Consider the following 113962-nt stretch of genomic DNA (forward strand, 5'->3'; position numbering starts at 1 on the left):
GCTTGCGCAGCGAGGAGACCAGCCCGTCCGCGAGGTCCGCCGGACGCAGCTCGAAGATCACGGCGCGGAGCTCGGCGAGGGCCTCGGCGGCCAGCCGCTCGACCTGCTCCAGCTCCTTGACGGTGCGGGCGGGGTCGCGTTCGGCCAGCGCCGACGCGGTGCGGGCGGTGAGGCGCAGCGAGAAGAGCTTCTGGGCGACGGCGTCGTGCAGTTCGCGGGCCATGCGGTTGCGTTCGGCGACGACCGTCAGCTCACGGTTGTGCTCGTGCAGCCGGGCGTTCGAGATGGCGATCGCGGCGTGCGCGGCGAACAGGGTGAGGAGGTCTTCGTCGCCCTCGGTGAACCCGCCGGGGCGCTGCTTGTTGGCCAGGAAGACGATGCCGAGGATGTCCTCGCCGTCCCGGATCGGCACGCCCAGGAAGTCCTTCAGGATGGGGTGCGCGACCGGCCAGCCCTCGAACTCCGGCTCTTTTCGGATGTCGGTGAGCCGCTTCGGCGTGTCACCGTGCAGCATGGCGGCGAGCATGCCGTGCTGGCGGGGAAGCGGGCCGATCCGCTCCCACTCCTCCTCCGAGATGCCCTCGACGACGAACTCGGCGAACGAGCCCTCGTCGTCAGGCACGCCGAGCGCCGCGTACCGGGCGTCCAGGAGCTGGGCCGCCGCCCGGACGATCACCTGGAGCACCTCGTGGACGGACAGGTGCCGGGTCACCGCGAGCACGGCGGAACTCACGGCGTGCAGGGTCGCGCCCTGGTCGCCGCGGCAGCCGTCCTCGGTCTCCATCCCGGCCTCTCGTCGCCCTCGGCTGAGCGCCTTCCGGCACTCACATGTGAAGACCGTACTCGGTGCCCGGGTCTTCTCGCTCTCCCCATGTCGCGGGACCCCGCACACGGGGCGCCACACCCGGAACACCGGCCCCGGCGAGGGCGTCTCCGGCCGTACCGGCGGGGCATCCCGGACGCTGGTCCTAGGACCATCTGACCACCCGCAGCGGGACCTGTCGGCCGATGCCATGAGCGGCGCCGATTCCTAGCGTCGAAGGCATGAAGACAGCACTGATCACCGGGGCGTCCCGCGGACTCGGCCGGGCGCTCGCCCGTGAACTCGCCCGGGACGGCTGGCACCTCGTCATCGACGCGCGCGACGCGGACGCGCTCTCGGCCGCCGTCCAGGAGATCGGGGGAAGCGTCACGGCCGTCGCCGGGGACGTCGCCGATCCCGCGCACCGCGCCGACCTCGTCCGGGCGGTGGACGGCGGGCTCGACCTCCTCGTCAACAACGCGAGCACCCTCGGCCCGACGCCGATGCCGCGGCTCGCCGACCTGCCCGTCGCCGATCTGGCGGCCACGTTCGCGACGAACGTCCTGGCGCCGCTGGCGCTGATCCAGGACGCCCTGCCGAGCCTCCGTGAACGGCGCGGCGCGATCCTCAACATCACGTCGGACGCGGCCGTGGAGAACTACGAGACGTGGGGCGGCTACGGGACGTCCAAGGCGGCCCTGGAGCAGCTGTCGAACGTCCTGGCGGCCGAGGAGCCCGACGTGGCCGTGTGGTGGGCGGATCCGGGCGAGATGAACACCGCCATGCTGCGCGACGCGGGCGAGGACGCCGCCTCCGCGCCGCCGCCCGAGGACGCGGCCGCCGCGTTCCGCCGTCTCGTGACCGGCCGGCCGGCCAGCGGCCGGTACCGGGCCGCCGACCTGGCCGGTCCACGATGACCACCGTGCTCGAACCCGAGCATCTGGCCTCGCCGCCCGATCCCGGGACGAAACCGCGGGAGGCCGGGTTCCGGGGCGCGACGCTGGGGATCGTCCTGGTCGTCACGCTGCTGGCGTTCGAGTCCATGGCCGTCGGCACGGTCATGCCGGTGGTCGCCGGCGACCTGAACGGCCTGTCGCTGTACGCGTGGGGCTTCAGCGCCACCCTGATCACGAGCCTGCTGTCGACCGTCCTGGCGGGCGGCTGGATCGACCGGTCCGGCCCCGTGCGGCCGTTCATGATCGGCCTCGGGACGTTCGTCGCCGGGCTGGTGATCGCGGGTGCCGCCCCGTCCATGTGGCTGTTCGTCGCCGGGCGCGCGGTGCAGGGCCTCGGCTCGGGCGTCGCGATGGTCGCGATGTACGTCGTGATCGCCCGCGTCTACCCGGAGGACCTCCGTGCCCGCGTGTTCGGGATCCTCGCCGCGGCGTGGGTGCTGCCGTCGCTGATCGGCCCCGCCGTCGGCGGCGTCATCGCCGAGCACGCCGGGTGGCGGTGGGTGTTCCTCGGACTGATCCCGCTGGTGATCCCGCCGACGCTGATGCTCGTCCCGGCGCTGCGCGGCATCAAGGCCGTGGACGCCGTCCCCAACGCGGGCAAAGGCCGCTACCTGGCCGCGATCGCGGTGTCGGCGGGCGCCGGGATCCTCCTGTACGGACTGGACGCCCCCGGCTGGACGATGGCGGCGGCCTCCGTCGCGGGACTCGCGGGCCTGGCGTACGGGCTGCCGAAACTCCTGCCCGCCGGGACGCTGCGGCTCCGCCGCGGACTGCCGAGCGTCATCCTCGTCCGGGGCCTGCTGTCCGGCGCGTTCTTCGGCGCGAACGTGTTCATCCCCCTGGCGCTGACCCGCCTGCACGACTTCAGCGCCGCGCAGGCGGGGATCGTCCTCACGGTCGGCGCGCTCGGCTGGTCGGCGTCGGCCCAGATCCAGGCCAGGTCCAAGCGCCCCCGCGCGTTCTTCGCCCGCCTCGGCGCCGTGCTCGTCACCGCCGGCATCATCCTCACCGCCATCGCGCTCCAGCTCTCCGGCTGGCTCGCCGTCCCCGCGTGGATCATCGGCGGCGCCGGAATGGGCTTCGCGATCAGCAGCCTCTCCGTCCTGCTCCTCGACCTGTCCCCCGAGGACGAGCAGGGCGTCAACTCGTCCTCGCTTCAGATCAGCGACACCCTCGGCTCCTCCCTCGTGGTCGGCGTCGCGGGCGCGCTGGTCGCCGGCTTCGGCGGCGCACGGCTCGACACGGGCCTGGCCGTCGCCGGGGCACTGTTCGCCGCGATCGCCGCCCTCGGCGTGATCGCCGCACTCCGGCTGGAGGTCCGCACATGACCGTCGACTTCACACTTCCCCCGTCCCTGGAAGCCCACGAGCCACCCGAAGAGCGGCGCTCGGGAGCACGCGGCCGGACCCGCGACGGCGTCCGGCTCCTCGTCTCACGCCGCGCCACCGGGGAAATCTCCCACCACGAGTTCCGCGACCTGCCCGCACTGCTCGACCCGGGCGACCTGCTCGTCGTCAACACCTCGTCCACACTGCCGGCCGCGGTCCGCCTCGACCGGATCAGCGTCCACTTCTCCACGCCGGTGCCCGGCGGCGGCGACCGGCTGTGGATCGTCGAACTGCGCCGCCTCACCGGCAAGACCAGCAGCCCCTACTCGGGCGGCTCCCCCGGCGAATGGATCCCGCTGCCCGGCGGCGCGACCCTCACCCTGATCGGACGGCACACAAGCGGTTCCGGAGGGCCTGGAGGGTCGTCCCCCCGCGGGGTGTCGGATCGTCTCTGGCAGGCCCGGCTCAGCACCGACGTTGTCCCGTACCTGCGGCGCCACGGCACACCGATCCGGTACGGGTACGTCCGCCGCGACTGGCCTGCCGCCGCGTACCAGACCGTGTTCGCCCACGACCGGACGACCGGCAGCGCCGAAATGCCGAGCGCCGCCCGCCCCTTCACCACCGACCTGGTGACCCGGCTCGTCTCACGCGGCGTCCTCATCGCCCCCATCACCCTGCACACGGGCGTCGCGTCCCCCGAAGCCCACGAACCCCCGTACGCCGAACGCTACGAGGTCCCCGAACCGACGGCCGCGCTCGTCGGGCACGTCCGTTCCCGCGGCCACCGGGTGATCGCCGTCGGCACCACCGCCGTCCGCGCCCTGGAAACGTCCGTGGACGCCTCCGGGCACGTCCGGGCATCCCAAGGGTGGACCGAACACATCGTGACCCCGGAGCGCGGCGTACAGGCCGTCGACGGCCTCCTCACCGGCCTGCACGAGCCCAAGTCGTCCCACCTGATGATGCTCACCGCCATAGCGGGACCCGACCTGATCGCCTCCACCTACGAGGCCGCCCTGGCCGAACGCTACCTCTGGCACGAGTTCGGAGACGTCAATCTCCTCCTGCCCTACTAGCCCGCCGTCTTGCATGCTGGACCTGGCGCACGTTCGCCACGTCACGGCCGGTACCGTTGTGAACAGTTATGGACGGGTCAGCACAGCGCACGCTGCTCATCACACTCACCGGACGCGACCGCCCCGGCGTGACGTCGCGTCTCTTCCGGACACTCGCGGAGTTCCCCCTCCTCGTCGCCGACGTCGAACAGGTCGTGATCCGCGGGCGGCTCGTCCTCGGCGTCCTGCTCGCCTACAGCGAAGGCGCCGACATCGGCCGGGTGTGGAACGCCGCCGAACGCGTCGCCAACGACCTCGACATGGAGATCGAGCTGTCCACGGGCCGCAACAAGCGGATGCCGAAGCGCAGCGGCCGCCTCCACGTCACCGTCCTCGGCGCCCCGCTCAAGCCCGCCGCCATGGCCGGCATGGCCGGGAGGATCTCCGCGCACGGCGCCAACATCGACCGCATCGAGCGGCTCGCGCAGAACCCCGTCACCTGCATCGAGATGGACGTCTCCGGCGCCGACCCCGACGCCCTCCGCGCCGCCCTCACCGCCGAGGCCGCCGAACAGGAAGTGGACGTCGCCGTCCAGCAGAGCGGCCTGCACCGCCGCGCCAAACGGCTGATCGTCATGGACGTCGACTCCACCCTCATCCAGGGCGAGGTCATCGAACTGCTCGCCGAACACGCCGGCTGCCTCGACGAGGTCGCCAAGGTCACCGAGGCCGCCATGCGCGGCGAACTCGACTTCGAAGGCTCCCTCCGCGAACGGGTCGCGCTCCTGGCCGGGCTCGACGCGTCCGCCGTCGACGATGTCCGCGACAAGCTCCGCCTCGCCGCCGGCGCCCGCACCATGGTCCGCACCCTGAAGCGCCTCGACTACAAGTTCGCGATCGTCAGCGGCGGCTTCACCCAGGTCACCGACGGCCTAGTCGACGACCTCGGCATCGACTACTCCGCCGCCAACACCCTGGAGATCGAGAACGGCAAGATCACCGGCCGGATCTCCGGTCCGGTCATCGACCGCGCCGGCAAGGCCGTCGCCCTCGAACGCTTCGCCAAGGAAGCCGGCATCCCGATCAGCCAGACGGTCGCCATCGGCGACGGCGCCAACGACCTCGACATGCTCCAGGCCGCCGGCCTCGGCATCGCCTACAACGCCAAACCCGTCGTCCGCGAGGCCGCCGACACCGCCGTCAACGTCCCCTACCTGGACACGATCGTCTTCCTCCTGGGCATCTCCCGCGAAGAAGTGGAAGCCGCCGACGCCGCCGACGAGCGTTAGATCCGGCGGCCCGGGCGAGGGCCGATCCTCTCGCAAGTGTCACGGTTCACGATCTTCCGGCCGCCGGGAGCCCTTGACGACGCCGGCTGCGGCCAGCCGGGGCACGCCCGCTGTTCGGCGGAGGAAGCGCCTCCCCGGCGCACGACCGCAAGCCCGCTCTCGACGCCTCCCCTGCTCGCCGGAATGCTCGGCGAGCAGGCGGCGTCCCAGGGACGACCCGGGGTGACCTGGGTGACTTGGGATGAACGATGAGCTGGGATGAACATCGTCGCACCGGGCGTTCGGCCTTAGTGGACGATCACCTGGGTACAGGTGAGACGGCGGGGTTGCGAGCCGCCCGAGGTGTCGAGGAAGAGGCGGACGACCGGTGCTGCAGCGGGCGCGGGGGGCCTACGCCCGGATCGGGGGACAGGCCGCCCCGATGTACGGGGTGGTGGCCGCCATCGCGATGGCGGTGCCGCTGTTCGCCGGGGCGGTGACCGGGCACGGCGCGCAGGGGTCGATGATCGCGCTCGGCGCGTATCTGGTCGCGTTGCGGGCGCCGGAAGGGCCGTACGGGGCGCGGGCCCGGGATCTCGCGGTCGGCGTGCTCGTGGTGGCGGTCGGGTCGGCGGTCGGCGGGCTGCTGAGCGAGACCGCGTGGCTGCCCGTCTTCGTGGTGCCGCCGCTGATCGCGCTGGGCGTCGCCGTCCCGCGGATCGGGGCGACGGCGGGGCTGGCGGTGCTGCTCAGCGCGGTCCGGCCGCCGACCGACGTCATCCTCATCGGGATACTGGAGCTGATAGGCGGGCTGCTCTTCGCCGGTCTGCTGCTGGCGCCGTGGCCCGCGCGGCGCCTGCGTCCGCTGCGGGCTGCGCTGAGCGAGACGGCGGACGCGGTCGCGGAGGCGCTGGACGCCGTCGCGCAGGACGTCGGGGCACCCGACGGCAGCCCGCTCGACGACGTCGACCTGACGAACCCCGACCTGATGGCCGTCACCCGCATCCCCGACTGGGAGGCCAAACGGCGGGCGGCGTCCGAGGCGCTGACCGCGGCCCGCGCCACCTACGCGCTGTACCGGTCCGGGCGCGGGCGGACCGAGCCCACCAGGCCCGAACGGCTCATCGAGGCGCTGGGACGTGTCCTGCACGAGACGGTGACGCTCCAGGCCGTCCTGGAGGCCGCGAAGAACTATCCGCCGGACCGCGAGTGGCGGGAGGAGACGCAGACGGCGATCTCGGCGCTCGCGGCGCGGCTGCGGCTGCTGTCCGGCGCGGTCGCGAGCGCGGGCGAGGCGCCGCTCGGCCAGGAGGAGTCCGCCGCCGTCCGGCGGATGGGGCGGGCCGCCGAACACATCAGGCGCGCGGGTCTCGCCGGGGACGAGGACCTCGTCGCGGTCGCGCTGATCGGGCAGGTGCGCCTGTCCGTCGACCGCATCACCGGCGAGGTCGCCTCCGCCCGCCGCCTCGTCGCGGGCGGCCTCCGGTTCGGGCTCGGCCCGCCCCGGATGCCCGAGTTCGACCCGGCACCGGTCTGGGAGCGGCTCCGCCGCGCCGTCCGGACCCGCTCACCGATGTTCCGGCAGGTGTCGCGCGTCTTCGTGACGGCCCTGGTGACGATGGCGCTGGCCGCCGCGCTGGACCTCGGGTACGGGCACTGGATGACGATCACCGCGATGCTGAGCCTGCGCGCCACCTACGGCGAAACCGTCGAACGGCTCGTCCAGCGCGTCGGCGGCACCGCGGCCGGGTCGGCCGTCGCGGCCGTCATCCTGACGCTCGCGCCCGGGCCGCCGACCGTCGCGGGGATCGTCTTCTGCTTCGCGGTGGCGGGGTTCGCGATGCGCGCGGTGAACTTCGCCTACTGGGCCCTGTTCGGGACGCCGCTCGCGATGCTGCTGCTGGACTTCTCCACACCCGCCGACTGGGTCACCGCCGGCCAGCGGATCGTGCTGACGTTCGGCGGGACGGTCATCGCGTATCTCGCCGTCCGGCTGCTGTGGCCCGCCGGGCACCTGGAACGCCTGCCCGTGCTCCTCGGCCGGCTCCTCGACCGGCACGCCGGCCTCGTGCGGGCTGCGGCGGACGTCCTCGCCGGGGAACGCGTCCGGCTGCCGCACGACACGATCGTCGCCGCGGAACGGTCCGCGGAGGCCGTCGCCGGCACCCGGACGCGGCTCGGCCACGAACGGGTGCCCGACACCGAGCTGATCGCCGGACTGGAGACCGCGGTGGACGCCGCGCACCGCACCCGCGACCACCTGATCACGGTCGCCAAGCTGTCCCGCGAGGAGGCCGTCGACACGGGGCCGATCCCCGAGATCCTCGACCGCCTCGCCGACCAGCTGGAGGAGACCGCTGAACTGCTGGAGGAACCGGAGGCACGCGACCCGAAGGCCGCCACGCCGACCGAGGAGCTGAGCGAGCAACTCGCCGACCTCGACGCCCACCTGTCCAAGCTCACCCGGCGGCGCCGCGCCGAGATCACGTCGGGTGTCGGCCGGGACGAGTTCACCCCGCTCCGGCACGCCCTGCTCCAGGTGTCCGGTACCCGCCACACGATCCGGATGCTGCGCGAGGACGCCGCGACGGTCATCGAGTCGTCGCTGAACGCCACCGAGCCGCGTCCCTGACGTCAGTCCTTCGGGGTGTGGGTGGCGCGGAGCGTACCGGCGCCGGGACGGACGTCCGTCCACGCGCCCGGCAGCTCGATCACGGCGAACGCGCACGTCGGGAACCTGTCCGGGGCGCTTCCGGTCAGGTCGTGGACGAGCTGGTGCACGGACGGGTTGTGCCCCACCAGAAGCAGCCGCCCGACATCGTCCGGAGTCTGGGCCACCAGCGTGAGGAGCCCGTCCGGGTCGTTGTCGTAGATCCCGGACTCGAAGCTCACCTCTGCGTCGACGTCCAGCAGGGCGAGCGTCTCCCGTGTCCGCGCCGACGTGGAACACAACACCAGCTCCGGGACGAGGTCGTTCGCGCGCAGCCACTCACCGGCCGCCGCGGCGTCCCGCCGGCCACGGTCGTTGAGAGTCCGGTCGATATCGGCGATCCCCAGCCCCGCGACGGCCTTGGCGTGCCGGAGCACGATGCATGTTGGCATTTCCCTCCTCCTTCAGCCCAGCGGCCTCCATCGTCGGGCAAATGCGGTGCGATCGCCGCATCGCTCCGACTCGCCTTGCGGCTCGCTGCGTGATCAGGTCCTCGCTCCGCTCGAATCCGCCTTCGGTCGCGATCGCGACGGTTTCGGCCGTTGCGCGGTTGCGGCGGCGCCTGAGGTCGGCGTGTTCGCGTCGACTGCCTCAGCACGTGCCATACCGACCCATTGCAGACCACCGGTCGGCGGGAGTTACGGGGCGACCATGGCCGCCAGGGCCCAGAGCACCAGCAGGACGCCGAGCATCCCGCCGAGCACGATGGCGAAGCCCTTGGCTCCCGACATCGTCGACTTGCCGCCGCTCGCCACAGCGCCTCCCGCTTTCAGTTCACTCCGGCACGTACAGCGTATGACCGGCCCCGGGCGGACGTGACAGGACCCCGGGCACGCAGAGGGGCCGGCGGCTCGTCGCCGCCGGCCCCTCTGCGTCGACCATCAGGTCCGCCCGAACGGTCAGCCGTTCTTGGCGGACGACTCCTCGTTGCCGGACTCGGCCGTGGCGCCGCCCGAGTCGGCGCCGACAGCCGCCTCCTCCGGGGAGCCCTCCTCGACGGCGCCGCCCTCGGCCTCGCCGCCTTCCGTGGCGGCCGGGCCGGGTGCGCCGCCCTCGACGGCCGGCTCGGCGATCGGGTCGGCGCGCCGCTTGGAGATCACGATGGCGGCCACCACGACCGCGACGGACAGCACGGTCACCACGACGCGCAGCAGGGTGTTGCCCGCGTACGTGACGACCGCGTCCGCGATCAGCAGCGCGACGAGGTTCATCACCTTGATCAGCGGGTTGATCGAGGGACCGGCGGTGTCCTTGAACGGGTCGCCGACCGTGTCACCGATGATCGTGGCCTCGTGCGCGGGGCTGCCCTTGCCGCCGAGTTGGCCCTCCTCGACGAGCTTCTTGGCGTTGTCCCAGGCGCCGCCGGAGTTGGCGAGGAACACCGCCATCAGCACGCCCGCCGCGATCGCGCCGCCCAGGTAGGCGCCCAGCGGCGCGTACCCGAGCGCGAAGCCGACCGCGATCGGAGTCATGATCGCCAGCAGTCCGGGGGTGGCGAGCTCGCGCTGCGCGTCCCGGGTGCAGATGTCCACGACCCGGTCGTAGTCGGGCTTCTCGGTGTAGTCCATGATCCCGGGCTTGGTGCGGAACTGCTCCCGCACCTCGACCACGACCCGCCCGGCCGCCCGGCCGACCGCCATGATGGCCAGACCGGAGAACATGAACACCACGGACGCGCCGATGATCAGCCCGATCAGCACGTTCGGGTTGTCGATCGACAGGCTGAACACACCGAACCCGCCGAGCGCGTCCTTGGCTTCGTCGGACGCGTCGTTCAACGCCGAGATCACCGTCGTCCGGAACGAGCCGAACAGCGCCGTCGCGGCGAGCACCGCCGTCGCGATCGCGATGCCCTTGGTGATCGCCTTGGTGGTGTTGCCGACCGCGTCCAGCCGTTCGAGGACGGCCGCGGCCTCGCCCTGGACGTCCCCGGACATCTCGGCGATGCCCTGGGCGTTGTCGGAGACGGGACCGAACGTGTCCATCGACACGATCACGCCGACGGTGGTCAGCAGGCCGGTACCGGCCATCGCCACCGCGAACAGCGCGACGGTGGTGTTGCCGAAGCCGAGCAGGAACGCCCCGTACACGGCGCTCGCGATCACGAGCGCGGTGTAGACGGCCGACTCCAGGCCGAGCGAGATGCCGGACAGGATGACGGTCGCGGGCCCGGTGCGGGCGCTGTTGGTGACCTCCTGGACCGGCTTGCGGTTCGTCTCCGTGAAGTAGCCGGTGAGCAGCTGGATCGCGCTGGCCAGCACGATGCCGATGAGGACCGCGCCGAGCGCCACCCAGCGCGGGTTGGCGTCCAGGTTCTGGATCGCCGTGTCGGTGACCCCGGTGAGTTCCGCGAACGACGACGGCAGGTACGTGAACGCGGCGATCGCGACGAGGATCGCCGAGATCGCCGCCGAGATGAAGAAGCCCCGGTTGATCGCCGTCATCCCGGACCGGTCACCGGCCCGGGGCGCCACCGCGAAGATGCCGATCACCGCGGTGATCACGCCGATCATCGGCACGATCAGCGGGAACACCAGTCCCTCGGTGCCGAACGCCGCGGTGCCCAGGATCAGCGCCGCGACGAGCATCACCGCGTACGACTCGAACAGGTCGGCGGCCATGCCGGCGCAGTCGCCGACGTTGTCGCCCACGTTGTCGGCGATGGTCGCCGCGTTGCGGGGGTCGTCCTCGGGGATCCCCTGCTCGACCTTGCCGACCAGGTCGGCGCCCACGTCGGCGGCCTTGGTGAAGATGCCGCCGCCGACCCTCATGAACATGGCGAGCAGCGCGGCACCGAAGCCGAAGCCCTCCAGGACCTTCGGCGCGTCGCCCTTGTAGGCCAGCACGACGACCGCCGCACCGAACAGGCCGAGCCCGACGGTGAACATGCCGGCGACGCCGCCGGTGCGGAAGGCGATGCGCATCGCCGTCTTCTCGCCGCCGTCCTCACGGGCGGCCGCCGCGACCCGGACGTTGCCCCGGACCGCCAGCCACATGCCGACGAACCCGGTGACGGCCGAGAACAGCGCACCGATGATGAAGAAGACCGATCGTCCGATGCGTTCCCCGGTCGAGTCGGCGGGTAGCAACAGCAGTACGAGCGGGATCAGGACCACGAAGACCGCGACCGTTCGGAACTGGCGTTTCAGGTAGGCGCTCGCTCCTACCTGAACGGCCCGCGCGATCTCTTGCATCTTGTCGGTGCCCTGGCCCGCGGCCAGGACATCACGTACGAGACCCGCGGCGACGGCCAGTGCCAGCAGTGCGACCACAGCGACGACGACGACCAATGAGAGGTCGCCGCCGCCGAGATCCACGTCTGCGCTGGCCGGGCTTGACAGGGAAAGCCCAGACATCCGTCCTCCTCGACAGGGGTGTTGCGATCTCGACCGTCTAAAGACGATCTTTACCGCGTACCCCGCGAGTCATGATTTCGAACGCCCTCGCACGGCAACGCGGGTGCCGGGAGTCTACGCACGCGTAGGTCGAATGTTAAGGCCGAAGGGCCCTGGAAGCGGATGTCGCCAAAATGCAATGGACGGTACGCCGGAATTTCCCCCATAAGCCCGGACAGGCGGCATTGTCCCAGGTCAGCCTGGGTTAGCTCACTATTACCTCGCGGCCACCTTGACATGCGCAGCACGTCAAAGGCGCATCGGCGAGGCCACCGGCGTCGGCATTTAAGCTAGCCATTAACACGGAATATGTCCAGACCCAAATCGACCCAGACCGAGATCATCCCCAAGAGAATCTCACACCCAAAACCCCACCGGCCCCACCAGTCCCAATCCGGACACCCCCCAACCTCCAGCGGTCGACCACCAACCCGCAGCGAGACACGCCCCTCCCCCAACAGCCCACGCCGCAAGACCACTCGCGACCGACGTCGCCATGGCGAGACACGAACGGTCAGCCGGTCAGCTTGATGGTGAGACAGGACTGGTCGGCTGCGAGACCGTCCCGGGGCCGCGCGAGCGGGCTCGTGAGGGCACGCGCGAGCGGGCTCGTGAGGGCACGCGCGAGCGGGCTCGTGAGGGCACGCGCGAGCGGGCTCGTGAGGGCACGCGCGAGCGGGCTCGTGAGGGCACGTGCGGGTGCTTGGTGGAGGCAGTGGTGGGAGATCAGCGGTGGGGAAGGAGGCGCGGGGGTGGGAGGGGCCCTGAGGTGTCGTGACGGGTCGGGGGCGAACTGGGGGCGGGGTGTCCTGGGGGCGGGACGTTTCGGGGCCCAGACGCCCTGGAGCCCGGGGGTCCTGGCGCCCTGGGCGCGGGGTCGGGGCGGGACGTCGAAGGCCCCGCCGGGTTCGGCGGGGCCTTCGGCCGTTGGTGGGGACGCGTGCGCGTCAGATGGTCGCTTCCGCCTCGGCCGGCCAGCTCATCCGTATCTGGACACCCTTGGGCGTGGCGGCGATCTCCACGTCGTCGGCGAGCCCGGCGATGACGGCCAGCCCCAGCTCCGCGGTGCCCTCGCCCAGGGCGTACTCGAACTCCTCCGCGTCCGGGGTCGTGGGGAGGCCCGCCGCCGCGTCCTCGGGGACGGTGTCGCTGACGGTCACCTCGAAGCGGCGGTCGGCGCCGCTCAACTCCAGGCGGACGGGCTCGTCCGGGCAGTGCAGGCGATGTGCCTCCACGGCACGCGAGCACGCCTCGCCGACCGCGAGCCTGACCTCGTCCAGCAACGGCTCGGCTACACCGCTGCGGCGGGCCACGGCGGTCACGATCAGCCGGGCGGTCCGGACATGGACGGGCAGCGCGCTGAAGGACAGTTCGACGGTCGACATCTCAGCTACAGGCCGCTACTTGGCGCCCTTGCGCTTCTCCTCGGCCTCGGCGATCGAGTCGTGGATGCCGAAGACCTTGGTCAGCCCCGTGATCCGGAAGATCTTGAGGATGCGTTCCTGGGTGCACACCAGCTCCAGCGAACCGTCGTGGGCGCGCACCCGCTTCAACCCGCCGACGAGGACGCCGAGGCCGGTGGAGTCGAGGAACTCCACCTTCTCCATGTCCACGAGCAGGTGGAACTTGCCCTTGTTGACCAGGTCGATGAGCTTCTCGCGAAGCTTCGGCGCCGTGTAGACGTCGATCTCGCCCTCCACGTTGATGACGGTGAGGCCATCGTCAGTGGTGTAGTCGTTCACCTTCAGGTCCACAGAGTCCTCCAGCGCGCCGTGCAGCACTATCTGATCTCGATCTTCGAGCCAACCGGGGCGGCGGTTCGGCCATCGAGAGTTCGCCGTGATTCAACCACGCTCCGGCGTCGTACACGCACGTTATCGCCCACACGGGCGAAAGTTCGCGCCATCCCGTCTGACCTGCTGATCCAGTGGCCAGGACAGGGGGACGGGCACACCGGCGCCGGGGCGTTCCCGTAGTTTTGCCCCGGCTGGCAAACTGAAAACCTGATGGGCGCCCAAAGATCTTCCTCCCCCCTCGACCGGCTGCTCGCCGACCCCACGCGGCGCGAACGCATCACCCATGTGGAGAGCGTTCCCGCACGTCAGGGCCGTCGAGCCGACTGGCCCGCCTGGTCAACGCCGCTATTGGTCGAGCGGCTGGCCGCGTCCGGAATCGAGGCGCCCTGGCAGCACCAGGCCGCCGCCGCCGAACACGCCCACGCGGGCCGCTCTGTGATCATCGCCACAGGGACGGCGTCCGGGAAATCCCTCGCCTACCTGCTGCCTTCCATCGAGGCGATCTACGCGGGGGACGAGAATCCTCGCCGCGAGGGGACTGTCCTCTACCTGTCGCCGACCAAGGCGCTCGCCGCCGACCAGCTCCGCGCCCTGCGCTCCTTGCGCCTCACGCGCGTGCGCGCGGCGACCTATGACGGCGACACGCCACAGGACGAACGAACATGGGTCCGGCAACACGCGAACTACGTGCTGACAAATCCGGACATGCTCCACCGGTCGATCCTGCCAAGTCACTCCCGCTGGTCGTCGTTCCTACGCCGCCTCCGCTACGTCATCATCGACGAGGCGCACGGCTACCGCGGCGTCTTCGGATCGCACGTCGCGCACGTCCTGCGCCGCCTGCGCCGGCTGTGCGCCCGCTACCACGCCGACCCGACCTTCATCCTCGCCTCCGCCACCACGTCGGAGCCCGCGACCACCGCGTCCCGCCTCACCGGACTGGACGTCGTCGCCGTCGACGACGACGCCTCACCACGCGGCCCGGCGACGTTCGCGCTCTGGGAACCGCCGCTCACCGAACTGCGCGGCGAGCACGGCGCCCCCGTCCGCCGCACCGCCACCGCCGAAGCCGGCGACCTTCTGGCAGACCTCGTCGTCGAAGGCGTCCAGACACTCGCGTTCGTCCGCTCCAGGCGCGGTGCAGAGTCGGTGGCACTCAGCGCCAAGCGCGCTCTGCACGAGGTCACTCCCGCCTTAGCGGAGCAGGTCGCCGCCTACCGCGCCGGCTACCTCCCCGAGGAACGGCGCGCTCTGGAAGCCGCACTCCGCTCCCGTTCGATCATCGGCCTGGCGAGCACGAACGCCCTGGAACTCGGCGTCGACGTCTCCGGGCTTGACGCCGTCCTCGTCTGCGGCTGGCCCGGCACCCGCGCGTCCCTGTGGCAGCAGTCCGGACGTGCCGGACGTTCCGGCCAGGCGGCGCTGTCCGTGCTGGTGGCCCGCGACGACCCGCTCGACACGTTCCTCGTCCACCATCCCGAGGCGATCTTCGGGACACCGGTCGAAGCCACCGTGCTCGACCCCGACAACCCGTACGTCCTTGAACCCCACCTTTGTGCAGCGGCGTCCGAGATGCCGCTCACCGAGGACGACCTCCCGCTCTTCGGCCCCTCCACCGCCGCCCTGCTGCCCGACCTCGTCCGCCGCGGCTTCCTCCGCCGCCGCCCCGCGGGCTGGTATTGGACGCGCCGTGACAAGGCCGCCGGGCTGGCCGATATCCGGGGAGCGGGCGGTGAGCCCATCCAGGTCGTCGAACTGGGCACCGGGCGACTCCTCGGCACCGTCGACGAGTCGTCCGCGCACACCACCGTCCACGATGGGGCCGTCTACATCCACCAAGGCGACTCGTTCATCGTCCAAACCCTCGACCTGGACGACTCGGTGGCGCTCGTCGAATCCGCCGACCCGGACTACTCGACGACCGCCCGCGACGTCACCGACATCACCATCGTCGAACGGCTCCGCTCCAGGTCCTGGGGCGAGGCCACCCTCTGCTTCGGAACCGTCGAAGTCACCCGCCAGGTCGTCGCCTACCAGATGCGCCGCCTGCAGACAGGCGAGATGCTCGGCGAAAAACCCCTCGACCTCCCGACCCGCACCCTCCGCACCCGCGCCGTCTGGTGGACGCTCTCCGACGCCCAGATCTCCTCTCTCGACAGGCTCGACCTGGCCGGCGCCGCCCATGCAGCCGAACACGCCTCGATCGGCCTGCTCCCCCTCTTCGCCACGTGCGACCGCTGGGACATCGGCGGCGTGTCCACCGCCGTCCACCCCGACACCGGGCTCCTCACCGTCTTCGTTTACGACGGCCACGAGGGCGGCGCGGGCTTCGCCGAGCGCGGCTACGCCGACGCCGCCGAATGGCTCCACGCCACCCGCGACGCGATCGCGTCCTGCGAGTGCGACTCCGGCTGCCCGTCCTGCATTCAGTCACCGAAATGCGGCAACGGCAACGATCCCCTGGACAAGCGCGGCGCCCTGGACCTCCTGGCCATCCTTCTAGCCCAGGCTCCGGCATAACCACCCGCGCCCACTCCGGCCGCATTCTCCACCAGGCAGCGCATCCAGGCCTGGGCGTACTTGGCCATGGCGTTAGTGACAGACGGCTGCTGGTTGGCCGGCACCTAGGCAGCGCCACACGCAACGTGGCCGCCCCACGCCCAGCCACGACCAACCCCCACACGATGAGCAGCATCGCCTGACCACCCAGCCGACACACCGCCCCAACGCGACACCGATCCAACCAGCGAGACGGGGCGGCAGGGGTCGACATCAGGGAGACGTCCGGGCTCATCCGACGACACGTCGCCGTTCGTCCCGCACCGCCTCCACCACACGCTCGCCAGACCGCGCCGCACGATGCCCCCGACCACCTGGCCAACACACCACACCAGGGGCGACACCGACCCGACCAGCCACCACATCCACTGCGCGCCCGGCGGGACCGTGCCGCGCTTTCGTCGGCCGCCTGGGCCCGCCCCAATCAGCCTGGTGGTTGAGGCACACACAAGGCCTCACCCATCGACGCCGACACCACCTGCCGGGCACGGCGCTCGCCGCACCTGCGGCCGCCTCACTGAGCCATGCCCCGATCAACCAACACGTAGGGCATCAAGCATCTGCGCCAGCGCCGACCTCGTATCGGGCAGGTTCGCCGTGGGGTCACCGGACGCGGCCAGCCACAGCGCGGCCTCATTCATCGCGCCGGACAGCAGGTGAGTCAGCGGCGCGACCGGCTGAGGAGCGATCAGGCCCGCACTGATCAACTCGGTGATCACGTCGGCGAGATGGCTGGCCGAGCCGGCCTCGTCCAGTGCCCGCCACTCGTTCCAGCCCAGCACCGCCGGACCGTCCACGAGCATGATCCGCTGGATGCCGGGAGCCGTGCTGGCGGTGAGGAATGCCTGGCAGCCCGCCGTGAACCGTGTCCACAGGTCGTCCTCGGCGTCGGCGGTCTGCGCCACCGTCCGGGCCACCTCCTCCTGCACCTGTCCCAGGACGGCGCGGAAGAGGTCGGCCTTGCTCTCGAACAGGTGGTACAGCGCGCCTTTGGTGACCCCCGCCGCACCGACGATCTCGGAGAGGCTCACCTCGCCGTACCCGCGAGTGGCGAACAGCCTCCTGCTCTCGCGCAGCAGCGCTTCTCGCGTCCGCTCCCGCTGCCGTGCCCTGACGTTCACGCATCCTCCTTGACATACCAGCGGTATGTTAGTGTAGCTTCACATACCACTGGTACGTGAAAGGAGTTTCCATGCGACTGACCAGCTTCTACCCGGTGATCTGCACCCCTCAGCCAGCGGCATCTCACCGCTTCTACACCGAACTGCTGGGGTTCGAGACGACGTTCGAGGCCGACTGGTACGTGAGCCTGCGCCGTCCCGGAACGTCCCCCTACGAACTGGCCTTGCTCGACTACACACACCCGACGCTGCCGGAGGCGTATCGCACACCCGTCCAAGGGCTGCTGCTCAACTTCGAGGTGGAGGACGTGGACGCCGAATGGGAACGGCTCGTCCTCCGGGAAGGTCTGCACCCTGAACTCCGGCTTCGCGACGAGGACTTCGGGCAGCGTCACTTCATCGTGGCGGACCCGAACGGCGTCCTCATCGACGTCATCACGCCCATCGCCCCATCAGAGGCCTTCGAGGCCCAGTACTCAAACCCGGCCGGCTGAGACGAGGCGTCCTCCGACCACCGTCAGTTCGGAGCGACCCGCTGAGCCGGGACGGACGGCTGATCGTCAATGCCGCGCCGCGCCTGAGCCAGGGCCTGCTGCAGCTTCCGCCGCTCAATCTCAAGCGTCTGGAGGGACTCCTCATGCTCGTCCCGCAGGTCCCGCAACTCCCGGCGCATGTTCACCGCACGTTTGAACCCCAGCGCCGCGACCATCATCCCCGCCATGAAAACGATGGCGACCACGGCTCCGGCCATGAAGACGTGCCACTGCTCCGTGATCCCCGGAACGCTGTCGCCGAACATGGTCACCTGAGCGTCGCCCGTGTTGTCCAGCACCACGGCGACACCGGCCACGATGGCGGCGAGCGTGACGATCAGCCCCAGGAAGATCATGCGGAGGGTCTCCTCTCCATCAGGCCCTTCTCCTCCCGGACGGAACGGGCCGAGGTCGCGGACGACAGGACGCATTGCCGGACGATCCGGGTGATCCACCCGGCAGGCAGCCTAGACCCTGCCCAAACCGCCCGCCAGCCCTCCCGATCAACACCCCGGCACGCAACTCGAACCGTCCCCACTGCGACTGGAAGACCTGCACCTATCAGGACAGCACGACCACATCAAGACACAACGGAGCCCCACGAAACCGCTCAGCACCCAAGGACACAGCCCGACATCCCCGCCCGGCCGACATGAGCGGTGACGAGATCACCGGTGCGCCAATAGAGGCGATCACACCACGCGCAACGCGAAGATCTCCCGACAACCAACCCGCAGCGATACCAAAGCTGCTCAGGCTCGGTTACTTGCGGCGGCGGGCGCGCTTGGGGTTCGCGCCGGACTTGGCGGCGATGCTGACGTTCACGCCGCTGGCCCCCTTGCCGAGAGTCGCGGGACGGCGCGCGGGCTTCGCCTTGGCCGACGGCGGAGTCAGGACCATCGTTTGACCCGAGCGCGGGGCCTTCCGCCCCAGACCGCCCTTCTTGGCGTTGCCGCCGACCGCCATGACCGGGGCCGTCTTCGCGCGAGCCTCGGCGCGTGCGATCTGCTCGCGGGTCTTGCTGACCCGCCGGCGGCCGGTACCGCTACGCGCGATCCGGGCCGCCATGCCCTTGTTGCTCGTCCCCGCCTGGGCGACACGAAGGCGACGCGTCCAGGTTCCGAGATGCGCGGCGACGATCAGAAGGATCAGCGCGATACCTACGCTCTTGCCCCACTGGAGCCGGTCCGTCGCGGCGATGTTCTGGGCCTTCGGCGAGTCGGTGGCGATCTGCGGCGCGGGGTAGGTGAACCCGGGCGTCGCCCCGTCGGGCTGGACGGACGGGAGGGTCACCGGCGACTCGTTGTTGAACGGCGTCAGCGGGGTTCCAGTGCTGGGCGCCCCACCCGTGGGGAGGGACGGCGCGGAGCCGCCGGGCAGCGACGCCGCACCGCCGCTCACCGTGGCGTTCGCGGTGGCGGTGCTCGAGTACAGCGATCCGCCCGTCCCGGTGGGACGCTGGGCCCGGATGCCCACGGAGACCGGACCGCTCGACCGGGTCAGCGACAGGCTGGTGGAGCAGCTCGTCCCTTGGCAGAGGGAGTCCACCGAACCGGACTTGGACTTGACCCCGGAACCCGAAAGCGCGTAGCCGCTCAGGTCGTCTTCAAGGCCGCGGTTCCACTTCACGACGAGTTTGCTGCCGGACACCCGGGCGGACACACCGGTGGGCGCGGCCGGCGCGATGCGCACGGTAAAAGTGTTGGAGTCGTAGATGTGGCCGGTCTGCTTGCCCTTCAGGTAGACCTTGTAGCTGCCGTTCCGCCGGATCGGGAACGTCCCGGACATGTCACCGGCGAGGCCCTTCTCCTGGAGGAACGTGTTGCCGATCCCAGGGCCGTCGACCCACAGCTGCATGGTGAGCGCGAAGTCGAAGTGAGCCTTGGCGGTCAACTCGGAACCGCTCTTGATGACCGCGCCGTCCGCCGGGGTGATGACGCTTGTCGTGGCGGCCTGCGCGGGGAGTGCGCTGAGTACCGGGAAGCTCATCGCAAGGGGGGCCGCTAGCGCGGCTGCACCGATCCTGCGAATGATGGTCACGGCCTCAATCCCTTCGACAGCGTTCTGCTCGTCTCATCCCGCTGAGGGCCTCGCGGGGCTCACCGTCCCGTGCGATAACTACACGCTTACGGCAGCGTAACGTACCACCGGGTAGCAGAAGTCACAGGACGATGACAAAGAGACTCGTGTTTCATCGCCGGCACCTCCCCGCCTATTGACACTCAGTGCAACGAGCCGTGTCGCGTAAGGGTACGCCCTCCTGCTTCACAGGGCCAGCCCTTGCCCGCGATAGGACTTGCACAGCGCCCAGCCCCATGGGCACCACCACGTCCACCGTCACCGACACTTCGACGACGTCTCCCTTCACCTGGCACCGCACCAATCGCGCCCCGGACTCGACCGCGATCCTCTTCGCACTCCCACACGCGCCCTCTCCGCCCGCCGCCAGCCGGGCGGCCCCAGCCAGTGCCGCCAGATCAGCCGCCGCATCCACCCGATGCCGAGCACCTCGCACCCCACCGATGGCCACCGCCGCGATCCCGCCCACCCAGATCACGGCGGCAAAGGCCAGAACCCAGATCGTCCCCGACCCACGATCCGCCCCGAACACCCGCACTCGCTCACCAACCCCTGCCACCACATCCACCCCCTCCCAATCCAGTACCGCCACTGGCCAAGCCCCAAGACGGACCCGCCACCCGCCACCGGGGCCCTTCACCACTCCGCGCGACCACACGTCTTCAGCAGGCCACCCCACGGCAGCGACACCCGGTCAACCCACCAACCCATATGCATTTCGCGTCACCACAAGGCCCGCACACCTCGCGCTACACCCGAACGCCCCATAACGCCCCATAACGCCACCTAACAGAGCCACAGGGCCCTCACACGGCCACACGGCTAACGGCCGTGAACGTTGCGCGCAGGCTGAGCGCACCGGCGCACAGCCACGCGCCTCGCGGTTCCACAGGTCTGACGGACCGACCCCACATCGTCCGCCGCTGACTCATGGCCGTGTTCTCAGCATCGATCGCCTGGGGAACTGGCGACCCAACCGAAGCCTGAAGGGGGCGGCCTCCCAGCCGTTGGCAGGGAGGGCGGCTCCGAACGTGGTGGTACCCCCCGTCACCGCCCTGAACGGCGCCCGTCTCTGTCCTCTCCACACGACCTCCACGAGACCGCACGACGTGGCCGCACCCCTCGCCACCGCCCTGAACAGCCGCCCGCCACCGGCCTGTACGCACGGCCTCCGCGAAGCCGCGAGACGTGGTGGCCACCGCCCCGGACGGCGCCCGTCCCCTTTTGCTGCGTAGGCTCTCCGCGAGGCTGCAAGGGGAGCGCATGTCTTGCGGAGCGGACGTACGTCGCGAAGTCCCAGGCTGGATCCGACGCCCGCAGGGGTGGGCTTCCCAACTCCGTGGTCGCCCGCTGTGAGACGCCACGATGCTGCACAGGTTTGCAGCTTGTGCAGTGAGTATGCGGTCGCACTGGGTGCCTCCGGCTGGGTCGGGTACTTCTTGTGCGGTGCGGCGGTGCGGCGGTGCAGCGGCCCTTGGTGGTGGCCGGTGTGGGGTGGTGGCGGCTCAGTTCTTGTCGGGCGGGACGCCTGGTTCTGTTGCGGCGGCCACGTGGGCGTGGACGGTCAAGGACGGAAGGCCTGCTGCCGCCGGAGGCTTGACGGGGGCGGAGACGTCCACATGGACGGTGGCCTCATCTCGGGTCACCCGCACCGTGGCTCCCTTGGGGACGGCCTTTACCACCAGCTCGCGGACGGCGGTCAGGGACTCGCCTCTGGCCGCTGCGCGGGCGCCGGAGCGGGCGGCGTCGGTGCATGTGAGCTGAACAGATGCGGCCGTCAAGCCCCACAGCGCCATCGCGGTCACCAGGACCAGGGTGGGGAGTGCCACGGCGATCTCCGCCGTGGCCATCCCGCGATCCCTCAGCCGGCCAGCTTGAGGGCCTTCTCGATGATCTGTAAGAGCAGCTCCTTCACCTGCGGACTGGTCACGATCTTGAACAGCAGTCCGGCGAACGCCGCCGCGGCGATGGTGCCGACCGCGTACTCGGCCGTGGACATTCCCCGGTCCCTGCACAGGCGGGGCCGTCGGCGCACCGCCGTCTGTATCGCCCGCATGGGGCTCCTCTCCCTTGTGGTGGTTCGGTTCAAAGGCTGCTGAGCCGCGGGGTTGGGTGACGGGTGAACGTCGCACTGTGGATAACCCGGTCACCGCGGCAGGAGGATCGTCGAGGCGATCCCGGCGACGGCCGGGACGACGCCGAGCAGGACGAAGGCGGGAAGGAAGCACAAGCCGAGTGGGGCGAGCGCGCGGATGCCGGCCGACCGTGCTCTGGCCGCCGCGGCCGAGCGCGCCACACGCCGCTGGTCTCGTGCGAGGCGGCTCAGGGACGGGGCCAGTGCGGCGCCGGTGGACGCCGCCCTGACAGCCGTGCGAGCCAGCGGCGCGAGCATCGGCTCCTTCGCGAGCGTGAGCCATGCTTCGGCCGGGTCGGCCCCTAACCGGATCTGGATGGAGACCGCTCGCAGCTCGTCCCCGAGCGGGCCGCCCACCGCGTCCGCGACGGCGGTGACCGCGTCGTGCCAGGGGGCGCCGCCGCGCAGGCAGGCCGCGAGAAGATCCACCGCCACGGGTAGGTCCGCGACAAGGCGTGCCCGCCTGCGTCTACGTTCCGCGTTCCCCAGGCGGCCGAACGAGAACCAGACGGCCACCGCGACCAGGACACCGATCGTCGTGCCGGTCGGTCCGCCGAGCGTGACTGCGCACAGCACTCCTGCCATGCCCGCAGCCAGGCGCCGGAGGAGGACGTCGCGTCGCTGGGCCGCTGCTTCCGCCTTGCCGGATCTGTGTTCCCTTCTCTGGTCCGGGTTCTGCCGTGTTGTCCGGTGTATGGGTCTCCGGAACTGGTCGCTCAGCCGGGTCGCGGCCGGGTTCCTGCCCGTGGGGAGAAGGAAGGCCGACGCTGCCGCGCATAGCACGGCCATCAACGCCATCATCAGAACTCCTTTGAGCGTGGAAGCCCGTGTCTGGGGACGGGACGGACGGTGGTGCGTCTTCGGACGGCCAGGGGCGGGGAAGGCGTTGGCCTCCGCGTGCTTCGGTTGCCTGGTGGCGCATGGCGTTAGCGGGTGGACTCTGCGGATTTGGCCAGGTGGCGGGTCCAGTAGAGGCCGGTCAGGTTGAGGGCCGTGCCTGCGATCAGGCACGCCGCGCCCGGAAGGGTGCCGCAAAGGAAGCGGATCGGGTGCGCGCCCAGGGCCGCGGCCATGGCCAGGCCCAGGAGGGGTAGTGCGGCGAGAAGGCGGGCTGTTGCGCGGGGACCTGCCAATTGGACGGAGACGTCCTGGCGTTGGGACTCTTCGTCGCGGAGGGCGGCGGCCAGTCCGTCCAGGACGGTGGCGAGGGTGCCGCCGCGTTCGGAGCCGACTCGCCAGCAGGCCGCCAGGAGTCGGAGACCTTCGGCGCCTGGTCGGGCCGCCATTTCCCCCAGGTGTTCGGACGGTGGGCGGGGGATGCTGAGCAGTTCCTTCGAGACGTGCGGGTCGAGGACCGTGGCGGCCGCTGTGAACGCCTCGTCGGGGGTCCGGCCCGCGGCGAGTTCGGCGGCCATGGCGTCGCAGAGTTCGATGACGGATGTGCGCCGGCGGTGGGGCCGGGTTCTGCGTTCTCGGAACGCATCCGCTTTGGCTTTGACGAGGAGGAGCGGGTTGTCGGGCGGGCGGGTGACGAGGCGGTCCAGGCGACGGGCAGCAGGGGCAGGGGTCAGAAGTGTCCAGACGGCGGCGGCCGAGCAGAGAATCGCCAACGTGTTGATCACGGGCTTTCTCGCAGCCGGGTGGCGAGGGACTCGGCGCCCGGGGACGGGATGACCTCGCCGGACGCGGTGAACGAGACCGCGGGGACGACGCCGACCAGGCCGTCGGGCGCTCGGCGGAGAAGGCAGATCTCCGCCACCCGGCGGCGCCCTCCGCCCGGCTCGCGGACCAAGTGGACCACGATGTCCAGGGCGGCGGCCAACTGGCTGTGGACGGCCTCCCGGGTCAGGCCGGCGGCGCAGGCCAGGGCTTCGAGGCGGGCGGGCACATCCCCGGCCGTGTTGGCGTGAAGGGTGCCGCAGCCGCCTTCGTGGCCCGTGTTCAAAGCCTGCAGCAGGACCACTACCTCCGGGCCCCTGACCTCGCCCACCACTAGACGGTCGGGGCGCATGCGAAGGGCCTGGCGGACGAGGTCGTTCAGGGTGACGCCCCCGGCGCCCTCCATGTTGGGCGGTCGTGCTTCCAGCCTGACCACGTGAGGGTGGGACGGTTTCAGCTCGGCGGAATCCTCGACCAGGAGGAGCCGTTCGGCGGGATCCGCCAGGGACAGGAGTGAGCTCAGCAGGGTCGTTTTGCCGGTTCCCGTTCCACCGGTGACCAAGAAGGCGGCGCGGGACTTGATCAGGGCGGCCAGTAGTTCGGCGCCCTCAGGCGGGATGGTGCTCGCGGCGATGAGCTCGTCCAGCGTGAACGCGCGGCGGCGAGGGAGCCGCAGGGACAGGCAGGTCCCGGTCGCGGCCACGGGCGGGAGAACGGCGTGCAGCCGCACTCCGCCCGGGAGCCGAGCGTCGGCGTACGGGGCGGCGGCGTCGAGTCGTCGTCCGGCGGCGGCGGTGAGACGCTGGGCCAGGCGGCGGAGGGACGGCTCGTCCGGGAACCGCAGGGCGGTGCGGACGAGGCCGGAGCCCGTGTCCACCCAGACCTCGTCCGGGCCGTTCACGAGGACGTCGGTGACGTCCGGGGAACGCAGCAGCGGCTCCAGGGGCCCGGCGCCGACGAACTCGGCGTGCAATTCGTCGGCGAGCGTGAGCACTTCGCGATCGCCGAGCAGCCGGCCCTCCGCGCGCAGGGCCGCGGCGACCCGGCCGGTGGTCGGCTCGCCGCCGGAGTCGGCCAGCCTGTCCCGGATGGCATCGGACAGCCCGGTCATGCCGCCTCCTCTCGGTACGCGTACGGCTGGAGGGCGAGGTTCGCGAGGACGCCGGTGCAGAACTCGGCGAGAGGGCCCCGGCGGCAGGCCCGTTCGAGGCCGCCCTCGTCGATGGCGGTGGGGAGGCGACGATCACGTTCGAAGGCGCCGGCGGACGGGATGTCGAGCGCATGCGCGACCGCGTCGGTGGTGAGCCCTCCGGGCGCCGGGCCCTGGACGACGAGGCGCACGTCGGCGGTGTCGCGGCGGAGGGCGGCGGCGAGGCCGTCGGCGGCGACGGTCGCGCGGACCTCGGCCGGGACGAGCAGGAACGTGATGTCGGCGGCGCGCAGGGCCGCGCGGCCGACGTCGCCGGGATAGCGGGGAACGTCCACGATGACCAGGTCGAAGCCGCGGACGGCCGCGTCGAACAAGGACCGGACGGCGTCGTCGGAGACCGGGACCGGTTCACCGCGCCGCCAGGACAGGACGGAAAGCTCGCCGGACCGCGGCAGCGTCTCGCGCAGGGTGGCGGTGTTCAGCCTGCCCCGCCGTTCGGCGAGGTCGTGCCAGCGGACACCCTCGTGCTCCTCCAGCCCGAGCATGAGGTCGACGCCGCCACCGAACGGGTCGGCGTCGACGAGCAGCGTGCGCAAGCCCTGGCCCGCGGCCGTGAGCCCGAGCGCGGTGGCGAGCACGCTGGCTCCCGCGCCGCCCCGTGAACCGACCACGCAGACCGTGGTGGCCCAGCCGCTCTCGGGTTCACCGGCCGCGGCGAACGCGTTGATCAGCCAGTCTTCGTGGTCGGGCAGGGCGGCGACGTCCTGCGCGCCGGCCTCGACGGCCAGGCGATACGTGTCGGACGTGGCACCGTCGCCGGTGACCAGGACGACGCCCGGACGGCGCTGGAGGCCGCTGGACGCCACGTCTTCGGCCGCGTCGGCGCCGACAAGGATGAGGGCCGGCCACGTCCAGGCGGCCCTGGCCTCATCGGCGCTGTAGGCGACTTCGGCGTGGGCGTCGGCGGCGGCCGCGAGCCGGAGCAGGCCGTCGGCGAGGGCGGGGTCGCCCGTGACGATCAGTGCCGCGAGGTTCATCGGATACTCCTTCGACGTTCGGTGGAATCCACCTTGCGACGCTGCGTGACGGCAGTGAAGACGTTCCGTGAACTGTGGATAACTTCGCTCCGCCCTCCCTCGGCGGGGCCGAGCCGCGCCCCTGAACACACCGCGGCCGAACCCACCGCGGCCGAACCCACTCCGCCCGAACCCACCACAGCCGGAATCACTCGCGCGAACACCCGACGGACGGGCGCGCCTGGGGGGTGTGGGTCGGCGGCGCGGGTTGGGTGGACGTGTTCGAAGGCCGACCGCAAGTGGTGAGCGGGCAGTGTTGGTCGCGCGTGTTGGGGAGGGCTGGTGGCCCGGGTGGCGGCGGGGCGGTGGCGCGTGGTTCGTCTGGCGCCACCGCCCGGCCGCTTCACGGCTGGGCGACCCCCGCCGGGGGGGAGAGCGGGGGTCGCCGGGCGGTCCGGCTCCGGGGGGGTAGAGCCGGCCCGCTTTCCCAAGAAAGTCTCGGGGGAGTTCGGCGTAAGCCGTGTGCAAGTTCGCCCTATGGCAGAGGCAAACTCACTGACTCCAGTCTAGGCAGATACAACATATGCTGCCCGATGGTCGAGAGTTTCGTCGAGGTGCAATCTTCCCTCCCTGGGTGACGATTCTTCTCACCTGGTCGGGACGATGCCCTCGGCGTGCGGCGCGACGGTGCGCACAAGGCGCCGTCCCGCCCTCGGCAGGCACCCCGTTCCGCGCACAAGGAGTGCATCGGGACGGAAGTGGGAGCGTACAGGAGAACTAAAGATCTTTCCGGCCGCCCCGCCGGATCTGACGTGAAATAGAAACGATCACCGTGAGTGATCAATTGCGGAACCACAGAGATGGTTACGGATAGTCCGGAATGGCGTGTTCCATCCCATCTTGCCCCTCACAAGGCACCGGTGTCCCGTCCGGCGCGGCAGCCGCTCGGCCGACGCGATTTCCGAATGGGGGGCTTGTCAGCAGGTCAAATGAGGCGTAGACAGGTCATACGGACCACGTGTCCGAGCACGGCAGCCGGGCACCCACGCGCGACCAGCCGCGGGAGGCGCGTCGAGACGGGCTTGACCCGGTCCGACGAATTTGAGGTGCACGCTTGGTAACCCGGTGTGACGTGACTGGCGGCGGCGTCTCGTAGAGGGGCGCCGTTCGCTTTGCCTCCGGGCACGGCGACGCTAGTCGCGGACTTCCAGTCCGAGAGCCGTTGCCAGGACGATCGCCTGATACGGATCGATCACCGCGCGCCTCAGTTCGACGGTGAACGGGTCCATCCCCGAGATGTCGCTTCCGCGTAGATCGCAGCCGGAAAAGTCGACCTTGTGGAGTGACGAACCTGACAAGTCGACGCCGCGAATCTCGGCTCCCGCGCACCTCGCACCCGTGAGATCGACTTCGCGCATCCGCACGTCCGTGAACGACGCGCGGCGGAGGTCGGCGCCCGGAAGGCCGGTGAACGACCAGTCGCCGCCCTTGACCTTCAACAGGTCGTACGTGCAGCCGTCGAACATGCTCCCGATGAGCTTGCATCCGCTGAACGTGGCGTCAAAGAAACCACACCGCACGAACGTGCAGTTCAGGAACGCGGCGTCCGTGTGGGTGGACACGTTGAAACGCGCACCGCGGAACGTGCAATCGGTGAAGACGGCACCGACACCACTGGCCTCGGTCATATCGACGTCCACGAACAGGACGTTTTCGTGCTTCTCACCTGTCAGGTCACGCGAATCCCAGTTCGCCGACGAGATGGTGGTGTAGGTGGGTGCCGCCGGTCGCCCGTGCATGCGATCTGCCATACGCACAGCATGGACCCGCCGGCTGACAGGATCAGCCGCGCATGAACGCTTCGCAGATGGCCTGCGAGTCCCGTGCGGCCGCTGCCACAGCCGCCGCGCAGTGCCCGATCCACTGCGCCACGCCCTCGGAGGTACCGGACGAGTAGGCGCGGAGCGTTTCGGCGTAGTCGTCGGCGAGTTCCAGGTGCCCGACCTCTGGCGCGGCGAGCGACTTGGGGTCCAGCCCACGGGCGACGAGGGTGAGCCGCTGGGCGGCACGGGCTACGAGCCCGTCTCCCCAGCCGAACGGACGCAACGTCAACAGCTCACCGTGCACGATGGCCCCGACCACCAGCGCCGGTGCCTTCGTCGACTCCGTCAGCAGCCCGCTGAGCGTGTCCAGGCGGACGGCAACTTCGGACGGCGAAGGCGGCTCACCGAGACCCAGCACGTCTTTCACAGTCCCGTCGTCCAAGCGCGGACGTCCGAGATCTGCGTTGTCGACCACGTCCGCCGCAGCGAGAACGTGAAGTCTTGCGAGGGCCTGCCGGGGGGCCCTCCGCCACGTCTCTGTCAGCGTCCCCAGTTCGGCGGACACACGCAGGGAGCCCTGGACGACCGGGTCGGACGGGTTCTCAGTGGTGCGAAGCTCGTTCAGCGTCACCGATGCGCCTTCGAGGACGGCCGAGGCCCGGGCCCCGCGCAGCGCGGACTCGGTGGAAACCTCGGCGCTGCGGCGCCGCAGGATGCGGTGGCCGAGCAGCCGGTCCACGGCGGAACGCGCGTCATCGACGGCGTCGGCGACGCCGGGCAGGTTCGCTACATCAGCAAGGGCATCGGTCACGGACCGACCCTATGCGGTCACCCGCAACCCCCAAGCAACGCCCCACAGCCGTGGACGACGGAAGCGATTTCGGCGCGGCAGACTGGGAAGGCGTTGTACTGAGCATCACACCACACGATCCGGAGCACGGGAACCGGTCGCGCTCTTCTCCGACATCCGGAAGGCGGCCTTGTGGGGACCGGCGCCTTCCTGGTGAAGTGGGGATACCGGGCGACCCCGCTTCAGCTAGCAAGGAGTGCGCGTTGAGCCAGAGCCAAGAAACACTGTCGAATCTTCTTCAGGAGACCCGGCGCTTCCCCCCGCCCGCAGAGCTCGCCGAGTCGGCCAACGTCAAGGCCGATGCGTACGAGCAGGCGGCGGAGGACAGCCTGGCCTTCTGGGCGGAGCAGGCTGACAGGCTCACCTGGACGAAGCGTTGGGACGACGTCCTGGACTGGAGTAATCCACCGTTCGCCAAGTGGTTCGTGGGCGGTGAACTGAACGTCGCCTACAACTGCGTCGACCGTCACGTCGAGGCCGGACGCGGAACCAAGGTCGCGTTTCACTGGGAGGGCGAGCCCGGCGACTCCCGGACCTTGACCTACGCCGACCTCCAGCGCGAGGTGAACAAGACCGCGAACGCCCTGCTCGAACTGGGCGTCCGCAAAGGTGACCGGGTCGCGATCTACCTGCCGATGATCCCGGAGCTGCCGATCTCGATGCTGGCGTGCGCACGTATCGGCGCCACCCACTCCGTCGTGTTCGGCGGTTTCTCCGCAGAGGCCCTCCGGACACGCATCGATGACGCGCAGGCCAAGCTCGTCATCACCGCGGACGGCGGGTTCCGGCGCGGCAAGCCGTCCGACCTGAAGGGGATCGTGGACGAGGCCGTCGCGCAGGCGCCGACGATCGAGCACGTCCTCGTCGTGCGCCGCACCGGCGAGCAGGTGGCCGAGAACGACCGCGACCTGTGGTGGCACGACGTCGTGGAACGGCAGAGTGACCAGCACACCGCCGAGCCCATGGACTCGGAGCACCCGCTGTACATCCTGTACACGTCCGGCACGACCGGAAAGCCGAAAGGCATCCTGCACACCACGGGCGGCTATCTGACCCAGTGCGCGTACACCCACTGGGCGGTGTTCGACCTGAAACCGGAGAAGGACGTCTACTGGTGCTCGGCCGACATCGGCTGGGTCACCGGGCACTCCTACATCGTGTACGGGCCGCTCGCCAACGGCGCGACCAGCGTCATTTACGAGGGGACGCCGGACACGCCCAACAAGGGCCGCTGGTGGGACGTCATCCAGAAGTACAAGGTGTCCGTCTTCTACACCGCGCCCACGGCGATCCGCACGTTCATGAAGTGGGGCGACGACATCCCAGCGGAGTACGACCTGTCGTCGCTGCGCGTGCTGGGGTCGGTCGGTGAGCCCATCAACCCCGAGGCCTACATCTGGTACCGCAAGCACATCGGCGGTGACCGGACCCCGGTGGTGGACACGTGGTGGCAGACCGAGACCGGCGCCATCATGATCAGCCCGCTGCCCGGCGTCACGGAGGGCAAGCCGGGCGCGGCGATGCGTCCGCTGCCGGGCATCGCCGCGGACGTGGTGGACGACCAGGGCCGGTCGGTGCCGAACGGCGGCGGCGGGTTCATGGTGGTCAGGGAGCCGTGGCCCGGCATGCTGCGGACGATCTGGGGCGACGACGAGCGGTACGTAAAGACGTACTGGTCGCGTTTCGAGGGCCTGTACTTCGCGGGTGACGGCGCCAAGAGGGACACCGACGGCGACATGTGGCTGCTCGGCCGCGTGGACGACGTCATGCTCGTGTCCGGGCACAACATCTCCACGACGGAGGTGGAGTCGGCCCTGGTCGCGCACCCGAAGGTCGCCGAGGCGGCGGTCGTGGGCGCGACGGACCCGGTCACCGGGCAGGCCATCGTCGCGTTCGTCATCCCGCGCGGCGACGCCGGCGGGGACGTGGAGGGCGAGGAGTTCCTGCGGGAGCTGCGCGACCACGTCTCCAAGACGCTCGGCCCGATCGCGAAGCCCCGTCAGATCATGATGGTGCCGGAGCTGCCCAAGACCCGCTCCGGCAAGATCATGCGGCGGCTGCTGCGGGACGTCGCCGAGAACCGCAGCGTCGGCGACGTCACCACGCTCGCCGACAGCACGGTCATGGACCTCATCTCCGAGAAGCTGCCCAGCGCCAAGTCCGACGACTGACCCGAACGAACGACACGGCCCGCGCCCGGTGAACAACCCACCGGGCGCGGGCCGCCGTCATGTCAGCGGCGGCCAAGGCGGCTAGGCGAAAGCAGGCCGGCCAAGGCAGGCGGGGCAAGGCGGGCGGGGCAAGGCGGGCCAGCCAAGGCGGGCCAACCAAGGCAGGGCGGCCAAGGCAGGGCGGCCAAGGCAGGGCGGCCAAGGGGTGATCGCCGGACGGGCGCACCGCCGACGTCGGACGCGTCGACCATGCGCTCCGGCCGTTTTCGGCAGGGGTGCGCGTGCCGGTTTCGCGTTCCTGTCGGCGCGGGGGTTGGGCTCGGCTCGTCCCAGACGGGGCCGTGTTCAGCCGCCGGGTGGCCCTCGGCGTGATGGCGGGGCTGGTGATCGGTAAGTTCGTGGGCGTCTTCGGGGGTGCCCGGCGGCCGTCCGGCTCGGCCGGCCAGCCTCGGGGACGACCTGCACCGGCATGAGATCGCGGGAGTCGCGCTGCTCACCGGGGTGGGTTTCACCGTTTCGCTGCTGATCGGCGGTTTGGCCTATACCGACCCGTCACAATTCGAGAGAGTGACGACTGCGGTCCTGATCGCGAGCATTCTCGCCTCGGCGGCCGCGGCCGTCGTCTTCCGGAGAAGGGTGCGTCTCCGCGCGCGCCCGGACTAAGGAGAAAAGCGATATGTCGGAGGCTCTACCAGGTGAGCGCGTCGAGGACCGGTCCGTCGGCGATCTGGTCGCGCTGGCGTCCAAGAACGTCTCCAACCTCGTCAGGGCGGAGATGGACCTGGCCAAGCTGGAAATCAAGGCCGACGCCAAGAAGGCGGCGCTCAGCAGCGTGATGTTCACGATCGCCGCGGTGATGGGCGGGGTCGTCGTCATCATGCTGTCGATCTCGTTCGCGTACGCCCTGGTGGGACTCGGCATCTGGCACTGGCTCGCGTTCCTCATCGTCGCGATCGTGTACGTGTTGCTCGCGATCGCCCTGATGTTCATCGCCAAGCGGTTCATCAAGAAGATCGAGGGGGCGAAGCGGACCCGCAAGACGCTGAAGGACGACCTGGCCACGCTGCGCCGCCGCGGCGACTCCGATGCCCCCGAGCTGACGGCCTGACCCACGCCATGTCGGGGAACGAGGCATCACCGATCGAGGTCGACGGACCGTGGACCCACCGGCAGGTCAGCGCCGGCGGGACGCGGTTCCACGTCGCCGAAGCCGGTGAGGGGCCTCTCGTCCTGCTCCTGCACGGTTTCCCCGAGTTCTGGTGGTCGTGGCACAACCAGCTCGTGTCGCTGCCCGCGGCCGGCTACCGGGCGGCGGCGGTCGACCTGCGCGGGTACGGCGGCAGCGACAAGCCGCCGCGCGGCTACGACCTCGTCACGCTGGCCGGGGACGCCGCCGGGCTCGTCCGCGCGCTGGGGGAGGCCAACGCGATCGTCGTCGGGCATGACTGGGGTGGGCTGCTGGCCTGGACGATGGGCGTCTACCACCCGAAGGTCGTCCAGCGGCTGGCCGTGGTGAGCGCCCCTCATCCGCTGCGGTTGCGTCAGGCCATCACCGGTGATCCGCGCGGGCAGGGGTGGGCGACGCGCCACACGTTCGGTTTCCAGTTGCCACTGTGGCCCGAACGGCGACTTGTCCGCGACAACGCGGCGCTGGTGGGGAGGCTCTTGCACGACTGGTCCGCCCCCGGCTGGCCGGACGAACGCACGGAGCAGCTCGTCAGGAAGGCCGTGCAGATTCCGGGGGCGGCGCACAGTGCGCTGGAGTACCACCGCTGGCTCATCCGTTCAGTGGCCCGCCCGGACGGTATCCGCTACGCGCACCGTATGCGCGCCCCCATCCAGGTGCCCACGCTCCAGCTGCACGGTGCCCTCGACACGTGCACCCTCCCGGGCAGTGCCCAGGGCTCTGGCCGATACGTGGCGGCCCCTTACCGCTGGAAGCTCATCGACGGGGCCGGTCATTTCCCTCACCAGGAACGTCCCCGCGCGTTCGACGCCCAGCTTCTCGGCTGGCTCGCCGACCCCGAGCCCGAACGCTGAGCGCGAGCCCACACGCTGAGCGCGGAGCCCGCCCGCTGGGGTGCGGAGCCCAGGACGCTCGGGAATGGAGGGGGCGCGTACCGTGGAGGCATGCGGGATCGGGACGAGTCTGGACGCCCACGCAACGCACGGCCACGCGACGCGTACGGACGTCCCCTGCCTCACGGCGCGTCCGGCATACCCACGATGCCCGAAGACCTCGACATGCCACCCGCCGAGGCCCTGGTCGAGGCACAGCGACTCCTGGACGAAGACCGTCCGTTCCATGCGCACGAGGTCCTGGAAGCGGTCTGGAAGGCGGCCCCAGAGCCCGAACGGGAGTTGTGGAGGGGCCTGGCACAGGTCGCGGTAGGGATAACCCATCTGCGCCGCGGAAACGCAGGCGGAGCCGAAGCGCTCCTCAGCCGCGCCGCCGATCGCCTAGTCCCGTACGCGGCCGCCCCTCCGCATGGCATCGACGTCCAGGGAGTCGTTCGACGCACACGTGCCCTGGCCGCCGACCGTCCTTCGGGGGACGGCCCGATCACCGTCCGCCTCACGGAGGCGTAGCTCAGTCGGAGCACCTCTGCGTGGACACCGGTTCCGTGGCGTTCCGTCCCGCGCGCACGTCCGGGGCGACCTCGTCCGCGGTGAGGGCGTAGCCGGTGGACTGCGTGTCCAGCGCCGCCGCGAAGATGACGCCGAAGACGCGGCCGTCGGTGGTCAGCAGCGGGCCACCGGAGTTGCCGGGCTCGACCTTGCCGCGGATGGCGTAGATCTCGCGGCTGACCTGGCCGGAGTGGTAGATGTCCGGGCCGCGCGCCGTCTGCCGGGCGCGGATGCGGGCGGCGCCCGCGGTGAACGGCTGGTTCTTCGGGAAACCGGCGATGATCGCGTCGTCTCGGACGCGGGCCTCTTCGGCGAAGTCCAGCGCGGGCGCCCGCAGCCCCGGCACGTACAGGACGGCGATGTCGCGCTTGGGGTCGTACAGGACGACGCGTCCGCGGCCGGTCTCGCCGTTCACGGTGGCCACCCTCGACTGGCCGCGGGCACCGGCGACGACGTGCGCGTTGGTCATGATGTGCTGCGGCGCGAACACGAACCCGGTGCCCTCGATCCGGCGCTGGCACTGCGGCGCCGTGCTGACGATCTTCACGATGCTGGCGCGGGCGGCCTTCAGTCCCCTGGTGTTCAGGACGGACTCGTCCGGCGGCGGCACCTGCACCACGGACTCGCCGCCGAGGCCGTTGAAGACCTGCGGGAATTCGCTGCTCTTCACGAAGCCCTGGAACGAGGTGAACCAGGCCTGCGCCTGCGGGGGCATCACGTCGTTGATGCCGCCGATGATGGAGGAGCTCTTGACCTGTGTCCGGACGGGCTTGAACTCGGAGTTGGCGACCAGGCTGCCGAAGAACCAGGCGACGATCAGCAGCGACATGGCGCTGACGAAGGTGCCGCCGACCGCGTCGGCCGTGCGGGCGTTCATGCCGGTCACCCGGTTGCGCAGGATGGCGCCGAGGGAGGACGCGAGCAGCTGCCCGAACGTGGCGGCCAGGAACGCGATCACGATGGCGAGGAGGGCCTGTTGCGCGGCGCCCTCCACCGCGGCCTCGGCGATCGGCGGCGCGATCAGCACTCCGGCGACGCCGCCGCCGACGAAGCCGACGAAGCTCAGCAGGCTCACGATGAAGCCCTGCCGGTAGCCCGAGACTCCGAACAGCACGACGAGCACGAGCAGTATGAGATCAAGGACGTGGTCGTGCAGCACCGCTTCACCGTATAGGTCCGCGCGCCCCCTTAACGTCCCCTCGATGTACCAGATTCGGGTGCGTTGTATAGCCGTCGGGTGTGATGCACGTCCGTTGCCGTAGCCGCCCGGGATGAGATCATCCGCCTGACCTGCGGTTCGTCCCGTCGCGGTGGGTGCGGGCCGGTCACCGCGGCCGGTTCGGGACGGTTCTCAGCCCCGGGACGCGAGGTTGAGAATCTCAGGCGGCAGATCCTCGATGCGGCCGGTGTCCCAGGGGCGGTTCCAGCCGCCGGCCTCCAGCACCTGGGTGAGCAGCGTCGCCGTGAACCCCCACACGAGCATGTCCCGGACGTGGAACGCCGGGCCGAGCTTGATCCCGGACGGGTGCCGGACCATCATCCGGTTCGCCGGGTCGACCAGTTCGTCGATGGGGACGCGCGCGACGGCCGCGACCTCGCCGGGGTGGCCGGGCGCGACGTCCGACGGTTCCCGCCACCATCCGGCGACGGGCGTGACCCGGTGCTCGCTGCGCGGCAGGTACAGCTCGGGCAGGGAGCAGAGGACGTCCACGCCGGCCGGTTCGACGCCGGCCTCCTCCCACGCCTCGCGCAGCGCGGCCGCGACGGGCCCGTCGTCCTCGGGGTCGATGCGGCCGCCGGGGAAGGCGGGCTGACCGGCGTGCTTGTTGAGCGTGGCCGCGCGTTCGGTGAGCAGCACGTCGGGGCCGTCCGGTCCCTCGCCGAACAGGATCAGGACGGCGGCCGCGCGGGCGGGGGAGGCGGGCCGGAGCATCGGCGGCACCGGCATCCGGGGGCCTTCGACGCGGAAACGTTCGAGCCATGGCGGGCAACTGGGGGCGGTCTCGGTCACGTCCGTCCCAACTCCGCGGCGCCCGGGTTCCTTCCCCGCGCCCCCGCCCGGGTCACGAGAACGGCCCGGGTTTGACGAGCTTGCGGGCGGTCTCCTCGTCGGTCGGGCCTTCGCCGAACGACGGGCACAGCCGTGCGAGGGGACATGCGCCGCAGGCGGGGCGGCGCGCATGGCAGATGCGGCGGCCGTGCCAGATCAGCCTGTGCGACAGCATCGTCCAGTCCTTGCGGGGGATGAGTTCGCCGATCTCCTGTTCGACCTTCACCGGGTCGTCTTCTGCCGTCCAGGCGAATCGGCGCGCCAGGCGGCCGAAGTGGGTGTCGACGGTGATTCCGGGGACGTCGAACGCGTTTCCCAGGACGACGTTGGCCGTCTTGCGTCCGACACCGGGCAGGGTGACGAGGTCTTCGAGGCGTCCCGGGACCTCTCCGCCGAACCGGTCGCGCAGTGCGGCGGACAGCCCCATGACCGATTTGGTCTTGGCGCGGAAGAACCCGGTGGGTTTCAGGATCGTCTCGACGTCCTCGGGGTTCGCGGCGGCCAGGTCTTCCGGGGTGGGGTATTTGGCGAACAGTCCCGGCGTGGTCAAGTTCACCCGTATGTCGGTGGTCTGCGCCGACAGGACGGTCGCGACGAGAAGCTGGAACGGGGTGCCGAAGTTCAGCTCGCAGTGCGCGTCGGGGTAGGTCTCGGCCAGGATCCGGTTGATCCGGCGCGCACGCCGCACGAGCGCGAGCCGGGTCTCGGGCTTGCGCCCCGCACCGCCCCGCGGGGTGCGCCCGGCCTTCTGAGCCGCATTGCTCGGGGCCGCATTGGTCGCCATGCCGCCAGGGTAGAGCCTTCCTTAAAAAGACGAGCATGTTCTTTTATGTTAGGGTCACCCGCATGATTTTCGACTCCTCCCGGTGGACGGCGACCCTCGCCGGACGGCGCGTGCTGATCACGGGCGCCGCCCGGGGCATCGGCGCGGCCCTGGCCACCAGGCTGCACGAACGCGGCGCGCGGGTCGCGCTCACCGGCCTGGAGCCCGACCGGCTCGCCGCCGTCGCCGCCGAATGCGGGCAGGCTCCCTGGTGGGCCTGCGACGTCACCGACCGCGCCAAGGTCGAGGAAGTCGTGAACGGCGCGGTGCGCGAACTGGGCGGCCTGGACGTCATCGTGGCCAACGCCGGCGTGGCCGCGCAGATGCCGATCATCGGCGGCGACCCGTCCATCCTGGAGCAGAGCCTGCGCGTGAACGTCCTGGGCGTCCACAACACCCTCCGGGCGGCCGGACCCCACATCAGCCACGAACGCGGCTACGCGCTGGCCGTGGCGTCCCTCGCGGCGGCCGTGCACGCGCCTCTACTCGGCGCCTACAGCGCGTCCAAGGCCGCGGTCGAGGCGCTGGGCAACACGCTGAGGGCCGAACTCCGTCCGTCCGGCGCGAAGGCCGGTGTGGCCTACTTCGCCGAACTCGACACCGACATGACGCGGCGGGGGTTCGACACCGAAGCCGCGGCCGCCCTGATGAGCGCGGGCCCCGGCACCTCCCTGTTCTCGGCCGTCTCGCCGCTGCGCCTTGGAATCGACGCGCTCGAACGAGGAATCGCCCGCCGCTCCAAGCGGGTCGTCGCGCCCTGGTGGGTCGGCGGAGTCCTGCCGATCAGGATGCTCGCGCAGCCCATCGCCGACCGCTCCGTCCAGCGCGGCCTACGCCAGATCCTGGAGGTCGCGCGGACGGAACAGGTCGAACTGACCACACCGCAGCCGGAGTCCCACCCATGACGGCACCCCGCGTCACTCCCGGCCGTATCCGCGACGTGGGAGTGGTGAACTGGCTCGCCTGCCGGATCGCGGGCAAGGCCACCGGGACGGGACCGCCGAACCTGTTCCTGACCCTGGCGCGCCGGCGCGGCCTCTTCCGCGGCTGGCTGTGGTTCGCCGGGCGGCTCATGCCCGGCGGCACCCTGCCGCGCCGGGAGACCGAACTGGTGATCCTCCGCGTCGCCCATCTGCGCGACTGCCGCTACGAGTTCGACCACCACGTCCGCATCGCCCGCCGCGCCGGCGTCAGGGAACGCGACGTCGCGCGCCTCAAGGAAGGGCCGGACGCGGAAGGCTGGAACCCGCGCGAGCGGGCGATCCTCACCGCGACCGACCAGCTCCACGACCGGCGCGACCTCGACGACGACGCCTGGACGCGGCTCCGCACCTACCTCACCGAGGGCGAGTGCGTCGAGCTGACCGTCCTCGCAGGCCACTACGAGATGCTCGCCACCGTCATCACGGCGCTGCGCGTCCAGCCCGACCAGGCCCCGCCGCACCGGCCCCAGCGTGGCCGGTCCCGCTCCGGACGTCGCTGACCGCGAGGCCGGTCCGGGCGGCTTCGGCCCGCCATCCCGCACCCGCCGCTCGCGCCGTACCCGCGGGCATCACCGCGAGGCGCGTGCACACCCCACCAGGGCACACCCGGCGGCGGGCGCGTCAACCGTCCAGGACGCCCGACCGCAGCAGGAGGCGCACATGCTCGATGACCGGCGGGCCGACCGCGCGCAGCGCCTCCATGTCCCCCGCCGAGACCGCCGGCGTCACCATCGCCCCCACCGCCGACACGACGATCTGACAGGCGAACGCGGCGGCGTCGCCTCTCAGCCCCATCAGCTCCGCAAGAGCTTCGGCGAGGTCGTGCTGTATCTCGGAACGCCGCTGAACCGCTTCCGGACCGGCCGCGTAGACCTCCACCAGGAAAAGCCGCGCGTAACCCGGTTCCGACGCCAGCGCCTCCAGGTAGGCGGTGAAGGCCCGCTCGAACCGGGCCGCCGGGGTGCCCCCGCCCTCCGCGGCCCCCTCCAGTTGACGACGCAGCAACGCGCTCGCCTTGTCGAACGCCGCCATGAAGCAGTCGAGCTTGGACGAGAACAGGCCGTAGAAGCTCTGCCGCGACACCCGGGCCCGTTTCAGCACGTCCTCGACCGACGTGCCCACGTAGCCCTTCTCCGCCATCGCCGCCGCCATGGCCGCGCAGAGGCGGTCACGATGCACCCGCTCGACCTCCGTGCGGGAGAGCGCGTGACGCCCCCGGGGGAGTTTGCGGGGCGAGGACTGGGACACCCGCTCAGATTAGGGCACCACCGCTACACCTCCGGGACCGTCCGGTAAGGGGGGATGAGACCGGTGTGATGCCATTCACCCAAAGGTCCGTACACTGGGCGAACGGGACCGCGGCGCCCCGGCGAGGCCGGACGAGCCCGGTCCCGCGTTTCGGCGCGCCGTGACCCTGCCTTCACGTACGCGGTGGGACGTACGTCACACTATGCATGTAGGTGTTCGAGGAGGAGAAGCGTGACCGATCGCGACGTGGACGTTCTGAGCAGAGCCCCGCTCTTCGAGGCCCTCGACGAGCAGGGCGCCAAGGCGCTGCGCGCCAACGTGACCGAGGTGCGTCTCGCCCGCGGTCAGACGCTGTTCAACGAGGGCGAGACCGGAGACCGGCTGTACGTCGTTCTCGAGGGCAAGATCAAGCTGACCCGGACTGCGCCCGACGGCCGGGAGAACCTGCTGAGCGTGCTCGGCCCCAGCGAGATGTTCGGTGAACTGTCCCTATTCGACCCGCGTCCCCGGACCGCGAGCGCCATAGCGGTGACGGAGGTCCGCCTGGCCGGTCTGGGCCATGATGATCTGCGTCCCTGGCTGACGGGACACCCCGAAGTGGCCGTCCAGCTGCTCCGCGCCCTCGCGCAGCGGTTGCGCAAGACCAACGACGTCATGGCGGACCTGGTGTTCACCGACGTCCCCGGACGTGTCGCCAAGGCGCTGCTCGACCTCGCGGAGCGGTTCGGCCAGCCGTCCGAGGCGGGCCTGCACGTACACCACGACCTCACCCAGGAGGAACTGGCGCAGCTCGTCGGCGCGTCCCGCGAGACGGTCAACAAGGCGCTCGCCGACTTCGCGCAGCGGAACTGGCTGCGCATAGAGGCCCGCGCCGTCGTCATCCTCGACATCGAACGCCTCCGCAAGCGCTCGAAGTAGTCCGGCCCGGCCGCGCCCGGTCCGGCCCGTCCGCTCAGCGGCTGTTCAGGTAGTCGAGCTGGGATTGGACGGACGCTTCGGCCGCGGGCCACAGGGCCTTGTCGACGTCGGCGTAGACGCGTTCGACGACCTCGCGTGCGGTGCGCGCGCCCGCGGCGACCGCGGCCTCGACCTGGGCGAGGCGCTCGCGGCGATGGTCGATGTAGTGGTCGAGGACGGCGATGGGGTCGTCCAGCTTCGGCCCGTGGCCGGGAAGGATGGTGGCGGCCTCGACGTCGGCGGAGAACGCGCGGAGCCGGTCGAGTGAGCTGAGGTAGTCGCCGAGCCCGCCCTCCAGGACGGTCGTCCCGTACCCGAGGACGGTGTCGCCGGTGAGGACGGCACCGTCCGCCGGCAGCCAGAACGTGAGCGAGTCGTCGCTGTGGCCGGGCGTCTCCATGATCCGCAGCTCCAGGCCGCCCGTCGTGACGACGTCCCCCTCCGACAGCCCCTCGTCGCCGAGCCGGTGCCGCGGGTCGAGCGCCCGCACCTTGACGGACCCGCCGGCCAGCTTCGCGAACTTCCCGGCGCCGGCCGAGTGGTCGGGGTGGCCGTGGGTGAGCAAGATGAGACCGACGCGGCGTCCCTGGGCCTCGACGGTCTCCAGGACGCGCCTGAGGTGCTTGCCGTCCCTGGGGCCCGGGTCGACGACGACGGCCTCTTCGGAGCCGGGCTCCGCGATGATCCAGGTGTTGGTGCCGTCCAGGGTCATGGCGGACGGGTTCTGGGCCAGCACACATATCGCCCGTTCGGTGCCCATCCCGTCGATCTCCGTCATGTCCCCCATCCTGCCCGAGGCCCGATCGGGGTGACGGACCGGGTTCCAGCCGAGCCGGTCGAGATGCCGCAGCGCCGACGTGCCCGCCAGCCGCCACATGAAGGCCCGCCCACCGCGCACGGCGCGCTCACCCGCCCGTGTAGTGCCGCGTGACGGACTCCGGCATGACCAGGTACGCCTCCCCGTCGATGATCTCCGCCGCGGGTTCGTGGACGACGATCTCGCGGCGCGCGGCCAGCACGTCCGCGACCGTCTCGTACTCGGCGAGCTCGGCCAGCGTCGCGACGGTCGGCGGAAGCATCATCCACTCGCCCCCGCTCGCGCGCTCGGCGGCCTCCGCCGGACGCACCCACGCCACCCGGTCCGCCTCGGTGCTGACGTCCCGGGCCCGCTGCCCCTCCGGCATCGCGGCGACGAAGAACCGGGTGTCATAGCGCTTCGGCTCGATCTTCGGCGTGATCCAGTGCGCCCAGGGGCGGAGCAGGTCCGAACGCAGCACGAGGCCGCGCCGGTCGAGGAACTCGCAGAACGACTGCGAACGGTCGAGCAGGGCCTGCCGGTCGGCCTCCCACTCGTCGCCGCGCGTGTCGTCCACGACCGTCCGCCCGGTCGGGCCCGCCAGCAGGACGAGGGTCTCCTCGAACGTCTCCCGGACGGCCGCGCACACCAGCTCGCGGGCGAGCGTCTCATCCGCCATGAACACCGAACCCCACTCGGCGGGCGGCGGACCGGACCACGCCAGCGAGGCCTCCCCGTCGCGCGGGTCGACCGAGCCGCCCGGGAACACGTAGGCGCCGGGCGCGAACGCCATGGACCGGACGCGGCGCAGCATGAACGCCTGCAGCCCGTGCCTGTCATGATCGCGGAGGACGACGACCGTGGCCGCGGGGCGCGCGGGAACGGGCTCGGCCCTGCCGGTCAGGATGTTCTCGATCTGATCCAGATACTCCGCCGGCAGTTTGAGCCCGTTCACCATCGTCTCGCCCCACTCGTGATCCCCATGGCGGCCCATTCGGGCATACCGAACGTCATTCCGTCAAGCCCCGCCACCGGCGTCCGCCCTGCCTGACGCCCCAGTTCGTGGCGGCGCCCAGGGCCGGGAGGATCAGGAGATCTCGGCGATCAGCTCGACCTCGACGGGGACGTCGAGCGGCAGGACGGCCACGCCGACGGCGCTGCGCGCGTGCCTGCCCGCGTCCCCGAACACCTCGGCCAGCAGGTCGCTCGCCCCGTTGACCACCTGGGGCTGGCCGTGAAAGTCCGGCGCGCTGGCGACGAAGCCGACGACCTTGACGATCCGTACGACCCGGGACAGCTCCCCCAACTCGGCCTTGAGCGCCGCGACGCAGTTCAGCGCGCAGATCCGCGCCTGCCGGGCCGCCTCCTCGGCGCTGACCTCCGCGCCCACCTTCCCGGTGAGGCCCAGCTCACCCTTGACCAGCGGGACCTGCCCCGACGTGTACACGAGCGAACCCGTCCGGGCCGTGGGGACGTACGACGCGACCGGCGGGACGACCTCCGGCAAGTCGAGCCCCAGCTCGCGGATCCGCTCTTCGGGCGTGCTCATGGCGACTCCTCCTCGTTGAGGCGCTGCCCGTGTCGGGCTGCGTTACTAGGACTGCACTTCACGCTTGAAGTAGGCCACAAGGTTCTCCGGGTTCGGCCCCGGCAGGACGGTGACGAGCTCCCACCCGTCCTGGCCCCAATTGTCGAGAATCTGCTTGGTCGCGTGCACCAGCAGAGGAACGGTCGCGTACTCCCACTTCTTCATGCGCCTCACCCTAGCTGTGTTCATTGCAGTTCCCTTGGCGTCGGGCCTTGGCGGCCCTCCTTCGGCGGGAACTGCGGTGCGATCGCTGCATCGCTTCGACTCGCCTGGCGGCTCGCTGCGCGATCAGGTTTCTTGCTTCGCTCGAAACCTGCCTTCGGACGCGATCGCGATGGTTCAGGTCGGCGCGTGGCTGGGATGGCGGCCGGTGTCGCTGACAGTTGTGTTCATCGCAGTGCCCTTGGCGTCGGGCCTTGGCGGCCCTCCTTCGGCGGGAACTGCGGTGCGATCGCTGCATCGCAGTTCCCGCCCGCTGCGCGGTCGCGACGGCTCTGGTCGTCACGGCGCCGGTGTGGTTCAGCGCTGGGGCGGCGGCTGCTCGCCGCCCGGAGCCTCTCGGCTCCCGGCGCCCGTGATACCGCGCTGCTGATCGTCCTGAGCCTCGGGCGCCCCGAGCGACGCGGAGTCGTCGCGCTTCGGCTCGTCCAGCCCGATGACGGGCGGGACGTCCTCGGGAGACCCCAGCGTCGGGTGCGTCTCCGCCGCCTTGGCCAGCTCCTCCTCGGCCTTGGCGAGCCGCTCGGCCAGGCCGGGCTTGCCCTCCTGGCGCGCGGTCTCGTCAGCGGCCTGCCGGGCACCGCCCACGGCACGGTCGAAGAACCGCAGGACCTCGACCGGCAGCGGCATGACCAGCGTGCTGTTCTTCTCGGCGGAGACCTCGACGACCGTCTGCAGCAACCGCAGCTGGAGGGCCGCCGGGTCCTGCGACATGATCTCCCCGGCGGCGGCGAGCCGCTTGGACGCCTGGAACTCGCCGTCCGCGGTGATGATCCGGGCGCGGCGCTCCCGCTCGGCCTCGGCCTGCCGGGCCATCGACCGCTTCATGCCCTCCGGCAGCGAGACGTCCTTGATCTCGACCCGCTCGATCTTGATGCCCCACGGGCCCTCGGTGATCTCGTCGATGATCGTCCGGAGCTGCGCGTTGATCTTCGCGCGCTCACCGAGCAGTTCCTGCATGTCCGCCTGCCCGATGACCGACCGCAGGGACGTCTGCGCGATCTGCGACACCGCGTATCCGTAGTTGTGGACGTTGACGATCGCCTTCACCGGGTCGATCACCCGGAAGTACACGACGGCGTCGACGCGGACGCTCACGTTGTCCTGGGTGATGCCGTCCTGCCCCGGGACGTCCATGGTGATCGTCTGCCGGCTGACCTTCTGCATCCGCTCGATGACCGGCACGATCGCCGTCAGCCCGGGGGCCCGGACCGCGCCGGGGCGCAACTGCCCGCCCCGCTGCACCTGGCCGAACCGGAACACGATGCCGTGCTCGAACTGCTGCACGACACGTATGGACGACGACAGGACGAGCAGTCCGCCGATGACGACGACGAGCAAGATTATGAGTGCTGCTGCTTCCATCACGGGCACCTTTCTCGCGTGTACGGCCCGGCGGGCCGGGTGGGCCCGCCGGAGCCTCGGCATGGCTCTGAACCCGTGAAGATTCAGGCGACCGGCCGTGACCGGTCTACGTTTCCCAGCTAACCCCGCGGGCAGGCCGGAAAACAACGTCTGCGAATGATCTCCGCAGGTTGGACGGGACCGTGTCAGGGATCACTTGCATGAGGACGGGCGCACTCTGAAGTGTTTGACGAGCGAACGATATGGTCGATCGGGTGAGCGCGAGAGACACCGACTGGGACGGCGTACGCCTCCATGTGGTCACAGGCAAGGGCGGCACGGGCAAGACGACCGTCGCGGCCGCACTCGCCCTGGCCCTGGCCGCCGGGGGCCGCAAGGTCCTCCTCGTCGAGGTCGAGGGACGCCAGGGCATCGCCCAGCTCTTCGACTGCCCGCCGCTGCCGTACGAGGAACGCCGCGTCGCCGTCGCCCCCGACGGCGGCGACGTCTACGCGCTCGCCATCGACACCGAAGAGGCGCTCATCGAGTACCTCGAGATGTTCTACAACCTCAAGCGCGCCGGGAAGGCGATGACCAAGCTCGGCATCGTCGACTTCGTCACCACCATCGCCCCCGGCCTGCGCGACGTGATCCTCACCGGCAAGACCAGCGAGTCGGTGCGGCGCAAGAAGAAGGACGGCTCGTTCATCTACGACGCCGTCGTCATGGACGCCCCGCCCACCGGGCGCATCACGAAGTTCCTGAACGTCAACGACGAGGTGTCCGGGCTCGCGAAAGTCGGACCGGTCCGCAACCACGCCGACACCGTCATGAAAGTCGTGCGCAGCCCCGAGACGGCCGTGCACTTCGTGACGCTCCTTGAGGAGATGCCCGTCCAGGAGACGATGGACGGGATCCGCGACCTCACCGACGTCGGCCTGCCCATCGGCGGCGTCGTCGTCAACATGGAGCACCCGCCCGTCCTCACCGAGGACGACCTCGCCGCGGCCGCCGCCGCCACCCTCGACACCGACGAGATCGTCCGTGGCGTGAAGGCCGCCGGCCTGGAACACGACTCCGAGTCGATCGCCGCGATCCTCGCCGCCGAGGCCACCGACCACGCCCGCCGCACCGGACTCCAGCGCCGCGAGAAGGAACGCCTGGAGTCGATCGACCGTCCCCGCTACACGCTGCCGCTGCTGTCGGACGGCATGGACCTCGCCGGCCTGTACGACCTGGCCGCCGCCCTCCGCACCCAAGGCGCCGCATGACCACCGGCCCGCGCCGCCGCACGACCACCGCCCCGCGCCGCCGCACGACCACCGCCCCGCGCCGCCGCACGACCATCGAGGGGACGCGATGACGACCGGCAAGACCCCGCCCGCGCTCGACGTCGACGCGCTGCTCGACGACCTGCGCACAAAGATCATCGTGTGCTGCGGCTCCGGCGGCGTCGGCAAGACCACCACCGCCGCCGCCCTCGGCATCCGCGCCGCCGAACGCGGCCGGGACGTGGTCGTCCTCACCGTCGACCCGGCCCGCCGGCTCGCCCAGTCGATGGGCCTGTCGGAACTGGACAACAACCCGCGCAGGATCGACGTCGAGGGCGACGGCGAACTGCACGCCATGATGCTCGACATGAAGCGCACCTTCGACGAGATCGTCGAGGCGCACGCCGACCCGGACCGGGCCAAGCAGATCCTCGCCAACCCCTTCTACCAGTCGCTGTCGTCCAGCCTGTCCGGCACGCAGGAGTACATGGCGATGGAGAAGCTCGGCCAGCTGCACCGCTCCGGCGCCTGGGACCTGATCATCGTGGACACCCCGCCGTCCCGTAACGCCCTGGACTTCCTGGACGCCCCCGAACGCATGGGCCGGTTCCTCGACGGCCGCTTCATGAAGATCCTCGCCGCCCCCGCCAAGACCGGCGGCCGCTTCGGCGTCAAGGTCATCAGCGCCGGGTTCGGGATGTTCACCGGCGTCATCAACAAGGTGCTCGGCGTCCAGCTGCTGCGGGACGTGCAGACGTTCGTCGCCGCGTTCGACACCATGTTCGGCGGGTTCCGCGAACGTGCCGAGAAGACCTTCCGGCTCCTCCAGACCCCCGGCACCGCGTTCCTCGTCGTCGCCGCCCCGGAGCCCGACGCGCTCCGCGAGGCGTCCTACTTCGTCGAACGTCTCGCCGAAGAACGCATGCCGCTCGCCGGACTCGTCGTCAACCGCGTCCACGAATCCGCCGGCGACACCCTCTCCGCCGCCCGCAGCCAGGCCGCCGCCGAGACCCTGGAGGAACGCGGCGAACATCCCCTGACCGCCGCGCTGCTCCGCCTCCACACCGACCGCTTGCAGTTGGCGGCCCGCGAGGAACGCCTCCGCGACCACTTCGCGTCCACTCACCCGACCGTCCCGGTCACCGCCGTCCCCGCGCAACCGGAGGACGTCCACGACCTCGACGGCCTACGGCAGGTAGGCGAAGACCTGGCCGCCACCGCCGCCGCCTGACCACACCGCCCCGCCCGCCGTGGTTGCGGTCGGCGTCGCGAGGGAGGTCGATGGCGCCGACACCGTCGCGAGCCTCCGAGTCACGCTCACGGACTCTGCGGCTGGGACGAGCATCCGGCTACGCGACACATAGCGCGCATCGCGCCCCACCCGTCGACGACGTGCGCGCATCGCGGATGGAGGGTGAGCAGAGGGTGTGGGTGTGGCGGCAGGCCCGCACCGAATGTCGGTGCGGGCCCGCTGCCACGCTTCTCATTGGACCGTGCCGGTCCTTGAACCCTCTGCCGGACGAGCCGCTCAGGCGGGCCGGTTCAGCTGGCGACGAGTTCTTCCTCGTCGACATCGACCGACCGCTCGTACTCTTCCTTCGCGGTCTCCAGCAGCGCGCGCCACGATCGCACATCCGGCCGGCGCCGCAGGAGAGCACGACGCTCTCGCTCCGTCATCCCGCCCCAGACACCGAATTCGATCCGGTTGTCGAGGGCGTCGGCGAGACACTCCGTACGCACTGGGCAGCCGCGGCAGATGAGCTTGGCTCGGTTCTGCGCCGCTCCCTGCACGAACAGGGCATCCGGATCCGCGTTACGGCAGGCGGCGCGGGCGGTCCAATCCGTGATCCACATCTTGGCCCCACTCCCCTAGGGTCTGTGTCGATTTGCGCTCCTTGGCCGGACGGGCGCGGACGTCAGGCCGCCAAACGAAAGCCGTGGGGAAGAACTTACGGAAGCGAGGGACGTTTCAACAGTCCCCGGAGGGCCCATTCTCGATATAGCCCACCGGGGCCATACCGCCGGAACGGACTAGTTACCTGTAGTTGACGCGCCAGACGCGGCGCAGGTTGTCATGATGAGGGCATACCGGACGAACGTCCCGGTCAGCGACGCCGGAAAGCGGGAGTAACGGGAGGCGTGTCCCAGATGCACTGCTCGTCCCGCGTACCCTAGTCCACGTGCGCGTTGCGAATACGGATCGGGTCAAAGCGGTATCCACACTGTTCAGGCTGCTCGGGGCCGGGGTCGTCGCCGGCGTCCTCGTCGCCTTCATCGCGCTGCCCGCCGTCGGCAGCGCCGGCCTGACCGCACGCGACGCCGCGAACAACTTCGAGGACATGGAAGGCCGCCTGGAGACGACGCCTCCGTCCGAGAAGACGGTGGTGTACGACTCGGACGGCAAGCCGGTCGCCACGTTCTTCGACAAGTACCGCGAGTCCGTCCGCCTCGACCAGGTCGCGCCCATCATGCGGAAGGCGATCATCGACATCGAGGACTCCCGGTTCTACGACCACGGCGCACTCGACCTCAAGGGCACGCTCCGCGCGCTGGCGTCCAACGTCGAGTCCGAGCAGACGCAGGGCGGCTCCACCCTCACCCAGCAGTACGTCAAGAACCTGCTGGTCGACGCCGCCAGGACGCAGGAGGAGTACCGCCAGGCCACCGCGCCCACCCTCGGCCGCAAACTCCGCGAACTCCGCTACGCGCTCGACATCGAGCAGCGGCTGACGAAGAGCCAGATCCTTGAGGGCTACCTCAACATCGCCTACTTCGGCGCCGGCGCGTACGGAGTCCAGGCCGCGGCCAAGCGCTACTTCAGCGTCCCCGCGTCCGAACTCAACGTCGGGCAGGCCGCACTGCTCGCCGGCATCACCCAGAACCCCACGGCCTACGACCCCATCCGCAACCCGAAGGACGCGCGGACACGGCGCGACGTCGTCCTCCACCGGATGGCCCAGCTCGGCCACATCACCCAGGCCCAGGCCAACGCGGAGGCCGCCAAGCCGATCGAGCTGAACCGCACCGACCCGATCGGCGGCTGCCAGTCCAGCAAGGTGCCGTACTTCTGCGAGTACGTGAAGTACGACGTGCTCAACATCCTGTCGGACGGCAAGTACTGGAGCCTTGAGCCGAAAGAACAGCAGGGCATCGTCAACGACCTCAACCGCGGCGGCTACACGATCCGCACGACGCTCGACATGGAGGACCAGCGCGCCGTCGACAAGACCCTGCGCTCGGCCGTTCGCCCCCGCGGCAACCGCGTCGCCGCCGAGGCGATGGTCGAGCCCGGCACCGGCAAGATCAAGGCGATCGGGCTGAGCAAGGAGTTCGGCCCCGGCAAGGGCAAGACGACCATCAACCTCCCGGCGGACACGGCCCACGGCGGCGGCACCGGCGTGTCGGCGGGCTCGACGTTCAAGGTCTTCACGCTCGCCGCCGCACTCGACCAGGGCATCCCGGTCAGCACGACGATCAACTCGCCGGAGACGATGACGATCGGCGGTTTCCAGCCGTGCCGATACACCGGGACGATCCAGGGCAAGAAGTACGACAACGATCTGGTCGGCGGCGGCCCGCCCTGGACGGTGTCCAACGCCGGTGACAGCGAGAAGGGCAACTTCAACCTCAAGACCGGTACCTGGCACTCGGTCAACACCTTCTACGCGGCCCTTGAGAAGCGCGTCGGCGTCTGCAACGCCGTGAAGATGGCCGAGAAGTTCGGCATGAGGCAGGGCAACGGCAACCCGCTGATCCCGACGCCGTCCCAGGTCCTCGGCGTCAACGACGTCGACATGGTGCACCTCGCCGCCGCCTACGCCGGCTTCGCCGCCCGCGGCAAGTACTGCCCGCCGATCTCCGTCACGGAGGTCATCGACGCGCAGGGCAAGCGGCTGGAACTCCCCGAGCACAAGTGCAAGCAGGTCCTGGACGAGGACGTCGCCGACAAGGTGAACTCCATCCTCCAGGGCGTCATCACCAAGGGGACGGCGCAGGGCCGCGGCATCGGCCGTCCGGCCGCGGGCAAGACCGGCACCTGTGAAGAGTTCACCTGCGCCGTGTTCGCCGGCTTCACCCCCGACCTCGCCGCCGCCACCGCCTACTGGGACTTCCGCGGACCCTGGAAGTACAAGGTGTACGGCGTCTACGGCGCCGGCATCCCCGGCGGCATCTGGCAGACGTCCATGCGCCGCGCCCTCGCCGGCGAGCCCGCCACCGGCTTCCGGACCCCGTCCAACAACTTCGGCGACACCACCGAGGTCCCCGACGTGCAGGGCCGGACCGTCGACTCCGCGACCGCCCGGCTCCAGGGCGCCGACCTCAAGGTCAGGGTCGCGTCGGGATCCGTCGAGTCCGACCAGCCGAAGGGGACGGTTGTCTCCACCTCGCCGGGCCCCGGCAGCGAAGTCCCGCCCGGCACCACCGTCATCCTCTACGTGAGCAGCGGCCCGGAACGCGAAGGCCCCGACAACTGACGAAGCGGTGCCGCCGGACCGTCCGGCGACACCGCCCCGTCACTCCGCGAGCTGCCGCTTGACCTCGGCCGCGACCCGTCCCCCCTCGGCCCGCCCGGCCACCTTCGGGTTCACGGCCTTCATGACCTGCCCCATCGCGCGCGGCCCCGCCGCACCCGTCCCCGCTATCGCGTCGGCGACCAGCGCGGCCAGCTCCTCATCGGGGAGCTGCGCGGGAAGGTAGGCCTCCAGCACCACACCCTCGTCCAGCTCCGCCTGCGCCTGCTCCTCACGTCCCGCGTCCCCGAACGCGGTCGCGGCCTCACGGCGCTTCTTCGCCTCCCGGGTGAGCACCTTCACGACGTCGTCGTCGGACAGCTCACGCGACTGCTTGCCGGCGACCTCCTCGTTCTTCACCGCCGTCAGCGCCATCCGCAGGGTGCGGGTGCGCACCTCGTCACGCGCCTTCATCGCGGTCGAAAGATCGGTCTCCAGCTTCTCCTTCAAGGTCATGGTCACATCATGCCCGCACGGCACCCTAAGCTCATCGGGATTACCGCGCGGTGCCCATCTCTGGAAGCATGGAACTCTGAGAAGGGAGAGCCGTGCGAAAGATCTACGCCGTGCCCCTGGGGCTTCTGGGCGCGGGCGCCGCGACCTTCGGGTACGCCTCGGTGATCGAGCGGAACTGGTTCCGCCTCCGCCGCTTCGACGTGCCGGTGCTGCCCCCCGGCCGCCCCCCGGTGAAGATCCTGCACATCTCCGACACGCACCTCACGCCCGGCCGCACCCGCCTCATCCACTGGGTCCGCTCCCTGGACGCCCTGGAACCCGACCTCGTCGTCAACACCGGCGACTCCCTCTCCCACCGCGACGCGATCGGCCCCTTCCTCGACGCCCTCGGCCCCCTCCTCGACCGTCCCGGCGTCTTCGTCCACGGCTCCAACGACCTCTACGCCCCGGTCTTCAAGAACCCCCTGCGCTACATCTGGCGGACGAGCAAGTCCGACTACGGCCGCACCCGCCGCGAACCCGACCTCCCCTACCGCGAACTCGCCTCGTCCCTCCAGGCCGCCGGCTGGCTCGACCTCAACAACCGCATCGGCCGCCTCAAAGTAGGCGAACTGGACATCGAGTTCGGCGGCATCGACGACTCCCACATCGACCGCGACCACTACGACAAGATCGCCGGCCCCGTCGACCCGCAGGCCGACGTCCACCTGGGCGTCATGCACTCCCCCGAACCCCGCAACCTCGACCGCTTCACCGCCGACGGCTACGACCTCCTCCTGGCCGGCCACACCCACGGCGGCCAGGTCTGCGTCCCCTTCTACGGCGCCCTGGCCACCAACTGCGGCATCGACCGTCCCCGCGTCAAGGGCCTTCACAAGCACCGCGGCTCCTGGCTCCACGTCTCCGCAGGCCTGGGCACGTCCCCCAAGGCCCCCATGCGCTTCTGCTGCCCACCCGAAGCGACCTTGCTCACCCTCGTCCCCCGGTGAACTGGCAGACCGCGACCCTCCCAGCGGCGCTCTACGACTACGCCGTCCAGAACCGCGCCCTCTCCCGCCTAGGAGCCCGCGCCCTCTGGAACTACGACATAGGCCACCTCCGAGACAGCATCGCGGCCCAAGACCCCACCGCCCTGACCCTCGACATCCCCTGCGGCGGCGGCCTGGCCATAGGCGACAACCCCCGCCACATAGCAGCCGACCTCTCCCGGACCATGCTCAAGAGGGCCCGCCGCAAGACGACGACCCTCCTCCAGGCCGACATCTACGCCCTCCCCTTCGGGCCCTCCACCTTCGACGCCTGCCTCACCTACAACGGCCTGCACTGCCTCGAGGACCCCGCTCTGGCCATCGCCGAACTGACCCGAGTCCTACGCCCCGGCGGCACCCTCCGAGGCACAACCCTCGTCCGCGGCACCTCCCGCGACCCCCTTTACTCCCTCATGCAGCGCCTGGGCGTCTTCGGCCCATCCGGCACGACCACCGACCTCGAAACGTGGCTGATCTCCGCCGGCCTGACCGACATCGACCTCACCCCATCCGGCGCCGTGACCGGATTCACAGCCCGTAAATAGGGACGCACCACCTCTCGCCATCCGCTAAGGTAGACAAGGCGCCGGGAGAACGTACGACTCCCGGGCAGCCACCACCGGGGTGTAGCGCAGCTTGGCAGCGCGCTTCGTTCGGGACGAAGAGGTCGTGGGTTCAAATCCCGCCACCCCGACGCATAACGCCAGGTCAGAGGCCGGATCTCCACACAGGAGACCGGCCTCAAGATCTTTTGTCCGTCATTTGTCCGCGAGACTTACCTTCTACTCGCCGACACGGTCCGTCCCCGACCAGCACCGAGAGACATTTTCGTCGCCCGCCCAACGTTCAAACGGCGACCATCCGCCCAGCACCCAAACCGGTCAAACGCCCGCGATGCTGGCAGCGCCTCCCCCCATGACCCCGGCGATGTAGCCGACCCAACACGGCCACCTCACCCTGGCTGCGGACGAGCACCCCGACGGGCATAACTCTCCCGAGCTCGTTCCTCTCATCACGGGGGCCGCCATGAGCCCGAGCCTCGGGTTGCTCGTACGCTCCGCCCGCGTCGCCCACGGCTGGACACAACGCGACCTGGCCAACCGTCTCCACTGCTCCCGTTCCACCATCTCCCGCTCCACCATCTCCCGCCTGGAGACAGGATCCCAACGCGCGCGAACCACCCTGGCAGCATGCGCGAGACCGGCGCCGCCGCAAGAGCAGCCCTTTCACGATGGACTCGTCCTAGGTCAGGATGATCCTGGAGCGACACCCGTCCCCGGCCAGCATGATGATCACCACCGCCCACACGACGGTCAGGCGTGGCGCTGGGCAGGTTGGTGGCGTGCCCTTGAGTCCAGCCCGCGCCCTAGCCTTGGCCTCCAGGGTCGGGTTGACGCTCTTGGCGGCCCCTGGAGCTGGATGAACCGGTTGCGTTTGACCGCGGCCGCCCCGGCGCGGCGCGGCCTTGGCGACCTGCTGATCGATCCCGCGCAGCGTCCGGCGAGCTCGGTCAGCCCGGTACCGGTCGTAGATCACCTGGTCCCGCCGGTTGCCACTGGTGCCGGCCGGCCAAAGCTGGGTGAAGACCTGCCCATCGCCGATCTCGGTATCGGGGTGCTCGCGCCGCCACTGCTTGACCACATACGAGACGTCGAGGATCCGCACGCCGGGATGAACGACAGCCTGGCCTGCTCGATGGCGGCCTTGTTGGTCTCGGAGATCATGCCCGCGTCGGCCACGATGGTGACATCAGCCAAATCGTGGGCGGTCATGAACCGCTCGATGACCGGCAGCATCGCACGGGTCTCGGCCTTTTGCCGTCGAACGCCTCCACCGTCAGCGGGAGCCCCGACGCATCGGTCAGCAGCCCGATCGTGATCTGCGGCTCCAGACAGCGTTGCTTGGAGAACCCCGGCTCACCGAACCCGTCGCCGGTATCGGTCTCGAAGTACAGCGTGGAGACGTCCTACAGCACCAGCGACGCCGGGCCGAGCCAGGCATGGGCCGCGCACGCCGCTGCCAGGCCCTGCCGCCACGGCCGATCAGCGAAAGCCAGCAGCCGCTGCTTCACCGTCGCATACGACACCGGATCGACGCCCACCTCCTCAAGGACGCGCAGGCTGTCGTGCTTGCTCGTGGGCTCGATGATCCGCGCCAGCACCAGCTGCCGGAACACCTCATCGCCCGCGGCGGCCTCATCGAACCGCAGCACGTCATACGCCCGGACAGAGCGTCCCGCAGGTGCCCCATCCGTGACCTGGTGATCGGCAGCGGACCACCCGTCCGCGGGCTGCTGTCCAGGCCGAGGTCGAGCTCGCCCTGACCGGCGGCGATCCGCTGCCGCGCCACCGCCATCAGCAGTTCCAGCTCGGCATCGTCATGCGCCGACCCGATGTGCTCGATGTCGCGCGACCCACGCCGTGAGGATTACACGATCTGGACGCGCGGGCACCCGACGCCGTCTTCGCCATCCGCACATACGGCACGCCCACACCCTAGAAGCCCGGGCCCGTTAGTCCGCACCTTCTGCCAGGACCAGCGGCAAAACACTGGGGCAGCGCGCCGTACTCAACCGCAGTCCCGAGCGTGAGCCAAGTCAGGTCTCAACTGACACCCGCAGCCTACCCAGACGCACTCGTAGCGCGAATGGTCCGCGTACTGGAGATAGACGGCACCGTTGAGGTGAAGCTGCGGGTCGACCTCGTAGAACCGTACCTGCACGCGCACGGAGAAGGGTGCACTACTCATCGTTGCGCCTCCTGTTCAGCCTACAACGAGATGACCGATCTCAGGACAGTTTCGAGGCGGCGTGCAGCGATTCGGCCATCCCGCTAACGAACCGCGCTGCCCCGGTGACCTTAATCATGCGACCGTCCAAACAACTTACCGCTTTGGAAGTATGTTAGGGCTGACAAACCTATGTCCAGCCCACGGGTCGTGTTTGGCACACACGACCATTAGATTGGGAGGTGTTAGCGCCCCCCTTGGGTTTCTAGGCGCAACGAACAACTCCGCGCTATCGATCCGCGCCCCACACCCCTCCGAAACCTCACATCTCCCTCGCGTAGCAATAACACGCAACACCCAAAACGGCTGAGGTACCGTCACTAATCCTAATGAGGGGTGTTCCATCCCTCCGGTAGCCCAGGCCTTCGCATCATGAAGGCTCCACAGATTACTTTTCACGATATTGCACCAACCACACGCCAACCTCAGATTCCCTGCGTCGGTCGTGCCACCTTCAGCAACAGGAATGATATGATCTAACTCAACGGAAATGTGCCTGGGCTTCAACCCTCGAGGACGGGTGAAGTCAACCACCCTAAGAGGACTTAGTTGATCTCTTGTACGCCTGAGAAAACGATCGCGCGCCTTAGGTAGAAATTTGTATCCACACAGATAACATCGCTGAAGAGGGTCGTTCCTGAACCACACCTCACTAGCAAGAGCGGCATCAATTCTAATTCGCCCCGCATTGCGTCTAGCTTCAACCTCTTTCCATGCAAACGATGCCAATTGGCGCGAAACCTTCTTTAGATCATCGTACGGGGCGCCAGGGTCAACCTGGCGCATACAATCGACTATCTCCAGAAATAGGTGCCCGATATTATGCCCAGATGATACGTACCTATTAAGGTCAACGAAGCTCTCAATTAGCCATCGCCCAAGAGTAATCGTGTAATCAGACTTTAAGAGCCATTCATTCTTGCCGACAATACCTGAGGGGACGCCAATCAGTGCGATCTCCCTAAGGCTATCCTCCGTCCATCGATGAGGAAGAGCTTCGCTCAGAGTCTTATAGAAGCCACTGACGGCATAGATATCCATCAGAGCTACGGCTTATATTTCCGAGGGAGACCGTTTGCTGGCACTTTCCGGTATTCATGCCAATTCTGCGACCACAACCTTTTAACAACCAGTTGGTCCTTCTTGACTCTTTCTAGATGCCAGTCGCGATTGAAGTACGATGAGCTGACGCGACCGCCTTTGAGCCAGGAGTCGAGCGTCACGTCGAAATCCTCGAGCGAGTCTATCGTCAAGGCCTGGGTGTATATGAAGTCGAAGTAGTCACTCGCCAGAATTGTCAGGGATATTTTGTTAAACAGGTTGCTGTGAGCCGTACTGCCCCATCCATTGAAGGTTTCTGGGTTATCGACATCTCCGAAGTAGTCGCGCACTTTGGTAAAGAACCTGATGAAGACTTCGCGCCAGGCCCCGTCCGGCCGTGACCATTCCTCAAATTTTTCGCTTACTGAATCTCCACTGACGAGGCCGCACTCCGGAAAGTATTCGATTCGCCAAGCTCGTGCATAATCAACTTTGGCATGATAGGGACGGCCGCCTTGCAATTTTCGAAATATCGACACCAGCCCTTGCAAGACGCTCCATTTAAGTAGATCAACCCTGTCACCGGACATTCCCGTCTGTATCAGTCCACAGAACGGACTGTCCGCGGCGCGGGTAAGATAGGCGACCGCCTGCGAATCTTCTAGTTCAATGCCTGCAGCTTGAATCCGATCGGCAACGTGCTGCAGTTCCTCTCGCGTTAGGCTTGTCGACACAATCGTCCCCAACAAGGCCTTCCTCATTGGAACTGCCTTTTGATTCACAACAACAAACTGGAAGACATGCTCACTGGGGCTCTCATCCATAAGCAGCGAGAAGGGCAACTGTCGTGACTCCTCCAGCATCAACTGCTCTTCAGCCGCCTCTGGGCTTTTCCCATCTTCAACCATGTCCAGGATGTGGGACTCTCCATCCGCCCGCTTAGCGAACTCGCTTGCCGACTTCACTGCACCTCTCAAGCGATGCTGGCCATCGACAAGGACAACGGGTTTTATAAAGCCCAAAAGAGACTCGCGCCTAAGACCACTCACTTCATCTGCGTCAGTGATTCCTTGAAGCTCCAGAACTCGTATTCTTGCTTTTATTTCGGTATAGAAGTCGACGAGCCGTGTCTCTTCTGAGAGCATCACAGTAGCTATTTCGTCGTCGTCGTCATCCTCCACATAAGTGGATCCAGCGCCATCATCGGACTCTACGGTAAAATCATCCTTGGCGGAAGGGACCTGTTCGTTTTGCAGCAACCTCAGCAGTTCTGCAACGCGCTCCTCCTTCACCACGTTCTCATTCAATGCCGGAATTCGCTGTTCAAGACGGGTAGCCAGTCGTCTCAGTAGATCGATCATCGGCACCTGGTCATAATCTTCAAAGGTGACCTTAAGCATGCCGAAAGGCGAGCCAGGCTCTATCTCTTCGAACTCCACCTGCTGCGGATCTTGAAGCGCACCAAGCAAGGGATTCTGTGCGACATTTCCTGCGATCACCAAAGAACTTCTCCAGCTCACGTACCCGCCGAAAATCGTCCTCGCGTTGGAATCCTGAGGTCTCTTCATCTCCCAACAGTCGATGTCTTTGAGGAACCCCCGCCCACTTCTCTATTTCAACTGCCGGCGCTGAAAAGAGAATCAAAGGCTTACTTGCCGGCGTCTGCCTAGAAAGAACCGCTGGATAAATGCGAATGGCAGCCGTCATTTTTCCTCATTGTAGTCTAGGTTCAACCGTCGAGCTCGATCACGCAACAATTCTCGCTCAACTCTCGGCACATCGCTAAGCGTACTAACGCCAAGCATCCAACACCAGTCCCAACTTGGCAGACTCAGTAACAGTCTTCGACCACTGGGAGTGGGTGGGTGCAGCCAGTCCTGCTACAGCACTTCGGTCGCTAACGCTAATATATCCCGACCATCCGTTTCAAGTACGATGGCTTCGTCGGCGGGGGATCTCTTCTAGCGTGGAAATGATCTTGGTGGGCAGATGATCGACAGTGAGATCATCTATCGATTCCCGGGGATTCGAAGCCGTGGCCGTGATCGAGTGAAATAGGAGTGTCGCCCAGGTGGGGACGGGTGCGCCCGGGGCCGGGGCCTGCGACTGGCGCATCGACCAGTTGCTCGAAGTTCATTCGGGGCGCCGCATCTTCCGCAGCTTCCCCGGCATTCGTCCCATCAGCGCCGCGGTCTTGATCTTCGAGACGGACTACGACCATGCCCCGCTTTCCGCAGCCAGGGGTCCTGCTTGCCGTAACCGGGGTGCCCCCGATCACTCGCGTGTCTGGCCGAAAGCACCAGGTCCATTTCGCTACGCCGCCAACAGCGCATGCGCACACCATCGCTCGTGAACCCGCACCTCTACCCGCGAAGTCGACTGGGCCCGCCACTCCTCCTACGACGACGCCCGCGCCCGCGGCTAGGGCAAGTACCGCGCCCTACGCGGCTTGGGCTCTCGCTCGACCCGCACCCACTGACGCTGCTGGATCGGCCACGTTCCCTACGACTCCCGACAAGCACCTGACCATTAAGCACGCATCGCAGCCCAACGCGAGACCGAGGATCACCCGTGCGGCTTACCACCACGCGCGGGCCCGGCATGCCCACTTCAAGACCACATTCGCCGGGCCACCTCAGCCCCAAGGCTGACAGCGGGAGTCTGTGTGGTTCACCTGATCCGCAACGCGCTACAGCCGGTCCTGCGTCGTGACGCCGGCGCGGGGCCAAGGAGCTGAAGAAGTTCTACACCGCCGTGGACGCCGAGCCGGCGCTGGAGACCTTGACCGAATTCGCCGACACCGACCTCGATAAGAGTTGCCCGCAACCGGTGCGGGTGTTCGACGACCCTGGGATTGGTTCATGCCCTTCTTCGCCCTCACCCGCCCGGTCCGCAAGCTGCTCTACACCATCAACGGGGATCGCAGCGCTGAACTACCAGGTGCGCAAGGTCACCAAGGCCTGCGGACACTTCCCACCGACGACGCGGTGGTCAAGCTGCTGTGCTGGCCATCGTCACCATCGAGGACAATCGGGGCCCGCGAACGCACGGTCGAACGCCACAACGGCGACAAGCATGCCTTATCGACCGCACGCCTCGTCGAGGGACAACGCGCGCCGGGTGACGCGAAGCGCTCAACGAACTCGCCAATACCTATCCAGGGCGTACCAGATAGAAGCTGTCTTCACCGTCTACCTGCAAGGTCTTTCCACATCTGAAGCTACAACCTCTCGGTTGAGGTCCTGGGGCATCGCCAGCAGCTTCGCGGTGGTCTGGGCACCTCCAGGGTCCGCTAGTCAAACGGAGGCGAGGAAGATTAGGTCGCTGATGGACTTTAGGTTTTGACGGCCTGCTAGGTGGCCTATACCTCGATGGATGTGGATGGTCAAGGCGTGGGAGATGGTCTCCTCGGTGGGCTCTCGGCCGTCGGTTATGCAGCGTTGTTTGAGGAGCGCTAGGTAGATGTCGCCGTAGGGGCCGGCGAAGGTCTTCCAAGTCATCTCGACGTTGGAGTCGGTGTTGATCTCGCGGACCAAGGGTTGAGATGGGTCCTGGAGGGAGATCGCGAGCGCCCAGCGACACAAGGTGTTCCAGTTCTTGATGCCGGTGATGCGCTTGAGCTTGACCAGCTGGTCTTTCGCCGGCTGGGACAGGCGGACGTTGTCAAGCGACATGAGCTGTGCCTCCAGTCCACCAGTAGCCCGGTTCGATCGAAGTGGTGAACGCCTGGTCGTCGTGGACGAGCGTGTAGGTGTGCGCGATCGACGGCTTGAGTTTGCTGAGTAGGTACTCGTCGATCTCTTCGTCTGTGGACAGAAGGAGCACCTGGTGACTGGCATGCGGAAAGTAGCGGTCTACGAGGTGTTCGCGATGACGGCTGTCCAGGCGGCCCAAGGGGGTGTCGATCACACTGGGCAGGCGGTTGCCCGCTACCTTCGCCAAGCCCCACAGGAGTGATACGGCCAGGAGTTGCCGCTCGCCCGCGCTCAGGCGGGAAGGGTCGAGTTGCTGGTCGTCCGGACCGACCAAGGTGATGGTGAACTTCTCGGGGTCGATGTGCAGATCGCTTACGAGCGTTGACTTGCGCATGAGGTGCTGGAAGCTCTTCAGAACCGCTACCTCAAGCTTGCTGATGTGCCGCTGCAACAACGCGGCGCCGAACTTCTCCATGGTCGCCCGGACCCTGTCGGCGTACGTGACAATCCGCTCCGCGTCCTCTACCTTGGCCAGCTTCGCTGCGCGGCCCTTGTAGGCGCGCTCCCGGTCGAGCATTAGTTGCTCCCGGCGGCGGCGCGTGATGGCCAGCTCTTCTTTGCATCCGTCGAGCTCGGCCCTGAGGCGGGTCACTTCATCTCGCTGAGCATCCCGCTCCTTCAGGAGCGCGGCGATCACCTCGTGGTCGGGTACGCCAGCGAGCTGACGCTCAAGGACGCTGAGTCGTTCCCGGTGTTGCTGCGCCTCTTCGACGAGTTCACGTGCTCGCGAGGCTTCCTGGCGGAGGATTTCGTCCAGGGAGTTGAGCTTCGGCAGGGACTCGGACGGGAAGTTGAGCGCGTGGGGTATCTCGGTAACGATCGAGGCGCGCTGTTCCCTGTCGGCTGTGAGGTGCTTTTCGGCGATTGCCAGGCTGTCCGCAGGTACGACGTCTTTGAGTAGCGCTAGGAGTTCCTGGTCCCGCTCGCTCAGCACGTTGATGACCTGCGCTGCCTCGATGGCTCGCCGCTCTTTCTCCACCTGGTCACGGATACTAGAGAGCTGCGGAGCCAGCAACAGGAGCGGGAGGGGACCGGCAGCGAGGGTGCTGGCCAGCACCTCATTGACGCTGTTGAGCTGGGATGTGATCTGTGACCGCTCGGCTTCGAGTTCTGAGCGGCGGAGGTAGAGGTCGCCACCTTCCTTGGCGGACGCCGCTTCGATGCTGGCGAAGCGTCGCTCGGCCGCTTCGAGCTCAGATGTCTTTGACGCGACGCGCTGGTTTATTTCGTCGCAAAGTTCGTCGGTCGCCCTGATCTGATTTTCAATATTATGGATTTCATCTAGCGCCCGCTGATCTTCCTTCGAGACTTTTTGTCTACGCTGGACAGCGAGCAGGTCGGTGCGTAGGCGTTCCACCGAACTTAGCCCGAGCAGAGACTGAACGGCGGACGCGATTACCGAGGCCGCTCGTTCGGGGTTGGCAAGAGACTCGATCTTCTCTCCGTCGAAGAAGAAGAGCGAAGACGCCTCGAGGGGCAGAAGATCCTCAACATAATCCGCCCATTGCTCGCTGACAACAAGGTCCAGCTCGCCGTCGATGAGTACGTTGAGGAACTCGCGAACGGACTTACCTTTGACCTCCCACGAGCGGACGACCTTGTAGCGACGCTCCTGCCCTTCCACCGTTGTGGAGAACTCGACGACCACTCTGGCGTGCTTTGGATTGACCTGACGGTTGACGCTGTCACGAAGGTAGTCATCATAGGAGCGGGCGCCGCGGCCGCTGGTACGGGAACGTGCGCCGTACAACGCCAGTTGAATTGCATCCAGGAGGGTAGTCTTACCGCAGCCGTTGAGCCCGCCGATCAGGATGACTGGCCGACCAGGACGGGTGGCCAGTTCGAGCGACTGCTTGCCCTTATAGGCGCCGAAGTTTTCGAGGGTGACATTAAGAAGAAGCATTGGTGGTTTCTTCGTCGAAGAGCGACAGTTCAGGTGCGGTCTTTTCTCGCTGGCGCCGCAGGGCACTCTGTTCGGCGTCTTCCTTGCTGTCGTAGTAACCGCGCCGGATCGTCTTCTCCAGTTCCTCGAATAGGCCCGACCGACGGGTCATCGTGCGGAACCTCCGCTCCACGGCAAGCAGCTCACGGGCAGTGGTGAAGTGCAGTCCGTCGTCCCCGCAAACCTCACGAAGCAAGTCCATCTCGTCGCCGGCAAGCGTGAGCTGTTCGTCGAGGGGTCCCCCCGGGAACTTCGTTCCGGTCTCCTCCTCATAGATCTGCGGCAGGAGGTCCTCTACCTCGTGCTTTTCGAAGACCCAGAGGCGGCGGATCTCATGAAGTTCGTCCATGGTGATCAGTTCGATTTCACGGACGCTTTCGGGACCGTTCTGCCGGACCCAGGTCTGAGCGTTGAGGAGTTCTCTCAGCCAGTTGGCACGTGATTCCTGGGTGTACGGGCCATGGACGACCTGGTCGTTGAACAGCTGGATTGAGCCGTTCATCTTGCGCCAATCCCGTAGGTGCTTGTCGTCTCGGCGTCCCTCCTCGTTGCGAACGTCGAGCTTGTTACGCAGCTCAAGGAGTGGCTGCATCCACTCCTTCTCCTCGTCGTTCTGGATCATCGCCGACATGGACTTGTCCTGGTCGACGAGGGTGCAGGTCCAGCAGCCAAATCGGCTGTCGCCACAGGAAGGGGTGGTGTTGTCCACGACTAGGGGGCATTCGCCGTCGCTAGACGCCCCCTGGTACATGGTCAGCAGATCCTTGTTGTTGTGCCCCCAGGAATTGGGGCGTTGCATGAGGAACGTCCAGACCTCATCGTTGGTCCAGGCCTCGATCGGGCTGTAGACGAGCGAGTTGGGCAGGTTGCCGTTCGGAGAGAGCCGGTCGCGGACGCGATGCTTCTCGTGCCGAGTCATGGTTCGCGCCCGAGCCTGGCTCTCCGCCTTGCGGATACCGAGAACGAGGATCGTCTCGCCGTGATCGCGAACGACCTCTCGGATGAACTTGTTGGACGGCCGGATCTTCAAGCGCTCGGTGCACCAGCGGAACTTGGGGCGTGGTGCCGGATATCCCTTGCCGATCAGGCCCACCCAGAAGGTATCCCTGACCTCGGGTGTGAGACGGTGCGGCTTGATCGGGAGGTTCCCCTCCTCGGCCGCCTTCTCCATGGTGATCAGGGACTGCGTGACCCAGCTGGCAACGATTGGGTTCTCAACCAGGGTGTCGGTGGAGATGACATGCACCGGCTTGGTCCGCTTGTCCTCGGGTAGTTGCTGCAGCGCGTACCAGACCAGCTGAAGGACAGACGTGGAGTCCTTGCCTCCGCTGTAGCCGACTACCCAGGGGACCCTGTCAGCTAGGTAGAGCTCTTGAATTTCTTCGATGAGCTTATTGACAACGTTGGCGAGACCCCCATGATCCTTGAACGGGGTGGCTCGACGTGCCGGCATGCCCAGGGGGACGGTCATCGCTCTCCTCGCAGGTGTGTCGCCTCGGTGTGGGCTTCTTCGGGGCTGAGCTCCATGCCGAGCTTCTGTCGCAGGTAGTTGACCGTCAGCACGACGTTGGAGTGATTCTTCGAGACACGACCGCCGACGATGGCTCTGCCCTCCCAATCTCGATTGGTCCGTGACCAGTCAATCTTGGCCAGTGGCTCCAGCTGAGGTCTCCAAGAATCGAGGGCTGTGGATATCTGCAGCATGGTGCTGCCGAGACGCCCAAGGGCGTGCAGCGCGATGCCATGACTGTGCAGGTACTGGCGCCGAACCTCCGCTGCCGTCATCTTGCGGTTCCGGACAAGCTCCCACTCTGGGATCAGCGAGTCGACGGCCGTCCAGTATTCATCTGCCAGCTTGGCAGCCTGCTCGGCGTCGTCCAGCTCAAGACCCTGCAGGAGTGAACTGGTCGCGTAGTAGAGGGCGCTGAGCGTGAAGAGTTTGCGCGACCTCGCCGACAGCGTGCTGGTCTCCATCTCCACGAAGTTGCGGAAGACAGACGACCTCATTGCCAGCAATCTCGCGATCTTGGCACGTTCGTCACGGTGGTCGTACAGCACTCCGATCGATCGGGCTGGACGTACTGCATGCCGGTTGAGATCGGCGAACATCTGCTGGCTGCGGCTCAGCCCCGCATCGTGGAAGAAGACGACCGCGATGGTCTCGTCACCCAGTTCGGGGTTCTCGGTCAGCGCCGTCTCGATCGCGGCTCGCCGGTGCTGGCCATCGTTGATGAGGAAGCGAGCGGCCATCGGGATGTGGAGCTGCCCGATCCGCATACCGGGTCCTTCGTCGGCGATCCCGACAAATCTCATCTCCCCGTCCACCGACGCGGTCAGAGCCGAGAAGACGTAGTCGGTTGGGTTGTCGATGATGTACGAGGCGAGGGCTGGTACCCGCGCCTTGTTGAGCACGCGCTGTGCCCGTACCTCGGGCGCCAGCTCATCCTCGTCGAACAGGAAGATCTTGGGGATGAGCCGCAGCGGGCACATCGAGACAAAGAACTCGCGCTGTGCCTGCACGCCCCGGATCGCCGGGAAGACGTACTCGAACCCTGCTGTTGTTCGACTCGCCGGAGGCGATGACAAGAGTGACCCCACTGGCTAGACGGTACCGGATGTACGTTTAGCTTTTCACGTGCTTACGTGAGAGTCGAGGAGCCAGAGGGGTGCAGGGAGCATGATCGTGTACTTGGACTCAGCAGCGACCACCCGAGTCGACCCTCGTGTGGCCGAGGTGGTTCTCCACTGGATGACCACCGAGTTCGGCAACGCCGGCAGTCGCACTCATGACTGGGGGACGAGAGCCAAGCGAGCCGTCCAGGAGGCGCGGGAGCAGCTCGCAGGCCAGCTCAACGCCGGGCCCTCTGAGCTGATCTTTACGTCAGGCGCGACAGAGAGCAACAACATCGCGCTACTTGGTCTGGCTCCACACGGCGAGAGCCGGGATCGTCGACACGTCATCAGCTCCGCGATCGAGCACAAGGCCGTCCTCGAGCCCTTGGAGCAGTTGGCCACTCGCGGGTTCGAGATCGAGCTGATCTCGCCGGGTCCGTCCGGACGGGTGAGTGTCGAAGCCGTGCGCGAGCGCCTGCGTGATGACACCTTGCTTGTATCCCTCATGCATGTGAACAACGAGACCGGCGTCATTCAGCCTGTCGCGGAGCTAGCAGATCACCTGCGTGATACGCCTACCTACTTGCACGTCGACGCTGCTCAGGGGTTCGGCAAGCTCACCGATGACCTCAAGGCGCCGATCGACATGATCAGCGTGAGTGGACACAAGATCGGAGCGCCGAAGGGCGTCGGAACACTGCTCATTCGGCGACGTGGTCGAGACACCATTCCGTTGACCCCTCTCATGTACGGCGGTGGGCAGGAGCGCAAGCTCCGACCAGGGACGCTGCCGGTTCCGCTCATCGTTGGGCTCGCCAAGGCGGCCGAGATCTTTGAAACCGAGCATGAGCAATGGTGGAGCCGAGCTGCAGCGTTCCGCGCACGCCTGGTGGATGCTCTCAGCAAGGCAAAGGTCCACTTTAACGGCGACCAGGACCACGTGATTCCACACATCCTCAACCTTTCCTTCGAGGGTGTGGACGCCGAGGCTCTGATCGTACAGCTCAAGGAGCTTGTAGCCGTCTCCACCGGCTCGGCCTGCACAAGCGCGTCCTATACCCCGAGCCATGTCCTGCGTGGCATGGGTCTGTCAGACGAAGTCGCCCACAATGGCCTGCGACTGTCCTGGGTCCCCAACCAGGTAGAGGACTTGGACGTCGACGAGCTGGTGGGTGAGATCTCGGAGTTTCAGGCGGGGGCTTCCTACTTTGCCTGATCGGGCTCTTTGCGGCGGACCAGGCGGTGGCCGCGAAGTTCCCGACCACAGCGGAGGAGCTCGGCCTCCCAGCCGGCTTCCGTCCCTATGAGGTGCGGGTTCCGGTAGAGCCCGGCCCGTACCTCGGACTGCGTCAGCCGTCGATACTTGGGGACATCCGGGTCATCAAGAGCCAAGAACTCATGCTTGCGGTGGAGCAGCGGCCGGTTCGCAGCCTCCTCGTAGGACTTGAACGAGGTCTTCAGTGTGGTTAGGTCCACCATGTAGGACGAGTGCAGCTTTGGATGCGGATCGTCATCAAACTCCGGATAATCAAGCCAGCTCACCGCACGGCCCTGGTGGCGCAGCTTAACCACCGTCCAGGACGGTGGTCGGCCAGCAGCGATGGATGCGCAGTGCTCGTATAGGCGCAGCACTGTGGGCATCTGGTCAATCGCGCGCCTGTGCACGTAAAGCGCCGTCGGTGTCAGCTTCCCGACCTTCGACGCCTGCATCGCTCCTCTGACGTACGTGTCGTCGCGTAGCTTCAGCAGCAGACGGTCGGCCCTCTTGCAGGCCTCCTGGTAGGAGGAGAAGAAAGCCCTGACGTCCAGTTGCAGCGACAGGGGCAGGCTGCGGTAGGGGCCACGCCCGTTGAACAGCTCGACCGCGAGGAATAGCAGCGTGGACAGGGTCGATGCCCTGACCCTGGCCTCGACCTTCTCGGGGTCGGCCGACTTCTTCACGATGCGCTGGAGTTCGTTCGGCTGAAGGTGGGCAAGTAGCTTAGCCATCTCCGCCGGCATCTCTTCCAACCTTGGTAGACGACCACGTCGCTCGTTGTAGTCCACCACCGCGGCAACCGCTGAGCTGGTGTCTTCAGAGCCCAGCCAGTCGGCGTGCGGAACGATCTTCCGGGCCAGGTAGCGAAGGCGCGCATCGTCCCTTTTGAACGCATAGACAATGCCGGGGGCCGCGGAGACACATCGGACAGCGGTTGTCTGCTCGACGTAAGAACGAAGCTCCGCCGGGCTGAACAGATGCTGGAATGTCCGTCTGCCTGTCAGAATGCCGTCCTCGTACTGCTCACCTCGAACTTTCGAGCGATCCCAAGTGAGCCGGGTCGTGACGACTAGCAGAGACTCTGCAAGCTCCCAGGCCCGCCGCAGCGCTTCACGCCGCTCGTCGGGGTCCTCGATGACGTTGAGAACATAGGTCAGGAGCACGACGTCCGCTGAGCGAGGTGTCTCGTCAGGCGCGTAGAAGGGGTCCCATCCCTGGACTTGAATCCGCATCTCGTGCAGACCTCGGACATCGTCGCCACGGCCACTCCCATAGTCCAGGACGCTTGTGGACGCGTGGACCTCACCATCAACGACAGCCTGGCGAGCTGCCACCGAGAGCGTGGCACGGCCGATCGCTGTAAGGCGGCGATCGCTCTCCCAGTACAACCCGGACATGGAAGCTCCCGTCGGTTTCGTCGGCGGCGCCTCCACTCATACCGCGACCTACCGGGGCCTCGCTCGCCGATCGCACAACGAGGGCCCCACTAGCCAAGCAGTCGATCAGGTGTCGAAGTCCGGCGTTCCAAAGCCGACGACCCGCGGACCGAAGATGTCCTGCACCCTGCTTTCGGCGTGGGTCATTCCCCGTCGGCAGAGGTTCAGGATGACATCCATCGGACGGACGTGTGCGCCGCTGTTCAGCTCGCCCTGGATGATGGAAAGCCCACCATTGGCGTACTCCTCGAACACCGTGACCCGCTCCTGGAGTCGATCCTCTCCCATGATCGTCGCGTCGTTCGGATGGGCGACTACGCCCATCGAGTCGACAAGGGCCGAGACAGCGGGGGAACTACTGAACAATCCATAGCGGATCGGCTCACCCGCCTTCTCGAACGGTTCCCGCCTGTCTCGCGACCAGCCGAGTGCCGCCGCGAAGACGAGAACGTGCCAGTAGGCGGGGAAGGGTCCTCCTTCTTTGGTGAGCAGCCGGCCGATGAGCTCGTCATGCTCCGCGGGCCGGCGGACACGAACATCGCCGTTGTGGACCATCAGTTCCGAACCTCCGTCAGCTCGGCACCGGTCCGGTCAGAACCGACGACCTGGTAGGGGTAGGTGTTGCCGTTCAGTGTCAGCGTCTCGGTCACGCTGCTCACATCTGTCTTGGTGGTATGCGTGGTGATCACATACTGCTTACCGAGGCGAGCACGCAACTCCTGCTCGACGATCTCTCCGGCCTGGGCCTTGCTGGTCAGTATCATCACTTGGGAGGCGAGCTTGGGTAGGAAGTCAGCGACGGCCTTGCGATAGTCGTCGTCGAGGTTGCCGAAGACCGCATCCATCACCACCGGGAAGTCGCCACCGATGCCCTGGATAAATGTGCGACCGCGCTCCTGGGCCTCTCGTGCCTCCCCGATAAGAGAACCAACGAACGCGAGCGATAGCAACATGTTCTCGCCGGTGGACTTGGGTGCCGGAATACGTTCGCTGCCACTAAGATCCCACAGCTCCAGTTCGAAGTCCGGAGTAAGTTCGGGCTCGTAGTTCTTAAGTGACACCAGGTGATAGAGCTCCTGGATTCGGGCGTCAAGCCGACGCCGAACTCCCTGAGATAGGATCTCCAGAATCTGCGTGAGGGCGCTGCTCGCCTCATCAACGGCCATAATTCGATTCGTGATCCGGCGGCTATGAGCGTCTTTGACCTCAAGCCTCTCGATCTGCTTCCTCAGGTCGTCCCTGACGTTCTCCAGCCGCTTGACTTCGGCTTCGGCAGCACCGATGGCTGCCACTTTCTCGTCGCGGGCGACCTTGGCCGCCTCCAGATTTTCTTCGGTCTTCACGACCTCTTCGGACGGGAGGCGTTTGAGTTTGTTTCCGACCTCGTCGATACCGTGCTCGACCTGCCGCTCTTCCTCTTTCAGCTCGGCGATCCGCTCATCAAAGCCCCGCAGTGCGTCGTGCATCTGCATCCGCGGCTCCTCGAAGCCCTCCACAGCGCCCCGGAGTTGGTTCCAAGCCGCCTCGACCTCGGCGAGGCCGGCATGAGCGCGCCAGTGTTCCAAGGATGCACGGTGTGAACTACCCTCTGTAAGAGGCGTCCCGCAGATGCATTCACCGCGTTCCAGAAGGTCGTCAATGAAGGCACGTTTTAGCGGTGCGGGAAGCTCACCGCGTTCACGCAGTTCCTCACAGGTCGCCAGGATCTTGCCCGGTAGGGCAGGGAGGAAGGCGAGGAACCCTCTGGTCCCGACCAGTTTGGCGCGCCCCTCCTCCTGATCCTGTCGCGCTGTTTGAGCCCTCTTCAGTTGGTTTTCCAGCCGGTACCGGTTCTGCTGGAGTTCCTTTGCCTCGGCGAGCTGCGTCATCTTGAGATTGAGTGCCTCGATCTCAGAGTCGAAGTGCTTCTTCTCCTTCGCGGCAGAGCTGGCACGCCGCTGCTGATCCAAGATCATGCGCTCGGTGTCTTCCTTCTGTTCCAGAAGATCATTCAATCTCTGCTGGGACGCATCCTCAGCCTTTAGGCCTCGACGCAGCTTCTGCGCGACCTTGGGCAGATGCGCGACCGCACGTTCCACTGCCTCCAGGCCAAGAAGAGTCTTAACTGCCTCACGCACGTCGTCGCCGCCCTCGTGTTTTACGAGGGCTTCGATGCGCTCACCGTTCACGAAGAAAAAGCGACTTAGCCGCTCGGGCAACATCTGGTCGAGGTGCCCGCTCGGGTTGAGCAGTAGCTTGAGGTTGCCGTCTCTCTCCCGCTGCCAGAGTTGCAGCTCGGGCTTCGGTCGGGGCTGGGTCGCACCGTGTTTAGCTACGGAGACGGACCTTTTTACGATGTAGGTATGGTCACCATGCTCGAACTCAATGGCGACCGAGGCGGTTAGCGGTGTTCCCTCGGTCGCCTCGTTCCAGACGGTGATGTTGACCAGCTGGTCCCGGTTTTCGACGTCCTGACTCATCTCGCCGTAGAGAGCCCAGGTGAAGGCGTTCAACAGCGTCGTCTTGCCGCCGCCATTGGTTCCCCACAGGACGGTGACGTTAGTATCGGAGTCCTGCGCGAAGTTGATCTTCTGAACTCCCTGGTAGGGGCGGAAGTTCTCCAGTTCGACCGAGATGAACTTCATTACGCGATCCCCTCGACCTTCTTAACCATTTCGTCTCGTACCGTACTCCGGGCCAACGCCTCGGACTTGTGGAGGTTCTCCCACTCGAGTGCGATCGCCATCTTGATGATCTCGTACGCGTTCATGCTGATGCCGCTGAGAATCTCCTGAACCTGATCGATTTCCTGCTGGTCCATCTTGTCGGTCATCGCGGTTCCTCTCTAGACATCCATCAGCTCGTAATACTCGCGCAAGTCACGCAACTCGCTAAGGGCATCGCCATAGTTCTCTGAATATTTGGCGAACTCGACGAAGCGGCGCATCTCTCGCCGAAACAGCTTCCTCTCCGTTTCGTATAGATCCCTGTCCTGCGGCGGAACCGCGATGAAGTCGATGACTTCGGCCTCCGTCTTTCCTGGTGCTCGGCGCAGGATTCGTCCGCGGCGCTGGATGAACTGCCGAGGATTGCTGCTGCTGGCCAGCATGTACGCGATCCGGGCGTCCGGAAGGTCGACTCCCTCGTCCAAGCACCGCATGGAAACTAGAGCCTCCAGATCACCGGATCCGAAAGCTCCAAGGAGTTCGCGTCGCTCCTGCCTGGACTCTTGCGAGGTGTAGGTATGAACGCGCATGCCCAGGCTGTTGCCGAGGAGCGCGAGTGCCTGATCCACCTGGCGCTCGCCTCCCGCTGGGTCGTCCTCCTGCGGGCGACCACCTTCGGCGCAGTAGACCAGTTGGAACGGCTGGTCGCGCCGCTTGTCGAGCTCGTACCGCAGCGCGGCGATCTTCCCTTCGGCATGACCAAGCACCTTGGCCCGCCTGCTGAGCAATTGGCCGAGCTGCGCCTCGGCCTCATCGCGTGACTTTCCCTTGGCACCCTTGATCTGACCGTAGAGAGTGCCGATTTTGCTGGTGAGGACGGTGTAGTATGCCGCCTCTTCGTCAGTGAGGGGGACCAGCACCGGCCGATACCGGTACCTGGTCAGGGCGCCGAGTTCGATCGCTTCCTTGAGACCGAGGCTGATCAGGGTATCTCCAAAGTAGCCTCGAATCGCAGCCGTCCCCTCATCGTCGAACCAGCGCTCTGGGGTGGCCGACAAGGCCAATCGCCATGACGCATGATCCGGCAGCCTAGTGCGGTAATGTTCAGCCCCCAGGTGATGGGCTTCGTCCGCAATGATCAAGAGCTCGTTCCCGGCAGACGACAGAACATCCTGGAACGCCGGCGAACCGAAGGTCTTATTAGTAACAACCAAGGCCGCTGCACGACCTGGTTGCAGACCCGCGATCGCATCGTTCGCTTGAGCCCACCAACTCGCAATCGCGTCACGGCACTGAACTGGGACAATTCCAAAGCGGTTGAGTTCTTGAGACCACTGGTCAACGAGGTCGAGCAATGGCACCACGATCACGGTCACGAGAGAGCTGCCACGTGCCCGCAACTGGCGGCCAATCTGGTCGAGTGCCGCCAGTGCGGTAATGGTCTTCCCCGTACCGGTAGCCATCTCGAAGATCCCGCGTGCACCGAACTGAAGCCACTTTGTGATGGCTTCCTTCTGGTAATCGCGCAACTCGATTTCCTCGGGCGTGGCAGCCCAGCCATGTTTGTTCGCCGCTTCGTGGCGACGCCGACGATTTTCCCGTGCGGCGGTCTCCGCATTAGCTTCGGAAACCCTGGCAGCCAGTTCACGTAGGTGATCTTCAGCCTCCTCCGGAAACTCCAAGACCTCCAGGCACTCGGTCTTTCCTTCCCAGAGAGCATCGAAATTCCTCTGGGTACGGAGGGCTCGGCGCGCATCAGCTTGAGTCCACGAGGTAAATACCTCGATGGACTCAAAGTTATTCTCCATCGCGGCGCGCGTCTCATTCAGCGAGCCGGTAAAGGCGACTGTGTTTCCCTCAGCGTCGGCGATGACGCCGATCTTCTCGTGGTAAATGCCGAGCCCGTTGGTGCCCGCCATCACCGCAATCTTGATCTCGAGGACTCCTTCAGCGATAAGCTTGCCGAGAATCCCAAGCCTCTCGACCATCTGCGCCTCAACCTTTTCGGGCGCAACTTCGCGGGCTACGGCCCGCGCAATGATCTCGCGGTACTCGTAGCCTTGGCGGATGTCCTCGATATCCTCATCTGAGAGCCGCGGACCGGCGACCAAGCGAATCTTGCCGCCCTTCGTACGTAGCTTCTGGATGCCGCGCGCCACCAGTCCTAGCGAAGTGCTGGTGAAGTAACCGACGGCACGGTCGTACCGAACCGCCTCTGCGAGTACCGGGACATAGAAGTCGCGGGCGACGTCACTGGTGTCGCTCCTGTAAAAGTCCTTGATCGATACGCTGCGCAGGCTCATGCCCCGCTCCCATTGATCAACTCGAGGAAATCCTCGATAATGTCGGGCGGCGTCTTCCCCTCGTCCAACGCAAGCTCTGGCTCGATCGTTAGATTGGGATCGCACCCACTATCGAGGTACGCACCCACCAAAGTCGTGAGCTGGGTGTCGCCACGTTCACTGAGCCGGCACACCACGTCGCCCCACTTACTGGACTGAGGGAGATCCAGGACGCTGATTAGCGCATCGCGCAGTTGGTCGCTGGTTGATGGCTGTAGGAAGTATGCACCGCTTCGTCGTGCGATCTCCTCGGCCACGCCGAGTTCGGGGCGCCGACGAATACGCCGCACTCTGAGGACCGGGGGCTCGTCGTCATCCCAGCGCTTGTTCAACCAGATGTGATCGCCGCCGCGAATCTCGCGCTGGTGGGCCTGAAGGACATCGACGAGGCCAGTGATGTACGGCTCTGGCGCACCTACGAGAGAGAGCATGCACGCGACTCCGCCTGCTTCCGTCATAGCCGATGTTGTCTTCCAGGGAACACCTCCCAAGACGACAAGTCCACCAGGAGGCAAAATGATCTTGTTAGCCCAGGTGGCCGGGTACTGGACGCACATCCACCAGGCATCCTTAAGGCGAAAGCACCCAGGAGTGGCTCGTGGATGGACGCCATTGTTGTGGTCTGCGCCAAGCGGGTCAAACACGGCACGCCTTCCGTAGTGAAGCGGTTTTAGGGTAAGCCGAGAGTTTTCGATGGCGGTGAGGCGACACATCCTCCCGTCCTCCGGATCGGCTCAACCATTGTGGGAATCGCCACGCAGGACTCTGAGGAAATCGTCGATCGAGGCATCGGTCTGGCCGAGATGAGAGGCTTCCTCAGCGAGCCCCTGGGATGTACCTGCTGGGTCGAGGTCGTCCGCGTCGAGGCGGTCGCCCGTGGCGACTTCTGCAGGCTCGGCAACCTCGCCGGACTCAACGTTGACCAAACGGACGATCAGCGGTCGCCGCCCACCGGTGCTTTCCCCCTTGAACACCTGGACGTTCGGCAGAGACTCGACTGCTTGGTCGATCTTCCACGAGGGCTTATTGCGTCCGACGATGTCCCACAACTCGGTCTTGGTCAGCTCGCCGTGCTGTTCCAACGCTTCCTGAATCTTGGAGGCCAGTGAACTCTCGGACTCGGCAGCGTGCTCGGCGTGGTAGCGCTTGACGACCCACATCGGAATCCGGCCACGATCACTGACGGAGATGCCCTTCTGGTGCGCCCAAACGCGGATCACGGACGGCGGCACATCGTCCAAGTCGTAGTCGTAACGCGTGGCATCACTGGCCTGGCCGGCAGCAGCACCGTTCGATCTGCCCTCGCTCCCCAGGTCACCATGGTCCGGCGTCGAGGCACGTTCATCCACCAGGGAGAGCAGCACAGCTGCGATCGTGTCACGGTAGGCGGCCCGCATGTAGATGGGCATTCCCCCCGCTCCAAGTCGGCTCACAAGCTCATTGGCCCACTGCTTGGCGTGGACGTCTTGTTCAAGCCGGGACATCTCGGAAAGCCTCCGAAGCCGCTCCCACGGTGTCATCTCGCCCTGGGTCGTCATGGCCGTCCTCCTGGTTCACGTTGAAGGGCGAAGGTGGCACTCGGTTGCCGCCCGTCCGAGTAGGGCGTCACGGAAGATCCCTTCTCTTGGAGAGTGTGCGGGATTCCCGCCTCCCGTGGGTCTGGTCTGCCCGCGAGCGATGCTCTAGAGGAAGCTTCGGTACGCCCCGGATGAACAGGAATGCCAGCAACCCCCGTCCCTCCATACCGCGATATACCGGAGGCAGTCGGCGACCATGGAGATAAACCATAGGAGATCATCGGCTTGGCGGGCGCCCCTCTCTCCATCTCCTGGCAAGGTTTCAGCTGCGCCAAAGACACCTCCTGCATGCGAAGCGGCAGCTGAGGTGCACACCAGCACCACAGCCGCAACACAAGAGCCGAACCTCTTGACGTGTGACCGCCGAACGCAGCGAACACCTCAAAGACGACATGCCAGCCAAAGTATGGTGCTGACCGCATGAGCGCCAGAGTGGACGCCATCTAATCAAGCCACCCACGCCCGGCGCAACACATCGATCCCCTCATTGTGAAACTCTTCCCCCGAAGCTGGATCCGCGGAGCTGAGCCGCAAGATCAAAGATACTTCTTTCTATCTCAAAGAGTGACAAGCAAGGCCTAATTGATCACAGACAGTGACATAGGCGACGGATGACAAGGACTGTTACCCGAGCTCCTACGGAGGATGGCACGCCAACAACGGACGCTCGTCGATTGCGCCACGCCTGCGACTCAACCGAGTTGAGCTACCACGCCGGAGTCCCCTATGTCAAATCGATCGCAGAAAATATCGGAAGAGGCAGATCGCAAGATGTGGCTAGAGACAAGTGGTCAAATTGCTCTAGCGAGCAGCTCTTCCGCTGACACTACTTCTGATCCGCCAAGGAAATCACGGATGTACTTTCCCTCGCAGCGTGAAGATTGAATTAGAGAGACCGATTGGGACGGCGAAGACAAAGTAGAAACGCCGGTCGATCCGGAGCTCCGCGCGGGACGGTTCGTATCGTCAAGTAAACCTGCAAGCCTGCCATGTCGCGCGTGATCTGAGCGCGCAACCGTCACTTTTGTTTTCAGGCTGGTGATCATAGTCGTTTAGCCGCCAGCGATACGCCCGGCACGATCCAGGCTTGACACCAAGCGCCGCCCTTGACCAGCTCGCCGAGCTCCAACCCTCCCCAGTCAGCCGCGACTGCCCGGCCTCGTCGCGGGAACGTTCGACCAGCAGGTCCAGTCGGCCAGCACCTCGTCGCTCAGCGGCCCCCGATCCAGCGCGTCGCGTCCCTGCCGACAGCGGCACCATCCCACAACCGCACCCGCCCCGGACTGGGCGACGCTCCCAATTCTGCCGATCTCGGTTACGGCGAGAGAGATAGCTCCCCAGAGCCCCCTCGCAATGGCGCGAGCGGCTCGTGGTGGAAATGGATTAGGCTTCGTCCCGTTTTGTCAGGAGGCGCCGGAGATCGGCCGTGATAACGCGGTAGCTGGTGCCGATACGGATGACTTTGCAGGGGAAGCGGTTCTCGCGGGGCTAACCAGGTTAATGAGTGATGGCGGCCGGGTGAGTGGACGAGCCGGTGGTCGTGGGCGTATGCCGGTGGCATGGCCAGATACCCCCAGGGCGGCGGGATGACCGACGCCGGCCGCTGGCGACGGGAACGGGTCCGGATGCAGGCCGCGCAGTGGTTCGGTGAGGGGCGGCGTAACGCGTGGATCGCCGCTGAGCTACGAGTCGGGCTGCGGCAGGTGGAGAAATGGCGGCGGACTTGGCGCGAGGGTGGGGTCGAGGCGCTGCGGTCCAGGGGGCCGCACCGGCGGCCGCGGCTGGACGATGGGGCCTTTGCGCGGTTGGAGGCCGAGCTGAACCGCGGTCCGGCTGCGCACGGCTATGCCGATGACCAGCGGTGGACGCTGGGCCGGGTGGCCGCGCTGATCCGGCGGATGTTCGGAATCGACTACACCCTGCCGGGGGTGTCGCTGCTGCTGCGCCGTAACGGCTGGTCGGTGCAGGTCCCGGGGCGTCGCGCCATCGAACGCGACGATCACGCCGTTCAGGTGTGGAAAGAGCAGGTGTGGCCGCAGGTGGAAGCACCGCGGCGGACCTGGGCGCCTGGATCTGTTTCCTCGATGAGACCGGTCAGGGGCTCAGGCCGCCCAAAGGACGCTCCTGGAGCCGGCGGGGACACCGGCCGCAGGTGAGGGTGCACGGCGGCCAGCACGGCAGCCGGGTGTCGGTGGCCGGGATGGTCTGCTACCGCCCGGGGATGCGGTCCCGGCTGATCTACCGGCTGCACCATTACCGTCGCCGCAAAGGCGAACGCGTCGCCTTCACCCTGAGCGAGTACAAGAGCATGCTGCAGGGCGCCCACCAGCAGCTGCCCGGCGGGAAGATCGTGCTGGTCTGGGACAACCTGGGCATCCACCACTCGACCGCGATGCGGGTGTTCATCGACGCCCACACCGACTGGCTCACGGTGTTCCATCTGGCCGGCCTACGCCCCCGAACTCAACCCCGCTGAGAGCGTGTGGTCCCTGCTGAAACGCTCCATGGCCAACTTCCTGGCCACCGACCTGGACCACCTCACCGGCATGATCAAGCACCGGCTCAAGGTGATCCAGCACCACCCCGACGTGATCGACGGCTGCCTCACCACCACCGGCCTCACCGTCACCACCACACCCGCCATCACCAATTAATCCTGGTTAGAGCGCGAGAATTACGACGGACGGCTTACCTGGAGCTCATCAAGCAAGCCCATGTCGTGGGTGAGTTCTATTGGAGGCTCGGTGACGTGTACGCCCAACTCACTGATCCGGCCGAGCAACTGGCACAGATCGAACAACAGCGAGCCCGACTTACGTAACGCGTTCGATCCGCTGAGCCGCTGCGTCAGAGTTATCGTCCTTGAGGGTCCGCCGGCGGTCGCTGCCACCGCCGAACAGGTCAGACAGGCGGCGATCAACGCCAACCGGGCTCTGTCATCAGTCTCCCAACGTGAGAGCGATGCGCGCGAACGCTTCGATGACGCCCATCGGCTCCGAGCCTGTCTGGAGGGATTCATCGAGGCGCCCGCACCGCGATCGGGGGTGCCTTCCCCCGGCAGAACGGGACTGCCATGCGTGTTCTCGGAGTTGCTGATAGAACTGAAGTCGCTTATCGACAAGTTCCTGTACTTTACTTTACATTGGCTGCCGATCATCAGTGACTCGTGCGCGACCGGTCTGGCATTACTTAAACTTTGGCTACTGACAGGATAAGAAGGTCTTGTGAAATCAATTACTGGGGGATGAGTGAGAGTCTGCTTTATGATCAATGAGGGCTGGGAGGGGGCCGGAACGTGGGGATGGCTAACTATCCGAGAATCACTGGTGCGCACGTTTATGGAATCCGTTCCACGGCATAGGCGCCATGCCCGCTTCTCCACGGGGACTCTCCCACTGTGGCGGCTTGCTCAAGAAATGGGCAGTACCGAAAACGCTGCAAACATCGTCCTCGGCGAGCACTGGGTAGTCTGGAGTACATTCCTTGGTCCTGACCTTGTCAGGCACATCGAGTCATTCGATGTCGGAGGTATGGTCGTGGAATCTCTGACTCCGGCGGACGCTCGTTCCATGCACATCCGCCTAAAGGATAACGAATGGTATCTGGGAGCAGTGCAAATTCGTCCGGAGATTCCGGAGCACTGGGCGGTGTTTCTGAAGGGTATTCCAAGTAAGTCGGATCTTCGAAGACTCTCTCTACTTGTTTTATAGCGGATATGAGTTGGAAGTCGAGGACAACCGAGATCACATAAATTATCGCGACTGGGAAGCTTCCGACCTCTTTTCCTCCGTTCACTGGGAGGATTCGGGAGTACGGGAGACTATCTTTGATCCGTACAACAACATGCAGCATTTTCGCAGGCTCGGCGAGGCGGACGAACTACTTCATGGACAGTTCTCCTTCGCACTGGGTGAGACCCTGATGCGCTGCTCCGATCTGGACCCAGATCTCACTCAACGATTGCACGCAGCCCTCAAGGCGTTCGAGAGTCACGAGTCGGCAGAAGGGCTGGCGCATGTGTCACTGTCTTGCCGACGATTCATAGAAAAGCTTGCAAACTGCCTTTATCTCCCGCGCGAAGAAAAGGTCAAGGGGCGAAAGGTCGGCCAAGCCGAGTACCGGAACCGCCTCTGGGCATACGTCGCGGAAAACGTCACCTCTGACACCACACGAGAACTACTCATCGCGAACGTCGAGGACTTGGGAAAGCGGATTGATAAGCTCGATAAGCTGAGCAACAAAGGGCTACACTCTGACGTTTCGTCATCAGACGTGAACCGTCTGTTGCTTTCACTTCTCGTCGTGACACATGACTTGATCTCGCTTCGACCACCCGGCGGCGCCTTCTCGTACAAACCGTATGAGACCACGATTCGTGTCTTTATAGAGGGAGTGCTACAACAACAGGATCGTCCGTCTCAGGATGAGAAGGAATGGAACTGTCTAAAGTGGTCGTGCGCTTAACCTTGCCGCTACCGACGTCCTGGCGACCTGCGATGATTTCTCTGTGCCTGTCCTCGATCCCCTTCGCGCTCTCCCACTCGCCGTCGAACCCTCGCCGCGAGAGTGGCATGGTGGCTGCCGCCTCATCGAGAGGATCGCCTCGGTCTTCCCTGCCGCGATGTCGTTCCAAACGAGCCCGCGGGCTGGCGCCAGTTGCGGCACTCGATCTCTTCGTCGGGTACGCGGTGGCTCACGAGATGGATTAGTACGGAAGATCTCCTTTGCAAAGGATGCCTAGCATCAGGAACGCATCGGACTTTTTCGAAGACGGCTTTCCGTAACCGGGCGAATAGGCTGAAGCAGCCACACAACCGGACCTCCGCGTTGTGTCGCCCATACCCGCAAGCGGCCGTCCACGGGCGTTGGGGGGGTGAACTCCTGCAGGGCGCCCAGTTCGGCACAGGCGTGCTGGAACGCGCGGCTGGTCTGGTAGGCCCTTGACCAAACGTCACCGCAAATTCCGGTCCGTCGTCCGGGTAAAGAGCCCGTCGTCGCGCTCGTCGTTTCAGGTGACGATCTCCATCGGCATGTCTCCCGACGGGCGCGATGCGTTGTACTCCCGGACCTCATCGGAGAGCGGCGCATTGGGCTATCGAGTGACTGACCTGCTCCGAGTTTTGGCGAGGGCCTCCAGGGCGGTTTCGTCGGCGTCGGGGAGGGTGTGTAGGTAGCGCTCGGTTGTGGCTATGGAGGCGTGGCCTAGGCGTTCTTTGACTACCTGGAGGTCGGCGCCGCCGTTGAGGAGCCAGGAGGCGTGGGCGTGGCGTAGGTCGCGCATGGTGGGTTTGAAGTTGAGGCCGGCGGCGGCCAGGGCGGGGTTCCAGATGTTGCGGCGGAACCAGTCGTTGGGGATGTGGCCGTCGGTTTCGCGGACGCGGCGAGGGCGGGGGTTGTCCTTGCCTTTGGCGCGGCGGGCGGCTCGGTAGAGGGAGAAGGCGCCTCGGCAGTAGTCGCAGCGGCAGCGGCCGGCGGTGTACGCGCTGAGGGTGCCGTGGTTGTAGGTGCGGCCCTTCTCGTTCGGTTCCGTGCGGCCGAGTGTCTCCGGGTCTGGGATCTCGGTGATGCGGGCTCGGGGCTTGTCCTGGGGTGGCATCCGGAAGAGAAGGTCGTCCTGGGTCAGGTTGGCGGCTCGGATGTGGTCTTCGAGCTTCTCGATGATCTGGGTGCTGAGCTTGAAGCGGCGGAACTCCTTGTCCTTCGGGTAGTCCTTGACGAGGAAGTGGCGGCTCTCCGGGTGGAACTTCGGGTTCAGCTCGACGACCGTGCGGCTGACCGTGAGTATGCGGGTTCTGAGGTTGACGTCCTTCACGCGCAGCTCGCTGAGTTCGCCCCAGCGGAGGCCGCTCTCGATCTCGGTTTCGGCGAGGAGGCGGAAGGTTCCTTCGGGGAGGGCGTTGTAGACCTCGTCGAACTGCTCCGGCGTGATGATCTCGAGGGGCTTGCGGACGACCGGGGGCGTGCGGACGCCGCGGCAGGGGTGGATGAAGGTGACCTGGTCGTCCATCGCCGTGGTGAAGATGGCACTGAGGACGATCTTGTTGTAGCGGATGTTCACGGGCTTCATGCCCTGGTTCTTGAGGGCCGTGATCCACGCGCGGACGTGCTCGGGGAGGATGTCGATCATCCGCATCGAGCCGAACGTCGGCATGATGTTTCGGTAGATCGCGTACGTGTAGCTCTCACGGGTGGTGGCCTCAACCTGGTGGTTCGGGAGCCAGACCTGCTCGACGTAGTCCTTGAACCGCTGCTTTCCGCGGCCCGGGTCGCCGGTTCGGCCTCTGGAGACCTCCACCTCGGCTCGTTGCCATGCCTTGTCGGTTTCCCTTTTGTTCGAGTATGTCCCGGCTGACCGCAGGCGACCCTTGATGTCGACGTAGCAGGCCGTGTAGCGGTACTTTCCGTTGTTGCCTTTGCGCTTCTTCGCGTATCCCACGAGGCGATCTCCCCATGATCATCCGTCCGTGATTTGTCCGTGGACGGTGGCGAACCGGCCATCCTTGTCCGTGAGCTACTGACACCGGAACCCGCCGTCCACCTGGGATTTTAACGCGAATCATCTTTACCTGCATGACCCCCAAATGGCCATGATTTGGAGTTCGGGACGAAGAGGTCGTGGGTTCAAATCCCGCCACCCCCGACACATAACCGCTAGATCAGAGGCCGGATCTCCACCCAGGAAACCAGCCTCGAATCTTTCATCCGCAAAAACGCTTCGCCACCCACGGACAGCGCACCCTTCGCCAGCGCGGAAGCGCATCCACCCGACGATCTCATGTTCAGATCCGAGGTCTCGTCCCTGCGCGTATCACCGCTTCAGTAGCCGGCGACGGGTAAGCACGGCCGACGGGTCTTCCTGTCACCCGAGGGCGCGCTTGTCGGGTTGAGTGGTGACCGCGCGGTGGTGCTGGAGCCGGTTGATGGCGCGTTCGACGGAGTTGCGTAGGGATTCAGCGGTCACGCGTGCAGGGTGAGCTGGGCGGTTAGCGGCAGGTGGTCGCTGCCGGTGGCGGGCAGGGTGCGGATGTGGGCGACGGTCGCCGAGCGGGCCATGACCTGGTCGATCCGGGCCAGTGGAAAGGCGGCGGGGAAGCTGAAGGCCAAGCCTCGCTCCGCCACGTTCAGCTGGGAGGTCAGGGGGGCCAGCCCACGGTCGTCGACCGTGCCATTGAGGTCGCCCAGGAGGATCACGGGTTCGAGCTTCTCGGCGATGACAGCCTTGCTCAGTAGGCCGGCGCTCTCGTCGCGCAAGGAGGATGCGAGGCCGCTCGCCCCGACGCGGACCGAGGGCAGGTGCGCGACGTATACGGCGATCTCGCCGTGCGGCGTGTGGACCACGGCCCGCAGTCCGCGGCTCCAGGCCTCCGTGATCCCCTTGGGTTTGATGTCCAATGGCCGGGCATCGGTCAGCGGATGTTTCGACCAGAGTCCGACGGTGCCTTGCACCGTGCGGTATGGGAAATCCGACGCGAGGGTCCTTTCGTAGACCGGGCGTGCCGAGGGCACCAACTCCTCTACCGCGATGAGATCCGGCTTTGCGTTGGCCAGGGCGCGGGCCGTGCCCGCCGGGTCGGTGTTCTCGTCGCTGACGTTGTGCTGCACGACGACCAGGGCGCGCGCGCCAGGCTCGGCCCCGGGCAGGAGTAGTCCGCCGAAGAGGTGCGTCCATGCCGCCACCGGTAGGAGCAGGGCCACGAGCGCGGTGGCGGAACGGCGCAGCACCGCCAAGCCGAGCAGCACCACGACCGCCAGGCCAAGCCAAGGAAGGAACGTTTCCAGCAGACTGCCCATGCGGCCGATGGAGTTGGGCACCGCTCGGTGGAACGCCAGCAGCCCGGCGGTCCCTGCGGCGAGCGCGGCGAGGACCCGCCCCCGTGTCCAGGCCGACCGGTTCTTCGCGTCCTCGTCCAGAGCCCGCCACCGGGACATCGCCGCCGTGACCGTGGACGTCGCACTGCTGACCGCCCGCGCCTGCTTCACCATGGCTTCCTATCCACTTGGCCCTGTCTCCTCTAGGACGGACCACCAGGTGAATGAGTTCTGTTTTCCGGCCGTACGTCGATGTGCTGATCGCCAGCAATCTTTGGTCGTCGGTGGGCGGAGGATGTCTTCATGCTGCACACGAGCCGTCCGCCGGTTCTGGACGTCACTGAAGTGAACCTGGCCCTCGCCGACTACGCCCCGCCCAGCCGTGAGGCCGCGCCCCCGGGGACCGGCGACAGCCACATCGGCGGATCGTTGCTGTGGTTGGCCGATGAATCATGGCCCACTGCCGTAGTCCCTCCACCATTTGAAATTGCGCCGCAGAGAGCCGGTCGCCATGGTCCCGATCGCGCAACGTACGCCTCCTGTCAAGGACGGCCGAATTCTGGATCTGGCCCACATCTCGGGATGGTCTCGAGGGGACGGGCGGCCAAACGAACGGTGTACTCGTTGCCCAGCTCAGCGAGGCCGTGATCAAGAATCACCCAGGTTACGTCGTGATCGTCATTAAATCTGGGCCTGAACCCAGCCGAAACCGTCAGCGCCAAGGCGCCGATGAGCCGGGCGATCTCGGCTTGAGTCAGGCCGAGGGCGGTCGCCCTTTCCGGGGGAGCCGCCGTCCCTCATCCCGGGGGAGCAACGCGAGCAGACGGTTACTGGGTGTGCCAGATGGTGGCTTGCCCTTCCACTGCCCGACCGACCGTGCTGATCTTGAATGCGATGACCGAGCCTTCCTCGGTCAGGATGCATATCCAAGCACGTCGTTCCGGCTCGACAAACTGACTGATACTCGCCTCCTGCACGGTGTGTTCGCACTGGGCGAGGGTGGGATTTCCCTCGCCGGCGTACCGGCCGAAAGACGCACCGGTGTCATCAGGGTCATTAGCCCTCAGCAGCTCGTTGCTGTAACTGATGTCGCCCCCTTCCTCGCCGTATCTGATGTTGCGCGGGGGGACGGTGTCCAGATCCGTCTTTTCGCCGCCCTTGTCCATCGGGATGACCAGCCGGCCAGCGAATACCTGGCGGGGCCTCGGGTCGGGGGTTGCCGTGGCGGTGAGGGAGAGGGACTCAGGAGATGCGGACTGGGACGTTGTGTCCTGGCCCGATGGCGTGCCGGTCGGCCCCGCCTCGGGCTTCTCGGAGGACTTGCCGCCCGATACGAACACGCCCGTGGCCACCGCCAGGATGACGGCCAGCGCGGCCCCTCCGACGATCTGCCCGACCGTGCTGTGATCGGTGAACTTCCAGACTCGTTTCCACCAGGTCTCCGGGGCCGGTGGCTGTTCCTCGGAGCCGGAAGGATCCGGTTGATTGGTCATCTCAAGACGCCCCCTGCGTATCGGCTATCAGCGGGGACGTTAAGGCTATCTGCACACGAGTCTCTCGAGTCCCCCCATGACGTGATCCGATCGAAACTAGAACACGGGTGCCGGTACGCGCTTGACGGCGGCCGTGGAAAGATCCCAACGGCCGTTGACGCGCTGGCGCAAGCGGTTCGGACACCGTTTTACGGGATGGTCAGGATAAGTCGGGCGCCCGCGCGGTGATGCTGGGCTGATAACACCGGTGTGAGTTCACGGGTCGCGAGTTGGATCTGGGATCTGGCCCACTTTTCCTGATTGATGCGGCTCCGTCGGCCCGTTCACGCACGCTGGGCGGTGAGCAGGACGCGTTTTCGCAGGAGTGGTAGCCCGGCGCGTCCGAACATCTGCCGTTTGATCATTTTGATGTGGTTGACGCGGCCTTCGACGGGGCCGGAGTTCCAGCGGCAGGTCAGCCCGGCGGTGACGGCGTCGAGGTCCAGTTCGAGCCCTTTGGCGAAGGAGGAGATACCGGGCAGGCCAGCGACGTGGGCGTCGTTGATCCAGTGCGGGAGGTCGTGCCCGGACAGTTGGGTGAGCATGATGGCGAACGCGCGGACGTGGCCGCTGGCGGCGGCGAGTTCGGGGCAGCGCTCCAGCACCGCCTTGAGCTGGGGACGTTCGTCCTCGGTGAGCGAGTCGGGGTGGCGGGTGAGCCAGCCGGTGACCTCGCGGACGGTCGGCGGAGGCGGGATCAGCGGCGCCTTGTCCGGGCGGTGCTCGGCCAGGTGGTCACGAACGTTGGAGTAGCTGCCGGTGTAGCCGAGTGCGCGGGGAACAGTTCGGCGAAGTTGGTGCAGCCCTCGTCCAAGCGTCGATGCACGTGGGGCTTGAACGGGTCCAGCATGCTGGCACGCGGGGCCTGCCAGCGGCCGTCGACCAACTCCTGCCAGGTCGCCGCGCGAGCGTAGCGCTGCACGGTGTGCCGCCCCCAGCCCAGATGCCGCGCGATCGCCCGGATCGCATACCCCTCGGCCAGCAACCCATGGACTTGGGCGTGATGCCGCCGGGCACGCTCGGCGAACTTCCCAGTCGGCTCCGGCGCTGCCACCTCGAGCGGCGCAGCCGGTTGGAGTTCCAGGTCATCGCCTGGCTCCTCCAGTGCGGGCTCGGGCAGGCACGAACGGTGCGCGGCCACGCACTTCTCCACCGCTTTGACCAAGTTGGCCCATAAATGCCAGCGATCGGCGACCTGGATCGCCCCCGGCCCCTGGCGAGAGACGGGCGGGTTCCAGTACTTGTCGCAACACTCCTGGTATGTGAAGGGGTGTGGAGTTGGGACGGCGGGGACGCAAGCGGCAGTTGGAGATTGAGGATGAGTACTGGAGGCTGGTCCTCGCTGGTGTCGGGACGGTTGAGGCGTGCCGCCAGGTGGGGATTGGCCGCAAGACCGGATACCGGTGGCGGGCCGAACGTGGCGGCATCCCTCCCGCCCGTGTGGCAGAGGAGTCCCGATCGTCTCGGTATCTGTCCCTGCTGGAGTGACAGCGCATCGCCACGCTGCGCGAGCGTGGACACGGGGTCCGCGAGATCGCCCGTCGGCTGGGCCGGGCTCCCTCAACGGTCTCGCGGGAGCTGAAGCGCAACATGCGCCCGCATGACCAGGGCGTCTACGACGCCGACCTGGCGCATGCCCGAGCTCGGGGCAACGCACGACGCGAACGTGCCGGCAAGCTCGTCCGCGACGGCGCGTTGCGTGCCGTGGTTCAACAGAAGCTGGAGGTGGAGTGGAGCCCACAGCAGATCGCCGCCTGGCTGCGGGTCGAGCACCCCGACAAGCTTGCCTGGCACCTGTGCCATGAGACCATCTACCAGGCCCTCTACTACGGCGGCAAAGGCGGGTTGAGCAGGACGCTCACCAAGCGGCTGCGCACCGGACGGCCGCTGCGCAAGCGCCGCCGGCGGATCAATCAGCGCCAGATCCGCTTCATCTCGCCCGCCGTGCTGATCGATGCCCGCCCGCCGGTACTTGGGCGGCTCATCGGCCGCCAGCGCCCGCTTGACGGTGTTCTTCGAGATGCCCATCCGCCGGGCGATCGCCGGACGTGCGGAAGAGCGCGACGTAGGCGCGGGTGACGAGCTTCATGGCGGGCGCGAACAGCGCGGAATCGAAGAACTTGGGCCTGGCACTGGACACGATCCACTCCGTCCTGCGGGAATGGTGATCATTGTGCCGATTCCCGTCGGGCCTGATGGATGGAGCTCCTCTGGTCGAGGCCCGCATTGGGCGGGGCGGGGCTCGTTCGTTTGAGCGGGTCTGTGGGGTGCAGACTGTTCGGGGATGCGGCCGTCATCGGGGAGGCGGGCCTGTGGGGAGCTTTCGGGTAGTCGTCAGCGTGGTGCTGTGTGTCGGCATGCTCACGGCGTGCGGGGCGGACGGTGACGGGGACGGTGATGCGCCGGCCACAGCGGAGGGGTCTTCGGTTCGCGGGAAGGTGATCGTGCTCGATCCCGGTCACAACGGGGGGAACGCCTCCCATCCGGCTGAGATCAACAAGCAGGTGTCCGTCGGCAATGGTCGGAAGGCGTGCGATACGACCGGTACCAGCACTCCGGACGGTTACAGCGAGCATGCCTTCACCTGGGATCTGTCCAACCGGCTGGCGAAGCTGCTGCGGGAGGACGGGGCCGAGGTCGCGCTGACGCGGGAGAGCGACTCCGGTGTGGGGCCGTGCATCACGGAGCGGGCGGCGACCGGCAAGCGGGTCGATGCCGATGCGGCCTTGTCCATCCATGGTGACGGCGCCGACGCGTCCGGGTATGGCTTCCATGTCATCGCGCCGCTGCCTGTGGGTGGGAACAAGGCGATCGTCGATGAATCTCTGCGGCTGGGCAGGGCGATCCGTGACGCTTACCGTGCTGGGACGGGCATGCCGTACTCCACCTATCTGGGGGAGGACGGGCTGGATCAGCGCGATGACCTCGGTGGGTTGAACTTGGCGACGGTGCCGAAGGTGTTCATCGAGTGCGGCAACATGCAGAACCCGGGGGACGCGGCCAAGATGTCCAGTGCCTCGTTCCGGCAACGTATGGCCGAGGCACTGGCCAAGGGCCTCGAGAACTACTTCGGTTGATAGGGCACTGTCTGCGCCTGGCCGTGGGGGCGGCACGTCCGGCTCTGGTGGTTGCCGGGGTTCTCCGGCAGGATGCGGTGGGACGGCCTTGCGTGCCGCGGCTCTGGGAGAGCTTATGGACGTGTTCCTCGTTCTGCTGCTGGTCGCCGTGTCGCTCGGTGGGCTCGCTCTGATGTATCGGCGGGTCGGCGGCTCGGTGAAGGGGGCGTTCAAGAGGACACCTTCATCGAAGGTCGCGGACGCATCCGGTGTCTGTCGCTTGTCGGGACGGGCCGTGGCGGTGGGTGTCGTCCCGGTGAGCGAGGCCAGTGGACGTTCCTACCTGGCGCGCGAGCTGGCGATCGTTCCGAGCGACGGCGAGTATGGCGGGACGCACCGGTTCGGGCAGGCGGTCGACTTCCTGCTGGACGACGGCAGCGGTGTCGCGCTGGTCAAGGCGGGGGGCGGACGTGTGGCGGTGGCGCGGGACTACAAGGCGCCGGTGACGACACTCGACACGGTTCCCTGGGCCGACGAGTTGCTGCGGTCCGACGGCTACCACAACGGCTCTCCGGCGACTTGCCGGATCCGCGTGTACGAGGGCGTCATCGAAGCCGGAGCCCAGGTCGGGGTTCTGGGGCAGGCCGAGCCGCCCGACGATGCCGCGCGCGAGTTGGGGGCCGTCGTGGTGATCAGGGGTACGCGGTCCGCGCTGGTGATGATCCGTCCTGAATCCCGCGCCCCCTGATCGTTGGCGTTCAGCGGGTCAGCAGGGTTCGGAGGGCCTTGGTCACTTCGGCGGGCGCCTCTTCGGCCATGAAGTGGCCATAGGGGACGGTGGTGTGGTCCAGGTCGGCGACCCATGCGCGCCAGAGGGCGACGGCGTCGTAGCCGAGGGCGGCGCCCCAGTCCTGCTGGAGGACGGCGACCGGCATGCGGAGTCGGTTGCCGGCGTCACGGTCGGCCTTGTCGTGTTCGACGTCGATGCCTGCGGACGCGCGGTAGTCGGCGACGATCGACGGGATCGCGTTGCGGCCGGCGTCCAGGTAGGCGGTCCGGATGTCGGCGGGGATCGCGGTCGGGTCGCTCCCCCAGAGGTCCAGGAAGTGGCCGAAGAAGGCGTCCGGGGCTCCGGCGATCATCTCTTCGGGCAGGCCGGGAGGCTGGGCCATGAGGAGGAGGTGGAAGCCGACGGCGGCGGTGACGCCGTGCATCGCGTCCCACATGTCCAGGGTCGGCAGGATGTCGAGGCAGGCGAGGTGGGTGATCGTGTCGGGGTGGTCGAGGCCGGCGCGGAAGGCGACCAGGGCGCCGCGGTCGTGGCCCGCGAGGGCGAACCGGTCGTGGCCGAGTGCGCCGGCCAGGGCGACGATGTCGGCGGCCATGGTGCGTTTGGAGTAGTCGTCGGCGGGCTTGTCGCTGTCGCCGTATCCGCGTAGGTCGGGGCAGATGACGGTGTGATCGGACGCCAGGTCGGCGGCGACGTGGCGCCACATCAGGTGCGTCTGCGGGAAGCCGTGCAGGAGGACGATCGGGGTGCCGGTGCCCGCGACGGCCACGTTGAGGGAGACGCCCTCGGCGACGGGGATGCGGTGATAGTCGAATCCGGTGATGGTTGGCATGACTTCAGGCTGCCGAGTGTGGATGAGCATCTGATGAGCGCGCTATACCGTGGCCGGTGTGGGGGTCGTTTTCGGGGTCTTGGGGCCGGTGACGGCGTGGGACGGTTCGGGCGGCGTGATCGCTTTGAAGGGGCCGAGGCACCGGGCCGTGCTGGCGCGGCTGATCATCGCGCGTGGTCGTGTCGTCCCGGTGACCCGGCTGGTCGACGACCTTTGGCTGGATCCGCCGCCGGACGCGGTGGGTGCGGTTCGTACGTTCGTGGCGGCGTTGCGGCGTGCCTTGGAGCCCGAGCGTCCGCCGAGGGCACCGTCCCGGCTGCTGGTCACCGAGGGGCCCGGGTATGCGCTGCGGGTCGGTGTGGACGGGGTGGACGCCTGGCGGTTCGAGCAGGTGGTGAGCGCCGCGACGCGTCCGGCCGAGGAGTCGCTCAGGGGGCTGGACGAGGCGCTGGGGTGGTGGCGCGGTCCCGCCTATGCCGATTTCGCCGACGAGAATTGGGCGCGTGCGGAGCGTTCGCGGCTGGCGGAGTTGCGGCTGCGGGCCGTCGAGCGGCGGGCCGAGGCGATGCTGGCGCTGGGGCTTGCCGCCGAGGCGGTACCGGATCTGGACGCGCACGTCGCCGAGCATCCCTGGCGTGAGGAGACGTGGCGGCTGCTTGCCCTCGCGCTGTACCGCACGGGCCGCCAGGGGGACGCGCTCGCGGTGCTGCGCCGGGCCCGGACGTTGCTGGTCGAGCAGCTCGGGATCGACCCCGGCCCGGCGTTGCGGCGGCTGGAGGACGACATCCTTCACCAGGCCGATCACCTGGATCCCGGGCAGGACGCGGCGTCGCGCGCGTGGGCCCGGGCGGCCGACGCCTACAACCGGACCGTCGCGTCGAGCTCGTGGGCTCGGCTGGAATCGACCGTGGGCATCCTGCGCAACCTCGCGATGACCGGTGGCGGCGGGCTGGAGGCGGCGCGGGAGCAGCGGATGGCGGCCATCGCGGCGGCCGAGGAGCTGGGCGACGCCGAGCTGACCGCGCGGGTGATCGGCGCGTACGACGTCCCCGCGATCTGGACGCGGTCGGACGATCCGGAGCAGGCGGCGCAGGTCGTGGCGGCGGCCGAGCGCACCCTCGCCGCGCTCCCGAGCGGCCTGAACGAGGCGGCGAGGGCGCGGTTGATGGTCACGGTCGCCTTGGAGTCGCGGGGCGGCCGTACGGGCCGCGGCCGCGAAGCGGCCCTGGAGGCGGAGCGGATCGCCCGGGACCTGGACGATCCGGCGCTGCTGGCGTTCGCGCTGAACGGTGTGTTCATGCAGACGTTTCACCGGGCGGGGCTGGCGCGGCGACGAGACGAGATCGGCGCTGAGCTGGTCGAGCTGTCCGTCCGGCATGATCTGGTCACCTATGAGGTGCTCGGGCGCCTCGTCCGGCTCCAGGCCCGCAGTGCGCTCGCCGATTTCGCGGGAGCCGATGAGAATGCGGCGGCGGCGGATGGGCTGGCCGAGCGCTATGAGCGTCCGCTGGTGGGCGTGTTCACCACGTGGTACCGGGCGCTGCGGCTCGCCGCGTCCGATCAGGTGCCGGCAGAAGAGGTGGAGGCCGCCTACCGGGACGCCATCGCACGGATGCACGGTTCCGGTATGCCGGGGTTCGAGGCCGGGTTGCCTGCGCTGACGGAACTGTCCCTGCGTCTGCGGGAAGGGCAGCCTGCGCAGACGGACGAGCACACCGAATGGGGGCCTTACATTCCCTGGGCGCGTCCCTTGGTCTTGCTGGCGGAAGGGCGACGGAAGGAGGCCGCCGTGGCGCTGCGGAAAGCGCCGGATCCGCCGCATGATCTGCTGTTCGAGGCCATGTGGTGTCTCGCCGCACGGGCGGCCATCGCGGTGGACGACCGGGAGACGATGGAACGCGCGCGGGACGAACTGGCCCCGGCCGCGGAGGAGCTGGCCGGTGCCGGCAGCGGGCTCGTCACCTTCGGCCCGGTGTCCCGGCATCTGGACGACCTCGACACCGCGCTCCGCTGATCGGGACCGGCCGGTGCCCGGGGAAGATGTACCGGATCTCCTCCGTCAGCCCGAGGAACTCCCGCACCCGTCGCCGAACATTTCCAGGCACCGGGATAGGCCCATCATGACCATGCGCGGCCGGGACGACCGGGTGTGCGCGGCGTCCGTGACTAGAACCAGCAGGGGCCTGTTCCCCATGCCCACGTCCATTCCCAGGGGAGTAGGAGGTGGATGCGGCAGTTCAGGTTGCCCCAGACGAGGTAGGGGCCCTTGTCGTCCCATCCGACGTCGCCCATGTTCTCCTCCACCGCCGTCTGGAGAGGGGCGGGGAGCTGGTTGATGACGCTCTCCGGGACCTGACGTTCGGGCTCGGGCGCGGGAGCCGCTTGGGCCGGGGCCGCCGCCAGGGTCAACGCTCCGGACAGCGCCAGGACCGCCGCCGCCTTGCTCAGCTTCTTCATGCCCTTAATTGTGATGACCGCGGCCGCACATTTCTTGTCACACGACCAACAATCTTGCCAGTGAAAGCTGGCTCGGTCGCGCGGCGCGCGTCCCCGAAGGAGTCGGACGAGGTGTGCCGCGAGACGCCGCGGCTCGTCGACGCCGCGTTGGACGGTTTACCTGTGGGGCGTTGGTTCACGCGCCCCTCGGGTAGGGCCCGCACTGAACCAGCGAGAGGAGAGGGTGTCGTGACGGACGTTTCGAGTAGGGGGCCGCAGCCGGGGGACGAGCGTCCGGTGCTCACCAACCGGCAGGGCCACCCGGTCTACGACAACCAGAACCAGCGCACGGTCGGCTCCCGGGGCCCGGCGACGCTGGAGAACTACCAGTTCTTGGAGAAGATCAGCCACTTCGACCGGGAACGCATTCCGGAACGCGTCGTCCACGCGCGGGGTGTGACGGCGTACGGGTTCTTCGAGGCGTACGGGAAATGGGGCGACGAGCCGATCGCGACGTACACCCGGGCGAAACTGTTCCAGGAACAGGGGAAACGGACGCCGATCGCGCTGCGGTTCTCCACGGTCATCGGCGGACGGGACTCGGCCGAGACGGCACGGGACCCACGGGGTTTCGCCATCAAGTTCTACACCGAGGACGGCAACTGGGACCTCGTCGGGAACAACCTGGCGGTCTTCTTCATCCGCGACGCCATCAAGTTCCCGGACGTCATCCACGCACTCAAGCCGGACCCGGTGACGTTCCGCCAGGAACCGGCCAGGATCTTCGACTTCATGTCGCAGACGCCCGAGTCGATGCACATGCTCGTCAATCTCTTCAGCCCACGCGGAATCCCGTCCGACTACCGGCACATGCAGGGCTTCGGCGTGAACACCTACAAGTGGGTGAACCAGGCGGGCGACACGAAGCTCGTCAAATACCACTGGATGCCGAAGCAGGGGGTGCGGAGCATGACGGGGGCGGACGCGGCGGCGGTGCAGGCCGGTGACCTCGGGCATGCCACCAAGGATCTGCACGACGCCATCGACCGCGGCGAGTTCCCGGAGTGGGAGCTTCTCGTCCAGGTGATGGACGACCACGACCATCCGGAACTGGACTTCGATCCGCTCGACGACACCAAGGTCTGGCCCGAGGACTAGTTCCCCGCGCTCCCGGTGGGACGGATCGTCCTGGACAAGAACGTCGAGAACAACTTCGCCGAGAACGAGCAGATCTCGTTCGGCACGGGTGTCCTGGTCGACGGCCTCGACTTCTCCGACGACAAGATGCTCGTCGGGCGGACGTTCTCCTACAGCGACACCCAGCGGCACCGGGTGGGGCCGAACTACCTGCAGCTGCCTGTGAACCAGGCCAAGGGTTCCCGGGTGCAGACGAATCAGCGCGATGGGGAGATGACCTACTACGTCGACTCCGGGGGCGAGAACCCGCACGTCAACTACGAGCCGTCCATCACCGGCGGCCTGCGGGAAGGCGAGTATCCGACGCACGACGATCAGGGCCCGGAAATCCGGGGGAGGTTGACCCGCAAGCGCATCGAGCGGGCGAACGACTACACGCAGGCGGGGCAGCGCTACCGGCTGATGGAGGATTGGGAGCGCGACGATCTGGTCGGCAATTTCGTCGAGCTGATCTCCCAGTGCGCGCGTCCCGTCCAAGAGCGGATGGTGTGGCATTTCCTGCTGGTCGAGGACGATCTCGGGCTGCGCGTCGGCGAGGGGCTCGGGATCGGCCCGGACGACGTGAAGCACCTGGACCCGCTGCCCGGCCAGGACCTCACCGACGAGGACAGGCGGCGGCTCGGGAACCTCGGAAAGAACGGCCCGCGGAACGTGGACGGCCTGAAGATGACGCATTGCGTCCCGAACGAAAGGGCCGTCCACACCGGCTAGGCGGAATGCTCTAGTTCTCCGCGAGAAGGGCGTGGAGGCGGCGGTCCATTTCGGGGCGCATGGCCTGGCAGTGGCCGTCCACCGCCGCCTCGACGATTTCGCCCTCGGCGGTGAAGGCCCTTTCCATGACCGTGATGAACTCGGTCGTGGGCTGGTAGAGGCGGGCCGCCGCGCCTGCCGTCCGGCGGACGAGGACGCGGGCGCCGGTGCGCAGCGCGGACTCGAAGTGGTGGACGTCGTGGCCCGCGCGAGCCGCGCCGGCCCCGAGGTCGCGGAACGAGTCGAGCACGGCGGTCCTGTCGCCGCCGCCGGCGTAGACGGACAGGGCGTCGCGGACGAGCCTCACGACGGCGCCGGCCCGCAGATGCGCGTAGGCGGGGACGCGGACGGTGATCTCACCGACCACCTCGGTGGTGATCTCGTCGAGGCGGTCGGTGAGGAACTGCTCCAGGTCGGACTTCATGGGAGCTCCTCGTTCGGATTGGCGGCACCGCCCGCGCCGACGAGGTGGGTGGAGGCGCCGCCGTCCAGCCAGCGGCGTTCGATCCCGGGCAGGTGCCCGCGGGCGTGACGCGTCACGGCCGCCGGGACGAAGGCGCGCACGACCTGCATGAACGGGAGCCAGCGCTGCCCGTACACGTGGGTGCGGCGGCGCACGATCCCGGACACCAGACGGTCGACGGTCGGTCCGAGGGCGTACGTCCGGTTGGTCGGGAACGGCAGGCCGGCGCGCAGGGCGGCGAGCGCGGCGTCCTCGTCGGCGCCGCGGACCATGTCGGTGTCCGTCCAGCTCAGGTAGCCGACGCCCACGCGGACGCCGTGGTGGGCGACCTCGGCGCGCAGGCTGTGGGCGAACGCCTCCACACCGGACTTGCTGGCGCAGTAGGCCGCCATCATCGGCGCCGGGCACAGCGCGGCGAGGGAGGCGACCTGGAAGTAGTAGCCCTTGCTTTCGCGGAGGGCGGGCAGGAAGGCGCGGGCGGTGGCGACGCTGCCCAGCAGGTTGACCTCGATGACGCGGCTGAACGTGCGCGGGTCGGAATGCTCGACGGGGCCGCCGGTGGCGATGCCCGCGTTGGCGATGACGGTGTCGACACGTCCGAAGTGCGCCTGGATCTCGGACGCGACGCGGGCGAGGGCCGCGTCGTCGGTGACGTCGGCCTCCCAGTGCCGGGCTTCCGGACCGCAGGCGGCGGCCGTCTCGGCGAGTTCCGCCGGTTCCAGCCCGAGCAGCGCGACCCGCATGCCGCGGGCGGCCAGCCTCCGCGCCAGCAGGGCGCCCAGCCCGCGGGCGGCGCCCGTCACCACCGCCACCTGACCGTCGTTCGTCCCGACCACCGTGCGACCCCCTCGCTACTTGTTTCCAGTCACAACTGGAAGCGTTGGCTGAGAGTAGACCAATCCGCGCTAGCGCGGTAGGGGTATGTTACCGGCGCGTAGGCCGGATTCGCTCCCTTATCTCCGTAATGTCCTTGGTCAGGCGACGGTCCATCGCGCGGGCGAAATGTTCGTCGGCGACCGTCCTGGCGACGGGCCGCAGCCGCCCCACCAGCTCAGCGAGCCGGCCGATGTCGTCCGCGGACGGCTCCTCGCGCCCGTCCGGCGGCCGGTCCGGCAGATGGCCGCGGACCAGCCGCACGAAGCTGAACGCCATCCGGTCGAAGGAGGCTTCGAGTTCCCAGGTCAGAGCGAGGATCGAGGCCAGCGGGATCCCGGCCCGGACGAGCTGGACGGTCGCGTCGAACAGCCGCGGGCTATTGATCACGACGCGGTCGTCCCGGACCGTGATGTGGCCGAGTTCGGACGCCTCGGCGATGATCTCCGGGGTGATCTGGCCCGGGAAGAGGTCCGCCAGTTCCGCCATGCTCATTTCGGCCGCGCTCCGGTCCGCCCAAGGGGTGGCCGCCGCCCACTCGAAGCCGAGCAGCTCGGTGACGTCGCGGCCCTCGCCCGCGGCGGCGATCAGTTCCTCGATGCCGTCCAGGCGGTAGCCGCGGTCGAGGAGCTCGGCGATCAAGCGCAGGCGGTCCAGGTGGGACGTGGAGTAGAGCGCGACCCTCCCCTGGCGGCGCGGCGCGGGGAGCAGCCGCCGTTCCTGGTAGTAGCGCAGCGTCCGCACAGGGATACCCGCTTCCGCCGCGAGTTCCTCGACGCGGTACTCGCGGTGCGGTCCGCTGCCGTCCGGCCCGCTGTCGTCCGCTCCGCTGTCGTCCGGTCCGTCGTCCCGCTCGGCGTCCTGGTCCCGCTCGGCGTCCTCGTTCATCTGGTCACCCTCAATGCCCACGTCGTCCAACCTTAACAACTGGCGCTGTAATGGTTATGCTTCCTCGTTGCCAGGTGACATGTACGCCGCCCCAGTGATCGGCCACGGAAGCGACACCGGTACGTCCGGACGCTCATGGGCGGACGGGGTTGGCCGTTGAGCCTTCCGTGCTCAGCAGGACGATCGTGCCTGTGTGTCCGGGCGCGAGGGCTGGACGGTGCTGTGGGGTGAGGGCGGCGCGGGCACCGGCCAGGGAGGCGGCACCGCACGGTCCGGCGGGTACGTCCAGGGCGGCCAGGTTGCGGGCCGCTCGGGCGGTGGCGGCGTCGGTGACCGCAACTGCCGCGTCCACGCCCGAGCGAAGGAACGGCCAGGCGAGGCTGGACGGTGTGGCGCAGTTGAGTCCCGCCATGGTGGTCGATCCGGTCTCGATGGTGACCGGACGGTCGTGGTGGAGGCTCGTCAGCACGCAAGGCGCCGCATCGGGTTCCACGCAGAGCAACGTGGGTGCGGATCGTCCGGCCCTGTAATGGGTCACGGCGGCCTGGGCCAGCGATCCCACTCCGACTGGGACGGCGACAAGGCCCGCCGGGGCCGCACCAGCCGCGACGAGTTGTTCGTCGATTTCGGTGAAGAGTGTGGAGTAGCCGTCGACGATCCACTGCGGCACGCGTTCGTATCCGGGCCACGCGGTGTCTTGGACGAGCAGTGCCGAGGGGTCGGAGGCCGCGATCTCCGCCGCGAGCCGTACCGCCTCGTCGTAAGGCGCCGGTACCTCGGTGACCCCCGCGCCCTCCTCCTTGATGGCGGCCACGGCGGCGGGGTGGACGCCGTGCGGGACGAGGACGTCCGCGTCGAGCCCCAGCAGGCGGGCCATGGCGGCGACCGCGCGGCCGTGGTTGCCGTCCGTCGCGGTGACGAGCCGCACCGGCGGGCCGGCAAGGTCGCGCGGCGGCCCGAGCGGAGCGCCGGGCGGCAGGCCGTAGTGGTCGCGGAGCGCCCGGTGCACGCCCCATGAGGCACCGAGGATCTTGAACGCGGGCAGCCCGAGGCGGGACGACTCGTCCTTGACGAACAGCCGCCCGGCACCCAGTTCGGCGGCCAGGGACGGCAGTTCCACGAGCGGCGTCGGGCCGTACCCGGGGAGCGCCCGGTGGAAGGACGCGACGTCGCCGGGAGCGGGCGGGCATGTCCACGCCCTGGCGGCCGGACGGGCGAACCAGGACAGACCGAGCGAGGTGGGAGCTGTGACCATGGAGGACACGTTCCCGTAGCGCGCTCCGGTCGGTCCAGCGAATGTTTCCGAGCGATAATCGTCAGCTGAACCGACGAACGGGAGGGATTTCCGTGCTGGATCTCCACCGGCTCCGGCTGCTCCGCGAACTGAAGCATCGCGGGACGCTCGCCGCCGTCGCCGAGGCTCTCTCCTACAGCCCGTCGTCGATCTCGCAGCAACTGTCCGTCCTGGAGAAGGAGGCGGGCGTGCCGCTGCTGGAACCGGTGGGACGGCGTGTCCGGCTGACGGCGCAGGCGGAGATCCTCGTCGCGCACACCGAGGCGGTGCTGGAACGCCTCGAACGCGCGGAGGCCGACCTCGCCGCGTCCCTGGAGGGCATCACCGGGGTCCTGCGCGTCGCCGCGTTCCAGACCGCCGCGCTCGCGCTCGTCCCGGACGCGCTCAGCCTGCTCCGCGACGCCCATCCGCGGCTGCGCGTGGAGATCACCCAGCGGGAGCCCGAGAGCGCGCTCCCGGGCCTGCTCGCGCGGGACTTCGACCTGGTCATCACCGAGGAGTATCCGGGCGACCCGAGCCCGCGCCCGGCCGGGATCGACTACGCGGAACTCGGCGAGGACGAGATGACCCTGGCCCTCCCCGCACCGGCCGGCGGAGGGCGGGACGGTGGGGGTCTGGAGGATCTCGCGGGAGTGCCGTGGGTCATGGAGCCCGGCGGTACCGCGTCCCGGCGGTGGGCGACGCGGCTCTGCCGCACGGCGGGGTTCGAGCCGGACGTGCGGTTCGAGTCCACCGACCTGCTGCTGCATCTCCGGCTGGCCGAGCGCGGTCACGCCGCGGCGCTGCTGCCGGGGCTCGTGTGGTCGGGGCGTCCGCCGACGGTCCCCGTCGTGCGGCTTCCGGAGGAGGAGCGGGTCCGCCGCCTGTTCACCGCGTCTCGCCGGGGAGGCGGCTCGCACCCCGCCGTGCGCGCCTTCCGGGACGCGCTCGCCGGCGGATTTGCAGAGCGGAACTAGCCTGGAGAATATGACAATCATTCCCGTTGTTGGGGAGTCCGCCGCCCAGCGGCCAGGGCACGTCTCAGGGTCATGACCTCCCGGCCACCTTGACCCGGAAATTCCCAGTTCACGGCCCTCAAACCAGGGCCGGAAATTGTGGAATGAAGCGTTCCGTTCTGCTAGACTGATACCCGTACGGGCGGCCGGGACTACGGATCTCCCGGGGGTTCACTCCATCCCGGTTGGGGGTTTTCCCCTATGGCGATTAATTCGCCCCGCGGGCAGAGTCATATTCAGCAGCAGGGGGACGAGGCCCCCCACCGCAGGAAGAAGGCAAAGAATGTCGAACACGCCGACCCTCACCTCGCTCACCACCTCCGACCTGGCCGAGATCCTGTTCTGCTGCGGGCTTCAGGAATCCGACCACCCCTCCTCCGAACAGGTCCGGACGGCCATCGGCGACCGGTTCGGCGCCTGCGGCGGTGACCGCACCGCATGGGTCGCCGTCGTAGCCCAGGAGGCCGGTGACCACCCCGAGACCTACCTCCAGCGGATGCGCTGGGCGCTGACCACGGTGTCCGAGGCCTACCACCGCGACCTCGTCACCGCCGCCTGACCGGCTCCCACGACACACCTGACCGCCCCCACGCCAAGGCCCCCCCAACGACACGGGAGGAAGCCCGATGCGTTCACCGTTCACCGACCGGCGCGAGGACATCGTCCCGCGTTCGCTCCGCGACCTGCTCGCCGCCGACGCGTCCCAGGCCGGGAACGAAAGGCGCCGGCGTCGACAACGCAAGACCGTGACCGCCCGGCGCGTCACCTGACCGCCGCCGTCCCGTGGAAACGACCCGCTGTCGGTGAAAACTCTGACATGACTCTGACATGCGCGTTCACGACCGCCTTGCGCCGGCGGACGGCACGGGACGAGCCCGGCCCCGGCCGCGAACTATGCTTGCGGCCGTGAGCGAAGAGCCGACGGAGGATCAGGACGGCCATCCCGGTGGCGGTGGCCGCGAGTACCGCATCGGCGAACTCGCGAAGGCCGCCGACGTCCCGGTGCGGACGCTGCGCTACTACCAGGAACGCAAGCTGCTGCCGCCGCCGCGCCGCGAAGGACGCATCGGCCTCTACTCCGAGGACCACCTCGCGCGCCTGCGCATGATCGGGAACCTCCTCGAACGCGGCCACACCCTCGAAGGCATCCGCGAGCTGCTGTCGGCGTGGGAGCAGGGCCGCGACATCGGCACCGTCCTCGGCGTCGAGAAGGCCGTCACGACGCCCTGGTCGCAGGAGGTTCCGGTGACGATGACGCTGGACGAGCTGGCGGCGCTGTTCCCGGGCCAGGTCGACCCGAAGTCCGTGGAAAGGGCCGTCGCCCTCGGCCACATCGAGGTGGACGGCGACCGCGTCACCCACTGGAGCCGCCGCCAGCTGGAGGCGACGGTGACGCTCGTCCAGGCGGGGGTTCCGCTGGAGGAGGTCCTCTCGGCGGGGCTGGAACTCCAGCGCAGCATGGACGACCTGGCCGCGATGTTCATCCGGCTGATCGCCACGCACGTCGTCGGACGCATCGACGACCAGGACCTCGGCGACCTCACCGACACCCTCGCGCGGCTGCGCCCCGGAGCCCAGGTGACCGTCGAGGCGGGCTTCGCCCGCGCCATGGACCGGCAGGTCCGCGCCGCGATCGACCAGCTCCTCGGCCGCCTGGCCACACCCTGAGCGGCCGGGACGGCCATTTCGCATGACGTGGTCGACATGGTGTCGACGGACGTCTCATCGGCCGTAACATCGGGGAGATGGTCGACGACGAACGCTGGAAGGCGCGATTCCGGGCCGCCCGGATGAGCCTGCCCCGATGGGCGCGAGACGCCCCGAGCCACAGCATCTACCGGTCGAACGTCACCGGGACTTGGGAAATCTACACGTGGGACCGTGACACCGGCGTGCAACGTCAGGTGACCGAACGGCCGAACGGCACCTGGATGGGCACCATCGACCCGTCCGGTGAATGGGTGTGGTGGTTCGCCGATACGGACGGCGACGAGTTCGGTGTGTGGAAACGCGTCCCGTTCGACGAGGAGGAGGGGACGGAGAGCGTCCCCGCCGTCCCCGAACTGGAGCCCTCGTACCCGTCCGGGCTGTGCCTTGGCCGGACCGGTCTCGCCGTCGTCGGACGGACGACCGACGAGGGCAACACGATCCACCTGTGCCAGGCCGGCGCGTCGCCCGAGGTGCTCTACCACCATGCGGAGGACGCGCACGTCGCCGCGCTCTCGCGGGGGGAGAGCCTCATCGCGATCGGGCACAGCGAGCACGGCGACAGCCGCCACATGGCCCTCCGCGTGGTGCGTCCCGACGGCGCCACGGTCCGCGACCTGTGGGACGGGCCCGGCAAGGGCGTCTACGGGGCCGGGTTCGCCCCGGTCGAGGGGGACTCGCGTCTCCTCGTCAACCACGAGCGGCGCGGCCGGGACGAGATGCTGATCTGGGACCCGGTCATCGGCACCGAACAGGAGATCGTCCTCGACCTGCCCGGCGAGATCGGCGCCGGCTGGTACCCGGACGGGACGGCGCTGCTGATCTCCCACTCGCACGAGGCGCGCGACGAGCTGTACCGCTACGACCTGTCCGACGAGACCCTCACGAAGATCGCCACACCGCGCGGGGTGCTCGGCGGCGCGGACGTCCGGCCGGACGGGACGGTCGAGTTCTCCTGGTCGTCCGCCGCCGAACCGCCGGTGATCAGGTCGACGTCCGGCGCGGTCGTCCTCACGCCGCCCGGTCCCGTCGCGCCGCCGTCCGTCCCGGTCGAGGACGTGTGGGTCGACGGCCCAGGCGGCCGCATCCACGCGCTGGTCAGCAAGCCGGGCGGCGACCGTCCCCACCCGACGGTGTTCGACGTGCACGGCGGGCCGACCGCGCAGGACGACGACTCGTTCGTCGCGTCCGTCGCCGCCTGGGTCGACCACGGGTTCGCCGTCGTCCGCGTCAACTACCGGGGGTCGACGGGCTACGGGTCGGAGTGGCGCGACGCCATCGAGGGACGTGTCGGGCTCACCGAACTGGAGGACATCAAGGCCGTCCGCGACTGGGCGGTGTCCAGCGGACTCGCCGACCCGGCGCGGCTCGTGCTGACGGGCGGGTCATGGGGCGGGTTCCTCACCCTGCTCGGCGTCGGCACGCAGCCGGGCGACTGGAGCGTCGGCGTCGCGGCCGTCCCCGTCGCCGACTACGTCGCCGCGTACGAGGACGAGATGGAGGGCCTGCAGGCGTTCGACCGGTCGCTGTTCGGCGGCTCCCCCGACGAGGTCCCCGAGCGGTACCGCGAATCGTCGCCGATCACGTACGTCTCGCAGGTGAAGGCGCCGGTGATGGTGCTCGCCGGGGAGAACGACCCGCGCTGCCCCATCCGGCAGATCGACAACTACCTCGCGCGGCTCGACGAGCTGGGCCTCCCGCACGAGGTGTACCGGTACGACGCCGGGCACGGCTCCCTCGTCGTCGAGGAGCGGATCACCCAGATGGCCGCCGAAATCGGCTTCGCCCGGAAGCATCTAGGTATGTCGTGATCTACCCGGGGGCGGGCGAAGGGCCTCGCCCCGCCCCCGGGTTTACAAGATCGAAGGTCGGGCATCCCTCCGACCGGCCGCCAGTGAGCAATGCGATGAGCCGGTAAGGACCCGGCTCGCCCCCCGGCGCTCGAACGTCGTTGATCGGGGGGATCACATGACACGGCTCCAGCACGTCCATGCGCTCGTCCGGCGGGCCGCCGGCCACCGAAAACCCGGGGCGCACGGCCCGGCGTTCCGGCTGACGGCCCTGGTGACCGGACTGGCCATCGCCACCACGACCCTCGCCGTCACACCCGCGCGGGCATCCGCCGCCGGCCCGGCCGCCGGACCCGAGCCACTCCCTCGTTCGGCCTCACCCGCGCCGAGCCGGCTCGCCGCGCTGGCGGCCGCGCCCGTTCCGGACCACCGGTCCGCGTCCGCGGGACGCCTCACGCGTCCGGGACCCGACCTCCCAAGGCCGAACCCCGCCACTCACGAGCCGGCGACTCTCCTCCAGAGCACCGCGCCACGGGACGTCCCGGCCCAGAACACCGCGTCTCCGGGCGTCCCGCCGCAGGGCACCGCGCTCCGGGGCACCGCCGTCCCCGGCACGGAGGCGGAGGGCGCCACACCTCGGAATGCCGCGCCACAGCACGCACCTTCTCAGGGCGCCGCGCCCGAGACCGCCGCCGCCCCTCCGGGCATCCCGCGTCCGGGCGCCGTGCCGCAGGACATCCCCGAGTCGCGGCGCCTGGAGCAGCGGTTCGTCAAGGACATCCTGCGCGGGAACGGCATCCGCTGGCGTTCGACCGGCGGCTGCTCCGACCGGAAGATCAGGACCTGCACGTCGTTCGAGAACATCCGCTGGGGAACGATCAAAGGGCTGATCGGCTTCGCGGAGTCGAGCGGCTGCGCGATCACCGTCACCGGCGGCACCGAACGCGGCCACGCGAGCGGCACCTACAGCCACTGGAACGGCTACAAGGCCGACATCGCGACGGGACGCTGCGTCGACCGGGCGATCAAGCGCTACCCGTCCGCCGGGGTCCGGGGCGACGGCGCCAGGCTCTACCGTTCACCGGACGGCGCCCTGTTCGCCCGCGAAAAAGACCACTGGGACATCACCTTCCGGTGAGCCGCCTGAAGAACGCGGCGGACCGCGCGGTCAGGCGCGGACCTCGCGGATGATGCCGACCAGCTCACGCGTCACCGACTTGAACCCGGGCATGCGCGACATCGACACCATGCGGTTGACGAGCGGGACCGTCCGTTCCACGAGGAGGTACGTCTTGCGGCAACCCGGCGAGCTGTCGTGCACCCAGTACAGGACGATGCCCATCGAGTAGATCCACAGCAGCTCGGGCAGCTCCGCCCGGAACTCCCTGTCGATCTTCAGGTCGGAGCCTTCCACGACCTCGCGGTAGATCGCGACCGCCGACTCGCGGGCCGGGCCCGACTCGGCGCTGAACGGGTTGAGCGGGCTCGTCGGCTCGGCGGCGAACTTGAAGAACTTCCCCGCGAACTCGTGGTAGGGGACCATCGTGTCGACACGGGCCCTCAGCACGCCCAGCAGCCGCCGCGCGAACTCCGTCTCCGCGTCGAGGACGGCCCGGCAGGCCGCGAGGTGCTCGTCCTGCAACTCGTCGTAGTACGCCTGGATCAGCTCTTCCTTGGAGCCGAAGTAGTAGTAGGCGTTGCCGACCGAGACGCCCGCCTCCTTGGCGATCGCCCGCATCGTCGTCGCCTCGTATCCGCGTTCCCTGAACAGCCGCAGCGCCGTCTCGACGATCAGGGACCGCGTCTGCTCGGACTTCACGGCCTTCGTCTCGGTCACGCATGCCACCCTAAAGCCCGCCACGCCGTCGTGCTCATCCTGAGAAGGCCGCCGAGAGCGGCGGGCGCCGCGGCCCGGCCTCCCCGGCCGTTCTGCCCGGACGCCTCCGCCGCCATGCGGCTCCCGGCGCCGGGACCCGGCCGGACGCCGGCCGCGATCCACAGTGTCCGGCCCGACGACCCTGGGCTTGGCCGTCCGGGAGCGGTGTCAGGGATTGAGCTCGGCGGCGACGAGCTCGGCGATCTGCGCCGTGTTCACCGCCGCGCCCTGGCGCAGGTTGTCGCCGCAGAGGAACAGATCGAGCGCCTGCGGGTCGTCGAGCGACCGGCGGACGCGTCCCGCCCATGTCGGGTCGGTGCCGACGACGTCGGACGGTGTCGGGAACTCGTGCGTCTCCGGGTTGTCGCACAGCACCACACCGGGTGACCTCGCGAGGATCTCCTGCGCCTCCCGCTGGTCGGTCCGCTCCTCGAACACCGCGTGGACGGCCATCGAATGCCCGGTGATCACCGGGACGCGGACGCAGGTCGCCGACACCTTCAGCCCCGGCAGCCCGAGGATCCTCCGGGTCTCGTCCCTGATGCCGACCTCGTCGGACGTCCAGCCGCCGTCCTCGTGCGTCCCCGCCCACGGCACGACGTTCATCGTGAGCGGCGCCGGGAACGGGCCCAGGTCACCGACCACGCCGCGGATGTCGCCCGCCCGGTTGCCCAGCGCGCGGTCACCGCCGACCTTCTCCATCTGCGCGTACAGCGTGTCGAGGCCGTGCCGGCCCGCCCCGGACGCCGCCTGGTAGGACGCGACGACCAGTTCCCGCAGCCCGTACCGCCGGTGCAGCGCACCGATCGCGACGATCATCGCCAGCGTCGTGCATCCCGGACCCGCGACGATGCCGCGTGGACGCTCCCGCACCCGCGCGGGGTTCACCTCGGGGACGACGAGCGGAATGTCCGGGCTCATCCGGAACACCGGGGAACCGTCGACCGCCACCGCCCCGCGCGCCACCGCGACCGGCGCCCACTCCTCCGCGACCGACGCCGGGACGGCGAAGGTCGCTATGTCGACATCGTCGAAGACCTCGGGGGTGAGCGCGACCGCCTCGGCGCGCTCGCCGCGCACCCGCAGCATCCGCCCGGCGGAACGTTGCGAACCGACGAGCCTGATGTCCCCGTACACGTCCCGGCGGGTGGACAGCAGGTCGAGCATCACCGCCCCGACCGCCCCCGTCGCGCCGACGACCGCGAGAGTCGGCGGCCCGGAAGTCGAGCCCATCGTCGCACTCACATCCTCTGAACTACCGCTGCCCGCGACCGGTTCCCGGACGCATGCTGCCACCGTCCCGGGAATCCGGTTGCGTCACATGACGCGCCCGGACACACGATCCGCGGCACCCGGGTGCGCGGACCGGCGCACCAAGGCCGCGCGGACCGGGGTGTCCCCGGCCCCGCGCGGCCCTCGCGGAAGTCAGCGGCCCGTGCCTCCGTAGACGACGGCCTCGACCTGCTCGGCGTCGAGGTCGAACGCGTGGTGCGCCGCGGCGACCGAGGTGTCGACGTCGTCCTGGGCGACGACGACGGAGATGCGGATCTCCGAAGTGGAGATCATCTCGATGTTGACCCCGGCCTCGGCGATCGCGCCGAACAGCTTGGCCGTGACACCGGGGTGCGAGCGCATCCCCGCGCCGATCAGCGAGACCTTGCCGATCCGGTCGTCGTAGCGGAGCGACTCGAACCCGATGCGGTCCTTCAGCTTGTTGAGGGCGGTCAGCGCGGTCTGCCCGTCGGTGGACGGCAGCGTGAACGAGATGTCGGTGCGTCCGGTGGACGCCGCCGACACGTTCTGCACGATCATGTCGATGTTGATCTCGGCATCGGACAGCACCGTGAAGATCGCGGCGGCCTCACCGACCTTGTCCGGGACCCCCACCACGGTGATCTTGGCTTCGCTCCGGTCGTGGGCGACGCCGGAGATGATCGCCTGCTCCATGTCGTGTCCTTCGATCTCGCTGCTGTCGACGACCCAGGTGCCTTCCATCTGACTGAACGAGGACCGCACATGGATCGGGATGTTGTAGCGGCGCGCGTACTCCACGCAGCGCAGGTGCAGGATTTTCGCACCGTTCGCCGCCATCTCCAGCATCTCCTCGTAGGAGATCTTCGGAATCTTGTGGGCGGCGGGCACGATGCGCGGGTCGGCGGTGAAGACGCCGTCGACGTCGGAGTAGATCTCGCAGACGTCGGCGTCCAGCGAGGCCGCCAGCGCGACCGCGGTGGTGTCGGACCCGCCGCGGCCGAGCGTGGTGATGTCCTTGGTGCCCTGCGAGACGCCCTGGAAACCGGCCACGATGCAGATCGAGCCTTCGTCCAGCGCGGTCCGGATCCGTCCCGGCGTCACATCGATGATCTTCGCTTTCCCATGCGAGCCGTCGGTGATCACACCCGCCTGGGAGCCGGTGAACGAGCGGGCCTCGTGGCCCAGGTTCGCGATGGCCATGGCGAGCAGGGCCATCGAGATCCGTTCGCCCGCGGTGAGCAGCATGTCCAGCTCACGGCCGGGTGGCAGGGGGCTGACCTGCTTGGCCATATCGATGAGGTCATCCGTCGTGTCACCCATGGCGGACACCACGACGACGACGTCGTTGCCCGCCTTCTTCGTTGCGACGATGCGCTGGGCGACCCGCTTGACGCCTTCGGCGTCGGCGACGGAGGAGCCACCGTACTTCTGCACGACAAGAGCCACGAGTGGGCGCTCCTCGAATCGGGGTCAGGCGTACCGAACGAAGAGTCTACCGAGCCGCACCTAATGGATTACGGCCAGGTAACTCGCATGGCCGTGGTATGTCCGTATCGACGGCCGTCACGATGGCGGCGGGAAGGGCGGCGGCGCCCCCCGGACGATCAGTCCAGGCCGGGTGCGATGACCGCGCCCGGCAGAGCGGTTCGGGCTCTGCCGGGCGGCGTGTCAGGCGGATTTCCAGATCCTGCTGCGGAGGTCGGTGCCACGGATGACCTGGACGCGCCACGGCGACAGCCGCAGGACGTGGAGTCCGGGGTCGGAAGGGCCCTCCCGCCAGAAGCGGCCGAGGTCGTAGCCGGCCCCCGGCGGGCTGGTCTCCGCGTAGAGGCGCCAGACGTGCCGCTTCGTCTCCGCGTCGTCGACCCACTCGGCGACCGTGTCGACGTTGACCGCGTTCTGCCGCGGCGTCCAGTAGGAGAACGTCGTGTGCGGATTGCCGGCCAGGTGCGCGGCCTTCACCGGGGTCTTGTACGTGGCAAGCCATCCGACAGGGTGACCGTCGACGTGTTCCCACACGGGGATCAGGACCCGGGCGCGGGGACGCCCCTTGGAGTCGACGGTCGTCATGGTGGCGTAGACGATGTCACCGATGTAGGCGTCGAAATCGTCCCGGATCTCGGAAAAGGTGTCCACGATCGTCGTCATCTTCGGGCTCCTAAGCAGTGATCTTGATGGCTTCGCCGGCCGGTTCGGCCGCCTTCGCGGCACGGGCGCGGAGACCGAACGCGGTGATCGCGGCGGCCGCGAGCGCGGCCACGAAGGGAACGGTCAGCGCGATCCGGAGGGCGTCGAGGCCCGCGCCCCGGGATCCGTCGCCGCCCAGCGCCGCGACCTGGACGGCGGTCACGGCGGAAAGGCCGAGCGCCGTGCCGAACTGGATCGCGGTGTAGAACAGGCCGCCCGCCAGGCCGTGTTCGCTCTCGTCCACACCTTCCGTGGCGGCCATCGTCAGCGGGCCGTAGGCCAGTGCGAACGCCACCCCCAGCAACCCCATGATCGGGAACATGGTCGCATAGGCCCAGTCGAGGCCGACCGGCAGGAACAGCCCGTACGCCACGGCGGCGAGGACGAGGCCGCCGAGCAGGACGCGCAGGTTGCCGAAGCGATTCACCAGACGTGGTGTCAGTGTCGGCGCGAGGACGGTGTCGATGCCGAGGACGAGCATCGCCAGGCCGGTCTGCCAGGTCGTCCAGCCGCGGAGTTCCTGCAGGTACAGCGTCATCAGGAACTGGAATCCCGCGAAGGCGCCGATGAACAGGAGCGCGCTCAGATCGGTCCGCACCAGAGCGGCGGAGCGGAGGATGCCGAGCCGGACGAGCGGGTTCGCGGCCCTGTGCTCGATCGCGACGAACGCGGCGAGGAGCACCAGCCCGCCGGCGAAGACGGCCACGGTGAGCGCGGCGCCGTCCCCGGGCCGTTCCAGCCGGACGACGCCGTACGCGAGCAGCAGCATCGCGCCGGTGATGCTGAACGCGCCCACGAGATCGAAGCCGCCCGACAAGCCCCGGGGCCTGGCGGCCTCCGGCTCTTTCACCAGCACGATCGCCGCGGCCAGGAGCAGCGCCGCCAGGATGACCGGTGCGAAGAACACCCAGCGCCAGCCGATCGCGGTCAGCAGCCCGCCGGCGACCAGCCCGAGCGTGAAGCCGCCCGCGGCCGTCCCCGCGTAGACGCCGAGCGCCCTGATGCGCGCGGGCCCGGCCGGGAACATGGCGGTGACGAGCGCGAGCCCTGCCGGGGCCATGAACGCCGAGGCGACACCGGTGACGAACCGGGCGGCCAGGAGCATCCAGCCGCTCGTGGCGAACCCGCCGAGCCCCGAGAACAGCAGGAAGACCACCAGCCAGAAGAGGAAGACGCGGCGGTGGCCCAGCAGGTCGGCGGTGCGCCCGCCCAGCAGCATGAACCCGCCGTAGCCGAGCACGTAGGCGCTGATGACGCCGCTGAGCATCCCGGTCGACAGCCCCAGGTCCGCCCGGATCGACGGCAGCGCGACGTTGAGCATCGCGACGTCGATGCCCTCCAGGAAGACCGCGCCGCACAGCACGAGCAACTGCGCCCAGGCACGTCTGTCCATGTGGGCTGCGGATGTGGGCATGAGCCGGCTCCTGTCGGAGGAGGGCCGGTTCCCCTGATGGACGCCGGTTCCCTCTTGTTACCGACAGCATCGTCAGACACTATTGGGAAGCATGGAAGACGGAACTTTCGCGTCCCCTGGTTACTGCGGAGTTACCGCCGCCGACGAGGACGTCCTGCAATGGCACACGCGCAACGACTGCGAGGTCCGGCAGATCCTGGAGCGCGTCGCGGACAAGTGGTCGCTGCTGATCATCGCGTTGCTGGACCAGCGCTCACTGCGGTTCACCGAGCTCCGCCGCCGGATCGACGGCATCAGCCAGCGGATGCTCGCCAGGACGCTGCGGCACCTGGAGCGGGACGGGCTGGTCAGCCGTACCGTGTACCCGACCGTCCCGCCGCGCGTGGACTACGCCCTCACGCCCATGGGCGCGACCCTGCACGAGACGATCCGCTCCCTGGTCACCTGGACCGAAGAGCACCAGAACGCGATCGCCGCCTCCCGCGCCGCGTACGACGCCCGCGTCCGAGCCGAGAAGGAAGCGGCGGAGCAAGAGGCCGCCGAACGCGACGCCCTCGCCCACGAAGTCCTCACCGGCCACCGCTGACCGCTCCGTCCCATCAGGCGGCCTGACACATCACGTCGTCCCCGCAACGGTGGCCGCAGATCTTCTCAGCGGACCACCAGGAACCGGGGCAAAGCGTCTACGTAGCGGCAGGGTTGGCGGGGTGCCGTGGTTCATCTCGTCCACCGGTGATCCGCCGCGTCCCCCGATCGGGCGTGTGCGGGTACGACCGAGCTGATGGGAGAGCTGATGGCCGAGCTGCCCAGGGTCCGCAGGGGACCACTGGACTCGTTGTACGCGGCGCTGCGGCGGCGTGCACCGCAGATGTCCGCGACGCGTCCCGGGGAGGGCGAGGACGGGTTGCGCGTCGCGTACCGGGGACAGACGGCGCAGGTCGTATGGGACGCCGACCTCGAACTGTACGCGTGGGGCTCCGAAACGGGCGGGCAGATCGGCCCGGACGTCGAGAAGGCGGCGGAGCTGATCGCGTGGGCGATGGGCGCGCCCGCCGGTCCCGGGGCGTCCGGCTAGGCGGTGGCCGCCTCGGGGGCGACGTCCAGGCGGGCGTTGGCGACGAAGGCGTGCAGGGCGCGCAGAGCCGCACCGGCGTGGTTGCCCCAGTGGTTGAAGTAGGAGTACTGCCACCACCAGAGAGCTTCCAGGGGACGGTCCTGGTTGTAGTGGCGCAACCCGTGGACGAGGTCGCTGGCGACGTCGACCAGGTCGTCCGACAGGCGGTAGGACGTGGGCTCGGTGTCCTTGTACGGGTCGAACACCTCGACGTACTCGTCCAGGGCCACGAGCCGCTCGGACAGGCCCTGCCGGACGGCGTCGAGGTCGGGGTCGTCGCCGACCTCGGGCTCCCAGTTGTCCGGGAGGATCACGTCGGCGCTGGCGCCGAGCTGCGCGCCGGCCAGGATGACCTGCGACACCTCAAGGAGAAGCAGCGGGATGGTGTGCGTACCGCCGTCGCCGCGTGCGACGGCCTCCAGTCCGTTCAGGTAGTTGTCGACGTGGCACGCCACGCGTTCGGCGAGGGCGTTCCAGTCCTGCGGGCTGTTGGTGTCAGACATCGAGCAGCCTCCGTCCTTCGAATGCGCGGCCCAGCGTCACCTCGTCGGCGTATTCGAGGTCGCCACCCACCGGCAGGCCGCTGGCCAGACGGGTGACGGTGAGGCCCATGGGCTTGACGAGCCGGGCGAGGTACGTCGCCGTCGCCTCGCCTTCCAGGTTGGGGTCGGTGGCGAGGATCAGCTCGGTCACCGCCCCGTCCGCGAGGCGCTGCATCAGCTCGCGGATCCGCAGGTCGTCCGGGCCGACGCCCTCGATGGGGCTGATCGCGCCGCCGAGGACGTGGTACCGGCCGCGGAACTCGCGGGTCTTCTCGATCGCGACGACGTCCTTGGACTCCTCCACGACGCAGATGACGTGCGGGTCGCGGCGCGCGTCACGGCAGATCCGGCATTCCTCTTCTTCCGCGACGTTCCCGCACGTCCCGCAGAAGCGGACCTTGTCCTTGACCTCCTTGAGCGCCTTGCCGAGACGTTCGACGTCGGCAGGGTCGGCGGCCAGGAGGTGGAAGGCGATCCGCTGCGCGCTCTTGGGGCCGACGCCGGGCAGCCTGCCCAGCTCGTCGATGAGGTTCTGGACCACCCCTTCGTACAACGGACCCCTCCTTTCTCTCTGCCGGCCGGCTCAGGCGCCGGAGCCGGAGCCGCCGCCGAGGCCGGGGAAACCGCCGGGCAGCCCGCCGCCCCCGCCGAGACCGGGAAGGCCGCCTCCGCCGCCGAGGCCCTCGGCGAGCGGTCCCATCTTCTCCTGCTGCAACTGCTGCGCCTCGCGGCCGGCGTCGCGGATCGCGGCCAGCACCAGGTCGGCGATGGTCTCCGCCGTGTCGGCCGGGTCGTCGGTGTCGACGGCCTTCGGGTCGATCGACAGCCCCGTGACCTCGCCCTGCCCGTTGACCGTCGCGGTGACGAGCCCGCCGCCGGCGGTGCCCTTCACCTCGGCCTCCGCGAGCTCGCGCTGCGCGCTGAAAAGCTGCTCCTGCATGGCCTGCGCCTGCTGGAGCAGTTCCTGCATGTTCAACTGACCACCGGGTTCCACGGTGCACTCCCTCTTCCGGCCCCCCGAGAGGGCCTTCTCTCTGGCGCTCCGCCAGCCACCGGATGTCCGTCCCACGAGACTACGGGTTAGCGGCGCCCCGCCGTAAGTACGGGCGCCGGTGTGCCCATTCGTGAAGATCTCGGGGCGGGGGCGGTTCCGCGTCCCGCTAGTTCGCGGACGAGTTGTCGATCTCGCGGATGATCTGACCGCCCAGCTCACGCTGGATGAGCGCCATCCCGCTCATCTCCGCCTCGGCGCCGTCGGCGTCGGCGTCGCTCTCCGGGTCGACCTCGTCGCTCTCGTCCACCGGGGTGGGTCCGGGCGGCGGCGGAGGCTCGTCGGGAGGCGGCGGAGGCGGCTCCGGGGTCGCTTCGGCCCTGGGGGCGGGCGGCCCGGCGGTCGGCTGGGCGGTCGGCCGCGGCCGTTGCTGTGGGGCCGGGTTCGGTGTGGCCGCCGTACCGAACCCGCCGTTAGGGCCCGGGCGGGCGGGCGGTGGCCCGGCGGGTGCGCCCCCGACGACGGTTTCGATCCGCCAGTCGACGCCCATCCGTTCCTTGAAGACCTCGCGGATGACGGTGTCGCGGCCCCCGTTGACGAAGCCCAGGCGGCGTCCCTCGGCGTCGAACCCCAGGGTGAGGACCTTCCCGTCGAGCGAGACCGGCTGCACCCCGGACATGATGACCATCCAGGTGGCGCGGCTCTTCTGCTTGACGGCCTCGACGACGTCCGGCCAGAGCCGCTGCACGGTGGAGAAGTCCATCCCGTCGGCGGCGGGAGACGGGCTCGGCGCCGGACTCGGCGGCGGCTCGGCGGGACGTTCCCGCGCGGGGGGACGTTCCGGCGCGGGAGGCGGAGAAGGCCGTTCGGGCGGACGGGGAGCCTGCTCGGCCGGAGCCGGAGCCGGAGTTGGAGCCGGAGCCGGAGCCGGGGTTGGAGCCGGGGGCGGCTGCGGCGCGGGAGCGGGGGCCGGGGGCGGTGCGGTCGCCGGAGTCGTCCCGCCCGCGAAGCCGCCTTGGGAGGCCTGCCGTTCCAGGCGGTCGAGGCGGGCGAACATCGACGCCTCGTCCTCGTATGCGGCGGGCAGCAGGATCCGCGCGCAGATCAGCTCCAGCAGCAGCCGCGGAGACGTGGCGCCGCGCATCTCGGTGAGGCCGGTGTGCAGCAGATCCGCCGCGCGGGTCAGCTCACCCGGCCCGAGCGAGGACGCCTGGCGCCGCATCTGCTCCAGTTCGTCCGGCGGGAAGTTCAGCAGCCCGGACCCGCCCGCCTCGGGGACGTTCGACAGGATCACCAGGTCGCGGACGCGTTCCAGCAGGTCGGCGGTGAAGCGGCGGGGATCCTGGCCGCTCTCGACGACCCGGTCGACGGCGGCGAAGACGGCGGCGCCGTCGCGGGCCGCGAACGCCGCGATGACCTCGTCCAGGAGCGCGGAGTCGGTGTATCCGAGGAGGGAGACGGCCCCCGCGTACGTGATGCCGTTCTCGTCCGAACCGGCGAGGAGCTGGTCGAGGATCGACAGGGTGTCGCGCGCCGAGCCGGCGCCCGCCCGGACCGCCAGCGGCAGCGCCGACGCCTCGTACGGGACGTCCTCCGACCGCAGGATCTCCTCGACGAGCTCGGTGAGGACGCCGGGCGGGATCAGCCGGAACGGGTAGTGATGCGTCCGGGACCGGATCGTCCCGATGACCTTCTCCGGCTCGGTCGTCGCGAACACGAACTTCAGGTGCGGCGGGGGTTCTTCGACGAGCTTCAGCAGCGCGTTGAAGCCCTCCCGGGTGACCATGTGCGCCTCGTCGATGATGTACACCTTGAAGCGCGCCGACACCGGGGCGAAGAAGGCCCGTTCCCGCAGGTCGCGGGCGTCGTCGACACCGCCGTGGGACGCGGCGTCGATCTCGATCACGTCGATGTGCCCGGTTCCGGTCGGGCCGAGGGCGACGCACGAGTCGCACTTGCCGCACGGGTCGGGGGTCGGCCCCTGTTCGCAGTTCAGCGAGCGGGCGAGGATGCGGGCGCTGGACGTCTTACCGCAGCCGCGCGGGCCGCTGAACAGGTACGCGTGGTTGATCCGGCCGTTGCGCAGTGCCTGCTGCAGGGGCTCGGCGACGTGCTCCTGGCCCTTCAGCTCGGCGAACGTCGCTGGCCGGTACTTGCGGTACAGAGCCAGACTCATCGGGGAGCCGCCCTCCCTCGAGAAGCAGAGCGTCAGACGCGGTGTCCCTGGGACGCGTGTCCCTTTAAATCAAGGGACCCCCCGCACACCCGCCAGAGCCTGCTTATCCTTGCTGCCTTCCGGCCCTGGGGAGGTTCACAGGGTGACGCCATGCGAGGGGTCTGCCCAAGAGTCTATGGCATTCCCCGCCCAGGATCGCCACGCTTCCGCGTAGTCTCCGCCTCATGTCCGCCCCGACGCACGGCACGCTCCTGCACATCGCCGAACGAACCCACTGGGACGCCGCCCGCGACACGGGAGTGTCGTACACCATGTCGACGCTCGGGCGGACACTCGGCGAGGAGGGCTTCGTCCACTGCTCGTCCGACATGGCCCAGGTGGACGGGGTCCTCGGCCGCTTCTACACGGGTGTTCCCCGGTCAGACCTGGTTCTGCTGGTCATCGACGTGTCCCGGCTGGACGCCCCCGTCCGCTACGAATCCGCGGGCGGCGAGGTCTTCCCCCACGTCTACGGACCGATCCCGGTCTCCGCCGTAATTGATGTCAGGTCACTGCCCGGGAACCGGTAGGCTTCCCCGTGGAGGATTCGCCTAGTGGCCTAGGGCGCACGCTTGGAAAGCGTGTTGCGTGCAAGCGCTCGCGAGTTCGAATCTCGCATCCTCCGCTCGCCTGACAGGCGCGACGTTGAGAGGGCGGCACCCAGCGGTGCCGCCCTCTCGTGCTTCCACGGCTGGGTTGCCTGCCTCAGAAAGGCGTCCTTCAGACTCGGCCGTCTTCGGTGACCTGTTCTTCGTCCGGCTCCTCGTGAGCCCGGCTCAGTAGGAGCGGACGCGGGTCGGCGTCACCCGGATCGCGGTCGAGAACTCGGCGAAGACCTCTTCTGGGGTCATGCCCACCTCGTTCATCGTCTCCAGATGTTTCTCCAGGTACGCGGAGACCTCGGCCTCGCTCACCGGCGCGAGCCCGCCCGGCGGTGCGTGGTCGAGTTCGGCGACGCCCTCGACGGTGAGGACGCTGTGGTCCTCCGAGCCGGTGTCGAGATCCAGGTGCAGCGCGACCCTGGCGTTGCCGCGCAGGTTGCGGACCTTCGGAGTGCCGGGCGCACTGATGATCAAGAACGTGGTGCCGTTCCACACATACCCCACGGGCGACGTCTGCGGCTGCCCGTCCGGCGTCACGGTCGTCAGCCAGATCACCGTTTCCTCGCGGAGCCGCGCCTCGGCGCGGTCCGCCCGCTCACCTTCGAGATCGAGAAACATGTAACCATCATAAGGCTTATGAAGGTGTTTGCACGGCCCGCTCCCCAGTCAATTCGATTCTCCGGTCCGCTGCGCCGAGGCCGGCGCGCGGCGGGCATGGGGCGAACGTGCGCTCGCCCGCCGGTACTTACTGACGAAGCCGTTGAGCTGGGAGGTAACTGGTTTACCAGTGGTGGCAAGTAGAGTGACGCATGTTGTTGCGCTGCCTTCTCCACGTCACGCCGACGCCGTAGACTCGAAGTGTGATCTTCAAGGCGGTGGGTGAGGGAAGGCCCTATCCCGAGCACGGACTCTCGTCCCGGGACTGGGCCAAGATCCCGCCTCGCCAGGTACGTCTCGACCAGCTCGTCAGCACCAAACGCGAGATGGACCTTCAGTCGCTCCTGTCGAAGGACTCCACGTTCTACGGGGACCTGTTCCCGCACGTGGTCCAGTGGCAGGGCGAGATGTATCTGGAGGACGGCCTGCACCGGGCGCTCCGGGCCGCGCTTCATCAGCGGCAGGTTCTGCACGCGCGCGTCCTGGACCTGGACGCCGTCGACATGAGCTGATCAACGGCCGGTCCCATCGGTGGCCCCGGCCATCACCGGCCTCTGGCCACTCCCGGAAACGCCCTGGTCAGAGACACCACAGCGGGCGGGGCGGCCGGGCCGGCCGACGCGTCCGGGTCAGACGCGTCCGAGGTCGCGGTTGGCCGCCTGGGGGCGGGCCGCGCGGAGACCGGCGGCCTCCAGCGCCTTCCGGTAGGCGGTCGCGGCCCCCTCCGGGTCGTGGACGAGTTCCAGCAGCTCACCCAGTTCCCTGAGCAGATGCGCCGCCGGACGGCCCATGGGCAGCGTCGCCAGCTGTTCCGACGCGGCGCGCAGAACGACTTGGGCGGCCATCCGGTCTCCTTGGGCGACGCGTGCGCGCGCGAGGACGAGACGGGCCAGGACGGTCTTCTGCGTACGTGCGGCGAGGTCGTTGCCAGGCTGCGGGGTCACGGGATGGGTGCGCGTCGGGGGGGCCAGGGCCATGCCTGTGTCGAGGAACTGCTCCAGGGTGGCGATGGCGTCGTCCAGTTCGCCGATGAGGACGAGCGCACGAGCCTTCGCGATCGTCCTCTCCGTGGCCTCGGCACCGTCGAGATTGGTCGTCCCTTGCAGCAGGTCGAGCGCCTCCTGCGCGGCCTCACGAGAACCCTCGGCACGCGGACGTTCGAAACCGTATTCTCCGGCGGGCACGGCACCGGACGGCGCGGCGGCCGAGAACGGCATGACGCCCCTGAGCAGCGCCTTGGCGGCCGCAAGGGCCAGCCGTTCGCGAGCCTGCACCGGGCTGGTGTCGGTGCGGACGGCCAGGGCCTGGTCGGCGAAGTACAGCGAGTCGCCGATCGTTCCCTCTTCAAGGGCTCGCATGCTGGCCCGCTGGTAGTGGACGCTTGTCGGCTCGTCCCCGGAACCCTCCGGGTGCAGGAGCCGCCGCCCGAGGTCGTGCGCGCGCGCCGGATCGGAGCGATCCACGTAGGCGAGCAGCAGAATCCGCCCGACCTCGGTGTACTCCTCGCCCACGCCGAGCCCGAGATGGTGCAGCCGCGCGACGGCGCGCTCGCCGAGCGCGATGGCCTGCCCCAGGTCGCCGACCGCGTGGTAGCAGCGGGCCAGCGCGATGACCGGCGGCAGCCAGCTCGCGCGGCCCGGGTCACGTTCGGCCTGCTCACGCAGCTCCTCGAAGAGCGCGATCGCGTCGTCGGTGCGGCCCAGTTCCTCCAGGGCGCGGGCACGGCCCCAGCGCGCGCGGGCCGTCAGGTCGGGATCGTCGCTGCGGGCGATCACTTCGTCGAAGCCGGCCTCGGCCGTGACCGGGTCGCCGCGCAGCAGCGCCAGATGCGCGTGACGTTCCCGTACTTCGAGGTGGGCGCGCTGCTCCGGTTCGACGCCCTCGGCGAGGTACTCGGGCGTGCAGCCGAGACGCTCGGCCAGCATGCGCAGAACGGTGGGCGTCGGGGTGCGCTTGCCCGACTCGATCAAAGAGATGTAGCTGTCGGAAAGGTCGTGACCGGCGAGCTGTGCCTGCGACAAGCGTCTGGTCAGCCGCAGGTTGCGGACACGTTCGCCGACGTTGCCTGGACCCGGCATGTGGACTCACTTAGCGGAAGTAAACAGGCGGCTGGGGTGCCGACATGATTGCACATTGCGGGTTATCGCACATCGAGAGTAATGAAGCGGCAAGTGAAGAGATCGGCTGGTCGGGCCCCGCCCGGCCCCGCGCGCACGCTGCTGCAACGCCGTGGCGCGCCGGTTGCGGCCGGTGGATCCCCCGGCGATCGCGACGCCTGTCACCCTCGGAAGGTATCCGACCATCCACGCAAGATCATAAAAACCACCGATATTGATCAGCCCGCCGCGTTTAACGGCTAGTGGAGCCGGTTCAGACCTGCTCGTCCGGCCCCGGAGCGGCGGGGACGTCGTCCGCCTCGACCGTTTCCTTCGGGCGGCGCGGCGGCGGAGGCGGGGGGAGCGTCTTCTCCTCGGGCGCCGGATTCTTGTTCGGGAAGATCATTTCGCAGACTTCGAGGTAGAGCTGCTCGGGGTAGGGCAGGTAGTCCACGTTGGTGAGCGCCTGGTCCTGGCCGGCGGACTCCAGGATGAACTCCCCGTAGCCGAGCATGCGGCCCGCGATCGTCCGCTTGAAGCTCATGTCCGTGACCTTGGCCAGCGGCATCATCGCGACCTTGCGGGTGATCAGCCCCGTGGTCAGCAGCATCCGCTGGTTGGTGATGACGAAGTAGTCGACGGACCATTCCGCGACCCGCCACACGAACCAGCCCAGCAGGATCAGCCAGCCCCACCAGATCCAGGTCATGGCGGCGGTGACGGTGTTGCTCAGCACGCCGGCGACGATCAGGCCGCCGAGGACGAGACCGACCGGGACCATCAGCACGGCCGGATGCCGGCGCACCGTGATCACCTGGTTCTCGTGGGGGAGCAGGTACTTGTTCACCGAGGCCGGCGCGGAGTCGCCGGGGGTCACGAGTCTCATGGCGGCCTCA

At 68.1% G+C, this 113962-nt stretch carries 102 protein-coding genes, 2 tRNA genes, 1 other RNA gene and 6 pseudogenes (2 of these 111 only partly in view); 44 read left to right on the forward strand and 67 right to left on the reverse strand.

The genetic code is table 11. The features are described 5' to 3' along the window. A protein-coding gene (locus ACTWPP_RS05910; protein ID WP_443103059.1) for a GAF domain-containing sensor histidine kinase crosses the window boundary here: on the reverse strand, positions 1-784 show its 5' portion. 359 nt of this gene lie to the left of the window's left edge; the window shows 784 of its 1143 coding nt (coding positions 1-784); its start codon is at positions 782-784; the stop codon falls past the left edge of the window. A gap of 260 nt (positions 785-1044) precedes the next feature. On the opposite strand from ACTWPP_RS05910, the gene ACTWPP_RS05915 reads away from it, so the two are divergent. The 5 genes from ACTWPP_RS05915 to ACTWPP_RS05935 all read left to right on the forward strand — a co-directional run bounded on the left by ACTWPP_RS05915 (position 1045) and on the right by ACTWPP_RS05935 (position 8044). After that, positions 1045-1719: an SDR family NAD(P)-dependent oxidoreductase gene (locus tag ACTWPP_RS05915; RefSeq protein WP_443103060.1), complete on the forward strand. Its 675-nt coding sequence runs from the start codon at positions 1045-1047 to the stop codon at positions 1717-1719. Then, a complete protein-coding gene (locus ACTWPP_RS05920) occupies positions 1716-3086 on the forward strand; it encodes an MFS transporter (protein WP_443103061.1) in 1371 nt (456 codons plus the stop codon). The genes ACTWPP_RS05915 and ACTWPP_RS05920 overlap by 4 nt, the downstream gene beginning before the upstream one ends. After that, positions 3083-4165, forward strand: a complete 1083-nt coding sequence (locus ACTWPP_RS05925) for an S-adenosylmethionine:tRNA ribosyltransferase-isomerase (RefSeq protein ID WP_443103062.1) — start codon at positions 3083-3085, stop codon at positions 4163-4165. Before ACTWPP_RS05920 ends, ACTWPP_RS05925 begins: the two co-directional genes overlap by 4 nt. A gap of 68 nt (positions 4166-4233) precedes the next feature. After that, a complete protein-coding gene (serB, locus tag ACTWPP_RS05930) occupies positions 4234-5433 on the forward strand; it encodes a phosphoserine phosphatase SerB (RefSeq protein WP_443103063.1) in 1200 nt (399 codons plus the stop codon). A gap of 367 nt (positions 5434-5800) precedes the next feature. Next, positions 5801-8044 (forward strand): FUSC family protein, encoded by a 2244-nt coding sequence (locus tag ACTWPP_RS05935; RefSeq protein WP_443103064.1) that lies wholly within the window; start codon positions 5801-5803, stop codon positions 8042-8044. 2 nt (positions 8045-8046) lie between these two features. Here ACTWPP_RS05935 and ACTWPP_RS05940 read toward each other — a convergent pair whose 3' ends face one another. From ACTWPP_RS05940 to ACTWPP_RS05955, 4 genes are all read right to left on the reverse strand, one after another. Beyond that, positions 8047-8514 (reverse strand): SixA phosphatase family protein, encoded by a 468-nt coding sequence (locus tag ACTWPP_RS05940; RefSeq protein WP_443103065.1) that lies wholly within the window; start codon positions 8512-8514, stop codon positions 8047-8049. Between the two features lie 507 nt (positions 8515-9021). Then, positions 9022-11478: a sodium-translocating pyrophosphatase gene (locus ACTWPP_RS05945; RefSeq protein ID WP_443103066.1), complete on the reverse strand. Its 2457-nt coding sequence runs from the start codon at positions 11476-11478 to the stop codon at positions 9022-9024. A 986-nt stretch (positions 11479-12464) separates the two neighbouring features. Further along, the gene (locus ACTWPP_RS05950; protein WP_443103067.1) at positions 12465-12902 is read right to left on the reverse strand and encodes an ATP-binding protein; all 438 of its coding nucleotides are present in this window, start codon (positions 12900-12902) and stop codon (positions 12465-12467) included. 15 nt (positions 12903-12917) lie between these two features. Next, positions 12918-13271, reverse strand: a complete 354-nt coding sequence (locus tag ACTWPP_RS05955) for an STAS domain-containing protein (RefSeq protein ID WP_021597910.1) — start codon at positions 13269-13271, stop codon at positions 12918-12920. A gap of 252 nt (positions 13272-13523) precedes the next feature. Between ACTWPP_RS05955 and ACTWPP_RS05960 the strand changes: the two genes are divergently transcribed. Continuing rightward, positions 13524-15833 (forward strand): DEAD/DEAH box helicase, encoded by a 2310-nt coding sequence (locus tag ACTWPP_RS05960; RefSeq protein WP_443103068.1) that lies wholly within the window; start codon positions 13524-13526, stop codon positions 15831-15833. Positions 15834-16405: 572 nt separating this feature from the next. Here ACTWPP_RS05960 and ACTWPP_RS05965 read toward each other — a convergent pair. Then, on the reverse strand, positions 16406-16993 hold the full coding sequence (locus tag ACTWPP_RS05965) for a TetR/AcrR family transcriptional regulator (protein ID WP_443103069.1): 588 nt from the start codon (positions 16991-16993) through the stop codon (positions 16406-16408). 71 nt (positions 16994-17064) lie between these two features. Between ACTWPP_RS05965 and ACTWPP_RS05970 the strand changes: the two genes are divergently transcribed. Beyond that, entirely contained in the window at positions 17065-17487 is a 423-nt protein-coding gene (locus ACTWPP_RS05970; RefSeq protein WP_443103070.1) for a VOC family protein, read from the forward strand. 23 nt (positions 17488-17510) lie between these two features. Here the strand turns inward: ACTWPP_RS05970 and ACTWPP_RS05975 are convergent, their stop codons facing one another. From ACTWPP_RS05975 to ACTWPP_RS06025, 11 genes are all read right to left on the reverse strand, one after another. Then, positions 17511-17957, reverse strand: a complete 447-nt coding sequence (locus ACTWPP_RS05975) for a hypothetical protein (RefSeq protein ID WP_443103071.1) — start codon at positions 17955-17957, stop codon at positions 17511-17513. Between the two features lie 331 nt (positions 17958-18288). Then, positions 18289-19515 (reverse strand): hypothetical protein, encoded by a 1227-nt coding sequence (locus ACTWPP_RS05980; RefSeq protein WP_443103072.1) that lies wholly within the window; start codon positions 19513-19515, stop codon positions 18289-18291. 223 nt (positions 19516-19738) lie between these two features. Next, complete coding sequence (locus tag ACTWPP_RS05985) at positions 19739-20284, reverse strand: Rv3654c family TadE-like protein (RefSeq protein ID WP_443103073.1); 546 nt, start codon at positions 20282-20284, stop codon at positions 19739-19741. 826 nt (positions 20285-21110) lie between these two features. Further along, a complete protein-coding gene (locus tag ACTWPP_RS05990) occupies positions 21111-21455 on the reverse strand; it encodes a TadE family type IV pilus minor pilin (RefSeq protein WP_443103074.1) in 345 nt (114 codons plus the stop codon). Between the two features lie 11 nt (positions 21456-21466). After that, on the reverse strand, positions 21467-21604 hold the full coding sequence (locus tag ACTWPP_RS05995; protein ID WP_443103075.1) for a DUF4244 domain-containing protein: 138 nt from the start codon (positions 21602-21604) through the stop codon (positions 21467-21469). A 147-nt stretch (positions 21605-21751) separates the two neighbouring features. Beyond that, positions 21752-22324, reverse strand: coding sequence for a type II secretion system F family protein (locus ACTWPP_RS06000; protein WP_443103076.1), 573 nt, complete (start codon positions 22322-22324; stop codon positions 21752-21754). Positions 22325-22665: 341 nt separating this feature from the next. After that, the gene (locus ACTWPP_RS06005; protein WP_443103077.1) at positions 22666-23361 is read right to left on the reverse strand and encodes a type II secretion system F family protein; all 696 of its coding nucleotides are present in this window, start codon (positions 23359-23361) and stop codon (positions 22666-22668) included. Beyond that, on the reverse strand, positions 23358-24509 hold the full coding sequence (locus tag ACTWPP_RS06010; RefSeq protein WP_443103078.1) for a TadA family conjugal transfer-associated ATPase: 1152 nt from the start codon (positions 24507-24509) through the stop codon (positions 23358-23360). The genes ACTWPP_RS06005 and ACTWPP_RS06010 overlap by 4 nt, the downstream gene beginning before the upstream one ends. Continuing rightward, entirely contained in the window at positions 24506-25585 is a 1080-nt protein-coding gene (ssd, locus tag ACTWPP_RS06015) for a septum site-determining protein Ssd (RefSeq protein WP_443103079.1), read from the reverse strand. The genes ACTWPP_RS06010 and ssd overlap by 4 nt, the downstream gene beginning before the upstream one ends. Before the next feature lie 1172 nt (positions 25586-26757). Then, a complete protein-coding gene (locus tag ACTWPP_RS06020; protein WP_443103080.1) occupies positions 26758-27363 on the reverse strand; it encodes a pentapeptide repeat-containing protein in 606 nt (201 codons plus the stop codon). A 43-nt stretch (positions 27364-27406) separates the two neighbouring features. Then, the gene (locus ACTWPP_RS06025) at positions 27407-28198 is read right to left on the reverse strand and encodes an oxidoreductase (RefSeq protein ID WP_443103081.1); all 792 of its coding nucleotides are present in this window, start codon (positions 28196-28198) and stop codon (positions 27407-27409) included. Between the two features lie 242 nt (positions 28199-28440). On the opposite strand from ACTWPP_RS06025, the gene acs reads away from it, so the two are divergent. From acs to ACTWPP_RS06050, 5 genes are all read left to right on the forward strand, one after another. After that, positions 28441-30408 (forward strand): acetate--CoA ligase, encoded by a 1968-nt coding sequence (gene acs, locus ACTWPP_RS06030; RefSeq protein WP_443103082.1) that lies wholly within the window; start codon positions 28441-28443, stop codon positions 30406-30408. Positions 30409-30822: 414 nt separating this feature from the next. After that, on the forward strand, positions 30823-31071 hold the full coding sequence (locus tag ACTWPP_RS06035; protein WP_443103083.1) for a Na+/H+ antiporter NhaA: 249 nt from the start codon (positions 30823-30825) through the stop codon (positions 31069-31071). A gap of 13 nt (positions 31072-31084) precedes the next feature. Continuing rightward, positions 31085-31516: a phage holin family protein gene (locus ACTWPP_RS06040; protein ID WP_443103084.1), complete on the forward strand. Its 432-nt coding sequence runs from the start codon at positions 31085-31087 to the stop codon at positions 31514-31516. 8 nt (positions 31517-31524) lie between these two features. Next, positions 31525-32448: an alpha/beta fold hydrolase gene (locus ACTWPP_RS06045; RefSeq protein ID WP_443103086.1), complete on the forward strand. Its 924-nt coding sequence runs from the start codon at positions 31525-31527 to the stop codon at positions 32446-32448. A 186-nt stretch (positions 32449-32634) separates the two neighbouring features. Further along, the gene (locus tag ACTWPP_RS06050; protein ID WP_443103087.1) at positions 32635-32997 is read left to right on the forward strand and encodes a DUF309 domain-containing protein; all 363 of its coding nucleotides are present in this window, start codon (positions 32635-32637) and stop codon (positions 32995-32997) included. 1 nt (position 32998) lies between these two features. Here the strand turns inward: ACTWPP_RS06050 and ACTWPP_RS06055 are convergent, their stop codons facing one another. The 3 genes from ACTWPP_RS06055 to nth form a co-directional block, all read right to left on the reverse strand. After that, a complete protein-coding gene (locus ACTWPP_RS06055) occupies positions 32999-34195 on the reverse strand; it encodes a MarP family serine protease (protein WP_443103088.1) in 1197 nt (398 codons plus the stop codon). Between the two features lie 192 nt (positions 34196-34387). Next, positions 34388-34984 carry an NUDIX hydrolase gene (locus tag ACTWPP_RS06060; RefSeq protein WP_443103414.1) on the reverse strand — a complete coding sequence of 199 codons (597 nt, stop codon included), beginning with the start codon at positions 34982-34984 and terminating at the stop codon, positions 34388-34390. 115 nt (positions 34985-35099) lie between these two features. Continuing rightward, positions 35100-35870 carry an endonuclease III gene (gene nth, locus ACTWPP_RS06065; protein WP_443103089.1) on the reverse strand — a complete coding sequence of 257 codons (771 nt, stop codon included), beginning with the start codon at positions 35868-35870 and terminating at the stop codon, positions 35100-35102. 62 nt (positions 35871-35932) lie between these two features. Here nth and ACTWPP_RS06070 point away from each other — a divergent pair, with 62 nt between their 5' ends. After that, positions 35933-36814, forward strand: a complete 882-nt coding sequence (locus tag ACTWPP_RS06070; RefSeq protein ID WP_443103090.1) for an SDR family NAD(P)-dependent oxidoreductase — start codon at positions 35933-35935, stop codon at positions 36812-36814. After that, positions 36811-37392, forward strand: a complete 582-nt coding sequence (locus ACTWPP_RS06075; protein ID WP_443103091.1) for a carboxymuconolactone decarboxylase family protein — start codon at positions 36811-36813, stop codon at positions 37390-37392. Before ACTWPP_RS06070 ends, ACTWPP_RS06075 begins: the two co-directional genes overlap by 4 nt. Positions 37393-37513: 121 nt before the next feature. Here ACTWPP_RS06075 and ACTWPP_RS06080 read toward each other — a convergent pair whose 3' ends face one another. Continuing rightward, positions 37514-38140, reverse strand: a complete 627-nt coding sequence (locus tag ACTWPP_RS06080) for a TetR/AcrR family transcriptional regulator (protein ID WP_443103092.1) — start codon at positions 38138-38140, stop codon at positions 37514-37516. 231 nt (positions 38141-38371) lie between these two features. On the opposite strand from ACTWPP_RS06080, the gene ACTWPP_RS06085 reads away from it, so the two are divergent. Then, the gene (locus ACTWPP_RS06085) at positions 38372-39058 is read left to right on the forward strand and encodes a Crp/Fnr family transcriptional regulator (protein ID WP_131981365.1); all 687 of its coding nucleotides are present in this window, start codon (positions 38372-38374) and stop codon (positions 39056-39058) included. A 34-nt stretch (positions 39059-39092) separates the two neighbouring features. On the opposite strand, the gene ACTWPP_RS06090 is transcribed toward ACTWPP_RS06085, so the two are convergent. The 5 genes from ACTWPP_RS06090 to ACTWPP_RS06110 form a co-directional block, all read right to left on the reverse strand. Next, the gene (locus tag ACTWPP_RS06090; RefSeq protein WP_443103415.1) at positions 39093-39884 is read right to left on the reverse strand and encodes an MBL fold metallo-hydrolase; all 792 of its coding nucleotides are present in this window, start codon (positions 39882-39884) and stop codon (positions 39093-39095) included. 118 nt (positions 39885-40002) lie between these two features. Beyond that, on the reverse strand, positions 40003-40851 hold the full coding sequence (locus ACTWPP_RS06095; RefSeq protein ID WP_443103416.1) for an NUDIX hydrolase: 849 nt from the start codon (positions 40849-40851) through the stop codon (positions 40003-40005). Between the two features lie 129 nt (positions 40852-40980). Beyond that, positions 40981-41442: a RidA family protein gene (locus ACTWPP_RS06100; RefSeq protein ID WP_443103093.1), complete on the reverse strand. Its 462-nt coding sequence runs from the start codon at positions 41440-41442 to the stop codon at positions 40981-40983. 45 nt (positions 41443-41487) lie between these two features. After that, complete coding sequence (locus ACTWPP_RS06105; protein ID WP_021591512.1) at positions 41488-41646, reverse strand: DUF4177 domain-containing protein; 159 nt, start codon at positions 41644-41646, stop codon at positions 41488-41490. A gap of 354 nt (positions 41647-42000) precedes the next feature. Next, the gene (locus ACTWPP_RS06110) at positions 42001-43065 is read right to left on the reverse strand and encodes an SPFH domain-containing protein (protein WP_443103094.1); all 1065 of its coding nucleotides are present in this window, start codon (positions 43063-43065) and stop codon (positions 42001-42003) included. A 254-nt stretch (positions 43066-43319) separates the two neighbouring features. Here ACTWPP_RS06110 and ACTWPP_RS06115 point away from each other — a divergent pair, with 254 nt between their 5' ends. After that, entirely contained in the window at positions 43320-44315 is a 996-nt protein-coding gene (locus ACTWPP_RS06115) for an ArsA-related P-loop ATPase (protein ID WP_443103095.1), read from the forward strand. 88 nt (positions 44316-44403) lie between these two features. Further along, positions 44404-45546 (forward strand): ArsA family ATPase, encoded by a 1143-nt coding sequence (locus tag ACTWPP_RS06120; RefSeq protein ID WP_443103096.1) that lies wholly within the window; start codon positions 44404-44406, stop codon positions 45544-45546. Positions 45547-45857: 311 nt separating this feature from the next. Here ACTWPP_RS06120 and ACTWPP_RS06125 read toward each other — a convergent pair whose 3' ends face one another. Further along, positions 45858-46169, reverse strand: coding sequence for a WhiB family transcriptional regulator (locus ACTWPP_RS06125; RefSeq protein ID WP_131881865.1), 312 nt, complete (start codon positions 46167-46169; stop codon positions 45858-45860). Positions 46170-46495: 326 nt separating this feature from the next. Between ACTWPP_RS06125 and ACTWPP_RS06130 the strand changes: the two genes are divergently transcribed. Further along, positions 46496-48790 (forward strand): penicillin-binding protein, encoded by a 2295-nt coding sequence (locus tag ACTWPP_RS06130; RefSeq protein WP_443103097.1) that lies wholly within the window; start codon positions 46496-46498, stop codon positions 48788-48790. 39 nt (positions 48791-48829) lie between these two features. Here ACTWPP_RS06130 and ACTWPP_RS06135 read toward each other — a convergent pair whose 3' ends face one another. Beyond that, a complete protein-coding gene (locus ACTWPP_RS06135) occupies positions 48830-49282 on the reverse strand; it encodes a GatB/YqeY domain-containing protein (RefSeq protein WP_443103098.1) in 453 nt (150 codons plus the stop codon). A gap of 92 nt (positions 49283-49374) precedes the next feature. Here ACTWPP_RS06135 and ACTWPP_RS06140 point away from each other — a divergent pair, with 92 nt between their 5' ends. From ACTWPP_RS06140 to ACTWPP_RS06155, 4 genes and pseudogenes are all read left to right on the forward strand, one after another. Further along, on the forward strand, positions 49375-50271 hold the full coding sequence (locus ACTWPP_RS06140; protein ID WP_443103099.1) for a metallophosphoesterase: 897 nt from the start codon (positions 49375-49377) through the stop codon (positions 50269-50271). Beyond that, entirely contained in the window at positions 50268-50855 is a 588-nt protein-coding gene (locus tag ACTWPP_RS06145) for a class I SAM-dependent methyltransferase (protein ID WP_443103100.1), read from the forward strand. The genes ACTWPP_RS06140 and ACTWPP_RS06145 overlap by 4 nt, the downstream gene beginning before the upstream one ends. Positions 50856-50930: 75 nt before the next feature. Continuing rightward, positions 50931-51004: transfer RNA gene (locus ACTWPP_RS06150), tRNA-Pro, on the forward strand. Positions 51005-51336: 332 nt separating this feature from the next. Continuing rightward, positions 51337-51495 (forward strand): annotated as a pseudogene (locus ACTWPP_RS06155) (helix-turn-helix transcriptional regulator); the annotation flags it as partial. A 159-nt stretch (positions 51496-51654) separates the two neighbouring features. On the opposite strand, the pseudogene ACTWPP_RS06160 reads toward ACTWPP_RS06155, so the two are convergent. The 3 genes and pseudogenes from ACTWPP_RS06160 to ACTWPP_RS06170 all read right to left on the reverse strand — a co-directional run. Continuing rightward, positions 51655-52796 (reverse strand): annotated as a pseudogene (locus tag ACTWPP_RS06160) (IS1634 family transposase); the annotation flags it as partial. 397 nt (positions 52797-53193) lie between these two features. Next, complete coding sequence (locus ACTWPP_RS06165; protein WP_443103101.1) at positions 53194-54138, reverse strand: HNH endonuclease; 945 nt, start codon at positions 54136-54138, stop codon at positions 53194-53196. 5 nt (positions 54139-54143) lie between these two features. Beyond that, entirely contained in the window at positions 54144-55706 is a 1563-nt protein-coding gene (locus tag ACTWPP_RS06170) for a hypothetical protein (RefSeq protein ID WP_443103102.1), read from the reverse strand. A 1091-nt stretch (positions 55707-56797) separates the two neighbouring features. Here ACTWPP_RS06170 and ACTWPP_RS06175 point away from each other — a divergent pair. Next, a pseudogene (locus ACTWPP_RS06175) lies at positions 56798-57313 on the forward strand (transposase); the annotation flags it as partial. A 121-nt stretch (positions 57314-57434) separates the two neighbouring features. Here the strand turns inward: ACTWPP_RS06175 and dndE are convergent. The 4 genes from dndE to dndB are packed head-to-tail and all read right to left on the reverse strand — an operon-like array spanning position 57435 to position 62433. After that, positions 57435-57812 (reverse strand): DNA sulfur modification protein DndE, encoded by a 378-nt coding sequence (gene dndE, locus ACTWPP_RS06180; RefSeq protein ID WP_443103103.1) that lies wholly within the window; start codon positions 57810-57812, stop codon positions 57435-57437. Further along, complete coding sequence (gene dndD, locus ACTWPP_RS06185) at positions 57802-59796, reverse strand: DNA sulfur modification protein DndD (protein ID WP_443103104.1); 1995 nt, start codon at positions 59794-59796, stop codon at positions 57802-57804. The genes dndE and dndD overlap by 11 nt, the downstream gene beginning before the upstream one ends. Beyond that, positions 59783-61306, reverse strand: a complete 1524-nt coding sequence (gene dndC, locus ACTWPP_RS06190) for a DNA phosphorothioation system sulfurtransferase DndC (RefSeq protein ID WP_443103105.1) — start codon at positions 61304-61306, stop codon at positions 59783-59785. Before dndC ends, dndD begins: the two co-directional genes overlap by 14 nt. Next, the gene (gene dndB / locus ACTWPP_RS06195; protein ID WP_443103106.1) at positions 61303-62433 is read right to left on the reverse strand and encodes a DNA sulfur modification protein DndB; all 1131 of its coding nucleotides are present in this window, start codon (positions 62431-62433) and stop codon (positions 61303-61305) included. Before dndB ends, dndC begins: the two co-directional genes overlap by 4 nt. A gap of 79 nt (positions 62434-62512) precedes the next feature. Here dndB and dndA point away from each other — a divergent pair, with 79 nt between their 5' ends. Further along, positions 62513-63664, forward strand: a complete 1152-nt coding sequence (gene dndA, locus ACTWPP_RS06200) for a cysteine desulfurase DndA (RefSeq protein WP_443103107.1) — start codon at positions 62513-62515, stop codon at positions 63662-63664. On the opposite strand, the gene ACTWPP_RS06205 is transcribed toward dndA, so the two are convergent. From ACTWPP_RS06205 to ACTWPP_RS06235, 7 genes are all read right to left on the reverse strand, one after another. Then, complete coding sequence (locus ACTWPP_RS06205; RefSeq protein ID WP_443103108.1) at positions 63652-65103, reverse strand: DNA phosphorothioation-associated putative methyltransferase; 1452 nt, start codon at positions 65101-65103, stop codon at positions 63652-63654. The genes dndA and ACTWPP_RS06205 overlap by 13 nt on opposite strands. Before the next feature lie 105 nt (positions 65104-65208). After that, a complete protein-coding gene (locus ACTWPP_RS06210; RefSeq protein WP_443103109.1) occupies positions 65209-65697 on the reverse strand; it encodes a DNA phosphorothioation-associated protein 4 in 489 nt (162 codons plus the stop codon). Beyond that, positions 65697-67766, reverse strand: a complete 2070-nt coding sequence (locus tag ACTWPP_RS06215) for an AAA family ATPase (RefSeq protein ID WP_443103110.1) — start codon at positions 67764-67766, stop codon at positions 65697-65699. Before ACTWPP_RS06215 ends, ACTWPP_RS06210 begins: the two co-directional genes overlap by 1 nt. Continuing rightward, on the reverse strand, positions 67766-67954 hold the full coding sequence (locus ACTWPP_RS06220; RefSeq protein ID WP_443103111.1) for a hypothetical protein: 189 nt from the start codon (positions 67952-67954) through the stop codon (positions 67766-67768). The genes ACTWPP_RS06215 and ACTWPP_RS06220 overlap by 1 nt, the downstream gene beginning before the upstream one ends. 12 nt (positions 67955-67966) lie before the next feature. Next, positions 67967-70090 carry a DEAD/DEAH box helicase family protein gene (locus tag ACTWPP_RS06225; protein WP_443103112.1) on the reverse strand — a complete coding sequence of 708 codons (2124 nt, stop codon included), beginning with the start codon at positions 70088-70090 and terminating at the stop codon, positions 67967-67969. After that, on the reverse strand, positions 70087-70560 hold the full coding sequence (locus ACTWPP_RS06230; protein ID WP_443103113.1) for a hypothetical protein: 474 nt from the start codon (positions 70558-70560) through the stop codon (positions 70087-70089). The genes ACTWPP_RS06225 and ACTWPP_RS06230 overlap by 4 nt, the downstream gene beginning before the upstream one ends. A gap of 303 nt (positions 70561-70863) precedes the next feature. After that, a complete protein-coding gene (locus ACTWPP_RS06235) occupies positions 70864-71667 on the reverse strand; it encodes an Lsr2 family DNA-binding protein (RefSeq protein WP_443103114.1) in 804 nt (267 codons plus the stop codon). A gap of 1598 nt (positions 71668-73265) precedes the next feature. Between ACTWPP_RS06235 and ACTWPP_RS06240 the strand changes: the two genes are divergently transcribed. The 4 genes from ACTWPP_RS06240 (at position 73266) to ACTWPP_RS06255 (ending at position 76170) form a co-directional block, all read left to right on the forward strand. Next, complete coding sequence (locus tag ACTWPP_RS06240) at positions 73266-73862, forward strand: winged helix-turn-helix domain-containing protein (protein ID WP_443103115.1); 597 nt, start codon at positions 73266-73268, stop codon at positions 73860-73862. Beyond that, positions 73778-74182, forward strand: coding sequence for a transposase (locus ACTWPP_RS06245; protein WP_443103417.1), 405 nt, complete (start codon positions 73778-73780; stop codon positions 74180-74182). Before ACTWPP_RS06240 ends, ACTWPP_RS06245 begins: the two co-directional genes overlap by 85 nt. Before the next feature lie 4 nt (positions 74183-74186). Further along, positions 74187-74360 (forward strand): hypothetical protein, encoded by a 174-nt coding sequence (locus tag ACTWPP_RS06250; protein WP_443103116.1) that lies wholly within the window; start codon positions 74187-74189, stop codon positions 74358-74360. Between the two features lie 1066 nt (positions 74361-75426). Then, on the forward strand, positions 75427-76170 hold the full coding sequence (locus ACTWPP_RS06255; RefSeq protein ID WP_443103117.1) for a hypothetical protein: 744 nt from the start codon (positions 75427-75429) through the stop codon (positions 76168-76170). Between the two features lie 628 nt (positions 76171-76798). On the opposite strand, the gene ACTWPP_RS06260 is transcribed toward ACTWPP_RS06255, so the two are convergent. The 5 genes from ACTWPP_RS06260 to ACTWPP_RS06280 form a co-directional block, all read right to left on the reverse strand. Continuing rightward, positions 76799-78142 carry a tyrosine-type recombinase/integrase gene (locus tag ACTWPP_RS06260; protein WP_443103118.1) on the reverse strand — a complete coding sequence of 448 codons (1344 nt, stop codon included), beginning with the start codon at positions 78140-78142 and terminating at the stop codon, positions 76799-76801. 521 nt (positions 78143-78663) lie between these two features. Further along, entirely contained in the window at positions 78664-79635 is a 972-nt protein-coding gene (locus tag ACTWPP_RS06265) for an endonuclease/exonuclease/phosphatase family protein (RefSeq protein ID WP_443103418.1), read from the reverse strand. 707 nt (positions 79636-80342) lie between these two features. Beyond that, positions 80343-81008 carry a hypothetical protein gene (locus ACTWPP_RS06270; protein WP_443103119.1) on the reverse strand — a complete coding sequence of 222 codons (666 nt, stop codon included), beginning with the start codon at positions 81006-81008 and terminating at the stop codon, positions 80343-80345. Positions 81009-81331: 323 nt separating this feature from the next. Beyond that, entirely contained in the window at positions 81332-81850 is a 519-nt protein-coding gene (locus ACTWPP_RS06275; RefSeq protein ID WP_443103419.1) for an ISL3 family transposase, read from the reverse strand. Next, positions 81745-82188: a hypothetical protein gene (locus ACTWPP_RS06280; protein WP_443103120.1), complete on the reverse strand. Its 444-nt coding sequence runs from the start codon at positions 82186-82188 to the stop codon at positions 81745-81747. Before ACTWPP_RS06280 ends, ACTWPP_RS06275 begins: the two co-directional genes overlap by 106 nt. Before the next feature lie 131 nt (positions 82189-82319). Between ACTWPP_RS06280 and ACTWPP_RS06285 the strand changes: the two are divergent. The 3 genes and pseudogenes from ACTWPP_RS06285 to ACTWPP_RS06295 all read left to right on the forward strand — a co-directional run. Then, a pseudogene (locus tag ACTWPP_RS06285) lies at positions 82320-83021 on the forward strand (transposase); the annotation flags it as partial. A gap of 464 nt (positions 83022-83485) precedes the next feature. Next, positions 83486-84124 carry an N-acetylmuramoyl-L-alanine amidase gene (locus ACTWPP_RS06290; protein WP_443103121.1) on the forward strand — a complete coding sequence of 213 codons (639 nt, stop codon included), beginning with the start codon at positions 83486-83488 and terminating at the stop codon, positions 84122-84124. 115 nt (positions 84125-84239) lie between these two features. Next, a complete protein-coding gene (locus ACTWPP_RS06295) occupies positions 84240-84851 on the forward strand; it encodes a hypothetical protein (protein ID WP_443103122.1) in 612 nt (203 codons plus the stop codon). A gap of 10 nt (positions 84852-84861) precedes the next feature. Here ACTWPP_RS06295 and ACTWPP_RS06300 read toward each other — a convergent pair whose 3' ends face one another. After that, a complete protein-coding gene (locus ACTWPP_RS06300) occupies positions 84862-85725 on the reverse strand; it encodes an alpha/beta fold hydrolase (protein WP_443103123.1) in 864 nt (287 codons plus the stop codon). A gap of 58 nt (positions 85726-85783) precedes the next feature. On the opposite strand from ACTWPP_RS06300, the gene ACTWPP_RS06305 reads away from it, so the two are divergent. Then, positions 85784-87739, forward strand: coding sequence for an AfsR/SARP family transcriptional regulator (locus tag ACTWPP_RS06305; RefSeq protein WP_443103124.1), 1956 nt, complete (start codon positions 85784-85786; stop codon positions 87737-87739). 152 nt (positions 87740-87891) lie between these two features. Here ACTWPP_RS06305 and ACTWPP_RS06310 read toward each other — a convergent pair whose 3' ends face one another. Then, complete coding sequence (locus tag ACTWPP_RS06310) at positions 87892-88182, reverse strand: hypothetical protein (RefSeq protein WP_443103125.1); 291 nt, start codon at positions 88180-88182, stop codon at positions 87892-87894. Positions 88183-88410: 228 nt separating this feature from the next. Here ACTWPP_RS06310 and ACTWPP_RS06315 point away from each other — a divergent pair. Continuing rightward, a pseudogene (locus ACTWPP_RS06315) lies at positions 88411-90069 on the forward strand (catalase). 10 nt (positions 90070-90079) lie between these two features. On the opposite strand, the gene ACTWPP_RS06320 reads toward ACTWPP_RS06315, so the two are convergent. The 4 genes from ACTWPP_RS06320 to ACTWPP_RS06335 all read right to left on the reverse strand — a co-directional run bounded on the left by ACTWPP_RS06320 (position 90080) and on the right by ACTWPP_RS06335 (position 93587). Next, a complete protein-coding gene (locus ACTWPP_RS06320) occupies positions 90080-90532 on the reverse strand; it encodes a hypothetical protein (RefSeq protein WP_443103126.1) in 453 nt (150 codons plus the stop codon). Continuing rightward, the gene (locus tag ACTWPP_RS06325; protein WP_443103127.1) at positions 90529-91407 is read right to left on the reverse strand and encodes an SDR family oxidoreductase; all 879 of its coding nucleotides are present in this window, start codon (positions 91405-91407) and stop codon (positions 90529-90531) included. Before ACTWPP_RS06325 ends, ACTWPP_RS06320 begins: the two co-directional genes overlap by 4 nt. Positions 91408-91495: 88 nt before the next feature. After that, the gene (locus ACTWPP_RS06330; protein ID WP_443103128.1) at positions 91496-92353 is read right to left on the reverse strand and encodes a MerR family transcriptional regulator; all 858 of its coding nucleotides are present in this window, start codon (positions 92351-92353) and stop codon (positions 91496-91498) included. A gap of 112 nt (positions 92354-92465) precedes the next feature. After that, positions 92466-93587 carry a pyridoxal-phosphate dependent enzyme gene (locus ACTWPP_RS06335; RefSeq protein ID WP_443103129.1) on the reverse strand — a complete coding sequence of 374 codons (1122 nt, stop codon included), beginning with the start codon at positions 93585-93587 and terminating at the stop codon, positions 92466-92468. Between the two features lie 92 nt (positions 93588-93679). Here ACTWPP_RS06335 and ACTWPP_RS06340 point away from each other — a divergent pair, with 92 nt between their 5' ends. The 6 genes from ACTWPP_RS06340 (at position 93680) to ACTWPP_RS06365 (ending at position 99256) form a co-directional block, all read left to right on the forward strand. Beyond that, positions 93680-94582, forward strand: coding sequence for a LysR family transcriptional regulator (locus ACTWPP_RS06340; RefSeq protein ID WP_443103130.1), 903 nt, complete (start codon positions 93680-93682; stop codon positions 94580-94582). A 322-nt stretch (positions 94583-94904) separates the two neighbouring features. Then, complete coding sequence (locus ACTWPP_RS06345) at positions 94905-95180, forward strand: hypothetical protein (RefSeq protein WP_443103131.1); 276 nt, start codon at positions 94905-94907, stop codon at positions 95178-95180. 67 nt (positions 95181-95247) lie between these two features. Then, complete coding sequence (locus ACTWPP_RS06350; RefSeq protein ID WP_443103132.1) at positions 95248-95391, forward strand: hypothetical protein; 144 nt, start codon at positions 95248-95250, stop codon at positions 95389-95391. A 136-nt stretch (positions 95392-95527) separates the two neighbouring features. Beyond that, positions 95528-96289 (forward strand): MerR family transcriptional regulator, encoded by a 762-nt coding sequence (locus ACTWPP_RS06355; RefSeq protein WP_443103133.1) that lies wholly within the window; start codon positions 95528-95530, stop codon positions 96287-96289. Positions 96290-96366: 77 nt separating this feature from the next. Continuing rightward, on the forward strand, positions 96367-98139 hold the full coding sequence (locus ACTWPP_RS06360) for a prolyl oligopeptidase family serine peptidase (protein ID WP_443103134.1): 1773 nt from the start codon (positions 96367-96369) through the stop codon (positions 98137-98139). Positions 98140-98296: 157 nt separating this feature from the next. After that, the gene (locus ACTWPP_RS06365; RefSeq protein ID WP_443103135.1) at positions 98297-99256 is read left to right on the forward strand and encodes a hypothetical protein; all 960 of its coding nucleotides are present in this window, start codon (positions 98297-98299) and stop codon (positions 99254-99256) included. Positions 99257-99286: 30 nt separating this feature from the next. Here the strand turns inward: ACTWPP_RS06365 and ACTWPP_RS06370 are convergent, their stop codons facing one another. The 5 genes from ACTWPP_RS06370 to ACTWPP_RS06390 all read right to left on the reverse strand — a co-directional run bounded on the left by ACTWPP_RS06370 (position 99287) and on the right by ACTWPP_RS06390 (position 104849). Then, complete coding sequence (locus ACTWPP_RS06370; RefSeq protein ID WP_443103136.1) at positions 99287-99955, reverse strand: TetR/AcrR family transcriptional regulator; 669 nt, start codon at positions 99953-99955, stop codon at positions 99287-99289. A 207-nt stretch (positions 99956-100162) separates the two neighbouring features. Next, a complete protein-coding gene (locus ACTWPP_RS06375; RefSeq protein ID WP_443103137.1) occupies positions 100163-101227 on the reverse strand; it encodes an aspartate-semialdehyde dehydrogenase in 1065 nt (354 codons plus the stop codon). Positions 101228-101419: 192 nt separating this feature from the next. Beyond that, positions 101420-102694, reverse strand: coding sequence for an aspartate kinase (locus ACTWPP_RS06380; RefSeq protein ID WP_443103138.1), 1275 nt, complete (start codon positions 102692-102694; stop codon positions 101420-101422). Positions 102695-102916: 222 nt separating this feature from the next. Further along, complete coding sequence (locus tag ACTWPP_RS06385) at positions 102917-103396, reverse strand: pyridoxamine 5'-phosphate oxidase family protein (RefSeq protein WP_443103139.1); 480 nt, start codon at positions 103394-103396, stop codon at positions 102917-102919. A 10-nt stretch (positions 103397-103406) separates the two neighbouring features. Then, on the reverse strand, positions 103407-104849 hold the full coding sequence (locus tag ACTWPP_RS06390) for an MFS transporter (RefSeq protein WP_443103140.1): 1443 nt from the start codon (positions 104847-104849) through the stop codon (positions 103407-103409). 91 nt (positions 104850-104940) lie between these two features. Between ACTWPP_RS06390 and ACTWPP_RS06395 the strand changes: the two genes are divergently transcribed. After that, complete coding sequence (locus tag ACTWPP_RS06395) at positions 104941-105435, forward strand: winged helix-turn-helix transcriptional regulator (RefSeq protein ID WP_443103141.1); 495 nt, start codon at positions 104941-104943, stop codon at positions 105433-105435. Positions 105436-105630: 195 nt separating this feature from the next. Next, positions 105631-105924 carry a hypothetical protein gene (locus tag ACTWPP_RS06400; RefSeq protein WP_443103142.1) on the forward strand — a complete coding sequence of 98 codons (294 nt, stop codon included), beginning with the start codon at positions 105631-105633 and terminating at the stop codon, positions 105922-105924. Here ACTWPP_RS06400 and ACTWPP_RS06405 read toward each other — a convergent pair. The 5 genes from ACTWPP_RS06405 to ffs form a co-directional block, all read right to left on the reverse strand. Next, positions 105921-106466, reverse strand: a complete 546-nt coding sequence (locus ACTWPP_RS06405) for a DUF5063 domain-containing protein (protein WP_358453004.1) — start codon at positions 106464-106466, stop codon at positions 105921-105923. The two genes, ACTWPP_RS06400 and ACTWPP_RS06405, sit on opposite strands and share 4 nt — an antisense overlap. Further along, positions 106459-107058 (reverse strand): recombination mediator RecR, encoded by a 600-nt coding sequence (recR, locus tag ACTWPP_RS06410; protein WP_443103143.1) that lies wholly within the window; start codon positions 107056-107058, stop codon positions 106459-106461. The genes ACTWPP_RS06405 and recR overlap by 8 nt, the downstream gene beginning before the upstream one ends. Positions 107059-107088: 30 nt before the next feature. Beyond that, a complete protein-coding gene (locus ACTWPP_RS06415) occupies positions 107089-107475 on the reverse strand; it encodes a YbaB/EbfC family nucleoid-associated protein (protein ID WP_443103420.1) in 387 nt (128 codons plus the stop codon). Positions 107476-107665: 190 nt separating this feature from the next. Next, positions 107666-109672 carry a DNA polymerase III subunit gamma and tau gene (locus tag ACTWPP_RS06420; RefSeq protein ID WP_443103144.1) on the reverse strand — a complete coding sequence of 669 codons (2007 nt, stop codon included), beginning with the start codon at positions 109670-109672 and terminating at the stop codon, positions 107666-107668. 69 nt (positions 109673-109741) lie between these two features. Then, positions 109742-109837: signal recognition particle sRNA small type (gene ffs / locus ACTWPP_RS06425), an RNA gene on the reverse strand. Between the two features lie 59 nt (positions 109838-109896). Between ffs and ACTWPP_RS06430 the strand changes: the two genes are divergently transcribed. Both ACTWPP_RS06430 and ACTWPP_RS06435 read left to right on the forward strand, forming a co-directional pair. Continuing rightward, the gene (locus ACTWPP_RS06430; protein ID WP_443103145.1) at positions 109897-110241 is read left to right on the forward strand and encodes a DUF952 domain-containing protein; all 345 of its coding nucleotides are present in this window, start codon (positions 109897-109899) and stop codon (positions 110239-110241) included. Between the two features lie 10 nt (positions 110242-110251). Next, positions 110252-110336 (forward strand) — tRNA-Ser (locus ACTWPP_RS06435). A 151-nt stretch (positions 110337-110487) separates the two neighbouring features. Here ACTWPP_RS06435 and ACTWPP_RS06440 read toward each other — a convergent pair. Further along, a complete protein-coding gene (locus tag ACTWPP_RS06440; protein WP_443103146.1) occupies positions 110488-110931 on the reverse strand; it encodes a pyridoxamine 5'-phosphate oxidase family protein in 444 nt (147 codons plus the stop codon). A 242-nt stretch (positions 110932-111173) separates the two neighbouring features. Here ACTWPP_RS06440 and ACTWPP_RS06445 point away from each other — a divergent pair, with 242 nt between their 5' ends. Further along, positions 111174-111482 carry a type II toxin-antitoxin system VapB family antitoxin gene (locus tag ACTWPP_RS06445; RefSeq protein ID WP_443103147.1) on the forward strand — a complete coding sequence of 103 codons (309 nt, stop codon included), beginning with the start codon at positions 111174-111176 and terminating at the stop codon, positions 111480-111482. 117 nt (positions 111483-111599) lie between these two features. On the opposite strand, the gene ACTWPP_RS06450 is transcribed toward ACTWPP_RS06445, so the two are convergent. From ACTWPP_RS06450 to ACTWPP_RS06460, 3 genes and pseudogenes are all read right to left on the reverse strand, one after another. Then, the gene (locus ACTWPP_RS06450) at positions 111600-113048 is read right to left on the reverse strand and encodes a helix-turn-helix domain-containing protein (protein ID WP_443103148.1); all 1449 of its coding nucleotides are present in this window, start codon (positions 113046-113048) and stop codon (positions 111600-111602) included. Positions 113049-113454: 406 nt separating this feature from the next. Continuing rightward, positions 113455-113952: pseudogene (locus tag ACTWPP_RS06455) on the reverse strand (PH domain-containing protein); the annotation flags it as partial. A gap of 7 nt (positions 113953-113959) precedes the next feature. Then, positions 113960-113962: the end of a hypothetical protein gene (locus tag ACTWPP_RS06460; RefSeq protein ID WP_443103149.1), read on the reverse strand. The gene runs 156 nt beyond the window's last position; only the last 3 of its 159 coding nucleotides appear in the window; the start codon falls outside the window, past its right edge; it ends in the stop codon at positions 113960-113962.

Origin of the sequence: Actinomadura sp. 3N407 (assembly GCF_052245875.1) — a bacterium.
In the GTDB taxonomy this organism is placed as follows: Bacteria; Actinomycetota; Actinomycetes; order Streptosporangiales; family Streptosporangiaceae; genus Spirillospora.

Bases quoted from the DNA above. Each gene is read 5' to 3' on its own strand.
- ACTWPP_RS05915 (WP_443103060.1), top strand. From the start codon at position 1,045: ATGAAGACAGCACTGATCACCGGGGCGTCCCGCGGACTCGGCCGGGCG.
- ACTWPP_RS05920 (WP_443103061.1), top strand. From the start codon at position 1,716: ATGACCACCGTGCTCGAACCCGAGCATCTGGCCTCGCCGCCCGATCCC.
- ACTWPP_RS05925 (WP_443103062.1), top strand. From the start codon at position 3,083: ATGACCGTCGACTTCACACTTCCCCCGTCCCTGGAAGCCCACGAGCCA.
- serB (WP_443103063.1), top strand. From the start codon at position 4,234: ATGGACGGGTCAGCACAGCGCACGCTGCTCATCACACTCACCGGACGC.
- ACTWPP_RS05940 (WP_443103065.1), bottom strand. From the start codon at position 8,514: ATGCCAACATGCATCGTGCTCCGGCACGCCAAGGCCGTCGCGGGGCTG.
- ACTWPP_RS05945 (WP_443103066.1), bottom strand. From the start codon at position 11,478: ATGTCTGGGCTTTCCCTGTCAAGCCCGGCCAGCGCAGACGTGGATCTC.
- ACTWPP_RS05950 (WP_443103067.1), bottom strand. From the start codon at position 12,902: ATGTCGACCGTCGAACTGTCCTTCAGCGCGCTGCCCGTCCATGTCCGG.
- ACTWPP_RS05960 (WP_443103068.1), top strand. From the start codon at position 13,524: ATGGGCGCCCAAAGATCTTCCTCCCCCCTCGACCGGCTGCTCGCCGAC.
- ACTWPP_RS05970 (WP_443103070.1), top strand. From the start codon at position 17,065: ATGCGACTGACCAGCTTCTACCCGGTGATCTGCACCCCTCAGCCAGCG.
- ACTWPP_RS05975 (WP_443103071.1), bottom strand. From the start codon at position 17,957: ATGCGTCCTGTCGTCCGCGACCTCGGCCCGTTCCGTCCGGGAGGAGAA.
- ACTWPP_RS05980 (WP_443103072.1), bottom strand. From the start codon at position 19,515: ATGAGCTTCCCGGTACTCAGCGCACTCCCCGCGCAGGCCGCCACGACA.
- ACTWPP_RS05990 (WP_443103074.1), bottom strand. From the start codon at position 21,455: ATGGCCACGGCGGAGATCGCCGTGGCACTCCCCACCCTGGTCCTGGTG.
- ACTWPP_RS05995 (WP_443103075.1), bottom strand. From the start codon at position 21,604: ATGTCCACGGCCGAGTACGCGGTCGGCACCATCGCCGCGGCGGCGTTC.
- ACTWPP_RS06000 (WP_443103076.1), bottom strand. From the start codon at position 22,324: ATGGCAGGAGTGCTGTGCGCAGTCACGCTCGGCGGACCGACCGGCACG.
- ACTWPP_RS06010 (WP_443103078.1), bottom strand. From the start codon at position 24,509: ATGACCGGGCTGTCCGATGCCATCCGGGACAGGCTGGCCGACTCCGGC.
- ssd (WP_443103079.1), bottom strand. From the start codon at position 25,585: ATGAACCTCGCGGCACTGATCGTCACGGGCGACCCCGCCCTCGCCGAC.
- ACTWPP_RS06020 (WP_443103080.1), bottom strand. From the start codon at position 27,363: ATGCACGGGCGACCGGCGGCACCCACCTACACCACCATCTCGTCGGCG.
- ACTWPP_RS06040 (WP_443103084.1), top strand. From the start codon at position 31,085: ATGTCGGAGGCTCTACCAGGTGAGCGCGTCGAGGACCGGTCCGTCGGC.
- ACTWPP_RS06045 (WP_443103086.1), top strand. From the start codon at position 31,525: ATGTCGGGGAACGAGGCATCACCGATCGAGGTCGACGGACCGTGGACC.
- ACTWPP_RS06050 (WP_443103087.1), top strand. From the start codon at position 32,635: ATGCCCGAAGACCTCGACATGCCACCCGCCGAGGCCCTGGTCGAGGCA.
- ACTWPP_RS06060 (WP_443103414.1), bottom strand. From the start codon at position 34,984: ATGCCGGTGCCGCCGATGCTCCGGCCCGCCTCCCCCGCCCGCGCGGCC.
- nth (WP_443103089.1), bottom strand. From the start codon at position 35,870: ATGGCGACCAATGCGGCCCCGAGCAATGCGGCTCAGAAGGCCGGGCGC.
- ACTWPP_RS06070 (WP_443103090.1), top strand. From the start codon at position 35,933: ATGATTTTCGACTCCTCCCGGTGGACGGCGACCCTCGCCGGACGGCGC.
- ACTWPP_RS06075 (WP_443103091.1), top strand. From the start codon at position 36,811: ATGACGGCACCCCGCGTCACTCCCGGCCGTATCCGCGACGTGGGAGTG.
- ACTWPP_RS06090 (WP_443103415.1), bottom strand. From the start codon at position 39,884: ATGGGGGACATGACGGAGATCGACGGGATGGGCACCGAACGGGCGATA.
- ACTWPP_RS06095 (WP_443103416.1), bottom strand. From the start codon at position 40,851: ATGGTGAACGGGCTCAAACTGCCGGCGGAGTATCTGGATCAGATCGAG.
- ACTWPP_RS06100 (WP_443103093.1), bottom strand. From the start codon at position 41,442: ATGAGCACGCCCGAAGAGCGGATCCGCGAGCTGGGGCTCGACTTGCCG.
- ACTWPP_RS06105 (WP_021591512.1), bottom strand. From the start codon at position 41,646: ATGAAGAAGTGGGAGTACGCGACCGTTCCTCTGCTGGTGCACGCGACC.
- ACTWPP_RS06110 (WP_443103094.1), bottom strand. From the start codon at position 43,065: ATGGAAGCAGCAGCACTCATAATCTTGCTCGTCGTCGTCATCGGCGGA.
- ACTWPP_RS06120 (WP_443103096.1), top strand. From the start codon at position 44,404: ATGACGACCGGCAAGACCCCGCCCGCGCTCGACGTCGACGCGCTGCTC.
- ACTWPP_RS06125 (WP_131881865.1), bottom strand. From the start codon at position 46,169: ATGTGGATCACGGATTGGACCGCCCGCGCCGCCTGCCGTAACGCGGAT.
- ACTWPP_RS06135 (WP_443103098.1), bottom strand. From the start codon at position 49,282: ATGACCTTGAAGGAGAAGCTGGAGACCGATCTTTCGACCGCGATGAAG.
- ACTWPP_RS06165 (WP_443103101.1), bottom strand. From the start codon at position 54,138: ATGGATATCTATGCCGTCAGTGGCTTCTATAAGACTCTGAGCGAAGCT.
- ACTWPP_RS06170 (WP_443103102.1), bottom strand. From the start codon at position 55,706: ATGAAGAGACCTCAGGATTCCAACGCGAGGACGATTTTCGGCGGGTAC.
- dndE (WP_443103103.1), bottom strand. From the start codon at position 57,812: ATGTCGCTTGACAACGTCCGCCTGTCCCAGCCGGCGAAAGACCAGCTG.
- dndD (WP_443103104.1), bottom strand. From the start codon at position 59,796: ATGCTTCTTCTTAATGTCACCCTCGAAAACTTCGGCGCCTATAAGGGC.
- dndC (WP_443103105.1), bottom strand. From the start codon at position 61,306: ATGACCGTCCCCCTGGGCATGCCGGCACGTCGAGCCACCCCGTTCAAG.
- dndA (WP_443103107.1), top strand. From the start codon at position 62,513: ATGATCGTGTACTTGGACTCAGCAGCGACCACCCGAGTCGACCCTCGT.
- ACTWPP_RS06205 (WP_443103108.1), bottom strand. From the start codon at position 65,103: ATGTCCGGGTTGTACTGGGAGAGCGATCGCCGCCTTACAGCGATCGGC.
- ACTWPP_RS06210 (WP_443103109.1), bottom strand. From the start codon at position 65,697: ATGGTCCACAACGGCGATGTTCGTGTCCGCCGGCCCGCGGAGCATGAC.
- ACTWPP_RS06215 (WP_443103110.1), bottom strand. From the start codon at position 67,766: ATGAAGTTCATCTCGGTCGAACTGGAGAACTTCCGCCCCTACCAGGGA.
- ACTWPP_RS06220 (WP_443103111.1), bottom strand. From the start codon at position 67,954: ATGACCGACAAGATGGACCAGCAGGAAATCGATCAGGTTCAGGAGATT.
- ACTWPP_RS06225 (WP_443103112.1), bottom strand. From the start codon at position 70,090: ATGAGCCTGCGCAGCGTATCGATCAAGGACTTTTACAGGAGCGACACC.
- ACTWPP_RS06230 (WP_443103113.1), bottom strand. From the start codon at position 70,560: ATGCTCTCTCTCGTAGGTGCGCCAGAGCCGTACATCACTGGCCTCGTC.
- ACTWPP_RS06235 (WP_443103114.1), bottom strand. From the start codon at position 71,667: ATGACGACCCAGGGCGAGATGACACCGTGGGAGCGGCTTCGGAGGCTT.
- ACTWPP_RS06240 (WP_443103115.1), top strand. From the start codon at position 73,266: ATGGCCAGATACCCCCAGGGCGGCGGGATGACCGACGCCGGCCGCTGG.
- ACTWPP_RS06265 (WP_443103418.1), bottom strand. From the start codon at position 79,635: ATGTCCCGGTGGCGGGCTCTGGACGAGGACGCGAAGAACCGGTCGGCC.
- ACTWPP_RS06270 (WP_443103119.1), bottom strand. From the start codon at position 81,008: ATGACCAATCAACCGGATCCTTCCGGCTCCGAGGAACAGCCACCGGCC.
- ACTWPP_RS06295 (WP_443103122.1), top strand. From the start codon at position 84,240: ATGGACGTGTTCCTCGTTCTGCTGCTGGTCGCCGTGTCGCTCGGTGGG.
- ACTWPP_RS06300 (WP_443103123.1), bottom strand. From the start codon at position 85,725: ATGCCAACCATCACCGGATTCGACTATCACCGCATCCCCGTCGCCGAG.
- ACTWPP_RS06310 (WP_443103125.1), bottom strand. From the start codon at position 88,182: ATGAAGAAGCTGAGCAAGGCGGCGGCGGTCCTGGCGCTGTCCGGAGCG.
- ACTWPP_RS06320 (WP_443103126.1), bottom strand. From the start codon at position 90,532: ATGAAGTCCGACCTGGAGCAGTTCCTCACCGACCGCCTCGACGAGATC.
- ACTWPP_RS06335 (WP_443103129.1), bottom strand. From the start codon at position 93,587: ATGGTCACAGCTCCCACCTCGCTCGGTCTGTCCTGGTTCGCCCGTCCG.
- ACTWPP_RS06345 (WP_443103131.1), top strand. From the start codon at position 94,905: ATGTCGAACACGCCGACCCTCACCTCGCTCACCACCTCCGACCTGGCC.
- ACTWPP_RS06350 (WP_443103132.1), top strand. From the start codon at position 95,248: ATGCGTTCACCGTTCACCGACCGGCGCGAGGACATCGTCCCGCGTTCG.
- ACTWPP_RS06360 (WP_443103134.1), top strand. From the start codon at position 96,367: ATGGTCGACGACGAACGCTGGAAGGCGCGATTCCGGGCCGCCCGGATG.
- ACTWPP_RS06365 (WP_443103135.1), top strand. From the start codon at position 98,297: ATGACACGGCTCCAGCACGTCCATGCGCTCGTCCGGCGGGCCGCCGGC.
- ACTWPP_RS06375 (WP_443103137.1), bottom strand. From the start codon at position 101,227: ATGGGCTCGACTTCCGGGCCGCCGACTCTCGCGGTCGTCGGCGCGACG.
- ACTWPP_RS06385 (WP_443103139.1), bottom strand. From the start codon at position 103,396: ATGACGACGATCGTGGACACCTTTTCCGAGATCCGGGACGATTTCGAC.
- ACTWPP_RS06390 (WP_443103140.1), bottom strand. From the start codon at position 104,849: ATGCCCACATCCGCAGCCCACATGGACAGACGTGCCTGGGCGCAGTTG.
- ACTWPP_RS06395 (WP_443103141.1), top strand. From the start codon at position 104,941: ATGGAAGACGGAACTTTCGCGTCCCCTGGTTACTGCGGAGTTACCGCC.
- ACTWPP_RS06400 (WP_443103142.1), top strand. From the start codon at position 105,631: ATGGGAGAGCTGATGGCCGAGCTGCCCAGGGTCCGCAGGGGACCACTG.
- ACTWPP_RS06405 (WP_358453004.1), bottom strand. From the start codon at position 106,466: ATGTCTGACACCAACAGCCCGCAGGACTGGAACGCCCTCGCCGAACGC.
- ACTWPP_RS06415 (WP_443103420.1), bottom strand. From the start codon at position 107,475: ATGCAGGAACTGCTCCAGCAGGCGCAGGCCATGCAGGAGCAGCTTTTC.
- ACTWPP_RS06420 (WP_443103144.1), bottom strand. From the start codon at position 109,672: ATGAGTCTGGCTCTGTACCGCAAGTACCGGCCAGCGACGTTCGCCGAG.
- ACTWPP_RS06430 (WP_443103145.1), top strand. From the start codon at position 109,897: ATGTCCGCCCCGACGCACGGCACGCTCCTGCACATCGCCGAACGAACC.
- ACTWPP_RS06440 (WP_443103146.1), bottom strand. From the start codon at position 110,931: ATGTTTCTCGATCTCGAAGGTGAGCGGGCGGACCGCGCCGAGGCGCGG.
- ACTWPP_RS06450 (WP_443103148.1), bottom strand. From the start codon at position 113,048: ATGCCGGGTCCAGGCAACGTCGGCGAACGTGTCCGCAACCTGCGGCTG.